A 115,343-nucleotide genomic window follows, 5' to 3' on the forward strand; every position below is an offset into this window, starting at 1 on the left:
TCCTTGGCCCAATCGAATAGATTTAATTCGGTAGGTACCTTGCCACCCACCAAATGTACGGTCCATTTTCCGTCTATTTGTTTGGCATCGATGGCCACCACGATACATTGGGAACCAAATTTAGCGACCAAATCATTGATCAATTGCGGATTTTTGACGGCGGACGAGTTTATAGAGACCTTATCGGCGCCGTTTTGCAATAGAATATCCACATCTTCCACTGAGGAAATTCCACCACCCACGGTAAAGGGAATATTTATTTTCTCTCCGACCCTGTATACCAAATCCGCCAAAGTCTTTCGCTTTTGTTCCGTGGCGGAAATATCTAAAAAAACCAGTTCATCGGCACCTTCCCTGCTATATATTTCGGCCAGTTCTACCGGATCACCGGCATCTCGCAAATCTACAAAATTGATGCCTTTTACCGTTCGGCCATCCTTAATATCGAGACAGGGTATGATTCTTTTTGCTAACATAAAAAAGCCCCCTCTAGCTCCCCCAAAAGGGGAGAATTATTACTCAAACCTATTATTGTGTTCATCATAACGTCAATTTAATTCTTGCATTATATTCCCCCTTTGGGGCTAAGGGGGCTTTTTAATTTAAATCAATCCCATCATAGAACCCAAGGTCTATATCTTTTAGTTGCTTTACCCAAAAAGCGATTTGTCCGGTATGATAGGAATAATGCTCTACCGCATGCATAATGACGCCTACTCCGGTTAAATTAAACCCTTGTACGGAACGCTGTCTTAATAACTGCTTTGTACCGGCATCGAAAATAACACGCTTAGCGGTATCTACCGTTTCTTCTAGCATTTTCAGTAGTACTTCTTTACTACCTGTTTTATGATCTAAAAATTCCGCATCCCGATTTCTTTTATCGGCTGTTTCACCCAGGGAGGAAATGATATACTGGGTCATGTTACCACGGATGTGTAGGATGAGATTCCCGATACTGTTGAGCGATCCATTAGGTTTTTGCCACAACTGGTCCTCAGCGATATATTTTAGACTTTTTTGTATCATCCGTGTACTTTCATCCATCCGGTAGAGGGCGTTTTTGACCAATTCCTCTACAATTTTTTCTTCCTTGCTCATGCGGTAAGAATATAGTTTTCCAATTGCTTTAAGCTGATTCTATTCTCATAGATAGCCTTACCTATGATCACCCCTTCACAACCCATTTCGGCCAAGCGGGGCAGTTCGTCAAAAGTGGAAATTCCACCGGAGGCAATGAGTTTAATGGCAGTATTATTATCTACTATTTTTCTGTACAAATCAAAGGATGGCCCTTCCAGCATTCCGTCTTTACTGATGTCCGTACAAATAACATATTGAATCCCTTTTTCTAAGTAGCTTTTTATAAACGGAAGTAATTCTTCTTTTGATTCCTCCTGCCAGCCGGATACAGCTACTTTTTCATCCATCGCATCGGCACCTAAAATGATTTTGTCGGCACCGTACGTATTGATCCATCGGGTAAAGGTTTCGGTGTCCTTTACTGCAATACTTCCCCCGGTAATTTGGCTTGCTCCACTTTCAAAAGCGATGCGTAAATCGTCATCGGTCTTTAATCCCCCTCCAAAATCGATTTGCAAGTTTGTCTTGGATGCAATTTTTTCCAATACCTTGTGATTGACAATATGTTTGCTCTTGGCTCCATCAAGATCAACCAAATGTAAATATCGAATGCCACTTGCCTCAAACTCCTTGGCCACTTCCAAGGGATGCTCGTTATATATTTTCTTGGTATCATAATCTCCTTTGGAGAGTCGGACACACTTACCGTCTATGATGTCTATGGCCGGGATAATACGAAGCCCCCTAGCCCCCAAAGGGGGAACATTAAGCTTATCACTCATAATTGCAAAAAATTATTTAAAATTTGCGCTCCCAAGTCTCCACTTTTTTCCGGGTGGAACTGAGTGCCGTAAAAGTTATCTTTTTGTAAGGCTGCGCTATAGGTTGATCCATAATGGGTTTCCGCTATCGTTTGCTCACATACCGGCACGTAAAAGCTATGTACCAGATAAATATGCTCATCTTCGGGAATACCGGTAAACAAGTCGGATTCCAGATGGTTGATTTGATTCCATCCAATTTGCGGTACCTTTACGGTTTTTGTATCGAACTTTATAACAGGTACATCAAATATTCCCAAGCCTTTTGTATCACCTTCTTCAGAGGAATTGCACATCAACTGCATGCCCAGACAAATACCTAGAACCGGCTGTTTAAGGGTTGGAATAATGGTGTCCAATCCGCTATTCCTTAGTTTGCTCATAGCACTGCTGGCCTCGCCGACCCCAGGAAAAATCACCTTATCCGCATGTTGTATTTCCTCCACATCGCTACTTAGCACCGCATCGTAGCCCAGACGCTTAAGCGCAAATTTGATACTCTGTATGTTCCCAGCACCGTAGTTGATGATGACCAAAAGCCCCCCTGCCGCCGAAGGGGGAGTTTTTATACTCTGGTGGTAATTAGAATCTATAGCTTTTTTCATATTCATTTTACTTACTTCTCTCAAACTTCTTAACGTTTGCATCAATTCCTTATGGGTTTTTACACATAAGATTGGGTGCCCCCCCCTTTGGGGGCTAGGGGGCCTTTAGGGGGCTTTTACAACACCCCTTTGGTACTCGGCAAAACCATTTTTTCCACATCTCGTTTTACCGACATTTTAATGGCCTTGGCAAAGGCTTTAAAAATAGCTTCGATTTTATGGTGTTCGTTGGTGCCCTCCGCTTTGATGTTCAGGTTGGCCTTGGCACCGTCCGTGAACGATTTAAAGAAATGATGGAACATTTCCGTAGGCATATCCCCTACTTTTTCCCGTTTAAAATCGGCCTCCCATACCAACCAGTTTCTGCCCCCAAAATCGATGGCCACTTGGGCCAAACAATCGTCCATGGGCAAACAGAAGCCATAGCGCTCTATGCCCAATTTGTTACCAAGGGCATTATGAAATACCTCTCCCAAGGCAATTCCGGTATCTTCTATCGTATGGTGCTCGTCCACCTCCAAATCCCCATCTACTTTTATACTCAGGTCCATTTGTCCGTGGCGCGCCAGTTGGTCCAGCATGTGATCAAAAAATGCGAGTCCCGTTGTAATATCACTTTTACCCGTGCCATCCAAATTCAGCGTTATCTGGATATCCGTCTCGTTGGTCTTTCTGGTGATTTCAGCAGTTCGCTCCTTCAATTTTAAAAACTCATATATTTTTTCCCAATCATTGGTTTCCAGTGCAATAACCGTATCCAATTCATCTCTTTTTACGGTAATTTCCCCGGTTCCCAAATGGGTGTCGTCATTGATAAAAATTCCTTTTGCCCCCAAATTTTTGGCCAGCTCTATATCCGTTAAACGGTCACCGATGACGAAGGAGTTCTTAAGATCGTACTCCTCGGAGAAATACTCCGACAATAGACCTGTTCCCGGTTTTCTGGTGTTCGCATTTTCGTGCGGAAAAGTCCGGTCCAGAAAAACCTTATCAAAAACGATTCCTTCGTTTTCAAAAGATTTGAGTATAAAGTTGTGAACCGGCCAAAAGGTATCTTCAGGAAATACATCGGTTCCGAGTCCGTCTTGATTGGTAATCATTACCAGTTCATAGTCCAGTTCCTTCGCAATTTTACCTAAAAAGGTAAAGGCTTTGGGATAGAATACCATTTTTTCAAAGGCATCTATCTGTTCGTCTACGGTTTCTTTTATGATGGTGCCGTCGCGGTCTATGAAGAGAACACGGCGAGCTTTAGGTTGGGATTTTTTTTCGTCGATCATACTAATGATGTTAATGCAGTGATTAATTTTTTATTTTCCTCCGGTGTTCCGACCGTAAAGCGCATGGTGTTTTCGCATAAGGGTTGCGTTGTTCGGTTACGGACTACGATTCCCTGGTCTACCAATTGGTTATAACGTAGTGTTGCATTATCCACTTTGGCCAATATAAAATTGGCATCCGAAGGATAGACTTTGGAAACGAAAGAGACAGTCTCTAATGCCGTATGTAGCCGCTGCCGCTCGCCAAGGATTAAATTCACCTCCTGTTGTACCGCTTTTGGGTCGGATACGCGTTGCAAGGCACTTTGTTGCGTTAACTCGTTTACGTTATAGGGCGGCTTTATTTTGTTGAGCACCGCTATAATTTCGGTGGATGCCATACACATTCCTAAGCGTATTCCCGCCATGCCATAGGCTTTAGACAAGGTTTGGGTTACGACGAGGTTTGGATATTCCGATAGCTTTGACACCCAGCTTTCTTCCGTTGAAAAATCGATATAGGCTTCATCGATAACCACCAAGCCTTTGAATGCTGTTAATAACCTGCTGATCTTTTGGGTCGATATACCATTGCCCGTTGGATTGTTGGGCGAACAAAGAAACATTAGCTTCGAATTGTTATCCGCTACTGCTAGTATAGCATCAACGTTCGGCTGAAAATCGGCATCTAGGAGCACAGTTCGGTTTTCTACGGAATTGATACCGGATAATACCTGATACATGCCGTACGTTGGCGGCAAGGTAATGATGTTGTCCTTTGCCGGTTCACAAAAGGCCCTGAACAATAGGTCCAAAACTTCGTCGCTACCATTACCCAAGAGTATGTTCCCCTCTTGAATCCCTTTTTGCGCCGCTAGGACAGCCTTTAGACTTCGCTGTTGCGGATCCGGATACCGATTGGTGCCATTTTCGAACGGATTCTCATTGGCGTCCAAAAATACCATAGTGGAGCCATCGGAAACGTATTCATCCCGTGCGGAGGAATAGGGTTTTAATCCTTTTACGTTTTCCCGTGTTATCTTATCTAGATCAAAGTTCATTCCTATGTTAATTCTTATATACTTTCTTTATGGTAAACATGTGTAAACTATAAAGGTCTTCGACTGCCTGCCTCGCTTGCAATTCAGGTGGGCGCTCAGACTGGTATATTGTTAATCCTCGTAAACTATATTTTGTGTCCTGCTGAGCGCAGTCGAAGAGCTAGTTTATAGACACCTTCTATTTTAAACTATTTAAACGCAGCGTAACCGCGTTTTTGTGCGCCTGCAGCCCTTCAGCTTCCGCCATGAGCTCTATTGCCTTTCCTATGGCCTTTATACCCGTTTCATTTATTTTTTGAAAGGTTATGGCCTTCATAAAACTATCCAAATTCACACCACTGTACTGCTTGGCATAGCCATTGGTGGGTAGGGTGTGGTTGGTGCCCGATGCATAGTCCCCGGCACTTTCCGGCGTGTAGTTTCCAATAAAGACCGAGCCTGCATTTACAATATTATCTACATAAAAATCCTCGTTCGCTACACAGACAATATAATGCTCCGGGCCATACTCGTTTATTAAATCAAGAGCCGTTTGGTCATCTTCAACATAGATCAATTTACTGTTTGCAATTGCCTGCCTGGCAATCTCTTTCCTTGGTAGCTCTTCTAATTGTAAGGCGACTTCCTTTTCAACGGCTGCTATCATATTCTTGGAGGTCGATACCAAAATTACCTGACTGTCAATACCGTGCTCTGCCTGGCTCAATAAATCGGATGCTACAAAGGCGGCGTTTGCGGTATCGTCCGCTACAACCAACAATTCGCTTGGGCCCGCCGGCATATCGATAGCGACTCCATGTTTGGTGGCAATTTGTTTTGCAACCGTTACATATTGATTTCCAGGCCCAAAAATCTTATATACCCGGGGTACGGTTTCCGTACCAAAAGTCAGCCCGGCAATGGCTTGGATCCCTCCTGCTTTTATTATCTTGGTTACACCACAAAGTGATGCCGTATACAGGATAGCTGGGTGTAGTTTGCCCTCTTTATTTGGTGGGGAACAGAGAACAATTTCTTTACATCCGGCTATTGTTGCCGGTACCGCCAACATTAAAATTGTAGAAAATAAGGGTGCCGTACCTCCGGGAATGTATAGCCCCACTTTTTGTATGGGTCTTTTTTCTTGCCAGCATGTAACGCCTTTGGTAGTTTCTACTGCTACCTTTTCCGAAATTTGGGCTTTGTGAAAGACCTCAATATTACTTTTTGCCAGTTGAATCGCTTGTTTTAGTTCTTCTGAAACCAATGCTTGAGCTTGCAAAAGTTCTGATTCTGAGACCAAAAATGAATCTAGATGTACCCCATCAAACTGCTTCGTATACTTCGAAATTACAGTATCACCATCTTGCTCTACTTCAGAAAATATGGTGTTGACCGTATCTTCAATAGCGGCGAGGGTTTGTGTGGGGCGTTTTAAAACATCCTTCCATTCTGCTTTTATTGGATTATATATTTTATTCATTTGTCTTGTATTTGTTCCTCCGCTTAGGAGATCTTAGGTTGGGCCTAGAGCACCATCTTTTCAATTGGACATACTAAAATACCTTCGGCGCCCGCTGCTTTTAATTCATCTATAACCTCCCAAAACGTATCCTTTTGTATTACCGTATGCACGGAGCTCCAACGTTCGTCAGCCAAGGGTAAAACCGTTGGACTGCGCATTCCCGGCAGCAATGCCAAAATTTCATTTAGTCTATCGTTTGGCGCGTTTAGCAACACATACTTGGACTGTCTGGCCCTAAGAACCGACTGAATCCTAAACTGTAGCTTTTTTAAAATGTCCTTACATTCTTCTGATATAGAGGGGGACACCGCTAGAACGGCTTCACTTTTCAATAGTACTTCAACCTCCTTCAAATTATTCTTGAACAAAGTACTCCCGCTCGAAACAATATCACAGATACCATCTGCCAAACCTATATTAGGTGCAATTTCCACGGAACCGTTAATAATATGTAAATCTGCCTTTATGCCTTTTTCTTTCAAATAGTTGATGACCGTGTTCGGATACGAGGTCGCGATACGCTTTCCTTCAAAATCTTGAATAGAGGTATACTTGAACGATTTTGGAACGGCCAAAGATACCTTGCACTTAGAAAAGCCGAGTCGTTCTGCCACTATGATATCGTCTCCTTTTTCGATCAATACATTTTCGCCAATAATGGCAATATCTACTACCCCATCCCTTAGGTATTGAGGAATATCCCCATTTCGAAGGTAAAATACCTCCATTGGAAAGTTTCGGCTAGATGCCTTTAACTGATCCTTTCCATTATCAATAGAGATTCCACAGTCTTTAAGAATTTGAAGGGAGTCTTCATTAAGCCTTCCTGATTTTTGAATAGCAATTCTAATTTTTGTCATTTGAGTGTCATTTATTCCAAGCAACCAAAAAGGTTCAAAAACAAAACCCGCTTGATTGCTCAAACGGGTTTTTAAAATATGTTGTAACTACGACAATACATTCCTACCTCGCTTGCGCGTGTGATCGGAAATGATGATGTGTAGTTCTGTTTCTCATTATAGTGTAAAAGTAAAACCTATTTCTGATTTCACAAAGCAAAAGTTTAAAATGAAACAAAAATAGTACTAAACGTTTTTTAGTTATTTCCTAAAATTAAAGGTAAACCTTCGTCTCCACCCCCAACGATAACTACTTTGGCATTAGGAGACTCGGCCAATTTTAGCGTGGCATCGATACCTTTATCCTTTAAGATCTGGTCATTTAAGGAGGCACTTAAAATACGGTTGGCATCTGCTTTACCTTGGGCCTCGATTCTAACTTTTTCGGCCTCTTTGGAAGCGGTAACCAAGCGGAACTCATATTCCAAGGACTCTTGTTCCTGTTTCAACTTACGCTCGATCGCATCTTTGATCGTGGGTGGTAAGGTTACGTCGCGCACCAAAATTTCATTGAGCTGAATATATTGCCCTTCCACAATTTTTTGTGTCTCGTCAAAAATTTCCTGCTGTATGGCATCTCGCTTGCTGGAATACAATTGCTCTGGTGTGTAACGCCCAACAACGGAGCGTGCCGCGGAACGTATGGTAGGCAAAAGAACACGTTGCACATACGCCTCACCCTTTTCTTGGTGTAATTTTCCAAGTTGCTGTCTCATAGGCTCAAACCATGCCGATGCTTCCAATTTTATATCCAATCCGTTACTGGAAAGCACGTTCATTTTTTCCAAAACTTCCTGTTGCCGAACTTCGTAAATGTATACCCTGTTCCAAGGGGCTACAATATGAAAACCCTCTCCCATAGGAGGCTCGTCGGTTACCACACCTCCGCCAAAGGTTTTATACAGTACGCCGGCCTGGCCGGAATCGATGGTGACAGCAGATTTTGAAATTAGAATTGTCACTAAAATAAATATAAATATTGCCGGCAAAGCAATCTTAGGTAATTTGTCCATAGTAGTCTTCTTTTAAATTAATCCGTTATATTTTCTAATAAACCACTCTAATGCGAAGGCCAAAACAATGAAGCCCATGAGTATTTTAAAATCGATCAAAGATACACTATTTTCCTTGCTTTTCTGGGTAGGAACATAGGCTTGGGAAGAAATTAACGCTGCAATTACCTCTTCATAATCCGAAGAAAAAGAGTGGATTCCTCCCGAGTTTTTGGCGAGCTCTTGCATCTTTCGATAATTACTGGAAACAAACTGTTTTTCCAAATCAAAATTGGATATGGTAAACAGTCCGGTTTCTTTAAAATCTTCACCTTTTACCTGCACTGTAAACTCATATTCCCCAGGAGGCAAATTCGTTAGATCCGCTTCAAAATATGCATTTTTTAAAACCATTGGCATCTCTTGCATGGCTTTTGTTTCCCTGTTTAAAATAGAAATTTCAATTTGTACATTGGGGTCAAAAACATACGTTTCATCAAAATATGTGGCAGAAATGTAAGCCGTATTGCTTCCTTCATAAGTATTGTTATACGTAACGTTCAAGCGGTTTTTAGTGGCATTGGCAGATAGGTATCGTATCAACTTTCCGAAGAAGGCATCTATATTGGAAAAATCCCCGGTATTTCTAAAAGACTGCACCCTCCATTTCCATAACCCTTCTCCCAATAACAGGGCTTTTTTCCTGGTATCCTCGCCAAATACGGTCAATAAAGGTGAATTCATGTCCAAACCTTTAATGGTAGTACCCAATAAGGTTTCACCAGCTTGGTCAAGATTCAAAGGGCCAGCGTCACTTTCAAGTGGCGGGAAGTCACTTAGATCAAAATCGCTAATGTCAAATTTTGAAAAACCGGAATTCAAATTACCGAAAACCTCTTGCTGGGGGTAACCGTTTTCAATTTTAAAGTCTTCTTGGATGTTGTTCAAAAAACCAAAATCCGTATGTACACCGGTAACGATAAGCATGTTTGCCCGCTTTTGTTCAATAAACTCAAATATGTTCCTGAATGCAGTATTTGGCTGATACAGGATAAATAGATCGACCTCCTCCAATTCCGAAACGTTTGCAGCTGGTTTTACCAATAGTACCTGCCGTTGTTCATTGCTTTCAATACTCTTTTTAAAGGCTCCCAAATCTGGGTGAACAAGATCCGTAACCAATGCAACCGTGGTTTTTTCGTCAATGACCTCTACGGACGTTGTTCGGGTATTATTGATAGTGTTACGCTCGGCAGGTAATGACCGTACGGATACATTTATCGATTTTACACCTACGTTGTTTGCGGTGATAAGGGAATTTATGCTCTGTAGGTTATTATTCTTTGATAAATTTAGTTGTTCCGAATAGACAGATGTGCCATCTACCTTAATTTGCACGTTTGCTTTGACTTTTCCTGGCCCTTGGTAGGATACATAGGTTTCCAATGGGTATTTATTGTTCAAGAAAGCATACTTGTTGGTATTGATGGGACCAATGCTTAAGTCTTCGTATGTTGTAGTGTCCCCAACGGTTATGGTATATATCGGTGGCGTTTTTACTTTATCTGAAAAGGTATACGCTCTACCTATATTTTGATTACCATCGGAAACCAGTACCATTGCCGTATTTCTTCTTGCATAAACGTCCGTTAAGGTCGCTATCGGTTTTTGAATATTGGTCTGTACATCGGTAAAAGCAAGACTGTCCAAGGGGGCTAGGCTTTTTCCGAACTGATAGAAGACTAAATCAAAACGATTTGATAGCTCCGGATGGGTATCAAACGCCGACCTTATCTCTTTTACCCTTTCCCCAAAAGCTTTTACCGAGGTTGAATTGTCTATAAGAACCGCCAAATTGGGTTTTTCCAAAGTATAGCTTACCTTGGAAAACTTTGGGTTTATGAGCAAGAGCAACAAACCAAAAATGCCAATAAACCGGAGTAAGGAGAGCACAATAGGCAGTATCCCTTTATGTTTGCCCCTAAAATAGTATTGAAAATATACTATGGTTACCGACAGGAGCGCAGCTAAAATTATAAATAGTACGGTGTTTGTTTGCATAGGCTAATTGTCTCGCTTCTCAAAATCTTCCTTTTTCCTATCGGCCAACCGTTTAAAAATAATATAGATCAGTATACAAAAAACTACCCCATAAATCAATATCATAAACCCTATGGGGAACTGTTTCATCAAAAGCCTATTTTAATTTCACAGCCGTGCCATAAGCCAACATTTCCGCGGCACCTTGCATAACTTGGGAGGTCGTAAACCTTACGTTAACTATAGCATCGGCACCCAAATTCCCGGCATCGTCCAACATGCGTTTGATGGCCTGCTCCCTAGATTGCGCCAGTAGTTTTGTATATTCCGAAATCTCACCGCCCACAATGTTTTTTAGATCGGCAAAGAGATCGCGACCAACGTTTCTTGCCCTTACGGTACTACCGCGTACCGTTCCTAAGGATGCTGTTATTTCCCTACCGGCAATAGCTGCTGTAGTAACGTATATCATAGTTTGTTTTTAAGGTTATGCCCTAATATCTAGGTCAACATGCCGCCGTCAACATTTAGCACTTGACCTGTAACATAGGATGAGAGGTCCGATGCAAAAAACAAACAGGCATTTGCAATATCTTCGGTAGAACCACCGCGTTTTAACGGAATACCATCTCTCCAGCCCTGCACTGTTTTCTCATCAAGTTTATCCGTCATTTCGGTCTCTATGAAACCTGGCGCAATAGCATTGCAACGAATATTTCTAGATCCCAGTTCCAATGCCACCGACTTGGTAAACCCGATCATTCCAGCTTTTGAGGCTGCGTAGTTCGTCTGTCCGGCATTGCCCTTTACCCCTACTACGCTACTCATATTTATAATAGACCCTTTTCGCTGCTTCAAAAGGGTTCGTTGAACCGCTTTTGTCATGTTAAAAACCGATTTAAGGTTGATATCTATTACGGTATCAAAATCTGCCTCTGACATGCGCATCAAAAGGTTGTCCTTTGTAATTCCTGCATTATTGATCAATACATCAATGACGCCATCAAAATCTTTCAACACATTATTTACCAATTCATCGGCTTCATTAAAATTGGCCGCATTGCTCTTATATGCCTTTGCTTTGACACCCTTTTCGGTAAGTTCCTTTTCTAAGGCCAAAGCTGGTGCCTCACTAGCGCTATAGGTGAAGGCAATATTGGCTCCGTGGTCGGCAAATACTTTAGCGATGCCCATTCCTATTCCTCGGCTAGCACCCGTAATAATTACATTTTTTCCCTCTAGTAGTTTCATACGTATTCTTTTAGGTTGATGGTATGTTGATTTTATAAGACCAAACGATAGGACAGCTTTCCTAACTATTTAAAAAATTACAAGTAAAAATCCATCGACTTAAGCGTAAGACCGATGGATTCATTTATCTAATTTGATGTAAAAAATTTTACCCAAAAAGTGAATTACCCCATCACTTCTTTTACTTTGAGGCCAATCTCTGCCGGAGAATCCACTACATGAATTCCACATTCTCGCATAATTCTCTTTTTCGCTTGTGCGGTATCATCGCTTCCTCCAACAATGGCGCCGGCATGTCCCATGGTTCTTCCTGCGGGAGCAGTTTCTCCGGCTATAAATCCAACAATAGGTTTTTTACTACCACTTTGCTTATACCATTGCGCAGCATCTGCTTCCAATTGCCCACCGATCTCACCGATCATAACCACACATTCCGTTTCTGGATCGTTAATCAATAATTCAACAGCTTCTTTTGTAGTGGTTCCGATAATTGGATCCCCACCGATACCTATGGCGGTCGTGATTCCCAATCCTTGGCGCACTACTTGATCTGCCGCTTCGTACGTTAACGTACCCGATTTGGATACGATGCCAATGTTCCCTTTTTGGAAAACAAAGCCCGGCATAATACCTACCTTGGCTTCTCCTGGCGTTATCACACCGGGACAATTAGGACCAATAAGCCTACAATCCATGTTCTTTATATAATTGGCCGCTTTCACCATGTCCGCAATAGGAATACCTTCCGTAATGGTTATAATCACCTTGATTCCCGCATTGGCAGCCTCCATAATGGCATCTGCCGCAAACGCAGGTGGAACAAAGATTATGGTCGTATCTGCTCCTACTTTATCAACGGCTTCGGATACGGTATTAAAAACCGGTTTTCCAAGATGCTCTTGACCGCCTTTACCGGGGGTTACACCGCCGACCAAGTTGGTACCGTACGCTATCATTTGTTCTGCATGGAACGTACCCTCGCTTCCGGTAAATCCTTGTACAATTATTTTGGAATCTTTATTAACTAAAACACTCATACTGCTGTTGATTTTTATTTTTAACTACACAAAAATATATGTTTGGCAATGAATACTAAAGCATTCTTCTTCTTATTTACTCGATAATCGAGATTTATCTACTCCAAGACCCGACTAGAAGTATGCCTTTGGTATTTATTTACCAAAATGGCGCACCAATTACTAAGGCAGTTTAGCATCTATCTTTTTAATTAGTTCGGGAATCTGTTTTATGTAGGCCATTTGTTTGAATTTTTCCCTAGACTCGGCTATGGGCGTGCCAAAATAGCTTTTACCCCCCGCTACGGATTTGGTTACACCGGTCTGCCCCATAATTACCGCTTTCTTTCCAATGGTTATTCCGCTGTTGGTACCAACTTGTCCCCAGATGGTTACCTCATCTTCTATGATAACGCATCCGGCGATACCGGTCTGGGAGGCAATTAAGCACTTTTTGCCGATCATGGTGTCGTGCCCAACATGTACTTGATTATCCAACTTTGTCCCTTTACCAATTGTCGTGTCGCCCGTTACGCCCTTATCTATGGTGCACAAAGCACCGATATCTACATTATCTTCTATAACTACACGTCCGCCGGAAAGTAACTTGTCATATCCTTCCGGTCTATTTTTATAATAAAAGGCATCTCCGCCCAACACACTGCCCGCATGTATGGTTACGTTGTTTCCGATAACGCAATTGTCATAAATGCTGACGTTGGAATGTATTCTGCAGTTATCGCCTATAAGAACATTGTTCCCTATAAAAACATTGGGTTGTAAAACAGTATTCTTTCCAATAATCGCAGAACTTGCAATGGTCTTATTAGCCTCCTCAAAAGGTCTAAAATAATGAGTGAGAGTGTTAAAATCACGAAACGGATCGTTAGAAACCAGCAGTGCCTTGCCCTTAGGACAATCTACCTTTTTGTTAATTAAAATGATCGTGGCCTTTGATTCCAAAGCTTTATCATAATATTTTGGATGGTCCACAAATACGATATCCCCTTCTGTCACTACATGAATTTCATTCATGCCCAATACCGGAAAATCCTCTGGGCCTTCAAAAGTAGCCCCGATTATCTCCGCTATTTGTTTCAAGGAAAAAGTGGTAGGGAATTTCAAGTTTATTCTTTTACGCGCTCCATGTAAGCGCCGTTAGAGGTATCTATCTTAATTTTATCACCTTCATTTATAAACAATGGCACGTTTACCTCCGCCCCTGTTTCTACCTTTGCAGGTTTTGTTGCATTTGTAGCGGTATTTCCTTTTACACCAGGTTCTGTGTAGGTAACTTCCAAAATAACACTTGCCGGCATATCTACGGATAAGGGCAAGCTATCCTCCGTATTGAACATAATCTTGACTACCTCACCTTCCTTTAACAGCCCTGGCGCATCTAAGGCACTTTCCTCCAAGGTGATTTGGTTGTAATCATCGGTATTCATAAAATGATACGTAGTTCCCTCTGGATATAAATACTGGTACGAGCGGGTCTCTACCCTAACGTCCTCAATTTTATGGCCTGCAGAAAAGGTGTTGTCCAGTACCTTACCAGTAGCTACACTTTTTAATTTTGTTCTTACGAATGCAGGCCCTTTCCCAGGCTTAACATGTTGAAAATCGATAATTTTATAGATATCATTGTTATATCGAATACAAAGTCCTTTTCTAATATCGGATGTAGTTGCCATTTATTTATTTTTAAGATAATGATTTTCTAATTTTGTTGATAAGGGTTTCAACGCTTAGTTATTACTAAAATAACCTTTCATTATACCCCTTTGGGAGTCCCTTATAAATTGGAGGATTTCGTCTCTTTCCGGTGTAGCTTCCATTTCGGCCTCGATGATTTGCACGGCCTGACTGTTGTTATAATTTTTTTGATACAGTATCCTGTAAATATTCTGTACTTCACGTATTTTTTCGGAGGTAAATCCTCTTCTTCTCAGTCCAACGGAATTTATACCCACATAAGACAAAGGTTCCCGAGCAGCCTTCACATAAGGTGGAACGTCTTTACGCACCAAAGACCCGCCGGTAACAAAGGCATGCTGACCAATAGATACAAATTGATGCACGGCAACCAATCCCGCAAGAATAACGTTATCCCCTATAGTTACATGGCCAGCCAGGGTAGAATTATTGGAAAAAATACAATTGTCCCCCACCAAACAATCATGGGCAATATGGCAATAGGCCATAATAAGACAGTTCTTACCAATTACCGTCTTCATCCTATCCGATGTGCCCTTATGAATAGTAGCACATTCTCGAATGGTTGTGTTATTTCCTATGATGACCGTAGTGTCCTCTCCGTCGTATTTAAGATCCTGAGGTGGTGCCGAGATTACCGCTCCTGGAAAAATATTACAATTCTTTCCTATTCTGGCACCTTCCATTATGGTAACGTTGGAACCTATCCAAGTTCCGCTGCCTATAACTACGTTATTATGAATTGTAGTAAATGGTTCCACTACAACGTTTTTGGAGATTTTTGCCCCGGGATGTATATAAGCCAATGGCTGATTCATACTATGTTCTTTTAACTATTTGTGCCATCATTTCGGCCTCGCTTACCAATTTATCATTGGCATACGCATAGGCTTGCATGTGACAAATTCCCCTCCTGATCGGAGTGATCAAGCTACAATGAAAAATTAGGGTGTCTCCCGGCAAAACGGGCCTCTTAAACTTCACCTTATCTATTTTCATGAATAGGGTCAAGTAGTTTTCCGGATCAGGCACCGTACTAAGTACAAGAATACCTCCTGTTTGTGCCATTGCCTCTACTTGGAGTACGCCAGGCATTACAGGCGCCCCTGGAAAATGCCCAACAAAGAAAGGCTCGTTCATGGTAACATTCTTCATCCCGACAACGTGCTGCTCGGAGAGCTCTATGATACGGTCTATTAAAAGGAACGGCGGTCTATGCGGTAACATGGCCATAATTTGATGGATGTCCATAAACGGTGGCAGGCTTAAGTCATATTTAGGCACATTGTTCCGCTTTTCCAACTTAATGATATTGGATAATTTTTTTGCAAACTGCGTGTTCACATAATGACCCGGTTTGTTGGCAATGACCTTACCTTGTATTCTGGTACCGGTTAGCGCCAGGTCACCAATAACATCTAAAAGTTTATGACGTGCAGCCTCATTGGGCTGGTGCAGGGTTAAATTATCAAGAATTCCGTTTGGTTTTACCGAAAGCTTCTTTTTATTAAATGCTTTCTCCAGTCTTTTCATGGTTTCATCCGAAATCTCCTTATCTACATAAACGATAGCATTGTTTAAATCGCCTCCTTTAATAAGCCCGTTTTCCAATAGCATTTCCAATTCATGGAGAAAACTAAAGGTACGCGCGTCCGCTATTTCTGTCTTAAAATCCGAAAGGCTCTCCAAAGTGGCATTTTGAGTTCCTAGAACTTTGGTGCCAAAATCGACCATTGTGGTCACCTGATATTCATCGGAAGGGATTACGGTGATATCACTTCCGGTAGCTTCATCCTTATAAGAGATAACTTCTTTAACCACGTAAACATTTCGGGCCGCTTTTTGCTCTACAATACCCGCTTCCTCCAGGGCGGCGACAAAATATTTGGAAGAACCGTCCATTATTGGTGGTTCCGGAGCATCTAACTCAATTAGGACATTATCTATTTCCATTCCTACCAAAGCGGCAAGCACATGCTCGGAGGTCTGTATCTTAACACCTCTTTTTTCCAAATTCGTACCTCTTTGTGTATTGATGACGTAATTTGCATCGGCTTCTATAATAGGCTGCCCTTCCAGATCTACTCGTTTAAAGGCATATCCATGGTTTTCCCCCGCCGGTAAAAATTTAAGAGTAACGTTGGCACCGGTATGCAAACCAACGCCCGTAAGAGAAACTTCCTTCCCTATGGTACGTTGCTTATCTGTTGTTGTCTTCATCATCTTTCCTTTTTTTCAAGGTTATCTATTCTATCTATTATTTTTGGTAAGTTTTTAAAGTAAACGTAGGATTTGTTGTAATCCCCATAGTTTAATGCCGGGGAACCTTGTAGTACCTCATTATCCTTTACATTTCTTCCTATTCCGGATTGTGCCTGTATTTTAACATGATTTCCAATAACAATATGGCCTACGATACCTACTTGCCCCCCGATCATACAATGCTTCCCAATTTTTGTAGAGCCTGCGACACCGGTCTGTGCCGCGATAACCGTATGCTCGCCAATTTCAACATTATGGGCAATCTGTATTTGGTTATCCAATTTTACACCTTTTCTTAGAATAGTAGATCCCAACGTGGCTCTGTCTATAGTGGTTCCTGCACCAACGTCCACATTATCCTCTATGATTACGTTACCCGTTTGCGGAATCTTCTTGAATTCTCCCTTGTTATTAGGTGCAAACCCAAATCCATCGGCTCCTAAGATGGCACCGCTATGGATAACACAATTATTTCCAATGCTTGTTTCCGAATAAATTTTTGCCCCCGCGAAGACGGTAACATCATCTCCGATCTTCACATTCTCCCCAATATATACATTGGGATAAATCTTTACATTATTCCCTATGCTTACGTTGTCACCGATATAGGAAAATGCTCCCAAATAAAGATTTTCTCCATAAGAAACGGTATCGGATTTAAACACAGGGGATTCTATCCCTACCTTGTTATCTTTTGCCTGATTATAATATTCGAGTAGCTTTGAGAAGGATTCGTAAGCGTCCTTCACTTTTATCAATGTGGTGGTATAGGTTTGTTCCGGAACAAAATCCTTGTTGACTATGGTTACGGAAGCTTTGGTACTATAGATAAACGAGGTGTACTTGGGGTTGGCCAAAAATGTCAAAGACCCCTTTTCACCTTCCTCTATTTTTGAAAGTTTATGTACCGCTATCTCTGCATTTCCTTGTACTTCTCCTTCTAAAATACCTGCAATTTGACCCGCTGTAAATACCATGAGTGCAAAAGTAAGAAAAATAGTTAAACGGCATCTTTGGGGTAACAGATATAATATTTGGTTACGGTTTTGGAAAGCGCGTTCAGATTAAGGTGGTCCGATAATGTAGCAACATCCACAATTTTTCCGTTTTTCTTTAAAATATTTATATTCTGCTCGTAGCGATCGTAAGCTTTGTTCTCCAATCTTCCCTTAAAGACAAAATAGCCTGTTTCGTCGTCGTTAAGTCGATAGTCTTTTTTAATTTCCTGAAACTTTTCGTTAAATCGTTTTTGGGAAATAGGTTCTTTCTTTATTTTAATATGCAATAAACGCCTGTTGACTATCATTTTACAAAGTTCGGACAACACAAAATCGTTTGAATATTCCCATTCCTTTAGAGCAGAGAGAATATCCACATCATCCAACTTTGCAAAAACATCAAGTATTTTGGAGTCAAAATTCTCTTTATCAACGGCGGTAGATAAAAAGTACAGCAATGAAGTACTTGCCTTTAGGGCCACACCTTCAGAAATAAGAAAACGGGCGCGTTTTAAGATACTAATAAGTAGTTGTTCGGCTACAACACCTGTCTTGTGCAAGTAGGCCTGCCAATACATAAAACGACGCGCCATCAAGAACTTTTCTACGGAGTAAATTCCTTTCTCCTCCACTACCAATTCCCCATCAACAACATTAAGCATAGTAATAAGACGGTCAGAGTTGGTATTACCCTCCGCTACTCCGGTATAAAAACTATCTCGCTTTAAATAATCCAGTCTGTCTACATCCAATTGGCTACTCACCAGTTGATTCAAGAATTTTTTGGGGTGGTTACCTGTGAAGATAGAAAGGGCAACCGTTAAACTTCCGTTAAAAAGTGTATTGAGTTCTTGCATGAATTTTCTGGAAATATATTCATGGCTTACCCCTTCTACAATGCTATGTTCCATGGCATGTGAGAAAGGTCCGTGGCCTATGTCGTGCAAAAGTATGGCACAAAGTAGCCCTTGCTCCTCTTCCTCAGAAATAACAACACCCTTAAAACGAAGTACTTGTACCGATTTCTGCATAAGATGCACACAGCCTAAGGCATGATGAAAACGTGTATGGTGTGCTCCGGGATACACTAAATAGGATAGGCCCATTTGGGATATTCTACGAAGCCGTTGAAAGTAAGGGTGCGCAATGAGGTCAAATACGAGGGGATTCGGGATTCTAATAAATCCGTAAATTGGATCATTGAATATTTTGAGTTTGTTTGATTTGGACAAGATGAAGTTTTTTTTGAATCAATTACAAAGTTAGGCATTTTTAAGGCTCAAGGTCTGGCCGCAGAATGAGGATTATAGGTTGAAAGGTTCAAGATTAAAAGTTCAATAGTTGTTTTAGGTTCAACCATATATTTGAATTTCATCCTTAAGTTTGAATTTGATATTTGAGTTTGTATCTGCGTTTGAACTTGAGTTTGAATCCAGCCTAAACTTAACGGTCAAAGGGTATTGGGTGATGAAAATAGGCGTATAAAAATTAGAATAGGAAATTTAGAACAATGCCAGAGTCTGGTTACCGTACTTAGGGCAAACAAAACATAAGATGAATAAAATAAAAATACTTTGGGTAGATGACGAGATCGACCTACTAAAACCACATATTATATTTTTAGAAGGAAAAGGCTACGAAGTAATTACCTCACAAAGTGGTAGGGATGCCTTGGAAGAACTAGAGCAGACACCGGTAGACATTGTGTTTTTGGACGAGAATATGCCCGGAATTTCCGGTTTGGAAACCTTGAACGAAATTAAGGTGATGGATGCCTCTATACCTGTTGTTATGATTACAAAAAGTGAGGAAGAATTTATAATGGAGGAAGCCATTGGATCCAAGATTGCAGACTATCTAATTAAACCGGTGAATCCGAACCAAATTTTATTGTCGCTCAAAAAGAATTTAGATCACTCTCGTTTGGTGTCGGAGAAGACTACCAGCAATTATCAGCAAGAGTTCCGTAAAATTGCAATGGATCTTTCCATGGTAAATTCCTATGGGGAGTGGGCCGAACTTTATAAAAAACTAATTTACTGGGAACTACAATTGGAACAAATTGAAGATAGCGGTATGTTCGAAATTCTGGAGTCCCAGAAAGTAGAAGCGAACAACCAATTTGGAAAGTTTGTGGATAAAAACTACGAGGATTGGTTTTCCGGTAATGATGCCCCTGTGCTTTCCCATACCCTTTTTAAAAAATGGATAGCGCCAGAGTTGAAGGATTCCAAAACCCTATTGGTGGTCGTAGACAACCTTAGATACGACCAGTGGTATGCCTTTGAGGACACGGTAAATACCTTTTATAAGAAGCAGAAGGAAAAAAGCTATTTCAGTATATTACCCACAGCTACACAATATGCCAGAAATGCCATATTTTCTGGACTTACCCCTTTGGATATGGAAAAAAAATACCCGGATTGGTGGAAAAACGATACGGATGAAGGGGGGAAAAACTTGTTTGAGGACCAATTTTTAGAAGAACAGCTAAAGCGGCTAGGGCTTACTATTAAATGGGACTATCATAAAATAAGCAGTTTAAAACAAGGTAAACAATTGTCCCAAAATTTTAAATCACAACAGGATAACGATTTAACGGTCATCGTGTACAATTTTGTAGATATGCTCTCCCATTCCAAGACAGAAATGGAAGTGATAAAAGAGCTCGCCTCTAATGATAAGGCCTACCGTTCGCTAACACAAAGCTGGTTCAAGAATTCTCCACTGTTGGAAATTATTCAGCAGGCTCAGCAGATGGGCATGAAACTAATTATAACGACCGATCATGGTACGATCAACGTAAAATCGCCGTCCAAGGTTATAGGCGATAGGGAAACGAGTCTAAATTTACGCTACAAAACGGGCAGGAGCCTTACGTATGAGGATAACGATGTTCTGGCAGCCAAAGACCCGAAAAGCATTTATTTACCTAGCATAAACATGAGCAGTTCCTATATTTTTGCAAAGAACGATTTGTTTTTTGCCTACCCGAATAACTACAACCATTATGTAAGCTATTATAGAAATACCTACCAGCACGGCGGGGTAAGCTTGGAGGAAATGATTATTCCTTTTGTGGTGTTGGAGGCTAAGTAATAGAAGTGGTTTAAACTTTTCACGTTCAAGCGAAAATTAGCAATTTTATGACCATTTGAAGGCTTTTTTGAGTTGCATACCACCGCTATGGAAGGAAAAAAAGACAGGGCCGAAACAAAAGCCAATAATTTGGCTTTTGAATGAGGAGCCAGCTGCAGCGCGCGGCGAAAAAGAGCAATTTTTTAGCGAACAGAAAAAGTTTAAATGACTTCATAATGTTGATATTGAACAACAGAAGAATTAGCGTATTTTTTAATAAACGTTTTATTCTAATATAAATTCCCATGTTTCTGCAGATGAAAAACAGCTCCTACTCCGAAAATCAAATCAATCAGATAACTAAAGAAATTATAGCAAGCGTTTCAACAAAATGTCTAGCCTTCTACGCCCCTATGGGTGCCGGTAAAACCACATTGATTAAAGAACTGGTTAAGGAACTGGGAAGTACGGATACGGTAAGTAGTCCAACATTTGGACTGGTCAACGAATATCATGATAGTAACGGAGCAATACTAGCCTATCATTTTGATTTTTATCGGTTAGAGGATGAAATGGAGGCTATGGATATGGGCTTGGAGGATTATTTGAATTCCGACGCATGGATTTTTATGGAATGGCCCGAAAAAATTCCGAGTTTGCTACCTAGGGATACCACAAGAATCGAAATAGAAATCCTAAGTCCCAAGCAACGAAGAATTAAATATTAAAACCCGAACTTGCCGGCAACCAAGGTGGCAGAGCTAAACATGGTTCTGGTTTGCCAGAATCTACGCTTCTGTTTTATTGTATTTATTTCGATGAATTACCTGTTTTTCGTTAAAATGTAAGTTTTAAACGTTAAAATGCATGATTTTAACGTTTAAAAACATAACAGGTGTACTTTATTTCTTACATTTGGGATAGACATTATGTAAACTTTAATCAAAAACCCCTAACGAAAATGAAAAACAAAAAGAACATTTTAGCCTCCATTGCCTTGGGAATTTTTCTTTTAGCAACCGTTGCCCCAGCCTTAACGATAGATAAAGAGGCCACAACTACAGGCGTTGACAAAACAAAAGTTAAGATTCCGAACAGGAAAGACAGATAAATAATTATCAAAAAAAAAGAAAGGGCAATCAATAAATTGCCCTTTTTTTCGTTTCCTTATTATTGTTCCCCAAACAAGAGTGATAATGAAGGAAGGTCTCTCATCAAAAAGAAAGCAAGCCAAGTATAGAATTTTCATAGATTCTGCTATGGTTTTTTTTGTAGTTATGGCCCCTTTTGTTTTCAAAATACATGAATATCTCCCAAGAAATCCAAACGAAACATTTGAGGTTTTAGGCTTTACCATAGGTCAGAATCAGTTTGCCGATGTAAGTACTTATGTATGGTTTCTGCTAGGTAAATTTATCCCCTTGTATTTATTATTTATTTGGTTTTTTACTTGTAAACATTGGTGGTATCATGCTATACTGATACCTATTACCATGTACTCTTTTCAAATTTTTGAAGTTGTTTATTCGGATGATAAGTATGTTGATAGTGAAAACCTACTATGGCTGCTACCCATCTGTATGGTTATAATTCCGTTTGTGTACCTCGTGAGGGTAAAATTATACGATAAATACGTTCACGGGATAGACCTTGAAGCTATGGATGCAGAATTGGAAGCTTTAAAATCAAAAAATGCCGCTCAAACAACATCCGACTCGTCTACTTTGGAAAAAGAATTAGAAAATTTAACAAAGGAGTCCTTTGCAGATGAATTAGATCGCAAATTATCTACACGAAATTTGGAACAGGCCGCTAAGCAATTTCAACTGCGACTACAAAACCTGCTTAATTTCAACAACAAGTAAGATTCTTTTCTTTCCCACTATTTCATAGCTAAGGAATTTTGGTTAAAAATTGTACATTTGATTCTAAAGCCTGTTAGCGGCATTTAGACAGCCAATACCTATGAATCAACCTTCAACACCTTTTAGTAAACAGCAATTGCTTCCGCAGGAAGAAACCTTAGAAATTTTAAAGCAGAAAGGCGAACTCTATATTGGACTGCCTAAGGAAAATCAATATCAGGAAAAACGAATATGCCTTACCCCGGATGCCGTAAATGCAATTACCTCGAACGGCCATCGTGTACTCATTGAATCAGGAGCCGGAAAAGGAGCCCATTTTTCAGATCTAGATTATACGAACGCCGGTGGTGAAATCACAAAGGACACGGCCAAAGTATTTGGCTGCCCCTTGTTATTGAAGGTAGAGCCCCCTACCCTTACCGAAATTGGCTTGATCAATCCACAGACTACCGTTATTTCCGCCTTACAGATAAAAACACAGCAAAAGTCCTATTTCGAAGAATTGGCGCGCAAACGTATTACGGCAATAGCATTTGAATACATAAGGGATGAGGATGGGAAATTCCCGGCTGTTCGTTCGCTCAGCGAAATTGCCGGAATTTCATCTGTACTTATTGCTTCCGAGTTAATGTCCGCCAGCAACAAGGGTAACGGACTTATGTTCGGAAATATAAGTGGTGTACCGCCTGTAGAAGTCGTAATCATTGGCGCAGGTACCGTAGGCGAGTTTGCTGCAAGGTCCGCTATTGGCCTAGGCGCCAATATTAAAATATTCGATAATTCCATCACAAAACTTAGGAACATACAGACCCATTTAAAACAAACCGTTTACACGTCTACCCTACAGCCTAAAAACTTACTTAAAGCGTTAAAGCGATGTGACGTGGCCATTGGCGCTATTCGCGGAAAGGATAGATCCCCCGTAGTTGTTTCCAGTACCATGGTAGAGCACATGAAAAAAGGAGCTGTTGTCATAGATGTTAGTATCGATACCGGAGGTTGTTTTGAGACTTCCGAGATTACAACGCACAATAAGCCTACCATAGAGAAGTATGGTGTTTTGCATTACGGAGTCCCCAATATACCATCTAGGTACCCTAAAACGGCCACCGTTTCCATTAGTAACATTTTTACGCCTTATCTACTTAAAATCGGTGAGGACGGCGGACTGGAAAATTCGCTTCGTTTTGACAAGGGACTACGAAACGGACTCTATATGTACCATGGTATTCTTACGAATAAGTCGGTTGGCGAATGGTTTGATCTGCAGTACAGCGACATCAATTTCCTTATCTTCTAGATTAGCGCTTCCGTTTCTTTTTGTATCCATTGGAAAACCATAATTTTACAGCGGTTTAATTATAACTGTAGTCGCCTATGCCATTTATAAAACGATTGGGATTTTATTTGTTCGGAGTTTCTCTGGGCATACTATTTTTGGCGTTCTTCTTTAAGAAAAAAACGGAGGATACCGGGGCGTATTTCTGTTACTTTCCCAATTGTAGGACATTAAAGGATATACGTTCCAAACCCATGTATTATTCGGATGCGGTGACCGAACAGTTGCGCAGCAAAGCGCTCGACACGACGGATATTGTAGGACTGCTCACCCAAGGCGATGTTGATTTTGGCAGGAGCGATACTAAATCGAACCCCTGTAAAACCTATATCGTTGAAGGCACAATAAAGGAAGTAGAAGTGATCGCCACGGTACGTAATTGTGTTAAAAAAGCAACATTGGAAAGTATAGTTCCGAATACGGATTGAAGCAACCACCAAATTTATTACCGAACCACTATTTTAGCTTACACTAAGTACCTGGCCTGCACAGGTGAAAATGGTCAAAAATAGCATTGGTACCTAAATCTTTCGCCGTTTACGCTCTTGTTTTAGCAAGGATAGCTCCCTAGTGGTCTGTCCGGCAACAGAGGTATTTTCTTCGGCACGCCTAATGAGGTAGGGCATCACGTCCTTTACCGGTCCAAAAGGCAAATATTTGGCCACATTGTATCCTTTGGCGGCAAGATTAAACGAGATATGATCGCTCATACCATATAACTGACCAAACCAAATACCTGCATCGTCATTCGCAATACCTTTTTCCTTCATCAATGCAAGAAGCTTTAAACAGCTTTGCTCGTTATGGGTTCCGGAAAAAATGGATATGGTATCCAAGTGCGCTACCATATAGGCAATGGTATCGTCAAAATTCTTGTCGGTCGCAAGTTTAGAATCACAAATAGGTGTAGGATAGCCTTTTTCAATAGCCCTTTCGTTTTCCTTTTCCATATACGCACCACGTACAACCTTCATTCCTATTTTAAACTTGTGTTTTTGGGCCTTTTTGTGAAGTTCCTTTAAATATGGGAGCCTATCCCAACGGTAAGTCTGTAGGGTGTTGAAAACAATAGGTTTTTTCTTATTGTATTGCTGCATCATTTGTGCCGCCAAATCGTCCGCAGCATCCTGCATCCAACTTTCTTCACCATCTATCAATAAAGAAACATCCAAGTCGTACGCTTTTTTACATACCTTATCGAACCTGTTTACGACCCGTTGCCATTCTGCCGATTCTTCTTTTGTAAGTTCTTTCCCCTCCCCTATTTTTTGATACAGTGCAAAACGTCCAAAACCCGTAGGTTTAAAAACGGCAAAGGGAATCGCATCTTTTTCCTTTACAAAATCCAATAGCTTAAGAATGATTTCGGTTGCCGTATCAAAAGGGTCTTCTTCTTGCTTTCCTTCAACAGAATAATCTAGCACGGAACATACTTTTTTCTCGTACATACGAGCTACCACGGGCAGGCAGTCCTCTTCATTAACACCACCACAAAAATGGTCAAAAACCGTTGCCCTTATCAAGCCCTCTACGGGCAGGTTCGCCTTTAGGGCCAAATTTGTCATTAACGAACCCAATTTAACCAAGGGCTCTTTGGAAATCATTTTAAATAGGAAATAGGCCCTTTCCAGTTCCGAATCGGTTTTTAACGAAAATGCCGTTGCGGTATCCTCAAAAATTCCATTCATAAATAGCAATATTTTTACCGCTCAAATATAATCACAGATTTTCTATTCTTTTCATTAAAAATAACCTTTATTTTGTACACGGAACCAAGGCAATTATAAGCTTTGGATTAAAGTGATAGTTTTATGGATTCTATAGTTTCTGATGCGTATGCCGTACATTTTAATACAATTGCATATACATCGCTGAATGCGCATTTGGAGAAAGCCAATTATTCGATTGTTTTTATTTTGGTAGATGAAAACACCCACGAACTTTGTTTGCCGCACTTTATGGCGCGCCTTACGGGAAGCTACCATTTTGAAATTATTGAAATTGAATCTGGTGAAATCAACAAAACAGTAGCCACTTGTGTTGGGGTTTGGGAGGCACTCTCCGAGCTGGGCGCCGACAGAAAAAGCCTTGTCATTAATTTGGGCGGTGGCGTATTAACAGATCTGGGCGGTTTTGTAGCCTCTACCTTTAAGCGCGGCATAGATTTTATAAATGTACCCACTACCCTGCTCTCTATGGTAGATGCCTCCGTAGGTGGTAAGACTGGTGTGGATTTGGGAACCCTGAAGAACCAAATAGGCGTTATAAACCAACCGGTAATGGTATTGGTAATTACAGATTTTTTGGACACCTTGGAAGAACGCCAGGTTACCAGCGGATTTGCAGAAATGCTAAAACATGGCCTTATACAGGATGAAGCGTATTGGGTAAATTTAAAAGCGACAACATCCTTGGAAGAGATCAAACAACAGATAATGCCTTCCGTAATCATAAAGAACAATATAGTGCTACAAGACCCAACGGAGCAAGGACTGCGAAAAATTCTTAACTATGGGCATACACTTGGGCACGCGGTAGAATCGTATCGGCTGGAAAGTAAAACGATGGATACCCTGCTTCACGGGGAGGCCATAGCTGTTGGAATGATTTTGGAAGGCTACCTCTCCCATAAGCTATTGGGACTTTCGTTGGCTGCCCTAGAGGATATCAAGGCTACGTTTTTGAACTATTACGACAAGGTGGTTTTTACCGAGGCGGACATAGACCAGATTGTAGCACTTATGAAATACGACAAGAAAAATTCGTATGGTAAAATAAATTTTGTGCTACTAAACACAATTGGAAATGCACAAATAGACGTCACTGCGCCTTCGGATTTGGTACGAGCTTCCTTCGCTTACTACGCGCAATAAAAAGTTCATGTACTAAAAAGTACTGTTTCACAACTCTTTGCCGACCAATAGGGTTAAAATTACTAGTTTAGATCAAGCAATAAACCAACCTATCTAAACACAACCAAATTATGACCAGACGTTTGATCGACTACAAAAAATTAGACCACCAACTAGCCAATCTTTTAATCGATACCTATCCTTACGGTTATGGCGATGAAGACATAATCAGTTTTAAAAATGGGAACGGCGAAATAATTGAAGCAGTAGAACTGCGGACCAGCGACACCTTATATTTGGTAAAAATTAGTAAAAGCCTTTCCAATTTTATCGCAAATTTTGAGGAGAACATTGAAAAGGAGCTGGAATCAAAAACTCCCGAAGCAGTAATGGACAGTGAAGATATTGTTCAAGAACTGGAAATGGACCATGAACAGGAACATGAGGGTTTTTCGGACTTGGACTAGCTATAATTAACTGTACCGTTCTTCCAAAATCTTAGCATGATGCTTTAAATGACCGCTTATCACAAAACCTAAAGCGGCAACGCTCCATGGCATATCACTAGCTGTCCCAATACGTCTAAGTTTTTCGTTTGACATACCCTTGAACATGGTTAACGTTGCTTCACGAACCGCTAAAAACTCTGCTACAATTTCCCCTATCGTGCGTTTTTCGCTCTCACTTTCCCCTACATAATCTTCATGATCGAATCCTGGTAAAGCGGTTTTATCATTTTTAGAGAAACGAAAAGCCCTATATTGAAAAATACGTTCGGTATCCGTAATATGAACAAGCACCTCTGCTACGGTCCATTTATTTGGCCCATAAGAAAAATTAAGTCTTTCTTTTGTTAATCCCGAGGTATATGCAACAAACCAATCCCTACTGGATTCCAAGGTTTCTATAAGCTCTTCTTCCCCTACCATGTTTAAATAGGTAGCGTAAAAATGATTGAATTCATTTTGTTTTAGTTCCGATAATCGCATAATGACCAATGCTTAGTTTAATACCAATTTAACTTCTAGATGTCGCATAAAACAAGTTTCTTTTTTACTCATTTGTCGTCATAAAATAGAACCATAGCTAATGCTATGCTTAGATTTCATTCCTAAACCGAGAAAAAATAATTCAAATTTTCAATACGACATTCAAAACTTAAATTGGTATAATCCCTATAAAAAAAAGCTCAATCGTAATTGTACGACCGAGCCATAACCTAATTTAGTTGTAGTTCTTATAACTCATTAAAAATTCGATGCATCAATCGTTTTTTATCGTTGAAGCTTTCTTCCAATGAAATCATGGTCTCCGTTCTACTGATGCCTTCTATATCATCGATTTTAAAGATGATATTTTTGGCATGTGTTGTATCCTTTGCCCTTATTTTGCAAAAAATGTTGAATTTGCCCGTGGTAATGTGCGCAATGGTAACATTGGGAATTTGGTTCAAACGCTCCAAAACAAATTTTGTCTGGTGTGTTTTTTCCAAAAAAATACCCACATAGGCTATAAAGGCATAACCCAATTTCACATAATCCAAGGTAAGGGACGAACCTCTAATAATACCGGCTTCCTCCATTTTTTTTACGCGAACGTGAACGGTGCCCGCAGAAATCAATAGTTTCTTTGCGATGTCCGTAAAAGGTGTCCTTGTGTTATCTATTAACATATCCAGTATCTGGTGGTCTATTTCATCTAATTTAACTTTGCCCATGCTTGATTATTTTTTGACAAAATTAAAACATTATAAAATTAAATGTAAAGAAACTCTCATTTTTTTAAATAAAATGTAACATAAAGTCGGTTTTATCACAAAATAACAAAGAATATACCTTAGAAAAGTGTTAACACACCCCGGTTTTCTAACCATAAACGGTCCCTTAGGTTCGCAGCATCTTTTGTTTCATGACCAAAAACGGCCTTTCCCTGTAATTCAATTGACTCGATTTTTGGGACAAAGACTATGTGATCCCCTGTTAGTCTTTCGTCAAATAGGATTGCTACCTTAGTGCCGTATGCCAAGTTCTTGTCCAGTAGATGTGCATTGTAGATTAATACATCACAGTACATTTTCCGATTTTCCGGAATTGCCAGATAGTCTTCAACGGTAAACAGATTCAGGCTTCCTTTTTTAATCGTCACAAGTGCTTCCATGAGTGCCATACATATATACTCTCGTGTAACCTCCCTATCGTAATCACCTGGATAATGACCCGCCTCGAACAACATAGTGGGCGTTCGAAGCATCTGAAACGCATCTCCAACACAGTTTGGGTTAAAACTATCATCGTATCTACCCACTTGTCCAGGTATGTGTTCTTGGAGTTTTTTGTTCATTGCCGCTATTAGCTGCATACTTAAAGTACGGGATTCGGATAGATTCCGCTTCTCATCAAAAGCAGGTGCTAAAAAAGAGACGGTCGCAGGCTTATCGGTTTCGCCCACATTAAATATGGTTCTTTGATCATGCAGGTTAAAACAGTAATCCGGCTTAAAATTATCATAGGCCGACATTAACACCCTACTTTCCGGTTGAGACAGTTCTTGGGCATCCCTGTTCAAATCAACTTGATCGGCGTTCACACGGGTATATGCTTTTGCTCCATCCGGATTAAGAATGGGAATAATCATAATCGTAAAATTTTTAAGCCAATTTTTGGATTCCCCCAGCTCCAATTTTAGGTAGTTGATCAAATCCAAAACAGCTTTTGTGGTCGTAGACTCGTTTCCGTGCATTTGAGACCACATTAAAATACGGTTGGTGCCAGAACCGATCGTTACCCCATAAATAGGATTTCCCTGTACCGATGACCCTAAAGTCTCCAAACGGAACGAAGGTTTTAGTTGGAACAAGTAGTCCCTAATGTGGTTATGGGTTACATATCTACCCTTAATATGTGATACCTTAAAATCAGCATGTTTTATCCCGTCGATCATGAACAACTATTTCTTGAACGACAAAAATACAATTGTTAAAAATTACATTTGTAAACAAACCAAATATCTTTATCCCTTTATGCGGTCTAGTAAAAAGAGAATTTTGTAAACCAAAACAAATAGACTATTTATATTAACTATAATTATTTTAAAATCAGCACTTTAAGTTAAATTATATCAACATTTAAATTAATAAATAACGACTTAAAAAGCAAGAATTAACTTAGGTGCATATTTGTAAACATGTAGAATTGTGTAACTTTGTAAACTGTTATGGATACTGAAAATATCAATCTTAGAATAGCACAAATAGTAAGCCATTATGAACTTTCCGCTTCGGCCTTTGCGGACAGTATCAACGTGCAACGCTCCAGTATTTCGCATCTGATCAGAGGTCGCAACAAGCCAAGTTTGGAGTTTGTGAGCAAACTGGTTCGCACCTACCCCGAGGTAGATTTATACTGGTTATTATACGGTGAAGGCGAATTCCCAAAAATAGATCTAAAAGAAAAACGCCCAAACCATATAGCTGGCCCAACAACCAAAATGCTTAAACCCGACCCGGAAAAAGAGATAGAAAAAGTGCTACTGTTTTATAGAGACGGCACCTTCTCAGCTTACAAACCAGAACTGTAGTTTTATAAAATAATTACGATACTAACAGCGCATAAAAGGTCTATTTTGATTATTTTGCAGTTATGTTTAAAAACGTATTTTTTATTTTTTTGGTTGTTGTTGGGCTTTCATCCTGTTACAGGCCCGAACGTGATTGCAAGGCCTACAAGACAGGCAGTTTCCTATTTACGTACGAGGTGGGCGACTCTGTTAAAACTGGGAAATTTGTTCGGGGAGCCGAGTATAGCGTAGACTATTATGAAGGAAAAATAGATAGTGCAAGTATCCGATGGTTCAACGATTGCGAATTCATTCTTCAGGATATAAATAGCAAAACGGCCATCCATTATAAAATTGTAAGTACTACAGACAGTTCCTATACCTTTCAATACAACAAAGCTGTGAAAGATATAAATAAGGAGCTCGTAGTGCGCACCGGTACGGCTTATAAAACCAACTGACCATGTTTGAAATCTTTACCGCTCCAGAGGCCTGGATAGCGCTTATTACGCTTATCCTTATAGAAGTGTTCGTAAGTATGGACAATATCGTTTTTATTTCGTTTGCCTCTGAAAAACTCGCAAAAGGAAAACAACGGAAAGCATTATTTGCCGGGTTTGCCCTAGCGCTACTATTACGTATTGTATTGTTGGTTTCCGTAACCCTACTGCTTTCCCTAAAAAAACCCTTTTTGATGCTGGATAGCGATTGGGTTTCCGGTAGTTTGAGTATCCATAGTCTATTGCTCTTTGCCGGCGGGCTATTCCTTCTATATAAAGGCACCGAGGAGCTTATGGAAAAAGTGGAGGATAAACGACACGACGAACGGGAGGTGAAACGAGAAAGATCGAGTACCCTTACAAAGGCGCTTGTGCAACTCTTTGTAATCAATATGGTATTTTCTTTTGACTTTGTACTTAGCGGTATCGGGATGACCTACGGTATTACCAATGACGATTATGACGCCTTGACCATTATCCTGTTGGCAGCAATGATAGCCCTGTTTATTATGATATCCTTTGCGCACAGCATCAACGCCCTATTGGAAAAGCACCCCTCGCTAAAGGTGTTGGGACTTGCTTTTATGATGCTTTTAGGTTTTGCTCTCGTTGCAGATGCCGCGCATGCGTCGCACTTGGTTATGTTTGATAGTGCTACCGTATTTTTACCTAAAGGACACCTACACTTTGGAATTTTGTTCTGTTCTATTATTGTAGCTGTATCAATGTTAAGGAACAAGAAGGGTAACACTGAAGAAAGTAGGTAAAATACGTAATAAATCATACTCGGATTACTTATTTTCACCTAACGATTTTTGTTCTGACAGGAACCGGTGTCTTTTTTCAAAACCTGGGAACAATTAAGTACAGTTAGGGAGTTCATATTGAAGTCATTTATTTCAATTATAGTTAGGCAATATTATGGTTGCTTTTTACAACTATTGTCCGATACCTAATGTACTGTATTGAACAATCATATTAATTGTAATTGGTTTCCCCTGTTTTTCGATTAGGATGAATTGCCTTTTCAAAGGTCGTAACCCACGGCAAGGGAATATTCGATTTTTCAGGTCTTATAAGGCTATCTTGCCCGAGCCGTGTTTTCTAACCCACAAGGCCTAGGCATAAACACCCTTATAGGCATACGTGCCATAGTACGAAAGAGCCGCGTATACATGCAAAAGGTAGAAATATGAATGCAAAGTCCTACAGTACAGCGACTACAATAGGTCCATGGGCGGAATACGAAAAGGGCCGCAAAAGACCATTGGGTGTTGTGAGAAAAGATGGATGTGGGCCGAATATCCCTTTGGCACCATTAAGCAAGGCTTCGGGTGGGGTTTGAACACATCATTACCAATGAAGGAGTACAGCCGTAAGTGTAGGCTTCGGGTTTATTTTGAAGGTATATACTTCAAAGAACCTGCTCAAATTTGAATGGAAACCTGCGACAGACTCATATCTTGGAAAAAAAGCCTAAAAACCTTCTCCTTGGAGAATAAAACTCTCAAAAATGAAATCCTGCACCGTATCACATCATACAGGGATTTTGAGCGCTATTAAACCCATGATTGGATATCCTGTAAAATAACTGGAAGAACCGCAAAAACCCTCTCCTTTATTGTTTTAAAAATCTTATCTTGAACTTAAATAATACACATACGGGGCCAACCGATATAGGTATCACACATACAAGGTTTTTAATTGATATGCTTTGATGTTAACTGGTTTGAATACATGTTAAAAAATTTAGTCATTGTCGTCTTGAGTATTTATTTGGGGTGTTCGTATGGATTTTCTCAAAATAGCCCCGATGAAATTAAGTCTAAAATCCAAGAATATAGGGATACAGGAAATTTCACTGAACACAATAAGGAATACATAGATCTTTTGGTTGAGCTTGGCAATGCATTAAAGTATTCCAAAACCGATACCGTTAAATCCTTAGCCGTTGAATCCCTAGAGCTAAGTAGACACATTAATTACGTTAAAGGCGAATTTGAATCGCTATTAAATTTTGGCTACTTCGAATTATATACAGGAAATCCAGATAAAGCCACCTTCTATTATACACAAACGCTGGAAGGAGCTTTATTAAACCAATTTAAAAACCTCGCTATTAAGTCGTACAATGGAATTGCACAAGCGCATTTCATAAGAGCCGAATATGCAGATGCTTTTACGAACTTTCAAAACGCCTTAGAATTGGCAGAAGAGATAAATGATTCAGAAATGATCATAAAAATGGGTGCAAACCTAGGAACGCTATTTTCTATACTAGAGGATTATGACGAAGCTTTAAAGTATTATAAAATTGCACAAAGCGAGTTTAATGAAAATACCACAGTGATAACCAAAGTATCCGTTTTAGTTAATCTTGGGTATTTGAACAATAGAATAAAACAGCCTAAGAAAGCGATGGATTACTTGGACGAGTCCATAGACTTATTACAGCATGTTGATGCAGCAAAAATCCTTGCTTTTGCATACCTCACCAAAGGAGACGTCTTAAATCAAACAGAACAGTATTACAAAGCTCTTTCATTTTTCAATAAAGCTTTTAAGATTTATGCTAAGGTCAACGACAAAAAAGGAGAAGCGGATCTCTATCTTTATTCCGGCAACTCCCATACTAAACTAAATAATTTTGAAAGCGCAGAAAAATCGTTTTTAAAGAGTTTAGCATTATACAAGTCTTTTAACCTTAAATCTGGTTTGGAAAAAAGCTATCGTGCTTTATATGAGCTAAACAAGAAAAAAGCCTTTACCTCCAAAGCTTTGGCTTACTTGGAGTTAGCCCAGGCATATTCCGATTCTGTATCGAAAGAAAAACAAAGAAGTACTATCTCCATGATGAATGCCAAGTTGGCTTATGAGAAAAATAAAGAGTTATTAAAAACACAAAATGAAAAAGAGCTGAACGATCGGAGAAAACATATTATCTGGATTTCTACTGGCCTTATTGCCTCCATACTAATCAGTTTAGTTGTCTTTAGAGCTACTACCACTAAAAAGCGACTGAATAAAGAATTAACAGTGCGCACAACCATACTTTCAAAAAAACAAGATGAACTTAATAAACTCAATGCAAATCAAGATAAGTTGTTTTCCATAGTAGGTCACGATTTAAGAGACCCCATTCTTTCACTCAAGAAGCTATTAGGGGAATCCTTGGAAAAAAATAAAGAAATCAAAAACTTTTATGCTTTTGGCCCTAAACTTAAAAAAGATGTGGACCATATTCATTTTACTTTGGACAACCTATTAAACTGGGGTCTCACCCAAATGAAGGGAAACGCAACCAAACAGGAAAACCTGATCATAAAACAACGGCTACAGGAAATAGTGGATTTCTTTACCGAAGATTTGGACAAAAAAAACATATCACTGGAATTATTGACGCCGGATCACTTGGAACTTATGGTAGACCCCGACCATTTTACAATAATTTTTAGAAACCTGATTAGTAACGCCATCAAATTTACACCTATAAACGGTACTATCTGTATTGAAACTAGCTATAAAGATGATTATGTAACCATTGCCGTTAAGGATAGCGGAGTGGGCATTTCTACGGATGCAATTACTAAAATATTTGATAACAAGGAGCATTTCACCACTATTGGAACCAATAATGAACGTGGAACCGGTTTAGGCCTAATCTTATGTGCAGAACTTATCGAAAAAAATAAGGGTTTCATTGTTGTTGAAAGTGAGCTTACAAAGGGTAGTGTTTTTTCAGTTCATTTTGGCACAAATACTAACACATCGTGAACTGTTTCAATAATCATTCCGATAAGAACACATAATCAAATTCACTAATATTTTTAACAAACAATACAAAATCTTCGATAAACTACATCTTTTTACTGCCAAAACACACATAAATACGTGTTTCACAACATATTTTAGCTGTCCATTTAAACATCTTTTAATTTTAGGTTTCTTTAACCAAAGATTATAATGTTTAGTAAGGCCTATTACTATAGTACAAAACAAACGCTGAGCGAGTCAGCAATACATTACGTTTTTGCCCTTTTTTTTTGTTTCTTAGGTTCTTATGCCCAAGCAGATAGTACCAAAGACAATTTAGTCGGAACTGGTTCGCTTAAGTCGGATGAAAATTTTTCGGAATCAGACACTACTTACATAAATACATTATTGCACTTAGCCGAAAAACAGCGTTTCTATAATTCGGACAGCCTTTATTTGTTAGCAAAAAAAGCTTTGCAGCTCAGTAAAAAATCTGACTATGTAATTGGACAATCCAAGGCCTACACACAACTAGGCAACTATTATTCCGATAATGGCCAACACGATAAAGGAATCGATAATTACGAATATGCTGCTGAACTCGCCAATGAAATAGATGATTCTTTTTTAAGGTTGGGCGCAATCAACGATCTAGCCGGAGAATTTGCCTACAAAGGCGATAATGCCATGGCCTTGAAACTATATCTTGAAGGTATAGAACTTGCAGAACTGGTAACAGACATGAATATGCAGTCTATCCTAACCGAAAATATAGCGGAGCTTTATGTTTCTCAAAAAGATTTTGAGCAGGCGATGAAGTTCTATAAAAAAGTAAAGAAAATTAACGATGAAATTGGCGACCCTGTTTTCATGGCCGAAACTATGAGCAATATGGCATCTGCGTATGCCGATATGGGTGAGTTAGATCAGGCAATGTTCAACGTAAACAGCAGTATCCGGATATTTGAAAAGCAGAAGAAAATGGCTTGGTTGGCTTATGCCTACGAAATAAAAGGCAAGGTATATCTCAAAAAACAAAAATACAATTGGGCCATGTATTGGTACAAACAAAGCGAACTTATACATGAGAACCTGGAGGATAAACGTGCAGAAATTGCTTTGCTAAACGGAATGGCAGAAGCTAATCTGGGCGCAAAAAACGATAGTATTTCCGAAATTTATGCAAACAAGGCCTTGGAACTATCTACAAAGTTAGACTATATGTCCGGAACAAAGGACTGTTCAAAAATCCTCTACACGATAAATAAGAATAAAGGAGATTATAAAAAGGCATTGTACTTTCACGAGCTGTTCCAAGAACTATCGGACACCTTATCACGAAGCGAAAATCAAAAAAGTTTAACCCTCTTAAAAACGAAGTTTGAATACGACCAACAGAAAGAGCAGCTTATACTTGACAATAACAAGGCCCTGGCCAAACAAAAAATGTATGTGTATGCGACCTTGCTTGTACTTACAATTTTCCTTTGTATTATATTCCTTATTCGAAGAAACGAAAAAATACAAAAGAAGCTTAATAAAGAGTTATTGTCCAAGCAGGCAGATTTAGAGCGAAGTGAAATTCATTTAAAAGAAGTGAATCAGACCAAGAATAAACTCTTTTCTATTATCGGTCATGATCTAAGAGGTCCAATTGGGGCATTTCAAGGATTGATAAAGCTTTTTAAAGAAGGAGAAATGAACAAAGAAGAATTTCTAGGTTTTGTACCAAAGTTAAAAACAGATATCGATAATATAGCCTTTACCCTTAATAATCTATTGTCTTGGGGACAAACGCAAATGAACGGTTCGTTTACTACTCCCGGAATAACGTCTTTAGAGCATATCGTATCCGAAAACATTGGACTATTATCGGAAATGGCTTCAAGCAAATCTATCACGTTTATCAATAAAATCGAACCGAATACGATAACCTATTCGGACAGCAATCAAATAGATATTGTAATTCGTAACTTGTTGAGCAATGCGCTCAAGTTTACTTTTGAAAATGGCACGATTACCATTGGTGCCGTTCAAAAATCTCAATATTGGGAGGTACATGTTAGAGATACGGGCGTTGGTATGGACGAGGAAACTCTGGGTAAAATTTTCAATAAGGATTCCACACACTCCACGTATGGAACCAATGATGAAAAAGGTACTGGTCTGGGTCTGTCCCTTTGCAAGGAAATGGTAGAAAAAAATAAGGGTATTATATGGGCAGATAGTGCACCAAATATAGGGTCCAGTTTCTACTTTACCATTCCTAAGGCAAAAAAAGAATACCAAAAAAGTGCTTAGATCAAACTGGCCAAACTATCAACAGCGATTAATCGCTCTACAGTAAAACCTTCGGCATACTCCTTGCCAACAAGCCTCCCCATATCCCTAGCCCTATAATTTACGCTCTCTATAAATGTTTTACTACTGATAGGGGTTTCCGGTTCTTTACTATCAGGATCGTGGAACTGAGAGCCATAAGCTAAAATAGCCGCTACTTTTTTATCTATAAAACCAGTAATATCTACGACAAAATCAGGGGTTATATTTTTCCATTGAATGTAATGATATACCACTTTAGGTCGCCAAGCATCTTGATTTATGTCATCAATTTGCGTATGTATTTTTATGAGTCCGCTTAGAAAACAAGCGTCGCTTACCAATTTACTGCCTTTGCCATGGTCTATATGACGATCCTCAACCGCGTTGCACAACACAATATCCGGACGGTATTTCCGAATCATCTTTATAATCTCTATTTGATGTGTTTCATCGTTGATAAAAAAGCCGTCCCTGAATCCGAGATTCTCCCTAACGGAAACCTTAAGAATATCTGCTGCTGCCTTTGCTTCTGCATCCCTTATTTTGGCAGATCCACGTGTTCCAAGTTCGCCACGCGTTAAATCTATGATTCCAACCTTTTTTCCGTTCGCTATTTCTTTGGCTATGGTTCCACCTGCGCCTAGCTCCGCATCATCTGGATGGGCACCAAAAACAAGGATGTCTAATTTGATCATATTTATTATTTATAAGCGTTTTAAAATTAAATTTTTGGGTAAAACCATATACCCATAATCTGGCATACGATTAAAAGGCGTAACATATAGGAATCTTCGCCAGTAGCTCTTGGAGCCTATGCTATTACTTCTATGGGATTTGTGCAGTCATTTCTTTTAGTCTTATGTTTTACTGGCGTCTGCCTAAGGAAAACTCAAAAGTCCTACGTAGTGCCAGTCAAATTTTTATTGCCACATTATTTCTTGATATAACTTTTATAATCAATAGCACCGTAATTGAGTCTGACAAGATACGCTTATGCAATTGCGGTAGACAATTTAACATGGGCTATAGCCTGTTCTATATCCTCCATCAAATCCTCTACTTCCTCTATACCAACGGAAAAACGTATGAGTCCGTCCCTTATCCCTTGCTCGGCTCTAACCTCTGGACTCATAAGAGCATGTGAAGTCTGGGCAGGTGATAAAAGCGTACTTTCTACCCCGGCCAAACTCATCGAGGATTTTATTAATTTCAACGATTTTTGAAATTTGGAAGCATCAATGAAAGGCTTGAGCTCAAAAGACAACATTCCACCAAATCCTTTCATTTGATTTTTTGCCAATTCATGGCCCGTGTGGGAGGTTAAGCCGGGATAATACACGGCATCTATGGCTACATGGTCGTATAAATATTTGGCCATAGCCATAGCATTTTCATTTTGTGCCCTTACGCGGATACCCATGGTCTTGATACTCCGCTCTAAAAGCCAAACGGTATAGTCGCTTAAACTTCCTCCAAAATTTTTTGCCAGATGAAAAATACGTTCAATATGCAACTCGCTTGCTGCTACCGCGCCTGCACAAATATCGGAATGGCCGCCCATGTATTTGGTAGCACTGTGGATGACCACATCTATTCCAAAATCGATCGGATTTTGGTTTACGGGACTAGCGAAGGTATTATCGATCATGGAAACTATACCATTTTTTTTTGCAATCGCAGCAACCGCCGCCAAATCCGTAATGGTCAACAAAGGATTAGACGGTGTCTCAATATACACCACCTTTGTGTTTTTTTGTATTTTTTCCTCGAAATCGCTTGCCTCCCATCCTTGGGTAAAGGAATATTCAATACCATATTTTGAAAACTCCTCCGTTACCAAATTATAAGTACCACCGTACAATGTTTGCTGCAATACCACATGATCGCCTGCTTTTAAAAATGCCATAAGGGCGGTACTTACCGCTGCCATGCCACTACCAAAGATCAATGCGGATTCTGCATGTTCCAAAGCGGCAATTTTTTTACAAAGACCTTCTTGGTTAGGCGTGTTAAAATATCTGGGATACCGCTTTACTTCAACATCGTCGAAGGCATAAGACGTACTCATGTAAAGCGGAGAGACCGCTCCCTTATGTTGCTTGTCCTCTAATTCCCCTACGTGGGTACAAATTGTATTTAACCCATTTTTTTTTATACTCATTGTAGTAACCGATTTTATTCCTTAAAGATACGAAAGACCTCGTTTACTTGGTGTAGTGGACTTTGTACCTCCAATAGCTTATCGCGCCCAAAATTATAACACCTGCAGCCGTGTAGTAAATAAAGGTGGGTGTAATTACTTGTGCCCCACTAGCGTAACTATGAAGCCCTACAAGGTAAAAGTTAACGCCAAAGTAGGTCATCATAATGCTTGCGAAAGAAATAACACTTAAAAAATTGAATGTCCATTTACTTCGTAGACCGGGTACTAATCGTGTGTGGATAACAAAAGCGTAGATCATAATCGATACCAAGGCCCAAGTTTCCTTTGGATCCCAGCCCCAATAGCGTCCCCAACTTTCGTTAGCCCATTGCCCCCCCAAAAAGTTCCCTATGGTCAACATTATTAAACCTATGGTCAAAGCCAATTCATTAATAATGGTCAATTCCTTTATATTGATGGTCATTTTTTTCTTGTTCTTAGACGTGGTAAGTATCATTAATATAAGGGTAACAACACCAAGAATCATTCCCACGGTCAGCGGACCATAACTACCCACGATCACCGATACGTGAATCATAAGCCAATAACTGTCCAATACAGGCACTAGATTGGCAATAGAGGGATCTACCCAACTTTGGTGCGCAATCCATAATAGCATGGCTGTAACAAATGAAGTTGCTGCAATAGTCATGTCGCTTTTTCTTCCAAAAGCAAGCCCCATACCCATGGTTGCCCAGGCAACATACAAGATACTTTCATAAGCATCGCTCCAAGGAGCATGACCGGATATGTACCACCGCAGTACCAAGCCAGCCGTATGCCAGAGAAAAAATAGGATGATAACCCCCTTAAAAAAGTAGATGCCCACTTTCCAAATTTCCCTATCCTTGAATATTTGTAATATTACAATTACGAACATCAAGAAACCTACTAAAAGATAGTACCTATATAGCCTGTTGAAAATGTCCAACTTGTTATAAATGACCTCTGTTTCTACTTTGGCATCCGACGGTAATACTTCACTACCATGGTTATGTTGGTTCTGGTTAAAGGCAGCCAAAAGTTTATCGGCTTCTGTGTAGTCACCAGATTTTTGAGCGGTACTCAAGGTCATTAAATAATAAGGCATGGCATTCTTAACAAAATTGGCATACAGCGAATCGGAAACTGGATATTGTCCTCCCCTATATTCTACGGCAGAAATCCACTTATTGTTCTCATCGTCCAACAAGGGAAAAATCTTCAAAATCTGCTGGCCCAAAGCTTGGTTCAAAAGGCTTAACCGAATGTTAGCATCCTTAAAATCCTGCTCAAACTTGTTAGGATTGTTCGTTGCGGTGGCCTCCCTTAAAAATGGTTCCAATTTGTAATTTCCCTTATCGTCAAAAAAGTCGGTCGCCTTTACATATTTTTTACCTAACGGAATGCCAACTATTTTTCGGATACTATCGTTCTGCGCCTTTTTGTCCAAGGCAATAAACTCGGTATTGTACCATAGCGCAGGATTCATCATCATGGAAAGAAACACTTGGTCGGCGTTATATCCCATATACGTATCCTTAAGACTCAACTTTCTAAGCAACTCCGAGGCAAAGGTATTGATCGGTTTCATACGGCCACCATCATCCTGGATGACCAATTTCCCAAACTTATCCGCATGATCCTTACTCACAATAGTTGCCCGTATTAAAGAATCTACCTGTTCCTTTGCAGGTGCGGCAACACTGGTAGTGGAACCGGAATGGTCATGACCGTCATCTTCTGAATGTTCTTGAGCGCTTATCGGAAGAGAAAAACCAATAAGTAACAGTATCATACTTACCATGGTTTTCTTCTTATTCTTTACCTTTTCCAAAGATGCAGCCAAATCCTTAAATCGTGTTTTGCCAAAGAACATAATGCCCATTAGCCCAACATACAAAAGAAAATAGCCGATGTAGGTAATCCATGTCCCCCAGAAATCATGGTTTACGGATAGGGTAGTTCCTTTTTCGTCCGGATCAAATCCTGATTGGAAAAAACGATATCCTTTGTGGTCCAGTACATGGTTCATGTAGACATCGTAATCGAACGTACGTTCATCCTTTACCGTAATCCTGCTCATAAAGGAAGCATAGGCACTCTCCGTACCCGGGTGTTTTTCGGCAATGAAATCGTTCAATTGAATGCTAAAAGGTAATTCGTGAACTTTTGAACCATAACGTAAGGCAAAATCCAAGCCACCTACATTGACCTTTTCCGAAAACTTAGTACTCCCTTTTCCTCCCAAAACTTTTATTTCTTTGGTTTCTCCATTGGATGTTACCTTCATTATCAAGGCATCCCTATCATTTTCCGTTTTCTCTGCAGCCGGGATTTCTATAATTCCATTTTTACCGGTTACCAATGAATCCGGAATCACGAACTGCATATTCGCCGCATTGTAAAGGGAACGCAACATTAATGGCTGTATGCTGTCTTTCACCAGTTTTCCCTGTAATTGATCTGCCATACGCATAAAAGTACCATCAAAAGGAGACTCTATCTGATATCCCGCCTCGGAAGTAGAGATATTAATGGCTCCCTTTGTAGGAATATTGAGCGCAAATAAAACACCATGTATACTATTTACCTTGTTATTTTCTAAAAAATGCTCATGGCGCTGCCCTTCTCCCGCTTCCACCAATTTTAAAAAAGCAGTACCGTTCTCGTCCAAAACAAGCCCTTCCTTGGCCCCGGCAATGAAACCGGAATAGGCAATGGTGAATTCCTGACCGTTAAAATCTTCTTTCCAAGGCAGGTTGGACTGTATATCCTCTGCCGTAACGATCAAGTTATCCTCTAGGATTTTTCTTCTGGGCTCTCCATCAATTTCACCATCTACATGTGCCGTAAAATAGGTTTTATCGGAATAGAAAACCTTTTCCGTCTCCCCTTCCCGTATGGGCATCATTCCCTCAAAACTTATGTAGCGCGTCACAAAGGCTCCAATAATAATTAATACCCATGAGACGTGCAGCAATAAAACCGGCCATTTTTCCCACCGCAACAAACGATATCTATAAATATTCCCGGAAAAATTAATAACGAAAAACACCATAATTACCTCGAACCAAGTAGCGTTATAAATCCAAATACGGGCCGTTTCGGTACTATATATACTTTCTACAAAAGTCCCTATTGCCATCGCAGTGGCAAAAACAATGAAGAGAACTGCCATTAAACGGGTAGAGAAGAAAATTTTCTTGAATAATTCTGTCATAGGAATAGACGTTGGTTTCAACGTGTAAAAATAAGCCCTTTTTAGGATTTTTGAATTGTAAAACACCATAGAAAGGTTAAACAATTATGTTAATTATTATATAAAACCGATGCTATAATTCTTTGTACTTTTGAGACATGATTTCCATTACGATACTAGGTTCGGGTAACGTGGCCCAAAATTTATTCGAGGCATTTTTGGCCAAAGACGACGTTTCCATAATGCAGGTGGTGGGAAGAAAACGATCTAGCCTATCCTATTTCAAAGGAAGGGTGGCCCTTGCCACGTTTCATGAAGAACTTCTATTGGCGGACGTTTATATTATGGCGATCAGCGATGACGCCATTGGTTCCGTATCTTCTAAACTTAGTCTCAAAGGCTTACTGGTGCATACCTCTGGTGCTGTTCCGCTATCGGATATAAAAAATCATGAGAGAATTGGGGTATTTTATCCCTTACAAACCTTCACTGTTGGTAAACTACTGGATTTCCGCAATATTCCTATATGTATAGAAGCTAATAATGCGGAAAGTTTTCAATTGCTAAAGCGATTAGGGCATATTTTAAGTGACACGGTTGCCAACATAGATTCCAACAAGAGAAAGGCACTACATTTATCTGCTGTTTTCGTGAACAATTTCACCAATTACATGTATATCATTGGACGGGATATCTGCGTACAAAACGAACTTCAATTTTCAATGTTACAGCCCTTGATTCAAGAAACTGCGGACAAAATAAGGGCAATGAGCCCAATTGACGCCCAAACGGGTCCCGCGAAACGGGGAGATTTAAAAACACTACATGCACATCTGCATTTGCTTAAAGAAAAAAATCAAAGGGAGATATATACACTTTTGAGCAACAGCATAAAAGCACGCTTACAATCATAAAAAAAGCCCTATCGCAAAGGCTTACAAAAGAACAGGAAAAGTATGGAAATAAGTTACAAAGAGCAGTTAAAGGATATTACCACATTCGTGTTTGATGTCGATGGAGTTTTTACAGATGGAAACATTCTAGTGAATACGGACGGGGAATTATTGAGAACCATGAACATCAAGGACGGGTACGCTCTTAAAACGGCGATGAACAAAGGGTATAATGTCTGCATTATTACTGGTGGCACCAATGAAGGTGTAAAAAAACGTTTAATGGCATTGGGCGTAACCGATATCTTTATGAATTCCCATTTAAAGATCGAAGCCCTTGAAGCGTATGCCAAAAAACACAATATCCAATTAAAAAACATGCTGTATATGGGCGATGATGTACCCGATATCCCTCCGTTACAGGTAGTTGGTTTGGCAACCTGTCCGCAAGACGCCGTGCCAGAGGTAAAGGCGGTAAGCAAATACATTTCCCATAAAATGGGCGGCAAGGGTTGTGTACGGGATGTTATTGAGCAGGTGTTAAAAGTACGAGGTGACTGGATGCAGCACTTTAGTGCAGCAAATGACTAAGAAATGTTAAAGGATCAGTTAGGTAGCTATAAAATAATTTTGGCATCTGGCTCCCCTCGAAGAAAAAAATTCTTTGAGGAAATGGAACTGGATTTTGAGATACGGCTAAAACCTGTTGAGGAGGTTTATCCCAACAGGTTAAAAGGTGCAGAGATTTCGGACTATTTATCCGTATTGAAAGCGGAACACTTTAAAGGTAACATACAGGCCAAAGAAATAATAATTACCTCGGATACCGTAGTTTGGCACAAAGGAAAATCCTTGGCCAAGGCGACATCTGCATCGGAAGCAAAGGAAATGCTGCATAGCCTCTCGGGAGATTGGCATGAGGTAATTACATCGGTATGTTTTACAACGGCTACGCAGCAACAAACAAAACACAGCACTACCCATGTAAAATTCAAGGAATTGAGTGATTCGGAAATAGAACACTATGTAAAACGATATAAACCTTTTGACAAGGCAGGTGCATACGGAATACAGGAATGGATCGGTCTTATTGCTATTGAAGAAATAAGGGGATCGTATACGAACGTCGTTGGTCTACCAACACAAATGGTTTACGAAACGTTAAGGGCTATTGCCAATCCATAGTTTTTACATAATTTTAAAAAGCTTTTGAAAACGTAGAAAAAACGGTTCGGTTAACAGTTTACGCAATACCTTACACCTTAAAATCAGCTGAAATTGAATTAATTCTATTCTAATTGATGTTGTTTCCAACTATTAAAATATCAGATAAATTAGGGCTATAGAGCTATATTTGCCCTTACCAAAACAAAATATAACTTATGTTTAAAAAATGGTTAACAATTGAACTTTCCGTAGTTTTTTTGGCCTTTGGAAGTACCGTACTGACTTCCTGCCAAGAGAAATTGACAGAAAAAAAAGAAGAACCGGTAGCGGTAGATGCGAAGAAAACACCGGACACTCCAAAGAAAGCCCTATCCAAAAACTTTAAAGGATACTGGTATGCCGGAGATGCAGAAATAACTTCCTATGCCTTGCAACAGGCAAGATATGGGGAACTCAGGGAGGGGAAAGCAGTTAAAATTTTTGTAACCGAACCCTTCTTAAAAGATAAGCAGGTAAAAGCGGACGGCAAGAACCCAGATAATATTCCTATTTTAAAATTGAACGCCACCAAAAATTACCTTACCGGTATATACCCCTACTCCATCATGACCAGCAGTTTTTATCCGGTTCACGATAATCAACATGCCTTAAAAGTGGCCTTTTCTTCGCAAGAGTGGTGCGGACAAGTATACGCACAGCTAAATAATCGGGAAGAGTTTCAAATAAGTTCACATTCCTACTTCGAAACAGAAGCCGATGAAGACATTCGCCTGGAAAAAACAGACCTGGAAGATGAAATCTGGAACAAGATAAGAATAGACCCGTATAGCTTGCCCACAGGTAAATTTAAAATAATTCCTTCCCTGGAGTTCATACGATTGACTCATAAGGATTTAAAGGCTTACGACGCCAATGCCAAACTAAGCTCAAAGGAAGGTATAACAAGTTACGAAATCAAATATCCTGACTTAAACAGAACCTTGACCATCAATTTTACCGAAACCTTCCCTTTTTCAATTGAAAGCTGGACAGATGCCTTTACCAGCGGTTACGGTGCCAATGAAAAAATACTAACGTCTACAGCCACCAAAATAAAGCGATTAAAAACACCTTATTGGAATCAAAATAAGAATAAGCATTTATCTTTGCGAGACAGTCTAGGATTATAAGTTTATGACAGAATTCATTGCCAACCATCAGAGCCAGTTTTTATGGAGCATCGCAATCTTGGTGCTAGTGCTTATTCTTAAAATTGCATTCAGTGCCGCAGCAAGAAAAGTAGGCAAACTAGGCGACTTTAATCCCGTTAGGACCAATCTCATTGTTAAGTATATATCCATAGTGCTTACCCTTACCGCCTTTGGTGCTTTAACCCTGGTTTGGGGCGTCAACTATAAAGATCTTGGGGTATTGCTATCCTCGATTTTTGCCGTCATAGGCGTCGCACTTTTTGCCCAATGGTCCATTTTGAGCAATATAACTGCAGGTGTCATTATATTTTTCTCTTTTCCCTTCAAAATAGGAAATACCATTCGTATCCTGGATAAAGAGTTAACGGGGCCGGAGGCTAAAGAATTTGACACGTTTAAAATAGAGGATATTAGGGCATTTCACCTACATTTAAGAAAACACAATGGCGAAATTCTTACCTATCCGAATAATATGATATTACAAAAGGGTGTTGTTTTGGTATCCACCTACAAAGAGGAAAGTCTTTTGGAAAACAATGGCGACCTTTAGTTTGTTAAAGAAGTTGTAAAAGCCCTACCTCAAGCGTTAAACTTGTTATATTTGAAACTAGACTAAAACCAACACTATGCGCCATATTTTGCTCCTTTTGGGATGCACCTTTTTTCTGTTCGGTAATTCTTATGCACAAGTACCCAAAAAAAGCACCCCTTCGGACATTTACCACGCAGTAAAAAAACTTAACTTTTTAGGTACGGCACTCTACATTGCCGCACATCCGGATGATGAAAACACGAGATTAATTTCGTATCTCTCCAATAGCGTTCATGCACGAACGGGATATCTTTCCCTAACCCGCGGCGATGGTGGTCAGAATTTAATAGGCGCGGAACTACGGGAGCTATTGGGTGTATTGAGAACAGAGGAACTCTTGGCGGCCAGACGCGTAGACGGCGGGGAGCAAATTTTCACGAGAGCTAATGATTTTGGCTATTCCAAGACAGCAAAGGAAACCTTGGAGATATGGAACAAGGAAGCTATACTTGGCGATGTGGTAACCACGATAAGACAGTTTAAACCCGATGTTATCATTAATAGATTTGACCATAGGGATGGGGGAACAACACACGGCCATCACACAGCATCAGCAATACTTAGCATGGAAGCCTTTGACCTTGCCAATGACGCCACTTCTTTTCCCGGCCGATTAAAAGATACCGCACCTTGGCAACCAAGACGCTTGTTTTTTAACACCTCTTGGTGGTTTTATGGTAGTGAGGAGGCTTTTGAAAAGGCGGATAAATCCAATATGCTCAGTATTGATGTAGGCACTTACTACCCTATTCTAGGCGCTTCCAATAACGAAATAGCGGCACTTGCCAGTAGTCAGCATTTATGCCAAGGCTTTGGAAGGTTAAGTTCAAGAGGTTCACAAACGGACTATATAGAATTGTTGAAGGGAGATTTGCCCAAAGACCCATCAAACGTCTTCGATGGTATAGACACCTCTTGGAACCGAGTAGCTGGTGGATCAAAGATTGCAGCACTCCTAGAGCCTATCGAAGAAAATTTTAATTTTAAAAAGCCCTATGAACACTTGCCGCAATTAGTGGAAGCCTATCTGCTTTTACAGGACATTGAAGACGAGCATTGGAAAAATATAAAAACAAAACAACTACGGGCGATTATAACAGCCGTAGCCGGCCTGCACCTAGAAGCTTCTTCAAAAGATGCCTACGCAAATGCCGGGGAGACTGTTACCATTGCCATCGAGGCCATTAATCGGAGTCCGGTAGAGATCGGCTTAACATCTGTCAGCATCAATGGGAAAAAGAAAGCTGTAAAAAGTTCAGTTTTAGAAGAAAACCAATTGTTAAGACAAGATATAAGTTTGGAAATACCTTCCAAAACAAACTACACCAGCCCATACTGGTTATTGGAAAAAGGAACTTTGGGCACCTACCGTGTCACAGATTCTAAATTAATAGGAAAACCGGAAACGCCAAAAGCCTTTCTCGCCACTTTTGAACTGAACTTCAATGGCACCATCATTCCCATAGAGACTCCGGTCATATACCGTTATGCCAAACCAGATAAGGGAGAAATATATCAACCGTTTGAAATTGTACCGGAGGCCACGGCAAGCTTTCGCGATAAGGTGATCATTTTTGCAGATGATACTCCAAAGGAAATACCTGTAACCGTTAAGGCACATGCCGATAATCTTGAGGGCACTGTTGAGTTCTGTTTTGACGAAGCTTGGAGCGTAGAAAAAGACACCAAGCCTTTTTCAATTGCCAAAAAAGGTGACGAACAAACTCTGTATTTTAAGCTAAGTCCACCATCTATCGAAAAAGAAAGTTACATTTCCCCTATTGTACGTGTAAACGGAAAAGAAATAAGCAAGGAACTCGTTACTATTTCTTACGACCATGTTCCCATGCAAACCATTCTATTGCCTTCGGAGGCTAAAACCGTTCGCTTGGATATAAAAACGGCCGGACAACACATTGGCTACATCATGGGAGCAGGTGATGAAATGCCCACTAGCTTGGAACAGATGGGGTATACGGTACATACTATAGATCCCGTTGGGATAACGGAGGGCAGTCTTACCAAATATGACGCCATTGTGCTGGGTATAAGGGCTTATAACGTGATTGATGAACTTAAATTCAAACAACGTTTCATTTTTGACTACGTAAAGCAGGGCGGTACGGTAATTGTCCAATACAATACGGCCAATAGATGGGGAGATCAATTTGAAGGTATTGCCCCTTACGACCTTAACATTTCAAGAGATAGGGTAACCAATGAACATTCCGATGTTCGCATATTGGCAAAAGAACATCCATTGGTAAACTTTCCAAATAAAATTACAACCTCGGATTTTGAGGGATGGGTACAAGAGAGAGGACTTTATTTTCCAGATACATGGGCCCCGGAATTTACCCCTATTTTGGGCATGAACGACGAAGGGGAGGAAGAAACCAAAGGGAGCTTGCTGGTTGCACCCTACGGAAATGGAAACTATATTTACACAGGTCTGAGCTTCTTTAGAGAACTGCCCGCAGGTGTTCCAGGAGCGTATAAGCTATTTTCCAATATGCTGTCCATTGGCAAGGCAAACCTAAAAACAAAAGAACCTATAAAAGGATGAGCAAAGAAGAAGAGGAACATAAAACTTGGAAAAAAGAGTATTCCATAGTACTACTCTTAAATTTAATTTACGTTCTAGTTTTCGCGTACATAATGGCATCATTTACATAATATGGGAGCATTAGACTGGACAATTCTTAGCGGTACATTAATTTTTATCGTTGCCTATGGTGTTTGGAAGACCAAGGGAAGCAAGAACGTAAACGACTATGTAAGGGGCGGCAAAGAGGCCCAATGGTGGACCATAGGACTATCTGTTATGGCCACGCAAGCCAGTGCCATTACCTTTCTTTCTACTCCGGGGCAAGCTTTCCATGATGGCATGGGCTTTGTTCAATTCTATTTTGGACTGCCTTTGGCCATGATAATTATTTGCTTGGTGTTTATTCCGCTATACCATAAAATGAAAGTCTACACTGCATACGAATTCCTCGAAGGCAGGTTCGACTTAAAAACAAGGTCTTTAGCCGCTATTTTGTTCTTGATACAAAGAGGGCTTGCGGCCGGAATTACCATTTTTGCGCCTTCTATAATATTATCTGCGGTGCTTGGTTGGGACCTCAGAACTTTAAATGTCATCATTGGTACTTTGGTTATCATTTATACGGTTTCCGGAGGAACAAAGGCCGTTAGTGTCACCCAAAAACAGCAGATGTTCATCATCATGACCGGGATGTTCATTACCTTCTTCTTTATCCTTGGATATTTACCTTCCGATATTACATTCGGCAAAGCGCTCAAGATTGCGGGAGCCAGCAATAAGTTGGAGATTCTTGATTTTAGCATGGATACGAAAAGTAGGTACACTTTCTGGAGCGGTATCACCGGCGGATTGTTTTTAGCACTTGCCTATTTTGGTACTGATCAAAGTCAGGTGCAACGCTACTTATCCGGAAAAACGGTAAGGGAAAGTCAGTTGGGACTTGTTTTCAATGGTATATTCAAAATACCGATGCAATTTTTTATTCTCCTTGTAGGGGTAATGGTATTCGTATTCTACCAATATAATCCTTCTCCCTTGAATTTTAATCCTGCTGCGACCCAAACGGTAATGGAATCGGAGTTTGCCGAAGATTACAAGCTTTTACAAGAAGGGCAAGTAGCTTTGGAAGCCGAAAAAAGAATTGCGCAAAACAATTTTTCTGCGGCCCTGGAAATAAAAGAATATGCCGCCGTTAAAGAGGCAAAATCACAAATTATAAGAATCAACAAAAAAGACAGCACAAACAGAGCCATTGCAAAGACCTTGATAAAGCAAGCAGACGATACAGCTGAAACTAACGATAAGGATTACGTGTTTATCCACTTTATACTAAACAACCTTCCTAAAGGACTCATTGGCCTATTATTAGCGGTCATCTTATCCGCGGCCATGTCATCAACAGCTTCGGAACTTAACGCTTTGGGCACGATTACAGCGTTAGATCTATATAAGCGAAATCACACAAACGAAGAAACCGATGCCCACTATGTAAAAGCCTCAAAATGGTTTACGTTCGCATGGGGCCTTGTGGCGATCGCTATTGCCAATGTGGCAAATCTTTTCGATAATCTTATACAGTTGGTAAATATCATTGGGAGTATCTTCTACGGAAATGTACTGGGCATATTCCTTCTAGCCTTCTTTTTTAAGTTCGTAAAAGGCAATGCCGTATTTTTTGCTGCGGTTTTAACGCAAATTATTATATGCGTAATATATTATAATCTCATCCACATACATCCTGCAGGCGAGGAAAAATTAGGTTATTTATGGTTGAATTTTATTGGTGCTGCCTTGGTCATTATTTTTGCTTTTGTTTTTGAAGCTTTTGACAGAATGTTAAAAAAACCTTTAGTGGTAAAACAGTAAATTGGCTGAGGAAAAGACAAAGAAGCGCTGGGAACCAAACGTCTTTATAGTTAGGAGTGGAGTGTCTTAGTATTCAAATCTAGACTATCGTGCAAGACATGTAGGGTATGCTAAAGGAAAACGAACGAAACAAGACACTACGGTTATACTGTACCATATCAAAGTTTATTCCATTCGGTAATAGTTATGTAAGTTCTTGTTTTGGCTAATGAACCAAAACAATAGGCCGTTTGGAGTGTACAAAAAACCGAGCCTAACTTCGAATCGTAAATATAAAATAAGCCGAATATTATTCTTACAGTGTTAAAATAATAGGTAGGAACCTGACGTAAAAAAAATATAAAATCAGGTCTAAACTTGAGATGTACCAAAAAGGAACTGGTAAATCTGGCAGTATTTATAACCTAAAGATAGGTTATGTGATAGGGTTTATACTATAGCGCGGTAATACGTAATACATAACATGTCATTCATCATTCTTTATTGTAGTGGTAGTTCAACAACAAAATAGCAACGGGACTTTTGGAAATTGCAAACGCCACGATTAAAATGGATATGGAAAATCCCTAAGAATAATACCACTTTAAATTCTAGATGTCGCATAAAACAAGTTTCTTTTTTACTCATTTGTCGTCATAAAATAGAACCATAGCTAATGCTATGCTTAGATTTCATTCCTAACCTGAGAAAAAAATAATTCAAATTTTAAATACGACATTCAAAACTTAAATTGGTATAAGTAAGCGGAAACAAGACCCATACCCCGTGGGCAATGGAAACTTGATTCCGCTTACTATAAATCCAACCTAACGAATCCGTTACATAGCTCCCCATTCTTTTAGGGAATCCATATTCATTTTTACGTAGTCATCGTTTCCAGCAACCTTAGACGCTTCCAAGGATTTTTTGGCGGTAGCGATTGCACCTTTCTTATCCCCGGCTTTGGCCAAGATTAAGGAATATTGTCTCAACTGCCAGAAAGCTGGCTTTTCGGTCATGGACATAGCTTTGTCCATCCATTCTTTAGCTTTGTTGATGTCTTTTCCTTCTGCCGAAAAATAAGTGGCAGCGGCATAATAATCTCCCGCCGTAGGCCCGTTAAGTGCACGGTCAATGTTTTTCATAACAGCGGCATCGGTAGGGACCCCAAAAGGTACGGCTACATAAGTGTTTTCCCAAATGATTCCAAGTTTAGCGCCAGTGTTGGTAAGATCGTCAATAGTGATAGAAAACGTTTCTACAGGCATTTCTATAGGCCAAACTGGTACAGTAGCCTTGGCAACAATTTTATTCTCGTCCCAGTTTCGTGGAACACCACTACCTTTTGTATCGGTATAAAAGAAAACGTCCCAGTTCTTAGCACCTGGCTTTGTGAAAATTGAATATGTACCAGCTTCTACAGCGGTTCCCGCAATGGTTACGTCGGTATCAAAACTTATGGTGGTGTAGGCATTGGCAGCCGTTCTCCATAGTTTATCATAAGGCACAAGGTCTCCGAAGATGGTTCTTCCTTTCATCGAAGGTCTAGAATAATCAATAACCACTTCGGTAAGGCCAACGGTCTGAATCAGTTTTGAAGCCGGACTCGCTTCAGGAGTGTTAATTTGTGCTTCCAAGGAAAATGAAGCTACAACAGCTAATAAAAATAAAATTACTTTGTTCATGGTTTTTTGTTTTTAATTGTCAACAAATCTAGAGATAAACAGATATTGCCATTGTTAACAAAGTCATAAATAAAACACGTGCTTAAGTCCAAAAAGCAATTCTTGGAATTTCAATATTGAATTTAAATCCTAAAGTAGGTCTATGCTCTTGATATACCAAAATGTAAACTGGTTCTTTAAACATTTAAAATCTTACTCACCATTTGCTGCCATTTTTAGCAGACCTATTTTATTGTCCGCCAAGGGTATCACTTTAATTTTGGTCTGTGTAGTCCACTCCGGAGTACCAAATTCTGCATATTCCTGCGGGTATGTTTCACTAAATTCTTTCAAAGAAGTGTTTAATTCGGTAATGGTAATCACCCCTTTTGCCTCGTTGTAGTCCCAACTCGCTTTATAACGACCATCAACCGATCCATTTGCACAAAATCCCAGTTTTACCTTTGAATTTGAACTAATTTTACACTGGCCGTTGGCAAAAAATAAAATATCCGTCCAAACTGAACTTTCAATAGAATCTGATTCCGACCTCGGTAAACACATTGATTTTTCCGGGAACTGATCCTTGTCTTTCAATTCCAGCACCCAACGTCCGTACAACTCAAATTTAGTGATTGGATCGCTTTGTGCCTTTACACAAACCCCTATCAAAAGAAAGACCACTAAAAAGGGTATAGTTATTTTCATCATGGGCAAAGTATCAAAAATCACTCCAATTACGGTCTCCAAAGTAAACTACCTCGGGCAAGCCCACGCGGCATTGATAAGAAAACGATTTTCAATTTCGAGGCAAGTCTCGGAGTATCAAACCCTTTGGCGGTGCCAATGAAAAGTCTGCTTAGTATACAACAAAGGCCTTTGATCTTACGGAATTATTAAAGTAAACCACAAAGTAGTAAATGGATGTGGGTATGTATTGCGAAACAATGCCATCTTTTTGAATATCCGTATTAAACTGTTCCCAAATGGTTTTTCCGTTCACATCATAAATGCGGGTCCCGTTGATAGGACTTTGTGAAGTGATGCTATATCGTATAGTCCCCGTACCTACTTCGTTAAAAATGAGTAATTCCTCCTTGTTTTCATCAGGTAAGGAACCTGGGTTTGGTTCCTCTTCTTGTTCCGATTCTCCTCCCGACTCCTCTTCTGCGGGTTCCTCTTGTTCTTCTTCCTCAATTTGAGCAAACCTAAAAAGACGCGATAAGGAAACAATGTTGGGCGACTGCCTAGAGAAAAATTCGGAGGAAATAAAGTAATTGCCAGCACCGTCGTTTGTAACACCTTCAACTTGCGCCAGCCCTATCTCTAAGGGTATTATGCCAAAGTTCTCTGAAAATATATTGGAATCGCTGAGTTCATAAGTTCGAGCAAAGGGCATTAAAAATGAAGAATAGCCCAGTACAAACAAAGTGTTATCCGCCAAATTATAGTCCACATCGGTAACTAGTCCTATATTTTCAACCGCACCTCGCCGTATTGCGGAATGGGTGCCCGGAGTTTTAGGTAGCGCATACGCGACCGTACCCAAACTTTTCCATTGCTTGGTAAGTACTATTAATTCATCGGCTAAAACAAAAAAAGCTTCTGCGTCCCAATCGCTATTACCGTTATCTTCAAAATCGGTTTGATCTTGATATGAAAAGAAAATAGCTTCAGCTGCAGCGGTATCGTTGTCCAAATAATCTTCCTTTGCTATCCGGTAAATTACTAAATCTTGACGCATGCCCAAGTTATTACCAAAATCGCCGATATAGATATACTCCTCATCTTGGCTAATAGCTTCCCAGTCTGTGTTCATGGCGTTGGTTATAGTAACCGTTCGTGTGATTTCAAGTGATACCGTATCAAGTTCAAACAGTAATGCTTCACCACCAGAATCGTTATGTGTTAGAATACGATCATTAAAAAAAAGAAGACCTGAGGTCTCGGATACCCGTTGAGGAAGTTCCCCAAGCGCTACTACGGTCTCTTGCGCTACGCCAACACCTATAGTAAGTAGCAAACAAAGCCCAAAGAAAATCTTCATATCCAACTGTTTGTGATATAACGCAAATTACAAAATATGCCGTGCGTTACCTGATTATTCAGTTTAAAATAAAAGAATACCGATGTAGGACAGGCTATTAGCTGGAAATTATATCATTTTTATTTTGTTTAACGAATTAAATTTTCTGCTAAACAATATTGCCTCTATATTTGTTAAAAATATAGGAATGAAATTATATCAACTGCACGCAAAGCAATCCTTTCCCATTTCAAGACAAGAAGCATGGGATTTTTTGTCCAGCCCTAAGAACTTACAGGAAATAACCCCTAAAGAGATGGGATTTACCATTCTTACAGGAGCCGATAGACCTATGTATGCCGGGCAGATCATACAATACAAGGTTTCACCACTTCCGGGATACACCACCAAATGGGTTACGGAAATTACGCATGTAAAGCAAGGCGAATATTTTGTAGATGAGCAGCGATTTGGGCCCTACGCAATGTGGCATCATAAGCATTTTATCAACGAAGTGGATGGTGGGGTAGAGATGGAAGATATTATAGATTACAAAATTCCTTTTGGAATATTGGGACAACTCGCACATCCGATTATTGTAAAGAAGCAATTAAGTCAAATTTTTGAGTATAGGGAGCAACAGTTAATAGACCGCTTTGGAAGTATTCCAGGATCGAAAAAAGAAATTCACTTTAATTCATTTTAAACATGAGCAAAAACATATTATTAATAGGAGGCAGCCATGGCATAGGACAGGCTTTGGTGCAGTTATTACACGAAAACCATAATGTATTCGTAGCGTCTAGAACTACCGAAGGTTTAGATGGAATCAACGTAACCCATATTCCGTTCGATGCCACAAGCGATGACTTGGACACCACTACCCTACCCGATGAGCTTCACGGGTTTGTATATTGTCCGGGAAGTATCAACCTTAAACCATTTAAAATGATGAGTTTGGATACCTTTGAACAGGATATGCAACTTAATTTTTTTAGCATGGTACGGGTGGTAAAAACAATTATCGGAAAAATGGCAGAGGCTAGCAGCATGGTTTTCTTTAGCACGGTTGCCGTGGGAACAGGAATGCCTTTTCATACCAGTGTTGCCGCTGCGAAAGGAGCTATAGAAGGTTTCGCAAAGTCCATGGCGGCAGAGTATGCACCTAAAATTAGAGTGAACGTTGTTGCACCGTCTTTAGTGGATACGCCTTTAGCCGGACGCTTGTTGAGCAATGATAAGAAAGTGGAAATGATGTCGCAGCGCCATCCTCTAAAACGTGTAGGAAAACCAGAGGATATCGCAAACATTGCCGCATTTTTGTTAAAGGATGATAGCAGTTGGATGACCGGACAAATTGTTGGTGTAGATGGTGGTATGTCTACCTTGAATATTTCGTAGTATGAGCAAAAAAGTGTCTGTTTATTGGTTCCGCAGGGATTTACGGTTGGACGATAATGTTGGTTTTTTGGAAGCTTTAAAAGGCGATTTCCCGGTACTCCCTATATTTATTTTTGATACGGAAATACTGGGTAAGCTTCCAAAAGATGACGCCCGAGTCAGTTTTATTCATGAAACCCTGCAAAAAATGAGGGGATTATTGCAAGAAGAACAAAACAGCTCCATCGCCTTGTATTATGGAAAACCATTGGACGTTGTAAAAGAGCTCACCAAGGAATATGATATCCAAGCGGTATACACCAATCACGATTACGAGCCGTATGCAAGGGAGCGAGATGAAGAAGTGGCATTGTTTTTAAAGGAACAGAACATCGATTTCAACACCTACAAGGACCAGGTCATATTTGAAAAGGATGACGTAATCAAAGACGATGGCGACCCCTATGTAGTGTACACCCCTTACAAAAATAAATGGAAATCGATTTTTAATGCGGACCATCTCAAGATTCATTATACAAGTCAATATTTGCACAACCTTATAACGCATACCAGACTTCCCAATCTGTCCCTTTCGGATATGGGTTTTGAAACCGCGCGTATAAAGGTGCCGGACTATGCCGTAACCCCTACCCTAATTCAAAATTATGAGGAAACGCGAAACTTTCCGGCAAAGGAAAATGGCACCTCGCGTTTAGGACCACATTTGCGTTTTGGAACGGTATCGGTTCGTAAAATGATGAAAAAAGCAATAGCCGAGGACAACGAAATTTTTTGGAGCGAACTTATTTGGCGGGAGTTTTTTATGCAGATCCTGTGGCATTTTCCACATACGAAAGACAAAGCCTTTAGGCCTAAGTACGATCGCATTGAATGGCGAAACAACGAGGACGAGTTTGAAAAATGGAAAAACGGGATGACGGGATACGCATTCGTTGATGCCGGTATGCGAGAGTTAAACGCAACGGGATTTATGCACAACCGGGTTAGGATGTTGGTGGCGAGTTTCCTGTGCAAGCATTTATTAATAGATTGGCGTTGGGGCGAAGCTTATTTTGCCGAAAAATTACTGGATTATGATATGAGTGCCAACGTTGGCAATTGGCAATGGGCAGCGGGTAGCGGTGTGGATGCCGCTCCTTACTTTCGCATCTTTAATCCTATGACACAGATCGATAAGTTCGACAAGCAAAAGGAATACATAAACACCTGGGTACCAGAATTACAGGAACTTACGTATCCGGAAAAAATGGTAGACCATAAAATGGCCAGGGAACGCTGTTTAAAAACCTATAAAGAAGCCGTAGCCTAGTGGTAGTTGTCTGGTTCAAAAGAGATCTGCGGTTATTGGACCACGAGCCCTTGGTAAAAGCCATTGCCACCGGAGAGCAAATACTATTACTCTACTCCTTTGAACCCCTATGGACAACCGATGCCCATTACAGCGAAAAGCATATCAATTTTATCAAGCAGAGCTTGGAGGATCTTCAACGGCAACTGTTGTCCTACGATACAAAAATAGTAGTGGTTGCCCATGAGATACTATCCGTTTTTAACACCCTTCATCAAACAGCACCTATAAGTCATATCTTCTCCTACCAAGAAACTGGAATGCTAATGACCTACGAGCGCGACAAAAGCGTTTTAAAATGGTGCAAAAGCAACGACGTAATTTGGGAGGAAAGCATTCAGAACGGTGTATTTAGAGGGATAAAGAACAGAAAGGCCTGGAAAAACGATTGGGTAGCTTTTATAAATACCGATATCGATAAACCGATAATGGAACGTGGCAGCTTCTATCCAATTTCGTATATCGATGCGCTTTCTAAACGGCATTTTAAACCTATTTCGTTAGCCACAAAACCGAATACCCAAATTCAACGTGGAGGTACCCGATACGCCGTAAAATACCTGGATTCCTTTTTAAAAGATCGAATATGGGGCTATAACGCCAACTATTCCAAACCTGCCACCTCCAGAAAACACAGTAGTAGGCTATCTCCTTATCTGGCCTGGGGCTGTTTGTCCACCAGACAGGTATGTCAGTATGCGGCTGGCCACAAAAAAAGCGGCACCAACAAACGAAACCTAAGTTCCTTTCTTTCCCGTATGCGCTGGCAGGCCCACTTTATACAAAAGTTTGAAATGGAAGGCGAAATGGAATTCAGAAGCGTTAACAAAGGCTATCATGAGCTTGTTAAACCCCTCCGTCCCGACCTACAAAAGGCCTGGCGGGAAGGTCAAACAGGAATACCGCTCATAGATGCCGCCATGCGGTGTTTGGTTACCACAGGCTTCGTGAACTTTAGGCTCCGTGCCATGTTGGCTTCTTTTTTTACCCATCTGTTATGGCAACCTTGGCAAGACTGCACCGAACATTTGGCACAGCATTTTCTGGACTTTGAACCCGGCATACACTTTCCGCAACTGAATATGCAATCGGGAGAAACGGGAGTAAATACCATTCGCATCTACAACCCGATAAAAAACAGCAAAGAACACGATGCGGAAGGGCTCTTCATAAAAAAGTGGGTTCCTGAGCTAGCGGCACTGCCGGTACAATATATTCATGAACCATGGGAAATTCCTCCCATGGAATTACAGTTTTTGGGTTTTGAACTGGGAAAGGACTATCCAAAACCCATAGTATCTGTATCCAAAATGAGAACCTTTGCAAGTGATGCTCTATATACCTATAAAAAGAACCCTAATACCAGAAAAGAAAGCAAACGCATCATTGAAAAGCACACGATACCGGGCAGGCCTGTTTGGGACCAACATAACTAAGATTTACAAACCCATTTCAACCAAGTTTCATTATCTTTAGGGACCATAAAACATATCCAACCTTTAAACTTTGAATACGTATGAAAAAAGCAATTCTCACATCGTTCTTATTCGTTTTTTGCCTTTCTGTGTCGGGACAAAAATTAACGAATAACAAAAAAGCACTGATCGCTTCGGTAGAAAAGCACAAGTCCGAACTTATAAAAATAAGTGACTCGATCTGGGCCTTGGCCGAAACGGCTTTTGAAGAAACGGGATCAGCCGAAATATTGGCCAACTATGCAGAGTTAAATGGATTGACCGTTACGCGCGGTGTCGCTGATATTCCTACCGCATTTACGGCAACCTTTGGCAGTGGTTCCCCCGTGATAAGTGTTCTTGGCGAGTTCGACGCCCTACCGGGTATTTCGCAAAAAGCCTCTCCGGTAAAAGAAGCCCTTAATGAAGGTGCTGCCGGTCATGGTTGCGGACACAATCTCTTTGGTGCTGCCAGTTTAGGAGCGGCCATAGCGATAAAAGAACTCATGGAAGCAGGGAAAATCAAAGGCACGGTGAAGTTCTTGGGAACTCCGGCAGAAGAAAAATACTTTGCAAAAGTATGGATGGTAAAAGCAGGGCTTTGGGACGATGTAGATGTTAACGTAAGTTGGCACCCGTCTTCCGGAATTGAGGCCGATGTACAATCCGGACTTTCCCTCATCGATTTTATCGTAGAATTTCATGGTCAGGCTGCTCATGCGTCCGGTGACCCATGGAACGGTCGCAGTGCATCGGATGCCTTGGAACTATATACAACGGGTATCAACTACTACAGGGAGCATATCTTACCCACTTCCAGAATACACTATCATATACAGGATGGCGGACAAGTGGTAAACGTAGTTCCCGATTATGCCAAGCTATGGGTGCGGGTACGCGACCCCAAACGGAATATCATGTTACCTACTTATGAACGTGTTAAGGAAATGGCAGAAGGTGCCGCGATCATGGCAGATGTAGACTATAAGATTTCTTTGGTCTCCGGCATTTACGAAACCTTGGTCAACCGTGCAGGTGGCGAAATCATGCAAAACAATTTAGAGCTTTTAGGCCCTATTTCTTATACGGAAGAAGAAACGGCTTTTGGCAAGGCGATTCAAAAAGCAACAGGAAAACCGGAGGTGGGTATGGACAGTAAGATATATCCCCTAAAGGAAACCGAAAAAAATCCCGGCGGTGGATCAACCGATGTAGGCGATGTAAGTTGGAATGTTCCCAACATAAACCTAGGGGTTACCGTGGCTCCAAAAGATACGCCCTGGCACTCATGGGCGGTAGTTGCCTGCGGCGGAATGTCCATTGGACATAAGGGATTGGTCTATGCCTCCAAAGCAATGTCCATGACTATGTTGGACTTGTTCGAAAATCCAAAAATGGTACAAAAGGTAAAAGAAGAATTTAAAACGCGAAAAGGTGATGTTGTTTATGAGCCTATGACAGAAGGTCCGCCACCGATCAACCAAAATTAATTTCAAAAAAAAAGAATTGCTATGTTCGGATTATTTAAGAAGAAAACTGAAAAAGAAAAATTAGAGGAGAAATACAAAAAACTCATGAAAGAGGCTTTTGACCTTTCTAAGATCAATCGTTCCGCTAGTGACGGAAAGTATGAAGAGGCGGATAAAATCCAAAAACAGATAGACGCCTTGGACACGAAGTAAAACAAAACAATACGTATGAAAAAACTGTATTTACTAGGTTTCATGTGTTTCATTTCCGTAGTGGGAACAGGACAAACGTTCGATTTTAAAATTGACCATTTTGCCCTAGTGGTAGAAGATGTTGATAAAAGCGCCGAGTTTTACGGTAATATTCTAAAGTTGACTGAAACGCCGCATCCCGACAAAAAACCTGGTTTTCGTTGGTTTATCGTCGATGGTAGTTCTCAAATACACTTAATTCAAAAAGAATTTGCGCCTTTTGAAAAAAATAAATCCATGCACCTGTGCTTGGCAACCCAAGACTTAGAAGGCGTAATAGCGCACTTGGAGAAAAATAAGATTGCCTATTCGGACTGGCCAGGAAAAAAAAACGCTGTTACGTTAAGAACCGATGGCGTTCGCCAAATCTACATACAGGACCCGGATGGATACTGGGTAGAGATAAATACGGCGGTACATTAGCGATAAACCTATGATCAAAGAAGTTTTTAAATTAGGATTTCCATGGCAAACACAAGATCCATTTCTGTTTTGCGTTTACCATTTGGATAACTATCCCAAAGGAAAAGAGGACATGACTCCAAATGCAGATTTGGAAGGCCGAAATTTGGGGAATGATTTCACCTTAAAAGATGGATGGCGCATGTATCATGGCCAGAGCATTCCAGGTTTTCCTGCACACCCACATCGGGGTTTTGAAACCATTACCATAGTCAACAAGGGTTTTTGTGACCATTCGGACTCCCTAGGAGCCGCCGGTAGGTTTGGGGAAGGCGATGTGCAATGGATGACCGCAGGCAACGGGGTACAGCACAGCGAAATGTTTCCCTTGCTGAACACCGACAAAGACAATCCCTTAGAGTTGTTTCAGATATGGCTAAACCTACCCAAGGCCAAAAAATTTGTTGCACCGCATTTTAAAATGCTTTGGCATGAGGATATTCCCGTGGTCGGGATACAAAGTGCAAACATAAAAATAATCGCTGGTACCTATGCCGCCGAAAGCGCCCCGGAACCGGCACCCGATAGTTGGGCGGCCGAACCGGAAAATCAGGTTGCAATATGGAATATACATATTGATGCCGGTGGTGTATGTACTATTCCCAGAACAGCAAAAGAAGTACAAAGCACCTTATATTTTTATGAGGGCGATACCATACAGATCGATGGAACCACCATAGTCCCGGATCATGGCATACAATTGGCTTCCGAGAAAGAAACTAAGATAACGGCAGGAAGTTCCAAAGCACACTTGCTATTGTTACGGGGAAAACCCATAAATGAACCCGTTGTCAAATACGGTCCTTTTGTTATGAACACAGAAAAGGAGATAGAAGATGCGATGTCCGAGTACCGATTAACCCAGTTTGGCGGCTGGCCATGGCGCTACCCAGATCATGTACACGAAAAAGAAAAGGGAAGGTTCGCAAAATATCCGGACGGAACACTTATTGAAAAAACATGAAATTAACACTTAAACTGGCGGCCATTTATAATATTCTCTGGGGAGCTTGGGTCGTGCTTTTTCCCAACCATTTTTTTGAGCTGGTAGGCATGGAGCCGTTGAACCACCCCATGGTGTGGCAAGGTATGGGTATGGTGATTGGCGTTTACGGCCTAGGCTACTGGTGGGCCTCTTACAATCCAATGCGGCATTGGCCCATAGTAGCTGTGGGCTTTTTGGGAAAAATATTTGGCCCCATCGGCTTTCTTTTCAATTATATCCAGGACGTGGTTCCCTTTGAATTTATCTATACTTTAATAACAAATGACTTTATTTGGTGGATCCCCTTTTTTCTTATTCTTAAAAAAGTACATCAGGAATATAAATGGAAACTATAAACGATGTCGGTTGATGCTATACGATTTGTGTACCAAATAGTGTGTTTGGTTACTAATCAAATGCGTTTATATTTACAGGTGCACAAACGAAACGCGGCAACTTAAAGCGTTTTTAGCATGACCAAAAAACTATTTCGACATCTATTCATAGGCTTCATGCTATTTGCAGGCATAAACCATTTCCTGAATCCCGATTTTTATTACCCTCTTATTCCACCATATTTACCCTTCCCTAAAACCTTAAATGTGGTGTCCGGACTTTTAGAAATTGGTCTTACACTGCTATTGTTCATACCTAGGTGGAGAACAATGGGCGTGTACGGAATAATTGTCCTATTTATTTTGTTTATTCCCTCACATCTGTACTTCATCCAAATAGATGCTTGCGTACCCGACGGTCTGTGTACCCCGGTTTGGGTGGCTTGGGTTAGACTGTTGGTCGTGCACCCGTTGTTGATACTGTGGGCATGGACAATAAAAGAATAAATTATAAAACTTTTGTAGTGTGATGCTATACTGTACTTTTGCTAACGTACATAGCTCCTTTCGATAAGCTTTTGCACCATCGTTTCAGGCTTAAAAGAATTAAATGACCCTCATCGCAAACCTTATTTTCGATACCGCTACCCTAGTGCTTATTTGGGCGGTTCAACTGGCCATCTACCCCGCCCTGACCTATTACGGCCATGAAAATTTACGAATTTGGCATCGTTCCTATACCAAAAGAATAACGCTGGTCGTGTTACCGTTAATGTTTGGACAGTTAGGTTTTACTGTACTTGCTGTACTTGGGGCTGCTTCGTTTATAGCGGTAACAAAGTTGGTACTTATTATTCTGGTTTGGATACTAACGTTTACGATTTTTGTTCCCCTACATAACCGCATAGAGGAATCAACGGCAATGGAAAGTCGGTCAATTGCTTCTAATCTCGTAAGTAAAAATTGGTGGAGGACACTGCTCTGGACTCTTGTTTTTATCCTAAGTGCGTACCAAATATTTATACACGGGTAATGTTCGCACCAATGGCGCGCAATCGCTCATCGATGTTCTCGTAACCACGATCGATCTGCTCTATATTATGAATGGTGGACGTACCTTTGGCGGACAACGCAGCGATCAATAAGGAGACGCCCGCCCTAATATCGGGAGAGGTCATGGTAGTCGCTTTCAAACTGGATTTAAAATCGTGTCCCATTACCGCAGCTCTATGCGGATCACAAAGAATAATCTTTGCTCCCATATCCAAGAGTTTATCTACAAAGAACAAACGACTTTCGAACATTTTTTGATGGATAACGAGCTCTCCCCGTGCTTGTGTGGCAATTACAAGAATGATACTCAGTAAATCGGGAGTTAACCCTGGCCAAGGTGCATCTGCGATAGTAAGTATGGAACCATCGATATAGTTTTGAATTTCGTAGCCGTTGTTGTGCGCAGGAATGTAAATGTCATCGCCCTTCCGCTCTAGGGTAATCCCTAACTTTCTGAAGGTCGTGGGAATCTGTCCCAAATCGTCCCAACTCACGTTTTTAATGGTCAGTTCGCTTTTGGTCATGGCCGCAAGACCGACCCAACTGCCAATTTCGATCATGTCGGGCAACATTCTGTGTTCGGTACCGCCCAAACGTTCTACGCCATCTATAACCAAAAGATTGGAACCTACTCCGGAGATTTTAGCCCCCATGCGGTTCAACATTTTACACAATTGCTGCAAATAAGGCTCGCAAGCTGCGTTATAAATTGTAGTTTGTCCTTCGGCAAGTACTGCAGCCATAACAATATTGGCCGTACCTGTGACAGAAGCCTCATCCAAGAGCATATAACAACCCTTTAGTTTTTTAGCTTCTACACCATAAAAATATTCTTCTTTGTTGTATCTGAATTTGGCACCAAGTTTAATGAAACCCTCAAAATGGGTGTCCAACCTTCTGCGCCCTATTTTATCGCCCCCCGGTTTAGGAATATATCCCTTTCCAAAACGGGCCAGCAGCGGTCCTACCAACATTATGGAACCTCTTAAACCTCTACCATCTTGTTTAAACTGATCGCTTTGTAGGTAATCCAAGTTAATATCGTCCGCTTTAAAGGTATAGGAACCTTTTCCTTTTTTCTGGATTTTAACGCCTAGATCCTCTAAAAGCGAAATAAGTTTATTGACATCTATAATGTCCGGAATGTTCGTTATCGCAACCTTTTCCTGCGTTAGTAATACCGCGCATAAAATTTGTAAAGCTTCGTTTTTGGCTCCTTGAGGTGTAATTTCACCGGATAGCGGATGACCACCTTCTATCTTGAATGTTCCCATCTAAATGTGTAGACGATTAATAGCGTTTTTTACCGCGATTACTATTTCTTTGATTGTTTTTGTTGTTACTGCCGCTCTTCTGTGATTTTGCAATCCTGTTCTTTAAGAATTGGCCACTGTCGGTAAGACTCTCGCCTTTGGCAGCAAGATCTATTTGTCCATCACTAAGTTCAAATAAGTGTTTAAATATGGTAGAATCGTCAACAACATCCTTGTTCCAGTTTAAATAGCACTTTTTCATGTGATTTGCGATCGCATATTCCAGACCGGAACGCTTGTCCCCTTTCTCCCACTCTACTGCAACATCGATCATACGTTTGATATTGTTACCGTAAAACCGATATTTTGGAAAATTTTGTGGATATTCCAAAGGATCAGGACGTTTTTGTAATATTTCTTTGGATGTAATGGGAAAAGGAGATTCTACATCCAATTTAAAATCGGACATGATAAATAACTGATCCCATAACTTATGCTGAAAATCTGGAACATCACGCAAGTGGGGTTGTAAATTTCCCATTACGCTAATAATGGCATTGGCCACATTATTTCTTTCTACTGGATCCTTTATCGAAACCGCATGATCTACCATTTTTTGAAAATGACGACCATATTCCGGTATAATCAACTGTGGGCGCTCTGTGTTGTACTCGAGGTTTTCTACTAATTGCAAATTGGATTTTTTTTCTTAAAACTGTATGAAGAAGTATTCTTATAACGACCGCAAAATAATAAAATTATAGCTTAAATACTATTTTATAGCGATATTACGCCTTCTAATGCTCCTACTTCTTTATATTTTTTTATGACTTCATCCGGATTCTGAAGGTTAACAGTAACCGAAACGCTGGTATACTTACCTTTCTTGGATTTTTTGGATGTAATCACGGCGCCTGTATGGTCAAATATTTTATGTATGTCCTTTATGTTGTCCGAGTCGGACATTACAATAAATTTATACAGGTAATTAGAAGGCCAAACGGTGGTCTGTGCCAACTGTTCCTTTAAACGCTTATAAAACTCCTCTGGACTAGTTTCTGCCATTGGTTCCTATTTTTTTTGCAAAGATAAGTGGAAACATCTGGTTTTTTACCATCCTAAGTTTACCTATTTTTGTTTATCTAAAACAGCACAATGAGCGTTAAACGAATAGTAATAACAGGTGCTCCGGGAACAGGAAAAACGTCCATTATAAAAACCTTGGAAACTTCTGGTTTTTATTGCTTTCATGAGTTTATCCGCAGTATGACCCTCGATGCCAAAAACGAAATGCATCCAGATAATGTAGGGACAAACCCAATTGCATTTGTTAGCGATTCAAAAAAGTTCAATCTACAGCTGTTAGAAGGAAGACAAAAACAATACGAGGCCGCAGAAGACCAAAACGAAGCCCTTTTTTTTTATGACCGCGGCATGCCCGACGTAATCGCCTATATGGATTATTTTGACCAAACGTATGGAGAAGACTTTTTTAATGTCTGTAAAAAACATAGTTACGATGCCGTATTTTTGCTTCCGCCGTGGAAGTCGATTTATGTTCAGGACAATGAAAGATTAGAAACCTTTGCACAGGCAACGGAAATCCATGAACACTTAAAACACACCTACACTGCACTGGGCTATGACGTAAAGGAAGTGCCCTTTGGAACAGTGCCTCAGAGAATTGCTTTTATAACGAACCATGTAAATTAGCCACGTGAACAATACACCCAATGAAATTCTTGAAAAGTATTGGGGCTTTACATCCTTTAAAGATTCGCAGGAACAGATTATCAATGCCGCTTTAGAAGGTAGGGACGTCCTGGCCCTTTTACCCACAGGTGGCGGCAAGTCTATTTGTTTCCAGGTTCCGTCAATGGTACAGGACGGCATTTGTATTGTGGTTTCGCCATTGATCGCATTGATTCAAAATCAGGTTTCCAATCTTAAAAAACTGGGAATTAAAGCGGTAGGCCTAACAGGTTCCATGCCGTTTGAAGAACTAAGTAATGAATTGGACAATTGTATATATGGCGGATACAAATTCCTATACATTTCTCCGGAGCGGCTAGATCAAGAACTCGTTCAAGATCGCATTAAGCAAATGAACGTAAATTTATTGGTTATAGACGAGGCACATTGCATTTCGCAATGGGGCCATGACTTTAGGCCCGCCTATCTCAAGTGTTCGGTATTGAGGGAACTACATCCTACCGTTCCATTTATGGCCCTTACGGCAACAGCGACCGCAAAGGTTGCCGAAGACATTGTTACGACCTTGGACCTTATCGCCCCGCTAATCCAGAAAGACTCGTTCTCAAGAAAAAATATAGCTTTTAAAGTACGTAAAGAGGAGGATAAACAGTATTGGCTAAAAACTTATTGCAACAAACTAGAGACCAGTGGTATCGTGTATGTAAGAACACGAAGGTTGGCCGAAGAAGTTGCCGCCCATCTTAACAGTTGTAACATTACAGCTACGTTTTACCATGGCGGTATAACAGAAAGGGAGAAGAAGAAAAAGTTGGAGCAATGGTTGGAAAATCGAACTAAAATAATGGTGGCGACCAATGCATTTGGAATGGGTATAGACAAACCGGATGTTGCCTTGGTAGTTCATTATCAAATTCCGGATTGTTTGGAAAATTACTATCAGGAAGCCGGAAGAGCCGGAAGGGACGGTGCACCGGCAGCAGCGATACTTATTACGAACAAAACAGACCAAGCACAGGTAAAAAAACAGTTTCTAGATATTTTGCCCGAAGTCCAGTATGTGAAATTAGTATATAACAAGCTAAACAATTATTTACAAATTGCTTACGGAGAAGGTTCAGGTAATACCTACAGGTTAAACTTTAACCAGTTCTGTGCAACCTATAGTTTAAATTCCTTGCTAACGTATAATGTACTGCGCATACTGGATAGAAATTCGGTTCTTGCACTATCCACCGCCTTTGCGCGAAAGGTAACCGTTCATTTCAAGGCAGAAAAAGATACCCTTTTTGATTATATAGAAAGGCACCCGAGCTTATCCGATCTGGTCAAGATTATCTTAAGAACCTACGGTGGTATTTTTGAATTTGAAACACTGATAAATACCTTGCTTTTAGCAAAAAAATTGAACACGGATGAAAACACGGTCATAAAAGGGTTGGAGAAATTGGCATCGGAGGATATTATCGATTTTAAAGGATCCCATAGCGACCTGGAACTTACGTTTCTAGTACCTCGGGAGGATGACAGCACCATAAACCTATTTGCCAAAACAGTGAAAGACCAAAACAAGCTAAAGCAAGAGCAGGTTGCGAAAATGTTGGCCTACACCAATAACGATAGTATATGTAGGAGCCAGCAGTTACTTACTTATTTTGGGGAACTAGGTTCACCTCCTTGCGGAATTTGCGATGTATGTACCGTCGTGCAGAATTTAGACCCCTCAACAACTACCATAAAACAGCAAATTTTGGTGCTATTGACTACAAATCCACACAACTCGAGAAGATTACAGCAGGCATTAGGTTCGGAAAGCACTAACGTTTTAATAGCTTTGCAAGAGCTACTCGAAGAGCGTAAAATTAAGCTCGACAATAAAAATCAGTACTATATATCTTAGGGAATTATGACAGACTTACGAATCGTATTTATGGGAACACCGGATTTCGCCGTAGGGATCCTAGACGCACTTTGTAAAAAAGGATACACAATAGCGGGTGTTATCACTGCTCCGGACAGACCCGCAGGGAGAGGAAGAAAATTAAACCAGTCTGCCGTTAAAACCTACGCCTTGGCCCATGGCTTAAAAATACTACAACCAACAAACCTAAAACATCCCGAATTCCTCGAGCAATTAAAGGAGTTAAACGCCAATCTACAAATAGTGGTAGCCTTTCGGATGCTTCCCAAGGTCGTTTGGCAGCTTCCAGCCCTGGGTACCTTTAACTTACATGCTTCCTTACTTCCGCAGTACCGGGGAGCCGCCCCTATCAATTGGGCCATCATGAACGGTGAGACCAAGACGGGTACCACCACGTTCTTTATCGATGAAAAAATAGATACCGGTGCCATTATCCTACAAGACGAACTCGCCATATCTCCAAGTGAAGATGCTGGAACCTTACATGACCGTCTAATGCACTTAGGAGCAAAAACGGTATTAAAGACCGTAAAACGGATCGAAGAAGGAAACCTTAGTACGTACTTACAAGTAGATTCCGCTGATTTAAAGTTGGCACATAAACTAGATAGGGAGACATGCAGAATAGATTGGACCCTTCCTATGGAAACTATATACAACCACATACGCGGTCTAAGTCCGTACCCGGCCGCTTGGAGCACTCTTATTATGAACAACGACAAGCTCGTAGTGAAAATATACAAGGTTGAAGTTGAAAAAATTGCTCATAACATACAGCCCGGAAAACTAATCTTTGATAAAAAAGAGATACGGGTTGCGGTTGCCGGAGGTTATATAAAGTTATTAGAAATTCAGCTTCAGGGCAAAAGAAGAATGACAACGGAAGCGGTATTGAACGGACTCAGTTTACCCGAAAATGCTGTTTTTGGGTAAAGCCCCTGTATTATAGGGCTGCGGGATTCGTAAAAAAAGCCCTACGTTATCAACAAACCTCCCGAGTTATCAACAAAATAAGGGATTTACAGCGGTTTTCCTTGTGTTGGTCGTAAATCCATATAAATTTGTTTCACTATATAAAGTTAGTTTAACAATTATTAATTTAATCACATTATGAACAAAACAGAATTGATCGATGCAATGGCGGCAGACGCTGGCATCACAAAAGCAGCGGCCAAGAAGTCTTTAGAGTCTTTTTTAGGAAATGTTGAAGGTTCTTTGAAAAAAGGGGACAGAGTTTCTCTAGTTGGTTTCGGATCTTGGTCCGTGTCAAAAAGAAATGCAAGAGAAGGTAGAAATCCATCCACTGGAAAGACTATCCAAATTGCAGCTAAGAATGTTGTTAAGTTTAAAGCTGGTGCCGATCTAGGCAATGCTGTAAACTAAATTGATACAGTTATTAGATTCGAAAAGCGCTTTTTAAGCGCTTTTTTTTGTAACTTGATTTTTGAAGTTTAATAAGAATTGTCTTATTTTAGACTTTTATAGCCTATTGAATAATGCTCCAAATAGAACCTGAAAAAGGAAAATTACTTATTGCGGAACCATCCCTTACCGGTGATGTTTCATTTAATAGATCTGTGGTATTGCTTGCGGAGCATAATAACGAGGGTTCTGTTGGCTTTATTTTGAACAAGCCATTGGAATACCAGATTAATGACCTTGTCACTGAAATTCTGATTCCTTTTCAAGTCTATAATGGTGGGCCCGTGGAACAGGATAACCTTTACTTTATACATAAAGTACCCCATTTAATTGAAAATAGCATAGAAATTTCCGATGGCATTTATTGGGGTGGCGATTTTGAAAAAACTATCTCCCTTATAAATCGGCAAGTAATCTCGGAAGACGACATCCGTTTCTTTTTGGGTTATTCCGGTTGGTCTTCCCTTCAGCTTGACGAAGAACTTTCTTCCAAATCCTGGATCGTGGTTACCAATGAATACGAGAGCCAAATCATTAAAAAATCTTCCGATGCCTTTTGGAAAGAAAAAATGATGGAACTTGGCGGCGACTATATGCTATGGTCCAATGCACCAGAAAATCCTAGCCTAAACTAAACTGTTAGGCGTGCAACCGCGTTCAATTTGCCTACGAGGTCCTTACTGGTGGTGTTTTTATATATCTTTTTACGGTATTTGTAGACTGGAATAATACCACTTATAGTATTGGTAATGAACATCTCGTCGGCTTTTTGCAGTTCAAAAGGCGAAATAGACTCCTCCCTTACTTCGTAGACCGTTGACTTGGTTGAAATTTCAATTATTTTTTTCCTAAGAACACCATTCAAACACCCGTCATTTAAAGGTGGGGTTTTTATTGTTTTTCCCGTCACCAAGAACAAGTTACCGTTCAGTGCCTCTACAATCATTTTATCACCATTGATAAGTAGGCAATTTTGAAAATCGTTCTCTTTGGCAAAAACACTTCCAACAACGTTCAAAAGTCGATTATTGGACTTTAAATTGGATAGCATATCCTTATTAACATAAAAATCCTTGAACAGTTCAACCTCATAAGGAGCATCGGAAATGGTATAGAACGGATGTTCCAATTCCTGTACTTCAACACAATAAGAGACTCGGTTGGTTTTCGGCAAATATAGTCCGCCATCGTTCCTGAACACTGTAAATCGAACACGGTAGGGCTTATTCTGGGCATTTGCCGAAAGTGTCTTTAATATTTCGGACGCTAAAAACTCCATTGTAAACTCCATAGGAATTTCCATTCTAAGAATACGCATAGAAGACATTAACCTTAGGTAATGTTCCTCCAGGAAATAGATACGTCCATTGACAACGCGGATGGCTTCAAAAAGTGAATCCCCATACCTAAGCCCCCGGTTAGAGTTATTCAAAAAGTGTGCATCGGTTTCTAGTAACGTACCATTAAAATTTACCATAAAAAAAGCCTTATAAAAATAAGGCTCAAAGATACTGTAAATACCTAATAATCTATTTGGAACCCAATACTTGTTTTAGGTCGGAAACCTGATTGGCCCATAACATTTTCGACTCTTCCACTTCATCATCCTCTGCAAAATCGGTAATGAACAAGGATACATCTTTTGTTATTTCATCAACGATAATTTTCATTTCAAAATAGGAATCATCATCATTTTCTTCCCATGCAAAACGAACGAACTCATCTGTTTTGCGCTTCAATAAAAGAGCCTCCTCCTCTGAGCCGTCCCAGATAAAAATAAACTTTTCACCCCTAGAGTTTACATTGTCCGCAAACCACTCCGATAATCCCGAAGGCGTGGCCAAATACTGATAAAGCATTTGAGGCGACGATTGTATCACAAACTCAATTTCAAATTTTATTTTGTCATTCATTTTTCACATCTTAATAAAGCCCAATATATATATTTATAAATGATAAAAAAACTAAATATGAGTATTATTTTTTCAGCTACTATTGCAGTTGATCCTAAAATAAACTTTATATTTGCACCCGTTTTAAAATACTAATTAAATTAAAAACAACGCTTGTAATCGAGTATTGTGCGGGCAAATTTGCTTTGCCAGTTGAAAGAACCAGTATTGAAAAACGAATATACGGCGAGGTAGCTCAGTTGGTTAGAGCGTCGGATTCATAACCCGGAGGCCGAGGGTTCAAGTCCCTCTCTCGCTACAACTAATCCGTTGAAATTGAATGATTTACATTCAGTATCAACGGATTTTTTTTTGAAGCTCACGGTATACGGTAGCGTATGCGGTTACTAATTAAATCATATAAAATACTGTTATTCTGTACTTTAAAAATCTAAAACCGTCGGGTTTATAATATTTAAGCTAAATCTAAATTTACTATTATTTACTATTCTGTAAATGAGGAAGGGGTTAAGCGTCTTTTTAGTACCAAATAGTCACCCAAACGTAAACACTTTATGTGATATTAGTGATATCAAATGGGTTCCTTAAACACAAAAAGGCAATGATTCCAAAAAAATCCAACCCTTTAATGATTGGATTTTCTCGGTCGGGGTGGCAGAATTGCAACTTTTCATTATAATTAATTATATATCAATCATTTATACAGAATCCTAATTTTATCTGCTTCTTTAGGTTGTGTATAAGCGAATGCTACAATCAACAACAATAGCAGACTTAAACACCTTTTTTTATAGTTCATTATCATACTAGATTTGATTTTTAATAGGCTTAGTAATTTCATTAACAACCTCTCCTGTATGCAATGTTGATTTATTTTCAATAAGCATTATATGGCATTCGTTTTTAGAACTTACCTTATGACTGATTCCCTTTTTCACAATAAACAAGTCTCCCTTTTTCATGGTAAACGGTTCTTGATTTTCTATTTCAAACAGAAGCGCTCCTTTGATAATAAGAAATAATTCATCTTCATTTTTATGATGATGCCAAGGAACTTTATTACCCTGTATTTTCACCAGTTTTATAAAAACATCATTTACTTCACCAATTATTTTTGGAGCATAGTAGTCATTAATGGTGTTTAGTTGTTCGGTTATATTCATCTCAAAATTTGATTATAATAATAGTACTCTATTCTTTGATTATCATGAATATCCACAAGCTCAATATCAGATAGTAAAATCCCGAAATAAATAGGGTGCCAATAATTTTACTTATGTCTACTATAATGAAATATTGTTCTATTGCATTTTATAGTAAGCCCGCAAATTAAATAGATTGTATCTCAAAGTTTTATGGCGTTTTTAATTGCAATCAGCATTTAGCTCTTGATAATCTGATTTAGAAATCTGTGGTATACTTTGTCCATCAAGAACTTTAATGCATGACAGATTTGGATTTCTATCTACTTTTAAATCAATAAGGTTTTGATTAAAACTCACGTTTAACCTATCCAGTGAATTACTGGTGATATAAAGATGCGTTAAATCATTATTTTCTAAGAGATTAATAGTTTGCAGCTCATTATCAGAAACCAGTAATGTTTCTAACTTTTTATTTGAAATCACCTCTAAACTTTGCAATTTATTTGATGTTAAAAGTAGGTTTTTTAGATTTGGATCTGAACTAATGTCGAGTGAATACAAATCATTATTACTCATATGTAAAACCTCTAACGACTCGCTAGAAATACTAAAAGTTTCAAAATAATTCCAAGACAAATCCAAGTCTTTTAATTCACCTAATTCTGATAATCCAACTACTGAATTCATTTCATTAGCAGTCAAATCAAGTAAAACTAGTTTACTGTTGTTGCTAATATCAATACTTAACAATTTATTACCCGCAAGATTTAACGTATCCAAATTTAAATTATCACTTAAATCAATTTGTGCTATATCATGCTGGGTGGCAATTAATTTCCTTAAACTAGTGAAGCCTTCTATTCCTGTTAAATCAGTAATAGCTCCATAATCTAGATTGCTTAAATCAAGGGTAGCTATTCCTTCAGCATCACTGCTTAGCATTTGCTGATTTATAATACCATCAGAATCTACACCTGTTTTTATAAGTATCGCTTCAAAACTTGAATCGGGTATGCTTACATAAGCACGATTAAAACCTGCAATATTATCACCATTTGAGCATGAAACTGTACTACCCATCAATACTATTATGCAAAAATATGTTAGTGAAATTTGGTTGGCTTTTTTCATTTTATTGACTGATTTCTCGATTATTTAAATTTTCGATTATTTTTAATGCTACATCTTTAGATGATAAATAATTTTGACCTGTAATTACATTTCCTTGTACCTCTACATGTACCGAGTTTCTAGGAGAATATTTAAATATTCCACCTCTTTCTTCTATGGTCTTTTGAATTAAAAAAGGGAATTGCTTAAAATATTCGGCACCCTCTTTTTCATAAGCTTCTGGGTATCCACTAATTATTTTATTATTTACCAAGTACTTCCCATCTTTTGTTTTTAAATCAACAATACCAGCCGTTCCATGACATACTGAAGAGACAATACCATTATATTCTTCAAAAATGGTCATTGTTATTTTTTGAATTTCTTTATTCTTAGGCACATCATACATTGCACTTCCACCTCCGATATAATGAACCGCTTTATAATCTTTTGCAATAATTTCTTTAGGCTTTTTGGTGTGTTTTAAAGCATACATAAAGTATTCACTGTAAAGCAGTTTTTTTTGGAGTGCGTCAGATGTATTAATATAAGCTAGTGGAATACTACCTCCATATGGACTAACGAAGTCCACAGTAAACCCTTCCTTTTTAAACGTATCATAAGCATTAACAATTTCAGAGAAGCTATTACCCGTTGGAAGTTTAGATGTTCCATGGAATGAGGCATTGGATACTATAAATAATATTTTATCACCATTTTGGTTACTTTTTTCACTGCTAGCAGTTTTGCTAATAATTTTCCACTCGTTTTCAATTTTTTTTAAAAGAAACAAATCAATGTATCTTAAACCACTCTTAGGGATAATAATTTCTGCTTTTGCAGTAGCAACACCTTCAAAGTTGTCAATCGATAAAATGTTACCTATTCTTCCCGTAAATTCTCCTTCTTTTTTATTTTTATATCAACTTGCATATTCTTTGACAGGAACGGTCCAAAGTGTTTTGTTACTTTTTTCTAAATACAGGTTTGCATTGGTATAAAATGCTTTTTCAATAAGTGCAGATTTATTGTAAGAAGTACCATTTATATAATTTAAAAGCGTGTTTTCTATTTTAGATACTTCCGTTTGTGCAAAAACTGAAGCGTTTAACATTAGGAATCCGATGAATAAAAGAAAATGTTTCATACGTATTTTTAGTATTGTTAATTAAATGGATTCAAAAATTAAGGCTTGTCTATAGTCTCAAACAAATTCTGCTCCTTCTCTATAAAATACCATTCTTGTTTCCATTTCTTTTTTAACCATTAAATTTTGCCAACCATTTTAAAATCGATTCATTTGTTTCATGTGGTAACTCTTGTTGAATGTGATGGCCACACTCTAGACAAATCACATCCAGATTCGGAACAAAATCCTGTAGCCTTTCAAATTTTGGAATCATATCTAGATTACCATAGATCATAAGTGTAGGCTGTTTGATGATTGGGTCTATATCTGCTAATACGTGCCAGTTTCGGTCAAGGTTTCTATACCAATTAATAGCGCCATTAAACCCAGAATTTTTAAAGGCCGTTACAAATACAGACAAATCAACGTCGTTCATAATAGGCTCACCAAAAGGCTTTTCCGCTTTTGCAAGATTCATCATTAACATTCCTGGTTCTGGTGGTGCAAGAGGCACATTCTTACGAAATAAATTACGAAGAAAGTTTTCTGCATGATTCTCTAACACAGCATCTGCTACTCCTGGTTTTTTATTAAAATGAACAAAATAGAAATCTTCACCAAAAATCTCTTCCATAAACTGAATCCATGGTTTTTCACCTCGTTCTTGATAAGGTAATGCAAGATTTAGTATTTTATTGACACGCTCTGGATGCAAGAGTGCAAGGTTCCAAACTACATTTGCGCCCCAATCATGCCCCACAAAAACAGCATCTCTGTAGTTGTAATAATCAAGTAAGGCCACTAAATCATCTGTTAAATGGGTTATATCATATGCCGTTACTTCTTTAGGGCGCGATGAATTGCCATATCCTCTTTGATTTGGAACAATGACATGATAACCAGCTTTAGCAAGCGCTGGTATTTGATAACGCCAAGAAAAGGCATGTTCGGGAAAGCCATGACAGAGTACAATTGGATTGCCAATATTTTCTTTACCCGCTTCAAATACTTCTAACTCAATTCCATTTATTGAAATTATATTGGATTTGGGAAATTTTAAAGATTTAATTTCTTGTATCATTTCAGTGCCTGTTTTTATCAATAATTAAATCTTCTATTTTTTTAAAATCCTTTGAATTTGGTACGTGTTTAGCATCTTCAATCAAAACAACTTCTTCTATAGAAGAAAATATTCGTTTTGCTCTTTTAATCATTTTTTTTCCGGGAAACATGATATCCTTTTCACAGGCAAAAATGGTAATCGGTGTTTTTATTCTATTTGCATCATTTTTAGATAGTATTGGTAAAGGAGAAAAATCCATATTGCAGTGTTGAAACGTAGAAGACATAAACTCTAATGCAAAATCATCGTATTCAGAAAAAAGTACGTTCATTACCTTTTTAATGTGCTTTTGATTGTTAGTTTTTATAAACTTTTTTAATGGTAGGAACATTTTAAACAAACCTACAAGAGGATTACCATTAACAATATAGACTGGTGCAATTAAGAATACCTGTTTTATAGTCGTTTCATTAAACACTAGTGCTTTTAAGCTAATGAAACCTCCAAAGGAAAAGCCTACCAGGGTCACGTCTTTCAGTCTTAGTTTTATGATTACTTCAATAAGCCATTTTCCATAATCTAAAGATTTCATGTCTAATCGATTCTCTGCACTTTTATTGGGTTGTGCTAACACATCTACTGCATAGACACAATATTTTGAAGCTAGATTGGGGAAAGAATCTAAAATTTGTGGTGCACAACCTCCTGTGCCGTGAATCAGTACTAATGGAGGGTTTTTAGTGTCGCCAGTAATGATAACATTAGTGACTCCAAACTTTGTTTCTATAAATTTTTCTGAATATTCAATATTCAGCTCATTCAACTTTTGATTGTAAAGGGATAAGATTTTTTCTTTTCCTTCTTTTGATTTGAAAAACATGTACTGTTCGTTTTTTGATTGATGATTATGATTGATGATTATGATTGATGTATTTTGAATGTTATGACGAGCGATGATAGGTATTTGTTACACTTTAATTTTTATTATTAATAGCTCAATTTTTGTTTCTACAAATATCTATCAAGAAGCAATATGCTTCTAACCACTTATGAAGCCTTATGTATAAAGTTTGATGATAGATTGAAAATTATGACGCAGTTCTATAAATTATGATGCAAACAAGCCTTTCTATTAAATCTTATTTTAATTTTTCTGATTTCATATACATTTTTACCAGTAGTTTATTTTTCAATGATTAGGTTTTCCAAATACCTCAGAGCAGTAGCTATTAAATTCTTTCGATTTTTTGCCTTTTCATTAAAAGAATCCAAAGTCGCTCTGTCCAATTTTCGCCCCTTCACAAAAACATAGGTGGGTTTTTTAAGCGAAGACAACTTAAAAAGCGGGTTTTCATCCACTAATAACAAATTAGCAATCTTGCCCTCTTCAATAGTTCCAAGTTGATTCATCATTGAATGCGTTCGAGAAGCATTGACAGTAGCTGTTTTCAACACTTCATAATTAGAAAGGCCAGCTTCTTTGTAAAAGGCCAGTTCTGTATGAATTGAAAACCCTGGAAGCGTAACTCCAATACCACCATCAGTGCCACAAATTATAGGTACTCCAGCTTCATGCAGTTTATTAACGATGTTCATGTGAAAATCATGCTGTTTTTTTATCCGCTCAACGGTCGTAGGATCTTCTTGCTTGGCATTATACCAACGCTCAAATTGTCTTTTGCTATCATCCATTTTAATGAGTGGATTCATATACTTCAATGATTCTGAATCTAAAATGTCATCATCCATCATCATTTGATAAATATTATGAAACACCGTAAGTGTAGGACTATAACTTGTATGTTTAGACGCGGAAATAGAATCAATAACAGCCTGAAGCTTAAGGGTATCTAAATCAAACTGCAAAGGTTGCTGCACAATTTCTTCAGCATGTTCAATGGATTTGATTTGTGGGTTTAAATGATATGAAAATGGTACTTTTTGAGAAGGGTGAGCAACAATGTCCATTTCAGAAATCTTGGCTTGTTCAATCACTGCATCAAAAACTTCCTTATCCAATCCATAATACGTTTTGATGAAATCGTAACCTCTGTCTTTATATTCTACAACCTTGTCTTTAGCTTCACTCGGATTACTTAGATTTAAATTGTCATCACCAATGAATTCAGAGCCTGTTAGTTTTGGTCCTGTTGTAAAAAACGATGGTGAAAAAATATTTTCTTCCATTACATCTTCTTTAATTCTTAAATGCATTGGCATACCCCAAAGATTTCTAACTGCTGTTACACCGTTGGATAGGTAGAGTCCGAGTTCATATCTATCCCACACATGCACATGCATATCTATAAGTCCTGGTGTTAGGTATTTGTTCTTTGCATTAATAATTTCAATCCCTTTGACCTCAATAGTGTCTGCAATCTTTTCAATAACTCCTTTTTTTATATACACCATTTTATCAACTAAAACAGTGTCCTGATTCATTGGGATGACATTGACTTTTTTTATCAGGTAAGAATTATTAGATGCAGTTTCATTCTTATTAATCTCAAGGTAATTTGTTCCTGATGAATCAACCCAAAGTGTAATGATTCCTATTAGCACAAGCAGGCCAATGAGAGCGAATACAATTTTTAAAAGTCGTTTTACTATTTTCATTTGGTTAAATATAAACATCAGATTATATCAGTCAGAAATAAGTGGTAGTTGTGGTTATATTTTTTCTTTTCCTTCTTTTGATTTGACAAAAATACACTGTTCGTTTTTTGATGCTTCGACTGGGCTCAGCACGAGTTGATGATTTATAAATTGGGAAAATCCATAGCGAGCTAAATAGTGATGACCACATTTCCTCTTTTATGACCCATCTCCACATATTTATGAGCTTCGGCCATTTTTTCTAAAGAATATACTCTATCAATAACAGGTCTTAGTTTCTCTTGTTCTGCTAACCTTTTTAAATTAAAAAAAGCTTCTTTTGGTGTTAATGGAGTGCCATGATCTATGGATATGTATTTGCCATTCAAAGCCAATACTTTTTTGCTCTTTTCTTTTAGTATCGATGATTTTGAGTTGCCTACGGCATCAATCACATATTTATACCTTTCCAATTGTTTTTCAGCATTTTCTATCGTGTAGTCAATCACCTTATCACTTCCTAAAGAAGTTACTAATTCGAAGTTTCTACCACTACAAACACTAGTGACATGAGCACCCAAATGCTTCGCCAATTGAATGACCATTGTGCCTATACTTCCTGACGCTCCATAAATTAAAACATTGTCGCCCTTGTTTATGCTCGTCTTTTTTAATAAATGAGTAGCAAGCAAGCCACCATAAGGTATCGCTGCAGCTTCCTCAAAACTAAGATTTACAGGTTTTAGGGCTAGATTCCAATCTTCTGGTAAACAAATATATTCTGCATAAGAACCAAAACGAAGTTTGGTAGGCGAGATTGAACCATACGCAAAAACCTCATCCCCAATTTCGAACAATGTTACATCTTTACCTTTACGCTCAACAATACCAGCTGTTACCATCCCCAATACAGGGTTTCTTGGACGGCCAAAACCAAATATGAGTTGGAGTATAAGTTTAGGAATGAAAGGTTCATTCATTCTCCGAATTAGAACATCGCTTGTGGTAACTGAAGTTGCATGTATCTTTATTAGTACTTCATTAGCTTTTGGTGATGGTTTTTTTACATGACTTAGCACCAGATTATCTACCTCCCCATATTTTAGACATTCTATTGCTTTCATAATTGTTTTTGTTGATAGCAAAGTTGGTTAAAATGTGGGGTACAAAAGTTCGCATTTTGAAATTGGAACAAACCTTTCCTTTTCATTATTCCTTTTTAAGAGCATAGATAACTTTTGCATCTACCCAAAAAACATCTACATTTTCAAAATCGTCTGATCCAACATTTCTACTAAAGAAAAGGTACTTGCCATCTGGCGTTATACTTGCTGAAGCTTCCCAGGCGTTGGTGTTTATTTTATCTCCCAAATTAATTCCATTACCCCAAGTACCATCTTTTTGTTTAAAACTGATGTAAATATCTGAATCTCCATAACCATCTTCTCTTTGAGCATCAAATAACAAATACGATTCATCTGGTGCTATAAAAGGATGGCTCAAAAAGGTTCCTTTATTTATTGCTTTGGGTAAGGCCTTGGGCTCTTCATGTTTACCGTTAATTAAACGCGAATAGCGAATTGGAAACGTTGAATCATTCTCTTTATAGGTGTCAAAATAGTACGTCCCATTTGAAGATGATGAGAGGCGCATAATATACATAGAATCATTACTTACAGTTGGAGGTTCTAGTTTTTGTAATTCTGACCATCCAGATTCCGTTCTTTTTAAATATCTGTCACCTAAATGCATGGTTTGTCCATCTGGGGATATTACCGGTCTTCCTATCCATGGAGATGCTATTTCAGATTTCTTCCATTCCCCATTAATTTCGCTGTATTTGTATTCGTAAAAAGCTGATTTTTTATTTTCTTCTCCTCTTCTAATAAAATAAAACGCTTTCATATCTGGGGTGAATGCACTATTGACTTCATACAAATCCGTAGACACAAGACCTGGAGCAAATGGTAAAGGTCTTAATCCTGGTGGTTTTTGTCCCAGATATGGGTTTTTAATGGTTGGTATATTATTATCTTTAGTTTTTTGTTTTTTTGCATCACAAGATTGCAAAGAAAGTATTCCAGCGATAAGTAGTGTTATGAAGGTCTTTTCCATTTTGATATTCAAATTATTATTGTTTTTGCTAAAACCTATATCCTATACGCAAGTGCATATTTAATTCCATTTCACTTTTGTTGTTTAAATAACCAGCACGTTTAGCAAATGTGTAACTAAATCCTGCACCAAGACCTGCTTCATAATTAAAGTGTTTACCTAAATTTCTTCTAATTCCCCAAGTGGGTATAATAGAAAAATCACTTACCACAGGAGCATCGTCAGTATTGAATAAGACAAACCAATCTGGATGATAACCCATTTTTAAAGCAATAAAGTTGCCACTATTCCCATCAATTCTTTTTGAGTTTTTTGAACGTTTTTCGAGGTTATAATAAAATCTTGGCTCCACAACTATTACAGGTGTTAGTAGAAATGGAGAATCATAATCATCATAATACGTAGATTCCCAAATACCAAAATCAAAACCAATCTCTGTTCTCAGTGCTAGGGTATTTGATAGTTTTGCTTCATTATATGCCCAGATTCCTAGAACTCCAGTTTGTAATCCGAATGTTGATTTTTCTACACTTGTGTTTTGAGCTTTGGCGATTAATGTTAGTCCGCACAAAGTCAAGGTAATTAAAGTTTTTTTCATGATGATGTTTTTTGATTAATGATGATTATTGATTGATTGATATTTGTATGAAGTTTACCTTCTTGAAAAAGTAGAATTAAGTAATGGTTTTAGTTATTTTGTTTTTTTGAAATGCTTCCGTTCGCTTTATTTGTTCTTCGAGATTCCATTCAAAATCAAATCTATTCTTTCAAAATAAAAAGATTGAATCGAGTCCGATTTCAGTTCTTTGCTGGATGTAGTGCTATTATATTTTCATATTCATTGCCTCAGTGACTTCACTCAACGTTCCAATAGCTGTTTCTCTCGCTTTACTTATACCTTTAAGCAAAATATCCCTGACATAATCTTTATTTTTTTCAAGCTCTATTCTTTTTTTTCTAATAGGCTCAAAATATGTGTTTATGGCTTCTTCTGTTAGCTGTTTAAGTTTTCCTGAACCTTGGTCGCCAATTTTATCAGCAATATCTGTTGGACTTTTATCTGAACATAAGGAAGCTAACTTAAGTAAGTTGGAAACCTCTGGTCTGTTTTCGGGGTCGTAAGATATGTAACGACTTGAATCAGTTTTGGCAGATTTTATTAGTTTTGCTGTTTCGTCAGCTGTTGACTTTATCATAATTGAATTGTTGCGACTTTTACTCATTTTTTGAATACCGTCTAACCCAAGAATAGTAGGGGTATCAGTAAAAAATGCAACTGGTTCTGTAAAAATATTTTTATTGAATTTGGTATTAAAGCGCTTTGCAATTTTCCGAGTTAATTCTATATGAGGTAATTGATCTTTTCCAACAGGAACCACATTACTTTTACAAAACAAAATGTCAGCAGCTTGATGAACTGGATAGATATACATTCCTGCATTAATATTACTCAGTCCTGAAGCAGTAATTTCTTCTTTAACAGTTGGATTTTTGTTTAATTCTGAACTGGAAACTAATGTCAGAAATGGAATAGTTAGTTGATTTAATTCAGGAATATGACTATGTGGAAAAATATGAGTTTTATAATTTTCAGGGTCTAATCCACAGGCTAAATAGTCCAAAGTTAGTTCATAGGTGAATTTTGAAATTTCATTAAAAACATTTCTATCTGTCAACACTTGATAATCAGCAATTAAAATATAAGTCTCAATTCCCAAGCTTTGTAATTTTAATCGGTTTATAATAGAGCCAAAATAGTGTCCAAGATGCAAATTACCTGTAGGTCTATCTCCCGTTAATACGCGGTACTTTTGAGGATTCTTATACAAATCATTTTCTAATAATTTACTTTGCTCTTTTGCTTTTTCAAAACTTTTATTTATCATTTAGCTTGTTTGAATGAAACCTAACAATTAGTTAGGAATAATTAAAAATTTTTGTTCGCATATTAACTTGATTCCTTGTGAGCAAACGATTTATGTGGTTTACGAATCATTGCTATTCCAATCCATACAAACCAAACAATCTGACTAATCCCAAAAATTTCTTTGAATACGACGAAAGGTAAAATGGTTAGAATGCCTGCAAGCGCAACAAGTAGGCCTAAAAAGTTCAATGGTTTTGAGAAAAACGAATATTTTAAAGCTGCTATACTTAAAAGTAATACCCAAATTGCTCCAACAATTTCATTTCCTCCACCAAGTCCTTCTGAAACAATACCAGTACTTGTCCAGATTGATATAGCTTTTTGTGGCTCCTCAATTCCAATTTTAATGACAGAATTAAGTCCAATATTTGCAATCATTCCACTGGCTATAACTAAGCCAACCCAGATTACTCCAAAAACAGAAGCGAGTATCGAAAAATTTGGCAAATTATCTTTTATTTTTTGGTGTATTGAAACAACTAATACAGCAAGTAAAATTCCAAATAAAACATAACTTATTAAGTTTGTTGTTGAAAGCATTACATAGTTTTCAGACAAGAAGTTTACTCTTTCAATATCCGTTGCGTCTGCCTTTGGATACGCTAATATTCCACCATAAACTATAAACGCTATGATGTAGATTAATCCAAGTGAAATTGAGCAAAATCCACCAAGTTTTTGTAATGTTTTTGTATTCATAATTATAAAAAGTTTCTTTTTAATAGGGTTGTGAATAGGGGATAACTCACTATTTATGTTAAAGCTTATAACCAGCTAAAGCCTAACCCTATATTAAAGATTACTGCATCTCTGTGTGCATCTCCTTCTAAAGACGCACGACCCAAAACTAGTTTTGACTGCACATTAAGTGCGAAGTTTTTCTTTTTGTAAATTTCGTAACCTGTACTTGCCATAACAGCGCAACCAAAATTCCAATCGTCATTTACATTGTCTTTAATATCATATAATGCTGGCGAATCTATTGCTAAACCAATTCCACCGTGAATCCACCAACGATCTTTTACCCAATATTGTAGCGATGGAATAAAACCTCCGAAATGCCTGTCATTATCCTGAAATTCATAAATATTTCCTGGCATTGCGGCAGTAATGGCTAGTTTTTCATTTAACATATAGCCCAACTTTAAATCTGGTAAAACAAACGTTCCTTGAGATGTGTCGAACGTTTGAATACCTTCACTATCTTCTAAACTGATTAGACCTCCACCTACTGAAAATTCAATAATAAAGCCATCTCGCTGTGTTGTTGTTGTTTCTGGATTTGCGTTTTGAGCGTATGTTATACTTGATACTAATGCAAAGGCTACGCAAGCCATTCTTGATACCATTTGTTTTTTGATTGTTTTCATTTTAATTGATTTCATGATTGTTCGCTTTTTGATTTTTTGATTTTTGTTTCTGATGTTACAAGCATTAATAGCTAATGCTTAAAAAAAAGTGGAATGTGTAATGAGTGATTTTTATTTTTTATGATTTTTTTTGGCACCATATTCTAATGCTGAACCTATGGCAATCCCTAAAACAAACCACAATTGCATATTTGAGGTCAAGTAACCAACTATAGCACCTAGTATAATCCCTATTCCTAATTTTAGACCCTTTCCACTTTTTTCAATTTTCATTTTTGTTATAATTATTAGATTTTTGATAAAATTAAATAGACTTTGCAACCAAAAAGTTCTACTTTAAAAACCAGAACCAAATCTTTTAATCAGCAAACAGCATTCTAATTAATTGATTTTGAATTTTTAGAATAACTGTTCCGATTTGATGGTACAAAGATGCGATGAACCTTGAAGCAACAGTAAACAGTTATGAAGCAAGAGTTAATAAGTTTAGCGCAGTACTATAAATTATGAGGCAAGACTATAAATTATGACGCATTTTTAAATATTACCAAAGAAAACAACAAGCGGTCTATTATTGTTAATAATTTATGAGGTAAAATTAATTGTCAACTTTAAAGAAAAGTTCTAGTTTAAAAATCAAAACTAATTTCAAGCCCCTAAAAGGATTTAAAAATTTTAGGGTGATTATTGGAAACAAACTTTTGGAAGCTTTCATTAGATATCGAGTTAGGGTACGTCATAACCAATAAATCAATTTTACGATCATCAATACTTGATGGGACCTTATATTCGTGTAAGTTTAACTTAAACCCAAGTCGCTCATAAAATCGAATTCTTCTATTATTGATTGAGCTATCTGGTAATTCAACCTCTAATAAAGTGGGATTAGAATTTCCCTTTATAAAATCTTCCAATATTTTGGCTCCATAACCTTTACTTCTTAGAGATTTTGTTACGGCAAAGTGATCTATGTATTGAAAATCTTCAAAATCCCACCACATAACGAAACCGATGAACACATTCTTTTCAATGAATACATCAAACTTGTAAATAGGGTTTTCCAGTAAACATGATTGTGCCTCCAATGTTCTTCTCTCATAAACTGGAAAGGCTTCTTCATAAAGCCCCCAAGCTGAAGCGAAGTAGTCATCATCAATATTATTTAAATTGAGTTGTATCATAAACTAAAAGGACATTAATTATTTGTTTCCGATAAATGATTCATTTCCTGTTTTCACATGTATTAATCGGCAAACTGCACGCGTATTAAAGGACTGTTCAGTAAGCTTACAAAAGTTTTTACATTCATATGAAAACTACCAGCAGCCGTTTCTGTAAACGCCTTTAGTTCTCTGAGTTTTTCTTCATCATAATACACACCGTTTAACAGTACTCCATTGATGCTTTTTGTATTATTTATATCCTGTAAGGGATTTTTATCCAGTAAAACCAAGTCTGCTTTTTTGCCTATTTCAATGGTTCCATAATCCTCGATTGCATTTGAGTAGGTGGCTGGAACCATAGTTGCACTTTGTAAAGCTTCAAGGTTGGTCAACCCAGCAGAAGTCAATTCGTATAATTCATCGTGCAAACTAAATCCGGCAAACACATAAGAGTCCATAACATCTGTTCCTGCCATAATGGGCACCCCCATTCTATGTGCCATGGATAGTTGATTTTTCGAAGCTTCAAAAAATTGTTCACTTACATTTTCACCTTTTCTTTCTAGATTTTTTTCTTTGTTATGGTCTGTATCATATTTCCACCATAACCGCTTTCTAATGTTGGTTACATATTTTAGATTTTCATTGTTGGTAAACTCATTTTTATGCGCATTGGCCTCAAACTTCAAGGTCTGTAAGGTAGGTGTCCAATAAGCTTTTTTTTGCTGCATTAAACGCATCAATGCTTTTGCTTGAACACTGTCAAACTGGTGTACAATCTTTGCTTTTGATTTAGAAAAATAGGCTTTCCAATTCGTTGAATGCTTTAAACTATCCGTTTCCGGGAAACATTCGTACATGAATATTCGTCCGTGTTCAAAACTTCTTTGTCCTAGGTTAACCGCATCTTCCAAACTTAGAAACATGGGTTTATGACCTGCTAGATGCAACCCATATTCTGGTGCTTTTAATGCTAATGTTTTATAGGTGTCCTTTGGTAGCTGTTGGTACACCTTAATAAAATCCACCTTTTCATTTTTATAGAATTGTAGCAATGAATCTACTTGGGATGGATTTTGCAGTTTAAAAAAGTCTGGTGCATCTTCAGGAATGGCTTTTACACCATCCATTTGGTAACTGCTTTGTAATACGTATCTAGGTGTAACCCTGGTGTTAAGTTCTAAATCTTTATTCCATTGCAAACGTTCCTTACTACCCACCCAATAACTATCCTTTTCATTCAATTGACCAGACATATCTCTTACCCCAGTAATGCCATTTGCGATGTACAGTGGATGATGCAACCATTCTGAATGTTGATCGGAATGGGTATGCATATCCCATAAACCTGGAATTAGGAATTTATCGGTGCCATCGATTATTAAAGCATCATCGGAAACTATGATATTTGTACTATCAATTTTTGTAATACGAGAGTGCTCAATTAAAACAAACTGATGCTTAGCTATTTTACCTGTTTTAACATCGACAATACTTACATTTTTAATGATAGTTTCTTCGAAAGATTTTGGTGGTTGTAATGTATTCGTTGGCCATATATAAGCTGTTGCCATAACTATAACTACTATAGAAATTAATGCGCAACTAACTTTTAAAAAAAATAAAACTTTTTTCTTCATTATTTAGCTTTTAGTAATCCCATTAAGTAACGTTGTAGCTTCCTCTTTTAAAAGATTTTTTTCAATTAGCTCTTCAAGTGTTTTTTTTTGCTTGTTCTGTGTTTTGAAGATTCAGCTGTGTTTTTGCTACTAATAACTGAAAGTTTTCATTGAAAAAATAAGGTTTACCAAAAGTGATTAAACGCATCCCTTTTTCTAACTTCTCTTTACTATCCTTAGCTCTTTGCACAGGCTTCACTCCTAAAGCATTCACCACAGCTTCCGCCGAAACTTTTGTGGAAGCTGGATTCTGCCCTGTTATAAACTTGCCAGAAATGACCACGTTTTCTAGCATAAAACTACTTTTTTGATATTTTGCACCTCTAGACTTTACGGCATCTTCCAATAAAAATGGGAATTCATCTATCCATTTACTCTTAAAAATTTTTTCTTCCTCATTAGAAAATCCTGTAATCCTTTCATTATCTAAAATATAATTGTTTTGGTGTTTCACATTAATAAAGGCAGAAGTACCATGACAAACAGAAGCCAAAACTGTACCTTTTCGATTGTATAGATTTAGTATTATATCTTGTAATGAAGGGTCATATGGAACATCGAACATTGCACCCTTACCACCAATAATATAGATAGCATCATAGTCATCTGCGTCTACCTGTGAAGTGGCTACTGTTTGTGAAAGTATGGAAGCTGTATTCTTATTTGTAAAAAAAGCATTATTTTTTTCTTTGGTTGCGTCAAATTTATCTGCCACAACACTACCACCTTTAGGACTAGCCACGGTAACCTTACTATTATTTGAAGTAAAAATATTGTAGGCATCTACAAACTCTTCAAACTCAAATCCTGGTCGTGTTTTACCATTATCTTTACCGTAACTACTTACAATTATGAGCACATTCTTTTGATTTTTGGAAGCAGACTGTGCAAAAGTTATCATTGTAAACAATAACAGAACTACAGTTATATATTTTCTCATGATTTAAAATTTATTATTAGACAAAACTAAGTTTAAGCCATTCTTAAACCATTCTGTTTTATGAATCCGAACGAATTAATTTACATGCTCTAATATCCAACTCGAAATTTCTTTTAATGCTATTGGGGAAAACGTTTGCTCTATCTTTTGATATTCGTCCATCTTTCCAGTTTCACACTCTTGAAAAAAGTGGTTTAAGTTTTCTAATTCTATGATTTTATAATCTTGATTACCTCCTTTAATCAAAGCTTGACGTATTCCATTTTGATTTATTTTGGCTTTTACTTGGGTATCTTTACTACCATTTAAGGACAATACAGGAATTTTTAATTTTTCGATTTCAGTAGCAGGATTGTAATTATAAAAATAGCGAACCCAAGGTGTAGTTCTTGTTTCGATTAAACCTTCAATAATTTCATTCACTTTGGCATCATTACCAACTAATGGTTCTAATATAGGAGCAATCGTTTTGTTGTAATGATTTGTCAATTCTTTTTTAATTATTGATAATTCGTTGTCTGAAGACGCAATTTTAATTGCTTTTCTAATGGCTCGTTCATATTCTGCTTCATTTGGTACAGGAAAAGGCCTCATTGATATAGACTGCATTAATGATATTTCACTCCCAGGAATTCCTGTAGAAGCCAATAAAACCATAAAAGACACGCCTTTTGTTTGATTTGCTGCTAAAGGAGCAATAATACCACCTTCGCTATGACCTATTAATCCGATATCATTAGCATCAATATCTGCTCTTGATTTTAGATACTTTACAGCACTTACTACATCTGTTGAAAAATCTTTTGTAGTAGCATTACTAAAATTACCTGTCGATTTTCCTACACCACGATCATCAAAACGCAAAACTGCAATACCTTGGCGAGTTAAATGATCTGCAATTATCCAAAAAGGTTTGTGATTTGCAAATGTTTCGTCTCTATCTTGTGGACCACTACCACTTATTAAAATAACAGCTGGAGATTTTCCAGATTTTTTAGGTATGGTTAATGTTCCAACAAGTGATACATTAGCTTCCTTATTCTCAAAAACTACTTCTTCTTCATTATAGGGATACGGTTTAACAGGTTCTTGAGGTCTATTATTTTTAGCTTCCAATTTTAGCTTTCCTTTTTTCAAGTTTAAAGGAAGTTGATTCACACCTTCGGTAAATGTGCCTTCAAACTGTTTTAATGTTTGATTGAATTTACCTTCGTACTTTACACCTAAGTTTGCACCATCTATAAGTAATACACCATTTTCAAAAGTCGTTTTTTGAGGTTTTAGAGCAGTAACACGTTGCTTGGGTATTGAAAACTCCGTAACATATTCATTTTCAATGTTTTTAATATTAAAAATAAAACTGATTTCTTTGTCTTCTCCTAATTTTGCTGTTCCGTTCCATATGCCTGTAATGTCTTGAGAAAAACTCAAAACCGAGTACATAAGTATAGCGCATGTGATGTGTATTTTTTTCATTTTATGAAGTTTAAATGTGTTAGAATTTGAACGTATTTTTCCTATCCGAATAACATTCAGAATTAAAATAAATACGTTACCTAGTTATGATTATTAGATTATGATAGGGCTAGTCTTCTAGTTCCTGCAATATGGTATTTGCTGACTCTGTTGCCTTCTTGTATTTTTTTAGTACCCATTGTGAGAATATAAACAAGACCCCAATACCAGAAGGGACTAACCAATTTAGCTTTTCTGTCATTGTAAATACATCGATATCTTTTATGATTTTACCAAATACAATAACCAAAGCTACCAGTACTAAAAAGCTGGTGTAAAAACTTATTTTTTGAATTTGCATAAACTTTGATTTACCTTTTGCATATGCTTCTACAGTTTCTTTAAAAGTGCTTTTAGATATATGCACAGACTTCATTTTTTGAATTGATTTTAAAGACAGCACAGGTAGTACCAAACAAGCAATAATTGCAAATACACCTGAAAGCTTTAAGTACCATACATCTAATGAATTAAAATTGCTAATAATAAACAGTACAGCAGCAAAACACATGAGTGCTGATATTGATTCTGGGACAGATATAGCCCGCATTTTAGTATTAAAACGTTCCTTGGTTAAATCTATAATCAATTGATCTGTCAATATTTTTTGTTGGTCAACTTTGTGACTCATATCTACCCATTGGGATTTCATTTCTTCTAGTTCCATTATTCTATTATTTCTTAATTTGAGATTTTAATTTGCTTTTAATCCTACCTAAACGTGTACCAATATTGGTATTTGTAAAACCAGTTATTGTAGCAATTTCATCATAGTTTTTACCTTCCAAATAAAGTAGTATAATTCCTCTTTCTACAATGCTGAGTTTTTTTATATGCGCATATAACAGTGTTACCCGTTCTTCCATAACCGTGTCAACATGGTCTATTTTATTTAAAAGAAAATCGTCAATGGATATTCGAGTTCCTTTTCTTTTTTCTTTTTTCAAATTGTTGATTGCGGTATTTAGTGCAATACGATACATCCAAGTACTTATTTTAGAATGCTCTTTAAAAGAATCGTAAGATTTCCAGAGTTGATACACAATTTCTTGGTATAGGTCCTTTTGATCTTCAGTATTATTTGAATAAATTCTAGAAGTTTTATAAATAATACCTTCGTTTTCTTTTATATCCTGAATGAATTTCTTTTTTGAATGCATTTAAAGATTATTACACTCTATTAGTTTATGAAGTGTCTAAAAAATCACAAAAAATGTGGTTTTAATTTTATAAAATATCCGTAAGGCATTGTTTTTCAAATATATACTATTTTAAAAAACTAACTAAAATTATATCGATAGAGAGCTTATAAAAGTAAAGTAAGAAATATAAGACTACTTTTTTTGGACACTTTTTAGGTAAGTGTTTGGTGTTGTGCCTTCTATTTTTTTAAAAAACGTATTAAATACGGTTTTAGAATTAAAACCACTATCGTATGCCACAGCCATTATGGTTAATCCTTTGTTTTCTTCTAGAAGAACGCGCTCTTTAAATTCGTTAACCCTAAAGGTATTGATATACTCAGAGAAGTTTTTTTGAAACCCCAAGTTTAATAATTGCGAGACATAATTGGCAGGAAGTTCCAAGTAAGAAGCTAAATCTTTTAAGGATAGGTCTGGATTTAAATACAGTTTGTAGTCTATCATTATTTGCTCTAGTTCCTTGCAGTACTTTTTGATTTCGTTGGAATCTAGTAAAGCCTGTTTATACTTCTTTTTCTGTTTATAATTTAAATTATCTGGAATGGCTTTTAGCATGATGTCTTTAAACCTTTTGTGATTTTTAACAGGTTTAAGAATTGGTGATGGATTAAGTAATAAAATTACGGGCAAACGATTATTGTATGCTTGAGTTATTAAATCAATTACCTTTTCGTTATTACCTAACAAGGCATTTACTAATATCAAAAACGTAAATGCCTTATCTACAAGATCAGTATTTAAATACGTCTCTAATTCTTTTAATCCATCATTACACTTTTCCGTTTCATTGAGTTTTGCATAGCACATGGTTTCACCTCCTAATTTGGTGAGGTCTTTCACAGAAACTCCTTCAAGTGAACCGAAATATGTCAAAGCTTCATTTGGTTTGCCTGACATCAATAAACAAATCCCTATATAAATTGGTGGAAAGGGTAACTTAGGGTCTAAATCTAATGCCTTTTTTAGATAAGGTATCGCAGTTTTATAATCTTCCTTCAAGTAGTATAAAAAACCCTTGTAATGATGATTTATAGCGGCATAAGGATCTAACTGTAAGGCTTTGTCAAGATAATTACTTGCCGCATCTAATTTTCCTTCTACGGTCAAAAAATTAGAAATGGTTAAGTAAATATCGTCTGCTTGTTGCATCTCCAAAGCCTTATTGGCATGTTCGTAAGCTTTCTTAAGATTCCAGTTTTGCCAGCATTCTATCCAAGCCAAATTCAATTGTGACCTTGATGAGTTTGGGTCTAGCTCTAATGCCTTTAACAAATAAGGTTGGGCCTTCTCGTATGCTTCAAATGCGGGCAAAAGCCCCATAGTTCCCATATTAACATAGGCTAGATTTATATCTAAATAGGGATTTGAAAAATTGGGTGATTTATGTATTACTTCTTTTAAGATATTGATACCCTTTATAGAGTTTTTATAATCTAGTTTCATGATGTAGTACCTTCCTTTCAAATATTCTCTATAAATAGCTACAGGTACATCAATAGCTTCTACTAGCTTATCTTCGATTTCGAGATGCCCTATGTGTTCGCGTAATTTTTCAGCGATAAACAGACTAATTTCATCTTGAATTTCAAAAATATTTTCAGGATTTCTATCAAAAGTTTCTGACCAGAAATGAAAGTCATCCAAAGCATCTATCATTTGCACAGTAATGCGCATTTTATTTTTGGATGTCCTTACACTGCCTTCTATAAATGTAGCTACCTTTAGTTTTTCCCTTATTTCTTTAGAGGTTGCTTTTTTGTTTTTAAAATAGAAGGAAGAAGTACGAGAGGTCACTAATAATACCTTTATAGATGCTAAGGCGTTAATTATTTCTTCGGTTAAGCCATCGCAGAAATATTCATTGTTAATATCATTACTCAAATTAACAAATGGCAAGACAGCTATTGATTTCTTATCGATTACAGGCATTATTCAAAGCTAAATTTACAAAAACCATATAGTTTATTTAACGATATATGGGAGAACCTTGCAAATACTTCTAAAGCTTGAAATGCCATAGAAACAAGTAACCAATTTGGATTCCATATTTACTTCTATGTATATCAATGATACCCCTTTTCAAAATAACTTTTTCAGGGCCTTAAACCTAGATACCGAAAAACAGGAAGTAAAGGTCATGGACTTCACTCTATTCCATAACTATTTGTGAGATGATACCAAATCCATTAAATTAGCCTATGGGGCTCGTTTTCTCAAATATCTTTACAATGGGACTCACCGCATCGTTACTTTTGCTTTGATCAATAGGTGCAACCCTGCAGCCCCTGTCCACGGAAAAAAATAGCCAAAAGGAGAATCGAATAGGCCTTTTTTGCCAATGATATACTAATAAGAATTTGGTTATTCCTTTAGGGAATACCAAACCGGTAAGGAAATACTACTATTACCTGAAAATATAATTTTTAACGGGACTTCTGCATCTTTAATATTTTCTTCATTCACATCCTTCCCCGTTCCATAATTAAGTTGTGCATTATTGTTTTTATTCACATTGACCACAGCTACCATCCTACTTCCTTTTTGTAGCTTTTTACTGATTAGTTTAGAATTGTCGAAAGACACTTGCGTTTTTTGATTCGGTGTCAATAAATTTCTTTGTTCTCGATCTGTAGCATAACTCGCTCTACCAATATAATAGCTTAAATGAAAGTAGTTCCCTTCTGGCGTTAAGTGATATAGGATAACGGAATAATCCACATCTTTTTTATTGATAGTAAATTCAAGATTTCCGAGGAAGGATCCATTTATAATCACATCCTCCTCTAAGGGTTCCGATTTAAAAAGCAATCCATCCTTTATATTGATGTTTTCTTTTTCTAAAGGCCAAGGATAATACCCTGTGTTATTCATGCTTTCTCTATCTTTAAAATCAACGGTTAAGTTAATTTTGGAAGCATTCGATTTCGATTTAAGCGCATAAAATTCATCCGATTTAGCATCACTTAAATGAAAAGTCAAGGTATCGTTGGTCATGGCACTTAAACTCGGTTTGTGCATCCATGTATTGGTTCCCATTACCTGAAAATTCACTTTATCCTTTAGAATACTTGGTTTTTCTTTACCTTTTAAGATGTAATCGAACCATTGATAAACCAAGTCATATCTAATGTCAATTAAGGCGGTTTTATCTAATTTGTAATTCCTTAAGAACTCCTGAGGTTGGGTTTGTGCCGTCCAATGATCGTAAGGTCCAACCAATACATAGTGATTTGGATTTTTTACATACTTAGTATGCTGGTCATAATAATATAGGGCTCCTCTTTGAGAATCGTCATAATAGCCTGTTATGGTCAAAATTGGAATGTTGATTTTTGAAAATTCTTGTTTATAAGGAATCATTTTCTTCCAATAAGCATCATAACTAGGATGCTGCATATAGGTATTCCATAATCTATTTACGTGTCCATCCAAGCTATCTAATCTATTAAAGGCAACTCCAGAGGTATACCACGTATTTTTTAAGGTATTCCATCGAGTAAAATCTTGGGAGGCTTTAAAATCCAAAAACTTAGTATTGGTTACATAAAAATTCCAAGAATAGGAATAATTATGTAGTATATTATTTTCCATTGGGTAATCAATTCCTGGTGCAATGGCTACCATGGGAACAATGGTTTTTAAAGCTGGATGCACTTTATATTTCATGGATGCCCATTGGGTAAATCCGTTATAACTACCACCGTACATTCCTACTTTTTGATTGGACCAAGGCTGCTTGCTAATCCAATCAATCACTTCATAAACATCTGTATTTTCATGTTCTAGAGGCTTTACCGCTCCTTTGCTTAATCGTTTCCCCCTTGTATTGGCGATTACTCCAACATAGCCTTTTGAGGCGGATAACATTGCCCCAGTCTCATTGGTACCTGCATAAATAGAAGCAATTAAGATGGCCGGTTTCTTCGCTTTAACAGATTCTTTTCTTTCAACCACTACTACGGAAACCTCTGCCCCATCTTTCATGGGCACTATTATACTGTCATTTATACGATATCTGCGTTTATGGTCTTGTTTTATTGCTTCAAAAAACAGATCTCTTGTGGATTCATAAACCATTTTCAAGAAATATTTGTGGATTAAATTTTGTGCAGTATCATTCGAAATCGTTTCAGTAGTTAAATTTTCATAAGTACGTTCAAAATCAGCAATAAAATAGTCCGTACCATCTCTCGCAATTAATGTGTCATCTAAATTCAGTGCCTGAAAATCATCGGCCTTTGTCACATAGGATTTATATAATTCTCTAAAGGCCACTTGAAAGTTAGGTGTGAGTTTTGCTTTGGCATACTGGTGATATAAATCTAAATAGATCTGTTCCGTTTTTGGCTTGTCCTTAGTTTCTTTCTCGATAGTTGCTATGGCATCGTCATATTTTTCACTTACGATTTGAACCTTGATTAAGTCCAATCCTGCCAATTCTTTTAGCGGATAGGATACAGCCAAAGCTTGCATTTGATTGGCAAGCGCCTTAGCATTGGACTTTGGTACCGTTTTAAATTCAAATCCTTGTCCAAAAGAAGTAAGATGAATTAGAAATAATATCAGCAATATTCTTTTCATGGTTTCCTTTTTAAAAGTGCAATTGAAAAATGCTCAATTTTCATTTTAGTTTGAATACAGTTTTAACTCCTCTTCGTATAAAAAATCATCTTGGGTTTGGATAAGTTTTATGAAATTTTTTATAGCCGGAGCATACAACCACACTTCATCCGTTTTGGCATTATACCCTCTCGAATTTGTAATTACACCTTTGTATTGAATCGTATAGGCCATGAATGTTCCTGCTTCTACTGTTTCTTCCTTAAAGGATAAAACCTCTACATCTTGACTTTGCTTTCCTGTGGTACCATCTTGACTTGTCCAATTTTTTTCATATTTCCACTTTTTACCCACTTCCAAAGGCCAGTCATATCTTGGCGTTTCGCTTTCTTCCGGTTTTACAATGTCTGTTATTGGAATCGTATCATTACCCATTGTCATCCCCAAAACACCATCTGCAATAACTACTTCTCTTGTATCTTCTCCCTCTGAACGTACCTCGCCTTCGGTAGTAACACCTTTATACTTCCAGATCCATTTTTCTCCAACGGAATAATCGGATAAAGTAGGTTGCGCAGCGATTTTTAAGGTGTCATTGGTGCATGAATATAGTCCCATAATGATCAAAACAATTAGAATTACAGGTAGGTGATAATTATTTTTGAAGTTACACATCGTTCTATTTTTTTAATTAAAATTTTATTTCTGAAGCAAAGAAATGATGAATATATACATGTGTAAAGGGAAAGTACAGGAACGTGAATAAAAGAAAATAAGCGTAAAATTAATTTACAAACCAATCAATTATAAGCTATTCCAGTTTTTAAACTTAACAGACTGTCGGCTTGAAACTTCAATCTTTTCACCAGAAATCAAGATGATGTGTAGCTTATTATTAAAATGCGGGTGAATTTCTTTAATAAAATGTGTGTTGATAATTTGACTCCTATTGGCTCTAAAAAACACGGTGGTATCTAACTTTTTTTCAAGTAGATTTAATGAACGTTTGATCATAGCCTTTTTACCACCAAAGTATAGGCGCGCATAATTATCCATCGATTCAATATAGTAGATATCAGAAATTGGAATGAAATAACATTTTTCGCCGTCTTTAATAAAAATCTTTTTATGCATGGGCAAAACATCTTGTGACACCTTTGCCTTCTCTGCCAACTCCTGTTTTACTTTTTCTATGGTTTTTGCAAAGCGTTCTTCCCGTAAAGGTTTAACCAAATAGTCCAATGCGTTTAATTCGAAAGCTTTTACAGCGTATTGGTCATACGCAGTTGTAAAAACAACTTCTGGAACGGTGGTTAATTCTTCTAATAAATCAAATCCTGACTTTTCAGGCATGTGTATGTCCAAAAACAATAGGTCTGGATCTTCGTCCGCTACTAATTTTATAGCCGCATCCACATTGTTTGCCTCTCCAACCACGATAAATTCCGGATATTTTTTTAAAGCACGTTTTACCTCTTCTCGCGCTAAACGTTCATCATCGATAATAACCGCTTTATATGTTTTCATCTGCTCTGTAGGGTACTAGTATAGTCGCTTGTACTATATTATTAGCTATTTCTTCTAAAGTAAAAGAAGCCTCTTTATTATATTGAAGCTCCAAGCGCTTCTTTAAGTTCATTAAACCTAAACCATTTGCAGATTTAGTATCATTTAATTTTCCTGGATTTTGAACTTGTATATAGACTTGATCTCCGTTCTTATCAATTTTCAAAGTTATTAACCCACCTTCAATAACTTTGTCAATTCCGTGTTTAATGGCATTTTCTATCAATAATTGGATGCTCAAGGTTGGAATTTTAAAATGGGCTAACGTCTTATCAAGAGTGATGTCTATTTCCAATCGTTCTTCAAAACGAAGTTTTTCCAACTCTATGTAATCATTTACTAAAGCTAATTCGTTTTTTACTGAAATTAAGTCTTTATCTTTTTCATATAAAGAGGAACGTAATAAGTCGGACAATAAGTCTATCCCACGTCTGGCTACATTAGGGTTCTCAACAATTAAGGACTTTATGGAATTCAAGGAATTAAATAAAAAATGTGGGTTTAGTTGAGCCGATAAATTATCTAATTGTGCTTGTTTCGCCACTAAGGAAAGTTGAGCATATTCTCTTGCCGTTACAACTTCTTTTTGATAATAATGATACAGATGATACGCTAAAATCCAGATAGACATTAACCGTAAACCGGTAAGTAATATGGGATCCCAATAAAGAAGCGATACCCATATATTCTTATCTTCTTCCGCTATCAAGGTCCAATAGCCATACCACTTCAAATTGTTTAAAAGCACATATAAAAAAGCCAATAAAAGTATACTGGGAATTACACGAACAAGCAGCTTTTTAATGGGTAATTGACTCCAATTTGCCTTTAAAGCATATGTTCTGTACATGTGGGTCAGGAAAATTCCAATGGCAACATCTAAAACATAATTACAGAAAGTGTAAAACACCCCATAGTCATCTCTTGTGTATACCGTGTATGCCCAATAAACAGAAACAGTACACCATCCTAGTAATTGGCACTTCCAATAAAGGGCGTTTGTTCTATTACTTTTGAGTGTTTTTGTACTGATATTCATTCATATACAAAGAAACACATTGATTTTAAATTCGGAAAGGAAAAATACATAGACGCACGATTGAAGGTTTAAACGTAATTCGAAATAAATTTTTCTCCCATACCTATTACCCTCCCCTCCCCCTATAGCTATTGGGCCAGGGCCTATAATTAGTGTTTACTCGGGTCATTACTTTTTTTAAAATAATACTTATCTGACTTTCCGCTGCAGCATATTCATTGTTAGTTATTTAGTTTGGTATTCATGGCCCTCGTAATAAACTATAATTTTTATAAGATGTTCAAACTTAATTTCGCAACCTGGTAAAGTGCCATAAGCCAAGAAATTACAATTCTACAGGCTTAACACTTTCAAATTGATCAACTAGTATATGCTGTAACGAATCTGGTGTAACCGCTCTAAAATAGCCTAACAAGTCTTGACTGGTGGCATAGCGATTGGTTTTCATTTTAAGCTTACCGTTAGTGGTATTCCAATTTTCCAAAAAGCGTCTTAAAGCTTTATTGACCTGCTCCTCGCCTATTGCCTTTTGAAATTGATACATGTTAATGGCACCTTTAGCATAATAAATATAGTCTTGATTATCTACTAATGCTAGCGTTGGTTCTGCTCCAGATTCTCTGAGTTTGCCTTCTTCGTATTTCTCTAATTGCAACTCTAAAAATTGATGAACCTTTTCTTTTGGATAGTGCGCTTTTAAAACCATCATGGCTGCATATTGAGAAAGTGTTTCCAAAATAAAGTATTGCCCTTTTACATTTGCCGCTTCCACTTGCATAGCAAACCATTGGTGGGCAATTTCGTGTGCGGTCACATAAAATGCCATATCAACATCGGTTTCATCATCAATATCCAATACAAAACCTATAGACTCTGAGAATGGAACAGTGCCCGGAAATGATTGTGCAAATTGCGCATAACGCGGAAACTCCATGATACGTAACTGTTCATATTGATACGGACTGAAATTTGTGCTATAGTAATCCAAAGAAGCTTTCATAGACTTCATCATCCTATCTATGTTATACTCATGACCTTTATGATAGTAAATTTCCAGATCTACTTGTTTTGAAATTGAATCAGATTTTGAAATCCATTTGTCTTTTTTTATGTCATACCTTGCTGAAACAATTGAGTAAAAATCAATCATTGGAATTTCCATTTTATAATGAAAATAATTACGATTATTTTCTGTCCATTCCTTCAATAAATTCCCAGGAACCAATGCTGTTTGATCAATTTCTGTTCCAATGACCATTTCAAAATGAATACCGTCAGAATCACTACCAGATCTTGCATTAACTAATTCTTTAGGGTCATTTCTATGAGCTCTATTCGTTCTTTCAGGCAAATTATATTCTGAACGTTCATCCCTATCACTTAGCTCATATTTTCTGTTGTAACCTAATGTTGGAAAGTCTTTATTGTTAAAGAATGTTCCATTTTCAACAATATTAGCATTTGAATTACCTGCTTCAAATCCATTCGTAGTGAATGATTGCTTAAAGTTCATTTTAATTGAATCTCCAGGATTCAAAGGGCTATGCAACTGATGGATGGTATAATCGTAGGTAGCGTATGTATTATTTTCTGTTGCGCCTCCATCAAAAGTGACAGCATCTAATGTGATATTCTCTTCAATTAGTTTCTGAATATGAATCTCATGAATGGGTTGCGCATTGGTGTTTTTTAATATATAATACCCTTCCGCAGTATAATCTCTTAATGAAGGATACAATTCCACTTTTAAATTCACATCTACTATTTTGGGCTGTGGTATATATTCAAACTGTTTGAGTTCCTTTTCATAAGCTACTCTAAATTCAGTTGCTTTAGTATTGGTCCAATAGGTGTTTAAAATATTCGTATTGTAAAAGATTAAACTTCCCATGAGTATAAATACTAAAAAGACCATAGAAGCAACTTTAAAAAGCGGCTTGCTCAATCTGTTTTTGCTAGCTCTTATGCGTTGCATCAAATTGGTTTCAGTACCTCTTACATTTACCAAAGACCCAATAATTAGTAATAGTATTCCGAAGAGAAACCAATACGATTTAATGAACAGATAGGGTTTTAAAAAATGACCATAACCATTCATATCAGAATACGTTCCTAAAGCACTGCCTCCGAAAAAATATAATTCGTGATCAAACCCGAATAAACCTAAAGCAACATTGGCTATAAAAAATAAAATCACCAACATTATGCCTACAAACTTATGGTTTACCACAGATTGAATAAAAAATGCAATGCATGTATACAGTGCTAAAAACGGTAAAATCTCTAAGAAGAAACCATAAAAATAGACTTGGAATTCATATTTGTAATACCCACTTAATGTTTGAAATAGAATTCCTGAACCAATTAATGCGAGCATTAATACTACATACACTACGTTTAATCCAATGTATTTACCCATTAGTTTTATAAAACTAGACATTGGTGTTGCGTCATAGATTAAATCTAACTTAGCACCTCGCTCTTTCCATACCAATTCACCTGAATAAAACACTAAAATTATTATGAAGAAATAAATAGATGTTTCTTTGAGTTCTTCAACAATAAAATAGGTTGCTGGATAGCTATCCACACCATACACAGTTCCAAGATTTACGGAATTAATGAGAATGATAATCATCCCACAAATAACAATTCCCCAAAATGATGCTTGCTTGCAAATACTGATAAAGTAAAACCAAGAAAATTGTTTTAATTGATTCCATTTTGAAAGTAATCCATATTGCTTTGTAGCTTCAGGAATTTCTATATCACTAACAACACTAGTGCTTTTAGCAACTAATTTTTCAACTTGCTTTCGCTTTGATCGCTTTTCTTTAATGATATTAAAATTGAATTTTTTATAACCATAGATCAAAGCAAGTATTCCTAGAGAAACCCAAAACAGTTTGTTATAAAGTATGGCTCCAATAAAGGGTAGCTCTTGGATACTTTTTTCTAAAGCTGACCAAGACTTTGTAGCAAAAGTGGTTGTTGTTAGCGAAAATGGATCTAGAATGGCTTGCCAAAATTCATTAGTGATAGCTTTGGTTAGCATAAAAATCACAAATAAAATAATACCTTGGGTATATACGACTACTAAGTTTCTGCTTAAAGCACCTGTTACAAAAAACAACGAAGCTCCAAAAAACAACGTTGGTAACGATACCATTAAAAATATCTTTATATAAACAAAGGCATTAAACCCTAATAGATCTTCTGGATTATGCCATGGCATAAATTCGCTTAGCATCATGCCAAATAAAATACCTGTAAATGCAAATAGCAAAACTGCAAACGATCCTAAAAATCGACCTAGTAAATAATCTCTTTTGTTGATTGGTGCAGAAAATAGCAATGATTCTATATTGTATTCAAAATCTCTTAGTACAGAAACGCCCATTATCATTGAGGCTAATATCATAAATATACCTGTAATAGCTCCCATTGTTTTTGCAATCACTATGGGTGAGTTTTTTTTCATAAGACCCATTTCTGAACCTTGAAAAATAAAGTCAACACCAACAATTGAAAATAGAAATAGAAAAAGGAAGAATACATAGGTGTCCGGTCGTTTAATACGGTATTGTATTTCGAACTTAAAAATAGTATACCACATAACTAATTAGATTTAAGTTTAGTATTATTGAATATTTCCGAAAAATAGACATCCTCTAATTCGGCATTAATAAGCGAAAAGCCGTCTCCTGGATTCGTATCACTTACGATATGAATGGTTGGTTTTCCAAGAAATAATCGTTCACTGATGACCTGATAATTTTCTTTATATAGGTTCAATTCTGATTTTTCGATTGTTTTTTTATAGACTTTATCTTTTAGGCCTTCCAGTATTTGTAACGGCTGCCCTTTTAAGCATACTTGACCTTGGTTAATAATGGCCATATTTGTGCAGAGTTCTTTGACATCGTCAACAATGTGTGTGGATAAAATAACCACAGTATGTTCCCCAAGCTCGCTTAAAACATTGTAAAATCGATTGCGTTCTACAGGATCCAATCCTGCTGTTGGTTCATCTACAATAAGTAACTTCGGATTGTTAAGCAACGCTTGTGCAATACCAAAACGTTGCTTCATCCCACCAGAAAATCCTTTAAGATTTTGTTGTCGCACCTCATATAAATTGGTTTTATATAACAGTGCCTTCACCAATTCTTTACGTTCGTTTTTATTAGTGATGCCTTTAAGCACTGCGAAATGATTAAGTAATACCTCGGCAGATATTTTTGGGTACAAACCAAATTGTTGTGGCAAATAACCTAATACCTGCCGCAATTCATTTTTTTGTTTTAAGACATCGATGTCTCCAAGGTCAATGGAACCAGCATCGGCTTCTTGCAGTGTTGCAATAGTTCGCATTAACGTAGACTTGCCTGCACCATTTGGGCCTAATAGACCAAACATGCCTGTTGGTATATCTAGTGAAATGTTTTGTAAAGCTTTAATCCCGTTTGAATACGTTTTTGATAGATTGTCAATTCTAAGTTCCATACTGTTCGTTTTTTGATTGATTGAGGCAAACTTATGGTGGGCCTTAATTGTAAAAAACAAAAAGTGACACATCTCATTTTAGGCGTGATACAAGACCTTAAGACTGGTGCAAACGTACTTTATCCCTGCTAAGCAGGTGTTTATTCCTCTGTATCTATTGTTTGTCAACTAATTTGTAGGAGGAATTTTATTTAATTAATCTTGACCTATGAAGTTGAAAATATCAGATGGGAAAAAGAAAATTATAAACAGTGTTTATAAAATATCCCTTGTAATTATAGGATTGGTCATTGTATTATTTAATGACACTTTTGGCAAGTTGGAAGGATTTGTAGAGTTTATTGTCCTGTACTTTACTCTTTTATTTATCACCATTGCCCACTGGGTTTTTAAACAGATCAAATCAATTATTAGATTAAAGAATGAAAAAGAAAAAACAGAACTACTGCATTTAAAAAGTCAGGTAAACCCACATTTCTTCTTCAATACACTCAACAATTTGTATGGATTAATGGAAAAAGATTCTAAGGAAAGGGAAATGGTACTTAAACTTTCTGATATGATGCGATATAGTATTTATGAGGGCCAAAAAGATTGGGTTAGCCTCAAACAAGAATTAGATTATTTAAAAAACTATATTGAACTTCAAGGAATACGCTATCATAAAAAGTCTGATGTTCAATTGAATTCTGAAATTGAGCATCCGCAAGCTAAAATTATGCCTTTACTATTTATTATTCTAGTAGAGAATGCTTTTAAGCATGGCTTGGAAAATTTAGAAAAAGACGCGTATATCCATATTAACTTAACTGAAAAGGATAATAAGGTAAATTTCATAATTGAAAATAATTTTGAATTACAACAAGCACCCAATACAGAAGGTATTGGTTTAAAAAACTTAAAGAGAAGATTAGAGCTAGTTTACTCCAATAAGCATGCTCTTTCTTTTGACGTTACCGCCAATAGTTATAAAGTTAAACTATCTCTAAAATTAAAATAATGAGGTATCTAATCATAGATGATGAACATATAGCCCACAAGATTATCATGGAATATTGTGAAATGCTTCCGCATATGAAGTTGCAGAAAAACTGTTATAGCTCTTTGGAAGCCCTTGAGTATTTGAATACACATCAAGTTGACTTAATCTTTTTAGATATAAATATGCCCAAATTAAAAGGATTTGAATTTTTAAGAACCTTATCATCACCTCCTAAAGTTATTGTCACGACCGCCTACAGTGAATTCGCAATTGAAGGCTACGAATTAAACGTTGTAGATTACTTGTTAAAACCTTTTAGTTTAGAACGTTTTTTGAGTGCTATTAATAAAGTGACGTCTTCAGCCATTAGTACAATAAGTATGGGAAGACAACAGAATATAAAGCCTGAAGGAAAGCATATTTTTTTAAAGCAAAATAATAGTCATGTTCAGGTAGCTATAGATTCCATACTATTTATTGAAGCTTCTGGCAACTATACCAAAGTTATTACTACTGATGGCATCATCAGCATTCGAGAAAAAATATCGGATACGATACAATTATTTTCAGACAATGATTTTCTTCAAGTTCATAAGTCTTTTGCAGTTGCAAAAAAGTATATACGTAGTGTAGAAGGCAATAGAATTCATATTGGAGATCATATTGTGCCTATTGGTAAACTGTATAAAACAAATATCAATAAACTATTATTAGGTTAACCGTTGTGAAGGAATCCTAGTCAGTTTTAGGTCTAAGCGTTTCAATAATCTGAGCATCAACCCAAAAGATATCGGCATAACTTTCGTCTAAAGTATCACCCAATTTTATTATGGCTGCTTTTGAAAGCGAAATGTCTTTAGTCTTTTGTAATTTAAAGATGTATGATGTCGTTTTTTATATCAGGCGCTTCTACCTTACTTAGAATTAAGGCAAATCGAAATTTTCAAGCGTTTCAAGGAATTCTGTTTTCCCAACCTTTCCAACAGCGTATTCAATTACGTTTCCCTCAGGATCAATAAAAACTGTGGTTGGGGTAGCGCCAATGTTATAGTGCTTTACGAGTTCTTCAACATTAGGGTCATCAATATTAATTTCTACGGGTATAACTTTCGCATTAATGGCATTCATGGCTTCTTTGTCTACAAAAATTTCACGCTTCATAATGCGACAAGGCGAACACCATTCCCCGGTAAAAAATAACATAATATTTTTGTCAGAACTGTCAGCAAGCTTTTGAGCAGATACCATGTCATCATTCCAAACCATATCATTAGAAGGTACATAGAATGAATACCATGCATACCCAAGAGAAACAATAAGGAAAGTGAGCCAGAACCAGCGCCAAAAAGGATGAGATTTAGTTTTCATGCGCTTTGAGACTTGTTTGATGCATTTGTTTCTAGAGTATCTGTTTTTTTCATTGCGTATATTAGTTTTAAGGTATTGGTTACTTTCTCCTTTTCAGGATTTTTACAATTCTATTATTAATTTTTTCTGATACGTTCCAAGAGTATCCGCCACTGGTATTTACAAATTGAACAACAACAGCATCAATATCCTTGTGATACTTGGCAATACTGCTGTAACCTGGTAATAATCCTGTATGTTCATATACATAGATTGATGTATAAATAGCTTGTTCCTTATCATTTAGCAAGGAGCCGTCGTTCAACGCCCTCAAGAATATACCCACATCCTGTGCTGTAGCCACCATGGAGCCGGCAGGGCTTACAAAATCATTGGGCTTTAGGTCTGGCTCATAGTCTACGGCATATCCGCTCATAACATCGTCTAAATTCACTTCACTTAGCAAACTGTAGGTATCGTTGAGCCCAAGGGGCATTAAAACTTCCTTTTTGATAAATTGGTGATGACTGTATCCCAATGTTTTATCCAAGATTTCGCCAATCAACAGATAATTGGTATTTGAGTACCTATATTTTTTATCCGGTTTAAAATCGGCAGGAGTATCGAGGACCAAATCGAGCGATTCTTTAGTGTTTTTAGAATAATCGTTTACCCAAAAACCTGGAAAGTCCGTGTAGTTCGGAATACCAGACCGATGTTGCACCATCATTCTCAAGGTGATTTTATCGGCATTTTCAATTCGTCCCACCAGTTCCGGCATATAATCAGCGAGCGTTTTGTCTAAAGACAACTGATTGTCATTAACTAATTTTGCTACGGCAACAGCAACATACAACTTGCTAATGCTGGCAATCCGGAATAAAGCTTTTGGGTTGGCAGGAATCTTATTTTTTCGATCCTGCCAGCCAGCGGCATAAAACTCAGGTGGCTTTCCAGCTTGGTCTACATAAACAATCATGCCGTCCAAACCGTATCCAATGGCATCATTGACCTGTTCCTGAACCGTATCTGGTAATGGTGTTAACAGTAATCTTAGCAAAATCCATGGCACAAAGAATAGTGAGCTGATGCTTGCCATAATTAATATGATTTTGAGTATTCGTTTTGATTGTTTCTTTGCCATAATACGATTGTTTGTTTTTTCATTTTATTGTCTTAAAACCTATAGGTTCTCAACTTTCGCCTTTCGCCAAAAATAGATGGCAAATAGCGTCGTAATAATCGGTAGCATGAGTCCGTATTCATCTATCCAAAAAGTCGTGCAGTTATTTGTTATCGTCAACGGCGTGAAAATCTTCTGTATGAATATATTGTGTACGGAATGAAATAGGGCCGCAGGCCACAAGCTGTTGGATTTAAAAGTATAGTAGGCCAAAATGACCGAAATTGCAACTATCATTACGGTAAAAGCTGTAATGTGTAGCAACAGGTTTCCAATTCCCTTGTATATCAAAAAGATAATTGGCCAATGCCATATCGCCCAAATCAATCCGCTAATCATGGAAACACCACCAAAGGAAAATAGTTTCCGAAGTTCGTAGTTGAAGAATCCCCGCCATCCTATTTCCTCGCCCAATGTCGAACCAATGTTCTTTACAACACCAACAATAGATAAGAGAACAATCATAGTCAATAGTATAATTGTACTACTGAAACCTTCCATGCCTAATTCTTGCGACCACTCGGTGATAGTTTCCTGATTGAGCACATTTCCAAAACCGAAAACCCAAATCAATACATAGGCAATCATAATATAGGCTACCGGAATCAAATAGGATAGGCGTAAATTTTTCAAACTTTTCAGACCCCATGGAAGACTTGAAATCGGTCTTTTCAGTAGCTTTAATGTAATAAAGGCGGATAATGCAGGGCTCATCATTAAAGCCCCGACATAGATGCTTGTAGGGTTCAGCTTGAGTATTGCGTAATAACAGATAGTACTTAGCAGGGTCAAAATACCCAAAAACAACAGTATCGTTTTCCGGACTTCTTTGGGATGGCTTAATTTTTCCGACATTTTAATATTTTTAAAGAACACTTAATAAACCGAGGCTTGTTACATTTCAACTTTCAAGACTATCAAAAAAGTAACATTAAAGTATCTTAAAAAGTGTGACCAATCGTTCGGTTTTTTAAATTGGAACTAATTTGAAGAGTCCTTAATTTTTAGATGATACATTTTCATGAGCTTTTTTGCTTTATTGGATTTCCATTTAAGTCCAAACAATGGCTTTAAGAATCCAATCCTTTTAATAATAAATTCATAAATGAGATAGCAGGCTAAACCTGTAAAAGCTACAATACCTACGAATTTCAATAAGATAGGTATTTCCAATGGCAATATGAACATAGCCCCTGCGTACAAAACAAACATGTGTATGATATAAACAGGATACGCTGCTTGGCTCAAATAACTCAGGATTTTACTTGGTTTGTTCAAGTACTTATATCCGAGGCCGAAAACGCCGAAAATCCAACAATTGGATTCGATAGCCGTAAGATAACCGGGTGCTTCCGTCGCGTAATTAAAATATCTTATGCCGAACAGCACGGCGGCCAAACCAATATATAACCAGCGCCATTTTAAAACGGTCTGCCAGAATGTTTTACCACTGTACACGAAAAGAAAGCCGAAAAAGAAGGCCAAAAATCCAATAAAAAAGCCATGCCAAGTCTCCGCATATAGGGCGAATAGCTGGGGTTTTACCAGTAATGCTTCAAGCACAAAAAATATAGAAATCGACAAAGGCCCAACAGGATTACCCATGAATTTGGACAAGCCGTTTTTAAATCTTCCATTCTCGTTCTTTTTCAGATAGAAAAATAAGGGCAGTAACAGCAGGACGTATGCAAAAATATTCCCTAGAAACCATAAATGCCCTACATGCGGATAATAGCCCAACGGCATATCATAATACGTCTGAAAAATATACATGTGTAAGGTGGTTATGGCTATAAAGCCAAAGACGAAGGGTAAAAGAATACGCTTTGTCCGTTCCAGAAGCAATTGTTTCCAGTTTCTCTTGCGCATGGCAAAATAGAGCCCCATTCCCGAGACGTAGAACAAAAGTGGAATCCGCCAGACGTTTAACATGGTCATTGGTTTCCATAAACCTTCTAGAAATTCATCGCTTCTGATAAAGCCAATGAACATGGCCCAAGGTTGAAATACAATGGCGATGTGATAAATGAGCAGCAAGCCAATGGCAATAACCCTTAACCAATCAATATCATATCTTCTTTCAGTTTTCATCATGTTTAATTTTAAAATCGATTATTGCAACATCATTGCTATGACCGGGCGGGTTTTTTCGATTTCGGTCAACTCAATTTGTAAACCTATCGGCCCTAATTGCTGCTGTAGCATTTCATAAATGGGTTTTATTTCTGCAAATGGCCCCATAACACTTTCCCTTGGTGTCATACCAAAGTTGTTTTTAGCGGTCTTATCGGCTTTGGCATCAATAAGTGACTGTACGACTTCGACTCTACAAAAGAATGCGGCCGTATGCAAAGCTGTTGCACCATCGTTATTTTTAGCCGATAAATCCGCACCGGCATCAATAAGGGCTTGCGCAATTTTATGCTTTCCAAAGCTCGCGGCAGTGATTAGTGGTGTGGCCCCGGTCATAGGGTCTTTTTTGTTCAAATCTGTTCCTGCCGAAATATGCTGTTTAACGGCTTCAAGATTGTCCGATAGTATCGCTGTTTGAATATCCATTTCTGGTGCATCAACTACCGACTTGGTTTCGGTACTGGTGGTTACTTCGGTTTTTGATTTACTGCTTGTTTGACCACATGCGGTCGTAAGTAAAAGAAGGCCTAATGACATGTATCCCAAGGTTCTTAATGTGTTAATTCTAAATGGTTTATTCATGATTATGTTATTTAATTTTAATAGGTATTCGTGAATCTTTGATTTCATGATTATATTTTTTTGATTATTGCTATTATTTTTTCTTTAGTAAACGACCTCGGGGCAAGCCCGCAATGCATTCGTAGGAAACGGACTTTTAATTTCGAGGCAAGCCTTGGGATATTATACCCTTTGGCGGTGCAAATGATTAAAACCAGCTAAAGCCAATTCCTAAACTAAATTGCACCACCTCTCTGTCATTATTATTATCTAGCTTTACACCACCCAGGAGTAATTTGGATTGGACGTTTAAGGCAAATTTGTTTTTTCTGTACACTTCGTAACCCGTGCTCGCCATAACAGCTAAACCCGTATTCCAATCTTCATTTATGTTATCTTCAATATCATATAATGCAGGGCCATCTATGGCTAAACCGGCACCACCATGTATCCACCACCGGTCTTTTACCCAGTACTGAACAGAAGGTATAATGCCTCCAAAGTGCCTGTCGTTATCATTAAGCGTGTAAATCATTCCAGGTGCAGAAACGGTAACGGCTAAACGGTTGTTCAGCATATAGCCAAACTTTAATTCAGGAAAAGTGCCACCGCCTTGGGTATCATCAAAACTTTGGGTTCCAGCACTATCTTCTATACTGATTATACCGCCACCTAGACCAAATTCGAAGATAAAACCATCTCGGTTAAAGCTGTTTTGAGTGTTAGAAATGTTTTGTGCAAATGCTAGTGCAGATATTAAAGTAAAGGCAGCACACGCCACTTTTAACTTAGCTTGTTTTTTGATTGTTTTACTCATGTCTTTGTTATTTAATTTTAATAGGTATTCGTGAATCTTTGATTTCATAATTACATTTTTAATTATTGTTATAATTTTGTTATGGTAAGGGATAGACTTTGATTAGGGCCTACCCCTTTTTTCAAACCAACAAACTAGGCTTCTAAATGAAGGTAAGGTCTGGAATGTGACCAACGGATTCTCTTGCTGTCCTCAAAATGGGTAAAGAAAGTGAACCTTCTAGATTCCGTTGGCGATTGATTGATGCCCGTTTTACTCATGGCTTTGTTATTTAATTTTTATAGGTATTCGTGAATCTTCGATTTCATGACTGTGTTGTTTTTTGATTTTTTCATATTGATCGTGATTAGCGGTTAAAGTTTCTGTACTGTGCCCATTGGGTTCTTTTGCTTGCGCTAAAGGATGAGAAGTACTGTCCTGTTCTTGACTCCGTTGCTGTTCTTGTGATTGATGCTTTCATAATTATTGTTTTAAATTGTTCGTTATGATTTTTGATGTTACAAAGGTGCTATAGAACTTGCAGCAACCTGTAGGAGCTATGCGCAGAACTATGTAAAGTTTCAGGAGGGCATAAAAATTATGGCGCGGCAATGTAACTTATGACGCAAAAGATGCTTTTTCCTCTAAATCGATGGCCGTTGGCGATAACGCATAATTCTCTATATTTTCCCTAATTTAGAGCCAGCAAAAAACAACATGTCAAATCCATCGGCCAAAAAACCAAACTTTATAGAACAAGCGGAAGCCCTAATTCTGGAAAATTTGGCCAACGAACAATTTGGGGTGTCCGAACTTGCGGAAGCTCTGCACATGAGCCGATCCAACCTGCTCCGGAAGATCAAGAAACAGACACAGCTTTCTGCAAGCCAGTTTATACGTCAAGTCCGTCTTAAGGAATCAATGAAACTGCTAAAGGAAGATTCTTCAACGGTTTCCGAAATTTCATATCAAGTAGGTTTTGGAAGCACTTCCTATTTCATTAAATGCTTTCGAGAACAGTACGGATATTCTCCTGGGGAGCTTGGAAAAAGTGATGTAGAAGTTGAAATCGAACAGATTAAACCAAACTATTTGAAACTATACCAATGGCCGATTATTGCTGCAACATCCTTAGCACTGATACTTGTAGCCATAATACTGTTCAATAAAAAGGATGCTATAAATGAACCGAAAATTGAAAAATCCATTGCAGTATTGCCCTTTAAGAATGAGAGCAGCGATTCCACCAATCTTTATTTTGTAAACGGACTGATGGAATCTGCTTTGAACAACATTCAGAAGATTGAAGACCTGCGGGTCATCAGTAGAACCTCGGTAGAGAAATATAGAAAAACGGACAAGGGTATTCCAGAGATTGCCGAGGAGCTGCATGTGAACTACTTGGTAGAAGGTAGCGGTCAGCGTGTCGGTGATCAGGTGTTGCTCAACATACAATTGATCAACGCTTCTACGGACACCCCTATTTGGGTAGAACAGTACAGTCGGGAAGTTGAGGACATTTTTGAATTGCAAAACGACGTGGCCAAGAAAATTGCAGATGCCATTGCAGCCGTCGTAACACCGACAGAACTGGAGCAAATTGAAAAAAAACCAACTGAAAACCTATTGGCCTATGATTACTACCTACAGGCATTGGACCCTTATTATTCTCGCTCAGAAGAAGGCTTGGAAAAGGCCATTTCATTATTCGAAAAAGCTATAGAACAGGATCCAGAATTTGCCCTCGCCTATGCCAACATCGCTATCTCATACTATCTTCTAGAAATGTCGCAAATAGAGAAACAGTACACCGAAAAGATTAACAGCTTTGCGGATAAGGCCTTGCTTTACGATTCAAAATCCGCCGAAAGCTTGGTCGCAAAGGCCTTCTACTATATACAAACTAAGGAGTACAAATTAGCCTTACCACATCTTAATAAGGCACTGGAGTATAATCCTAATTCATCGTTGGCAGTACAAATGCTTGCGGAATTTTATTCGCATATGCTGCCCAATACTGATAAATACCTAGAGTACGCATTAAAAGGGGTTCAGCTAACCGTTGCTAGTGATTCCATTACTCAGAGCTATACGTATTTACAACTAAGTAATGCGCTTGTATCGTCAGGATTTGCAGATGAAGCTTTAAAATATATTAACAGTTCGTTGGATTATAATGCTGAAAATTTTTATGCTCCACATTTAAAGGCATTTATACTGTTCGCCAAGGACGGTAATATTGAGCGTACAAGGAATTTGTTGATAAAGGAATGGAAGAAAGATACGACTCGGCTTGATATTTTACAGGACATAGGGAAGTTGTACTACATCGAGGAAAATTATGACAGTGCCTACTTCTATTTTAAAAAATTTGTGGAAACCAGGGAAGCAAATAGTCTGGATATTTATTTACAGGAAAATGTCAAAATTGCACTGGTCTATAAAGAGATGGGATTGGACAAGGAAGCTGAGAAACTATTTAATGATTTCTCTGAATATTGCGAAGGAGATCAATCCATTTATAGAAGTGTGAATCTGGTTTGGAAATACGCTTATGAAGGAAAAATCAATGAGGCTATCGAACAGCTTAGAATATTTTCCGAAACAGAGAATTATCTGTATTGGTTTTTATTAATCGAAGATGAACCATTGATAAAACCATTAAAGAGCCATCCAGATTTTGAGGAAATTATGCAGAAAATTAAGGATAGATTTTGGAAAAATCAGGCCGAGTTAAAAATATCTCTGGATGAAGAAGGCTTGCTATAATCCGTTAAAAAGCTTAGCTATTAATTCAAGGTTTTCACATAACGTAATTCCAAGTACCGTTTCATTTTATTCTTATTGTTTTTTATAACTTCCTTTTTCTACAAATTCTATCTTTTATGAAGGTCACCTAGTGTAAGAACAATTTCAATTTATCATTACAGATTCTTTTTACCTCTAATCCCTTTTACGCGATAAACCTTTTTCTGGATTCCCCCGCTTACAATGGAATTAAAATTTGAGAATGTTGTTTTGACCGATTTGTTTACCTCTTAAAAGAATTATCCGGTCAAAAAAGCATTTTTAAGAAAAGACCAAAAGATAAAACCTTTTAAAATCAATTAATTATTAGGTTTTAAATGTTAAGAAATATTAAAATAGAGTTAGCAGGATTCGAACCCCTATCTATTACTAATCTTCTCTTATTTAATATTGTGCACATTACAAATATTATTAGGAAAATTTATAGAAGTTCAATATTTTTATAAAGTAAACCGTATACGGTAGCGTATACGGTTTACACTAATACAGTAAAAATATATTTAATAACTACTTGTTTTTCAATAGGTTGTAAAACTAAAAAATAGCGGTTAAAGTTCATAACCCGGAGGTCGGGGGATCGTGCCCCCCTCTCGCTACTTAAGTTAAGCTCTTGGAAACAAGGGCTTTTTTTATGAACGGAAAAATGAAAGAATACGTAGTTTACATCCTGTATTCCGAAAAGCACGATAAGTTCTATAAAGGATTTTCTACGGACTTTATTAATCGTTTCAAATCGCATAATGAATTGGCCACAAAGGGGTATACCGCAAAGTTCAGACCCTGGAAAGTAGTTCATGTGGAACACTATACAACTAAAACAGAAGCCATACAAAGAGAAAAGTATTTAAAATCGGGAGCCGGAAGAGCGTGGATACGTTCAACATTCAAAACCTAGGGAGGATTCATATCCGCCACAGGCGGACGGGGGATCGTGCCCCCCCCTCTTGCTACTTAAGTTAAGCTCTTGGAAACAAGGGCTTTTTTTATGAACGGAAAAATGAAAGAATACGTAGTTTACATCCTGTATTCCGAAACGAATTACAAATAGCACAAAGAAAGTTTACTATTCCACTAACAAGGTATTCACAAAATCTTCAAACTGCGCCTTATAAGCTGTGTACTTCTTCCCTGTCGCCGGTCCGTTGAACCCAGTGTCTATTTTGCGAACTTTTCCGGTTTTATCTATAAATATGGATGTTGGATACGAAATGATATGGTTGAGCGCAGGCAGTTTCTCTTGCATCTTAACCTTACTGCCAGAACCGTATTGTGCCAAAAGAATGGGATAGGTCATGCCAATACGCTCACGCAGCCGTTTAATGTTTTCAAAGGCTCCTTCTGCTGTTTTCTTAAACTCTACCGTTAGGGCGACCACCTCAAACCCCTTGTCCTTATTTTCGTTATGAAACTGCGTGTAGAATACACTACTGTCCAAACAGTTGGGACACCAAGTACCCATGATCTGCACTAGCACTACTTTGTCTTTAAAACGTGCATCGCTCAAGGATACCATCTCACCATTTTCATCCGGAAATGAAAATTCCAAAGCATCATAGCCCTCGTTTAAAAACGTAAGTTCGTCTATTTCTGGCAGCTCAAAGTCTGGATTTCGCTTGGCTGTAAAGGGTTCTTTCCAATGGTTTCCGGCATAAAACAGACCTTCCATAGTACTATCTTTTACGGTAGCCTTGAATAAAAAAGCATGGGCGCCGTCATAGGTAGATAATTTCATGGTTTCCCCGTCCATAACCCCTTCGAGGTAGCGGTAATCACCGGTTTTGGTCCTAAACGTGCCTGTTACCTTTTGTCCGTCTTGTTCAAAAATTGCTTTGGCAATGTATGCGTCTTTTTCACCTTGACTAAAAACCGTTTCCCAAACCCCGGAGGTATCAAATGCGGCGGCTGCTCCGGCAGAAAAGCGAGGATTATCCGTGTAGACAGCTTTAAACGAGGTGATGCGATTTCGCGTTTTGTTGATGTATTTTCCAGAGACCTTATCACCTTCGATCACACCTGCAAAATAACTCTGAAAAACCGGTGTTTTTATATACACGGAATCCCCCACGTAGCGAATCTCGTCTACTTCAATACGCTCGTCCGCATTAAACAATATCAAGGTACTGTCGGAGGTCACTTCAAAAATAACCGGGATTTCCTCATTATCCTGTGCTGCCAGCACCATTCTGTACTTTCCTGTTTTTAACCTTGGTTCGGGATTTTTGTCGGCACAAGAGGATATCAAAAGGAAAGCAAAAAGAAGGGAGACGTATCGCATTATAGCTTGTTTTATTTAGAAGTTCGAAATAACAATAAATATCCTACATATAAAAACAAAGCTGGCATTACCCTGTTAAGCGCCATCAATATCTACTGAAAACCTAATGGCAATTAAAGAATTATAGTATCTTGGAGAACTGTATACTGAGTACCAAAAACAATCTTGTAAAGTTTAAATACCGAAATGATTCCGAACCAGCAGCTATCCCTATCACAATAGCCTTGTTAAATACAGGAACAAAAACCTATACGCTAGACTATCAAATGAAAGTATTATCCATAGAAGTAATGAGTAACGCATTAGGGATGCTGTTAATTGACGGGAGCCAACAAAGCTATTCCGTTGAAAGCTTGGGCAAACCCTTTTCTCTGCCCAAAGAAGATACATCTATAAAAAACACCATAGAATTTCAGGCTAAAATTGCCGAATACCTTCAGCATCAGAATATAGATCGGGTGGTATTGTGCGAAGGTGGTAATGACTCCAAAAAGTTGAGGGTACGGATGGAGTTTGCCGTTCTTAGTGAATGTGAAAAATTGAACCTGGATTACAAAACCTACCCTACGGGTTCTTGCACGCGCTTAATAAATTCCTCCTACACAAAAGAAACGGGCAAGGTATTTTCGGATGAGTTAGCTCGTTTTAAACTACCCAAATACATGGGGAAATCCCTTGCTGCTGGTTGGCGCTTTTTAGAGTAATACACATCAAAATTACAGGTAATGAAACATCTTTTACTTCTTTCTGTACTCATCCTATACCTTGGTTGTTCCAAAAACCCCAGCACGGAGGCCGCACAAATAAGGGCCTATTACGAGGGTTTTAAACAATCCGATTACAGTAAGGTCAAGAGCACCCTTTCCGATAGTTTGATCAGTGTGGCCGGTGATTTTACCATGCGCTATTCTAGAGAAAGTTTCTACGAGAAGTTTAAATGGGACTCTGTTTTTAGACCACAGTACACCTTGGTCTCCATTAATGAAGAAGGAGAAAACCCAATTGCAACGGTAACGATGAACTCACCAAAGCTGGAGTTTTTACAGAACAACCCCATGACTTGTAGATATACGGTGTATTTTAAAGAAGGTAAAATAGCAAGGCTCGTAGAATTGGATTGCCCTACGGCAAATTGGGAGATGTGGGCAAAACGAAGGGATTCTCTTGTGGGATGGACAAAAATTAACCATCCAGAACTAGGCGGGTTTATCAATGACTTAACCCTGCAAGGGGCCATCGATTATATGAACGCAATCGACTTGTATAAAAGAAGAAAATCTACCGTTTACAAGGACTAGTTTTACGATCGGTATCCTAATACCTAATGCTGCTTTCTTGCCCGTTTGTTTCTGCTACTTCTAAAATTCCTGCTATTTCTTGTAAGGTAAGCCACAACCACCAAGAGTATGGCAACAATGACAACAGGGTAAAGAATATCGTAAGCTTCTTTTGGAAATTCCATAAAAACAAGATACGAAAAATAGCTAAGCTATGGTAAACAAACACACTACATTTTTATAAGGCTTAAAAGATAAGCCTTCCCTAATCCTCTTCCTTACATGGTTTTTGGATA

At 38.0% G+C, this 115,343-nt stretch carries 113 protein-coding genes and 1 tRNA gene (1 of these 114 running past the window's edge); 43 read left to right on the forward strand and 71 right to left on the reverse strand.

What is annotated here, in order from left to right; genetic code table 11:
- The 20 genes from hisF to ACFQZJ_RS10150 form a co-directional block, all read right to left on the reverse strand.
- Positions 1-476, reverse strand: partial view of an imidazole glycerol phosphate synthase subunit HisF gene (gene hisF / locus ACFQZJ_RS10055; protein ID WP_379934275.1) — the 5' portion only. Its footprint begins 280 nt before the window's first position; the window shows 476 of its 756 coding nt (coding positions 1-476); it begins with the start codon at positions 474-476; its stop codon lies beyond the left edge, outside the window.
- Positions 477-597: 121 nt separating this feature from the next.
- The gene (locus ACFQZJ_RS10060) at positions 598-1,101 is read right to left on the reverse strand and encodes a DinB family protein (RefSeq protein ID WP_379934276.1); all 504 of its coding nucleotides are present in this window, start codon (positions 1,099-1,101) and stop codon (positions 598-600) included.
- The gene (hisA, locus tag ACFQZJ_RS10065) at positions 1,098-1,865 is read right to left on the reverse strand and encodes a 1-(5-phosphoribosyl)-5-[(5-phosphoribosylamino)methylideneamino]imidazole-4-carboxamide isomerase (RefSeq protein ID WP_379934277.1); all 768 of its coding nucleotides are present in this window, start codon (positions 1,863-1,865) and stop codon (positions 1,098-1,100) included. The genes ACFQZJ_RS10060 and hisA overlap by 4 nt, the downstream gene beginning before the upstream one ends.
- Positions 1,862-2,551 carry an imidazole glycerol phosphate synthase subunit HisH gene (gene hisH / locus ACFQZJ_RS10070; protein WP_379934279.1) on the reverse strand — a complete coding sequence of 230 codons (690 nt, stop codon included), beginning with the start codon at positions 2,549-2,551 and terminating at the stop codon, positions 1,862-1,864. The genes hisA and hisH overlap by 4 nt, the downstream gene beginning before the upstream one ends.
- Before the next feature lie 74 nt (positions 2,552-2,625).
- Positions 2,626-3,789 carry a bifunctional histidinol-phosphatase/imidazoleglycerol-phosphate dehydratase HisB gene (gene hisB / locus ACFQZJ_RS10075; RefSeq protein WP_379934281.1) on the reverse strand — a complete coding sequence of 388 codons (1,164 nt, stop codon included), beginning with the start codon at positions 3,787-3,789 and terminating at the stop codon, positions 2,626-2,628.
- The gene (gene hisC, locus ACFQZJ_RS10080) at positions 3,786-4,829 is read right to left on the reverse strand and encodes a histidinol-phosphate transaminase (RefSeq protein WP_379934283.1); all 1,044 of its coding nucleotides are present in this window, start codon (positions 4,827-4,829) and stop codon (positions 3,786-3,788) included. Before hisC ends, hisB begins: the two co-directional genes overlap by 4 nt.
- A 178-nt stretch (positions 4,830-5,007) precedes the next feature.
- Complete coding sequence (gene hisD / locus ACFQZJ_RS10085; protein WP_379934284.1) at positions 5,008-6,291, reverse strand: histidinol dehydrogenase; 1,284 nt, start codon at positions 6,289-6,291, stop codon at positions 5,008-5,010.
- A 44-nt stretch (positions 6,292-6,335) separates the two neighbouring features.
- On the reverse strand, positions 6,336-7,193 hold the full coding sequence (gene hisG / locus ACFQZJ_RS10090) for an ATP phosphoribosyltransferase (RefSeq protein WP_379934286.1): 858 nt from the start codon (positions 7,191-7,193) through the stop codon (positions 6,336-6,338).
- Between the two features lie 236 nt (positions 7,194-7,429).
- Entirely contained in the window at positions 7,430-8,245 is an 816-nt protein-coding gene (locus tag ACFQZJ_RS10095) for a prohibitin family protein (RefSeq protein WP_379934288.1), read from the reverse strand.
- Between the two features lie 12 nt (positions 8,246-8,257).
- Positions 8,258-10,285 carry a VWA domain-containing protein gene (locus tag ACFQZJ_RS10100; protein WP_379934289.1) on the reverse strand — a complete coding sequence of 676 codons (2,028 nt, stop codon included), beginning with the start codon at positions 10,283-10,285 and terminating at the stop codon, positions 8,258-8,260.
- A 3-nt stretch (positions 10,286-10,288) separates the two neighbouring features.
- Positions 10,289-10,414, reverse strand: coding sequence for a hypothetical protein (locus ACFQZJ_RS10105; RefSeq protein WP_379934290.1), 126 nt, complete (start codon positions 10,412-10,414; stop codon positions 10,289-10,291).
- Between the two features lie 7 nt (positions 10,415-10,421).
- Positions 10,422-10,736: a YbjQ family protein gene (locus ACFQZJ_RS10110; RefSeq protein WP_379934292.1), complete on the reverse strand. Its 315-nt coding sequence runs from the start codon at positions 10,734-10,736 to the stop codon at positions 10,422-10,424.
- A 29-nt stretch (positions 10,737-10,765) separates the two neighbouring features.
- The gene (gene fabG, locus ACFQZJ_RS10115; protein ID WP_379934293.1) at positions 10,766-11,515 is read right to left on the reverse strand and encodes a 3-oxoacyl-[acyl-carrier-protein] reductase; all 750 of its coding nucleotides are present in this window, start codon (positions 11,513-11,515) and stop codon (positions 10,766-10,768) included.
- A 164-nt stretch (positions 11,516-11,679) separates the two neighbouring features.
- Positions 11,680-12,552, reverse strand: coding sequence for a succinate--CoA ligase subunit alpha (gene sucD / locus ACFQZJ_RS10120; RefSeq protein WP_379934295.1), 873 nt, complete (start codon positions 12,550-12,552; stop codon positions 11,680-11,682).
- A 162-nt stretch (positions 12,553-12,714) separates the two neighbouring features.
- Complete coding sequence (locus tag ACFQZJ_RS10125; protein WP_379934297.1) at positions 12,715-13,656, reverse strand: UDP-3-O-(3-hydroxymyristoyl)glucosamine N-acyltransferase; 942 nt, start codon at positions 13,654-13,656, stop codon at positions 12,715-12,717.
- A gap of 2 nt (positions 13,657-13,658) precedes the next feature.
- Complete coding sequence (efp, locus tag ACFQZJ_RS10130; protein WP_379934299.1) at positions 13,659-14,225, reverse strand: elongation factor P; 567 nt, start codon at positions 14,223-14,225, stop codon at positions 13,659-13,661.
- A gap of 54 nt (positions 14,226-14,279) precedes the next feature.
- Positions 14,280-15,065, reverse strand: a complete 786-nt coding sequence (lpxA, locus tag ACFQZJ_RS10135; RefSeq protein ID WP_379934300.1) for an acyl-ACP--UDP-N-acetylglucosamine O-acyltransferase — start codon at positions 15,063-15,065, stop codon at positions 14,280-14,282.
- A gap of 1 nt (position 15,066) precedes the next feature.
- Positions 15,067-16,467, reverse strand: coding sequence for a bifunctional UDP-3-O-[3-hydroxymyristoyl] N-acetylglucosamine deacetylase/3-hydroxyacyl-ACP dehydratase (locus tag ACFQZJ_RS10140; RefSeq protein WP_379934433.1), 1,401 nt, complete (start codon positions 16,465-16,467; stop codon positions 15,067-15,069).
- Complete coding sequence (gene lpxD / locus ACFQZJ_RS10145) at positions 16,467-17,486, reverse strand: UDP-3-O-(3-hydroxymyristoyl)glucosamine N-acyltransferase (RefSeq protein ID WP_379934302.1); 1,020 nt, start codon at positions 17,484-17,486, stop codon at positions 16,467-16,469. Before lpxD ends, ACFQZJ_RS10140 begins: the two co-directional genes overlap by 1 nt.
- Positions 17,487-17,509: 23 nt before the next feature.
- Complete coding sequence (locus ACFQZJ_RS10150) at positions 17,510-18,739, reverse strand: HD domain-containing protein (RefSeq protein ID WP_379934304.1); 1,230 nt, start codon at positions 18,737-18,739, stop codon at positions 17,510-17,512.
- A gap of 322 nt (positions 18,740-19,061) precedes the next feature.
- Here ACFQZJ_RS10150 and porX point away from each other — a divergent pair, with 322 nt between their 5' ends.
- From porX to ACFQZJ_RS10180, 6 genes are all read left to right on the forward strand, one after another.
- Positions 19,062-20,606 (forward strand): T9SS response regulator signal transducer PorX, encoded by a 1,545-nt coding sequence (porX, locus tag ACFQZJ_RS10155; protein ID WP_379934305.1) that lies wholly within the window; start codon positions 19,062-19,064, stop codon positions 20,604-20,606.
- A 284-nt stretch (positions 20,607-20,890) separates the two neighbouring features.
- Complete coding sequence (tsaE, locus tag ACFQZJ_RS10160) at positions 20,891-21,313, forward strand: tRNA (adenosine(37)-N6)-threonylcarbamoyltransferase complex ATPase subunit type 1 TsaE (RefSeq protein WP_379934306.1); 423 nt, start codon at positions 20,891-20,893, stop codon at positions 21,311-21,313.
- 233 nt (positions 21,314-21,546) lie between these two features.
- Positions 21,547-21,696, forward strand: a complete 150-nt coding sequence (locus ACFQZJ_RS10165) for a hypothetical protein (protein WP_379934308.1) — start codon at positions 21,547-21,549, stop codon at positions 21,694-21,696.
- Positions 21,697-21,781: 85 nt separating this feature from the next.
- Positions 21,782-22,450: a hypothetical protein gene (locus ACFQZJ_RS10170; protein WP_379934309.1), complete on the forward strand. Its 669-nt coding sequence runs from the start codon at positions 21,782-21,784 to the stop codon at positions 22,448-22,450.
- A 100-nt stretch (positions 22,451-22,550) separates the two neighbouring features.
- On the forward strand, positions 22,551-23,750 hold the full coding sequence (locus tag ACFQZJ_RS10175; protein ID WP_379934310.1) for an alanine dehydrogenase: 1,200 nt from the start codon (positions 22,551-22,553) through the stop codon (positions 23,748-23,750).
- Positions 23,751-23,827: 77 nt separating this feature from the next.
- On the forward strand, positions 23,828-24,217 hold the full coding sequence (locus ACFQZJ_RS10180) for a DUF4258 domain-containing protein (protein ID WP_379934312.1): 390 nt from the start codon (positions 23,828-23,830) through the stop codon (positions 24,215-24,217).
- A 93-nt stretch (positions 24,218-24,310) separates the two neighbouring features.
- Here ACFQZJ_RS10180 and ACFQZJ_RS10185 read toward each other — a convergent pair whose 3' ends face one another.
- Positions 24,311-25,477 carry a proline dehydrogenase family protein gene (locus ACFQZJ_RS10185; protein WP_379934314.1) on the reverse strand — a complete coding sequence of 389 codons (1,167 nt, stop codon included), beginning with the start codon at positions 25,475-25,477 and terminating at the stop codon, positions 24,311-24,313.
- A gap of 123 nt (positions 25,478-25,600) precedes the next feature.
- On the opposite strand from ACFQZJ_RS10185, the gene aroB reads away from it, so the two are divergent.
- Positions 25,601-26,662: a 3-dehydroquinate synthase gene (gene aroB / locus ACFQZJ_RS10190; protein ID WP_379934316.1), complete on the forward strand. Its 1,062-nt coding sequence runs from the start codon at positions 25,601-25,603 to the stop codon at positions 26,660-26,662.
- 110 nt (positions 26,663-26,772) lie between these two features.
- Positions 26,773-27,108 carry a hypothetical protein gene (locus ACFQZJ_RS10195; RefSeq protein WP_379934318.1) on the forward strand — a complete coding sequence of 112 codons (336 nt, stop codon included), beginning with the start codon at positions 26,773-26,775 and terminating at the stop codon, positions 27,106-27,108.
- A gap of 6 nt (positions 27,109-27,114) precedes the next feature.
- Here the strand turns inward: ACFQZJ_RS10195 and ACFQZJ_RS10200 are convergent, their stop codons facing one another.
- The 3 genes from ACFQZJ_RS10200 to ACFQZJ_RS10210 form a co-directional block, all read right to left on the reverse strand.
- On the reverse strand, positions 27,115-27,630 hold the full coding sequence (locus tag ACFQZJ_RS10200; RefSeq protein WP_379934320.1) for a DinB family protein: 516 nt from the start codon (positions 27,628-27,630) through the stop codon (positions 27,115-27,117).
- Positions 27,631-27,878: 248 nt separating this feature from the next.
- Positions 27,879-28,358, reverse strand: coding sequence for an Lrp/AsnC family transcriptional regulator (locus tag ACFQZJ_RS10205; RefSeq protein WP_379934321.1), 480 nt, complete (start codon positions 28,356-28,358; stop codon positions 27,879-27,881).
- Between the two features lie 119 nt (positions 28,359-28,477).
- Positions 28,478-29,581 (reverse strand): M14 family metallopeptidase, encoded by a 1,104-nt coding sequence (locus ACFQZJ_RS10210; protein WP_379934323.1) that lies wholly within the window; start codon positions 29,579-29,581, stop codon positions 28,478-28,480.
- A gap of 273 nt (positions 29,582-29,854) precedes the next feature.
- On the opposite strand from ACFQZJ_RS10210, the gene ACFQZJ_RS10215 reads away from it, so the two are divergent.
- The 5 genes from ACFQZJ_RS10215 to ACFQZJ_RS10235 all read left to right on the forward strand — a co-directional run bounded on the left by ACFQZJ_RS10215 (position 29,855) and on the right by ACFQZJ_RS10235 (position 36,750).
- Positions 29,855-30,217, forward strand: coding sequence for a helix-turn-helix transcriptional regulator (locus tag ACFQZJ_RS10215; RefSeq protein ID WP_379934324.1), 363 nt, complete (start codon positions 29,855-29,857; stop codon positions 30,215-30,217).
- Between the two features lie 62 nt (positions 30,218-30,279).
- Entirely contained in the window at positions 30,280-30,657 is a 378-nt protein-coding gene (locus tag ACFQZJ_RS10220) for a hypothetical protein (protein ID WP_379934325.1), read from the forward strand.
- 2 nt (positions 30,658-30,659) lie between these two features.
- Complete coding sequence (locus ACFQZJ_RS10225) at positions 30,660-31,463, forward strand: TerC family protein (protein WP_379934328.1); 804 nt, start codon at positions 30,660-30,662, stop codon at positions 31,461-31,463.
- A gap of 970 nt (positions 31,464-32,433) precedes the next feature.
- Positions 32,434-34,470 carry a tetratricopeptide repeat-containing sensor histidine kinase gene (locus ACFQZJ_RS10230; protein WP_379934330.1) on the forward strand — a complete coding sequence of 679 codons (2,037 nt, stop codon included), beginning with the start codon at positions 32,434-32,436 and terminating at the stop codon, positions 34,468-34,470.
- A gap of 189 nt (positions 34,471-34,659) precedes the next feature.
- Entirely contained in the window at positions 34,660-36,750 is a 2,091-nt protein-coding gene (locus ACFQZJ_RS10235) for a tetratricopeptide repeat-containing sensor histidine kinase (protein WP_379934332.1), read from the forward strand.
- Here ACFQZJ_RS10235 and bshB1 read toward each other — a convergent pair.
- The 3 genes from bshB1 to ccsA form a co-directional block, all read right to left on the reverse strand.
- Complete coding sequence (gene bshB1 / locus ACFQZJ_RS10240) at positions 36,747-37,463, reverse strand: bacillithiol biosynthesis deacetylase BshB1 (protein ID WP_379934434.1); 717 nt, start codon at positions 37,461-37,463, stop codon at positions 36,747-36,749. The two genes, ACFQZJ_RS10235 and bshB1, sit on opposite strands and share 4 nt — an antisense overlap.
- Positions 37,464-37,762: 299 nt before the next feature.
- The gene (locus ACFQZJ_RS10245) at positions 37,763-38,932 is read right to left on the reverse strand and encodes a trans-sulfuration enzyme family protein (RefSeq protein WP_379934334.1); all 1,170 of its coding nucleotides are present in this window, start codon (positions 38,930-38,932) and stop codon (positions 37,763-37,765) included.
- Positions 38,933-38,975: 43 nt separating this feature from the next.
- Positions 38,976-42,176: a cytochrome c biogenesis protein gene (ccsA, locus tag ACFQZJ_RS10250; RefSeq protein WP_379934335.1), complete on the reverse strand. Its 3,201-nt coding sequence runs from the start codon at positions 42,174-42,176 to the stop codon at positions 38,976-38,978.
- A gap of 137 nt (positions 42,177-42,313) precedes the next feature.
- Between ccsA and ACFQZJ_RS10255 the strand changes: the two genes are divergently transcribed.
- The 7 genes from ACFQZJ_RS10255 to ACFQZJ_RS10285 all read left to right on the forward strand — a co-directional run bounded on the left by ACFQZJ_RS10255 (position 42,314) and on the right by ACFQZJ_RS10285 (position 50,411).
- On the forward strand, positions 42,314-43,069 hold the full coding sequence (locus ACFQZJ_RS10255; protein WP_379934338.1) for a Rossmann-like and DUF2520 domain-containing protein: 756 nt from the start codon (positions 42,314-42,316) through the stop codon (positions 43,067-43,069).
- A 42-nt stretch (positions 43,070-43,111) separates the two neighbouring features.
- Complete coding sequence (locus ACFQZJ_RS10260) at positions 43,112-43,639, forward strand: KdsC family phosphatase (protein WP_379934340.1); 528 nt, start codon at positions 43,112-43,114, stop codon at positions 43,637-43,639.
- A 3-nt stretch (positions 43,640-43,642) separates the two neighbouring features.
- Positions 43,643-44,233: a Maf family nucleotide pyrophosphatase gene (locus ACFQZJ_RS10265; protein ID WP_379934342.1), complete on the forward strand. Its 591-nt coding sequence runs from the start codon at positions 43,643-43,645 to the stop codon at positions 44,231-44,233.
- A 197-nt stretch (positions 44,234-44,430) separates the two neighbouring features.
- Entirely contained in the window at positions 44,431-45,384 is a 954-nt protein-coding gene (locus ACFQZJ_RS10270; protein WP_379934344.1) for a septum formation inhibitor Maf, read from the forward strand.
- A gap of 4 nt (positions 45,385-45,388) precedes the next feature.
- Positions 45,389-45,955, forward strand: coding sequence for a mechanosensitive ion channel domain-containing protein (locus tag ACFQZJ_RS10275; protein WP_379934346.1), 567 nt, complete (start codon positions 45,389-45,391; stop codon positions 45,953-45,955).
- Between the two features lie 76 nt (positions 45,956-46,031).
- Positions 46,032-48,563, forward strand: a complete 2,532-nt coding sequence (locus ACFQZJ_RS10280; protein ID WP_379934348.1) for a PIG-L family deacetylase — start codon at positions 46,032-46,034, stop codon at positions 48,561-48,563.
- A 111-nt stretch (positions 48,564-48,674) separates the two neighbouring features.
- Positions 48,675-50,411 (forward strand): sodium:solute symporter, encoded by a 1,737-nt coding sequence (locus ACFQZJ_RS10285; RefSeq protein WP_379934350.1) that lies wholly within the window; start codon positions 48,675-48,677, stop codon positions 50,409-50,411.
- Positions 50,412-51,229: 818 nt separating this feature from the next.
- Here ACFQZJ_RS10285 and ACFQZJ_RS10290 read toward each other — a convergent pair.
- The 3 genes from ACFQZJ_RS10290 to ACFQZJ_RS10300 all read right to left on the reverse strand — a co-directional run bounded on the left by ACFQZJ_RS10290 (position 51,230) and on the right by ACFQZJ_RS10300 (position 54,101).
- Entirely contained in the window at positions 51,230-52,075 is an 846-nt protein-coding gene (locus tag ACFQZJ_RS10290; protein ID WP_379934351.1) for a DUF2911 domain-containing protein, read from the reverse strand.
- A 192-nt stretch (positions 52,076-52,267) separates the two neighbouring features.
- Positions 52,268-52,765, reverse strand: a complete 498-nt coding sequence (locus tag ACFQZJ_RS10295) for a hypothetical protein (RefSeq protein ID WP_379934353.1) — start codon at positions 52,763-52,765, stop codon at positions 52,268-52,270.
- A gap of 148 nt (positions 52,766-52,913) precedes the next feature.
- Positions 52,914-54,101: a hypothetical protein gene (locus ACFQZJ_RS10300; RefSeq protein ID WP_379934355.1), complete on the reverse strand. Its 1,188-nt coding sequence runs from the start codon at positions 54,099-54,101 to the stop codon at positions 52,914-52,916.
- Positions 54,102-54,288: 187 nt separating this feature from the next.
- Between ACFQZJ_RS10300 and ACFQZJ_RS10305 the strand changes: the two genes are divergently transcribed.
- From ACFQZJ_RS10305 to ACFQZJ_RS10355, 11 genes are all read left to right on the forward strand, one after another.
- Positions 54,289-54,786 (forward strand): SRPBCC family protein, encoded by a 498-nt coding sequence (locus tag ACFQZJ_RS10305; protein ID WP_379934357.1) that lies wholly within the window; start codon positions 54,289-54,291, stop codon positions 54,784-54,786.
- Between the two features lie 2 nt (positions 54,787-54,788).
- Complete coding sequence (locus ACFQZJ_RS10310) at positions 54,789-55,481, forward strand: SDR family NAD(P)-dependent oxidoreductase (protein ID WP_379934358.1); 693 nt, start codon at positions 54,789-54,791, stop codon at positions 55,479-55,481.
- 1 nt (position 55,482) lies between these two features.
- Positions 55,483-56,790, forward strand: coding sequence for a cryptochrome/photolyase family protein (locus tag ACFQZJ_RS10315; RefSeq protein WP_379934360.1), 1,308 nt, complete (start codon positions 55,483-55,485; stop codon positions 56,788-56,790).
- Positions 56,790-58,265: a cryptochrome/deoxyribodipyrimidine photo-lyase family protein gene (locus ACFQZJ_RS10320; RefSeq protein WP_379934362.1), complete on the forward strand. Its 1,476-nt coding sequence runs from the start codon at positions 56,790-56,792 to the stop codon at positions 58,263-58,265. The genes ACFQZJ_RS10315 and ACFQZJ_RS10320 overlap by 1 nt, the downstream gene beginning before the upstream one ends.
- 80 nt (positions 58,266-58,345) lie before the next feature.
- Positions 58,346-59,773: an amidohydrolase gene (locus ACFQZJ_RS10325; protein ID WP_379934364.1), complete on the forward strand. Its 1,428-nt coding sequence runs from the start codon at positions 58,346-58,348 to the stop codon at positions 59,771-59,773.
- A gap of 21 nt (positions 59,774-59,794) precedes the next feature.
- Positions 59,795-59,965 (forward strand): Lacal_2735 family protein, encoded by a 171-nt coding sequence (locus ACFQZJ_RS10330; protein WP_379934366.1) that lies wholly within the window; start codon positions 59,795-59,797, stop codon positions 59,963-59,965.
- 15 nt (positions 59,966-59,980) lie between these two features.
- A complete protein-coding gene (locus ACFQZJ_RS10335) occupies positions 59,981-60,427 on the forward strand; it encodes a VOC family protein (protein WP_379934368.1) in 447 nt (148 codons plus the stop codon).
- 10 nt (positions 60,428-60,437) lie between these two features.
- Entirely contained in the window at positions 60,438-61,430 is a 993-nt protein-coding gene (locus ACFQZJ_RS10340; RefSeq protein WP_379934370.1) for a pirin family protein, read from the forward strand.
- Entirely contained in the window at positions 61,427-61,807 is a 381-nt protein-coding gene (locus ACFQZJ_RS10345) for an alkyl hydroperoxide reductase (protein WP_379934372.1), read from the forward strand. Before ACFQZJ_RS10340 ends, ACFQZJ_RS10345 begins: the two co-directional genes overlap by 4 nt.
- Before the next feature lie 117 nt (positions 61,808-61,924).
- The gene (locus ACFQZJ_RS10350; RefSeq protein ID WP_379934374.1) at positions 61,925-62,293 is read left to right on the forward strand and encodes a DoxX family protein; all 369 of its coding nucleotides are present in this window, start codon (positions 61,925-61,927) and stop codon (positions 62,291-62,293) included.
- 103 nt (positions 62,294-62,396) lie between these two features.
- Positions 62,397-62,819, forward strand: coding sequence for a hypothetical protein (locus tag ACFQZJ_RS10355; protein ID WP_379934376.1), 423 nt, complete (start codon positions 62,397-62,399; stop codon positions 62,817-62,819).
- On the opposite strand, the gene murA is transcribed toward ACFQZJ_RS10355, so the two are convergent.
- From murA to ACFQZJ_RS10370, 3 genes are all read right to left on the reverse strand, one after another.
- Positions 62,806-64,113, reverse strand: a complete 1,308-nt coding sequence (gene murA / locus ACFQZJ_RS10360) for a UDP-N-acetylglucosamine 1-carboxyvinyltransferase (RefSeq protein ID WP_379934378.1) — start codon at positions 64,111-64,113, stop codon at positions 62,806-62,808. The genes ACFQZJ_RS10355 and murA overlap by 14 nt on opposite strands.
- A 16-nt stretch (positions 64,114-64,129) precedes the next feature.
- Positions 64,130-64,786: a DUF4290 domain-containing protein gene (locus tag ACFQZJ_RS10365; protein ID WP_379934380.1), complete on the reverse strand. Its 657-nt coding sequence runs from the start codon at positions 64,784-64,786 to the stop codon at positions 64,130-64,132.
- A gap of 83 nt (positions 64,787-64,869) precedes the next feature.
- Positions 64,870-65,157, reverse strand: a complete 288-nt coding sequence (locus tag ACFQZJ_RS10370; RefSeq protein WP_379934382.1) for a DUF493 family protein — start codon at positions 65,155-65,157, stop codon at positions 64,870-64,872.
- Positions 65,158-65,247: 90 nt separating this feature from the next.
- Between ACFQZJ_RS10370 and ACFQZJ_RS10375 the strand changes: the two genes are divergently transcribed.
- The 5 genes from ACFQZJ_RS10375 to ACFQZJ_RS10395 all read left to right on the forward strand — a co-directional run bounded on the left by ACFQZJ_RS10375 (position 65,248) and on the right by ACFQZJ_RS10395 (position 69,783).
- Positions 65,248-65,805 (forward strand): AAA family ATPase, encoded by a 558-nt coding sequence (locus tag ACFQZJ_RS10375; RefSeq protein WP_379934384.1) that lies wholly within the window; start codon positions 65,248-65,250, stop codon positions 65,803-65,805.
- Between the two features lie 4 nt (positions 65,806-65,809).
- Complete coding sequence (locus ACFQZJ_RS10380) at positions 65,810-67,705, forward strand: RecQ family ATP-dependent DNA helicase (protein ID WP_379934385.1); 1,896 nt, start codon at positions 65,810-65,812, stop codon at positions 67,703-67,705.
- 6 nt (positions 67,706-67,711) lie between these two features.
- Positions 67,712-68,659: a methionyl-tRNA formyltransferase gene (gene fmt / locus ACFQZJ_RS10385; RefSeq protein ID WP_379934387.1), complete on the forward strand. Its 948-nt coding sequence runs from the start codon at positions 67,712-67,714 to the stop codon at positions 68,657-68,659.
- A 177-nt stretch (positions 68,660-68,836) separates the two neighbouring features.
- The gene (locus ACFQZJ_RS10390; RefSeq protein WP_379934389.1) at positions 68,837-69,109 is read left to right on the forward strand and encodes an HU family DNA-binding protein; all 273 of its coding nucleotides are present in this window, start codon (positions 68,837-68,839) and stop codon (positions 69,107-69,109) included.
- 113 nt (positions 69,110-69,222) lie between these two features.
- Positions 69,223-69,783, forward strand: coding sequence for a YqgE/AlgH family protein (locus ACFQZJ_RS10395; protein ID WP_379934390.1), 561 nt, complete (start codon positions 69,223-69,225; stop codon positions 69,781-69,783).
- Here ACFQZJ_RS10395 and ACFQZJ_RS10400 read toward each other — a convergent pair.
- Together ACFQZJ_RS10400 and ACFQZJ_RS10405 are read right to left on the reverse strand one after the other, a co-directional pair.
- Complete coding sequence (locus ACFQZJ_RS10400; RefSeq protein WP_379934391.1) at positions 69,780-70,625, reverse strand: aminotransferase class IV; 846 nt, start codon at positions 70,623-70,625, stop codon at positions 69,780-69,782. The genes ACFQZJ_RS10395 and ACFQZJ_RS10400 overlap by 4 nt on opposite strands.
- A 52-nt stretch (positions 70,626-70,677) precedes the next feature.
- On the reverse strand, positions 70,678-71,061 hold the full coding sequence (locus ACFQZJ_RS10405; RefSeq protein WP_379934392.1) for an START-like domain-containing protein: 384 nt from the start codon (positions 71,059-71,061) through the stop codon (positions 70,678-70,680).
- A 224-nt stretch (positions 71,062-71,285) separates the two neighbouring features.
- Between ACFQZJ_RS10405 and ACFQZJ_RS10410 the strand changes: the two genes are divergently transcribed.
- A tRNA-Met gene (locus ACFQZJ_RS10410) sits at positions 71,286-71,359 on the forward strand.
- 508 nt (positions 71,360-71,867) lie between these two features.
- Here the strand turns inward: ACFQZJ_RS10410 and ACFQZJ_RS10415 are convergent.
- From ACFQZJ_RS10415 to ACFQZJ_RS10545, 27 genes are all read right to left on the reverse strand, one after another.
- Positions 71,868-72,224, reverse strand: a complete 357-nt coding sequence (locus ACFQZJ_RS10415) for a cupin domain-containing protein (protein ID WP_054557928.1) — start codon at positions 72,222-72,224, stop codon at positions 71,868-71,870.
- A gap of 201 nt (positions 72,225-72,425) precedes the next feature.
- On the reverse strand, positions 72,426-73,337 hold the full coding sequence (locus ACFQZJ_RS10420; protein ID WP_054557929.1) for a hypothetical protein: 912 nt from the start codon (positions 73,335-73,337) through the stop codon (positions 72,426-72,428).
- A gap of 1 nt (position 73,338) precedes the next feature.
- Complete coding sequence (locus ACFQZJ_RS10425; RefSeq protein WP_241240860.1) at positions 73,339-74,109, reverse strand: type 1 glutamine amidotransferase domain-containing protein; 771 nt, start codon at positions 74,107-74,109, stop codon at positions 73,339-73,341.
- Positions 74,110-74,238: 129 nt separating this feature from the next.
- On the reverse strand, positions 74,239-74,463 hold the full coding sequence (locus ACFQZJ_RS10430) for a hypothetical protein (protein WP_241240861.1): 225 nt from the start codon (positions 74,461-74,463) through the stop codon (positions 74,239-74,241).
- A 112-nt stretch (positions 74,464-74,575) separates the two neighbouring features.
- On the reverse strand, positions 74,576-75,526 hold the full coding sequence (locus ACFQZJ_RS10435) for an alpha/beta fold hydrolase (protein WP_054557930.1): 951 nt from the start codon (positions 75,524-75,526) through the stop codon (positions 74,576-74,578).
- Between the two features lies 1 nt (position 75,527).
- Positions 75,528-76,388, reverse strand: a complete 861-nt coding sequence (locus tag ACFQZJ_RS10440) for an alpha/beta fold hydrolase (RefSeq protein WP_054557931.1) — start codon at positions 76,386-76,388, stop codon at positions 75,528-75,530.
- 302 nt (positions 76,389-76,690) lie between these two features.
- The gene (locus ACFQZJ_RS10445; RefSeq protein ID WP_054558033.1) at positions 76,691-78,124 is read right to left on the reverse strand and encodes an amidohydrolase family protein; all 1,434 of its coding nucleotides are present in this window, start codon (positions 78,122-78,124) and stop codon (positions 76,691-76,693) included.
- Positions 78,125-78,294: 170 nt separating this feature from the next.
- Positions 78,295-79,227 (reverse strand): NAD(P)-dependent alcohol dehydrogenase, encoded by a 933-nt coding sequence (locus ACFQZJ_RS10450; protein WP_054557932.1) that lies wholly within the window; start codon positions 79,225-79,227, stop codon positions 78,295-78,297.
- Between the two features lie 85 nt (positions 79,228-79,312).
- Positions 79,313-80,218, reverse strand: coding sequence for a PD40 domain-containing protein (locus ACFQZJ_RS10455; RefSeq protein WP_054557933.1), 906 nt, complete (start codon positions 80,216-80,218; stop codon positions 79,313-79,315).
- A 28-nt stretch (positions 80,219-80,246) separates the two neighbouring features.
- Positions 80,247-80,816 carry a hypothetical protein gene (locus ACFQZJ_RS10460; protein WP_054557934.1) on the reverse strand — a complete coding sequence of 190 codons (570 nt, stop codon included), beginning with the start codon at positions 80,814-80,816 and terminating at the stop codon, positions 80,247-80,249.
- A 226-nt stretch (positions 80,817-81,042) separates the two neighbouring features.
- The gene (gene trpS, locus ACFQZJ_RS10465) at positions 81,043-82,104 is read right to left on the reverse strand and encodes a tryptophan--tRNA ligase (RefSeq protein WP_054557935.1); all 1,062 of its coding nucleotides are present in this window, start codon (positions 82,102-82,104) and stop codon (positions 81,043-81,045) included.
- Between the two features lie 62 nt (positions 82,105-82,166).
- A complete protein-coding gene (locus tag ACFQZJ_RS10470) occupies positions 82,167-82,844 on the reverse strand; it encodes a hypothetical protein (RefSeq protein WP_054557936.1) in 678 nt (225 codons plus the stop codon).
- A 65-nt stretch (positions 82,845-82,909) separates the two neighbouring features.
- Positions 82,910-83,530, reverse strand: coding sequence for a hypothetical protein (locus ACFQZJ_RS10475; protein ID WP_241240862.1), 621 nt, complete (start codon positions 83,528-83,530; stop codon positions 82,910-82,912).
- 96 nt (positions 83,531-83,626) lie between these two features.
- Positions 83,627-83,788, reverse strand: coding sequence for a hypothetical protein (locus ACFQZJ_RS10480; protein ID WP_164674148.1), 162 nt, complete (start codon positions 83,786-83,788; stop codon positions 83,627-83,629).
- Between the two features lie 383 nt (positions 83,789-84,171).
- Positions 84,172-84,696, reverse strand: coding sequence for a GNAT family N-acetyltransferase (locus ACFQZJ_RS10485; protein ID WP_054557939.1), 525 nt, complete (start codon positions 84,694-84,696; stop codon positions 84,172-84,174).
- 62 nt (positions 84,697-84,758) lie between these two features.
- On the reverse strand, positions 84,759-86,318 hold the full coding sequence (locus tag ACFQZJ_RS10490) for an amidohydrolase family protein (RefSeq protein WP_083467470.1): 1,560 nt from the start codon (positions 86,316-86,318) through the stop codon (positions 84,759-84,761).
- A gap of 73 nt (positions 86,319-86,391) precedes the next feature.
- Complete coding sequence (locus ACFQZJ_RS10495; protein WP_054557941.1) at positions 86,392-87,297, reverse strand: type 1 glutamine amidotransferase domain-containing protein; 906 nt, start codon at positions 87,295-87,297, stop codon at positions 86,392-86,394.
- A gap of 75 nt (positions 87,298-87,372) precedes the next feature.
- A complete protein-coding gene (locus tag ACFQZJ_RS10500) occupies positions 87,373-88,773 on the reverse strand; it encodes an alpha/beta hydrolase family protein (protein ID WP_054557942.1) in 1,401 nt (466 codons plus the stop codon).
- A 109-nt stretch (positions 88,774-88,882) separates the two neighbouring features.
- On the reverse strand, positions 88,883-89,479 hold the full coding sequence (locus ACFQZJ_RS10505) for a hypothetical protein (protein ID WP_054557943.1): 597 nt from the start codon (positions 89,477-89,479) through the stop codon (positions 88,883-88,885).
- Between the two features lie 7 nt (positions 89,480-89,486).
- Positions 89,487-89,972: an RNA polymerase sigma factor gene (locus ACFQZJ_RS10510; protein WP_054557944.1), complete on the reverse strand. Its 486-nt coding sequence runs from the start codon at positions 89,970-89,972 to the stop codon at positions 89,487-89,489.
- Positions 89,973-90,146: 174 nt separating this feature from the next.
- Complete coding sequence (locus ACFQZJ_RS10515; RefSeq protein ID WP_054557945.1) at positions 90,147-91,943, reverse strand: helix-turn-helix domain-containing protein; 1,797 nt, start codon at positions 91,941-91,943, stop codon at positions 90,147-90,149.
- Positions 91,944-92,375: 432 nt separating this feature from the next.
- On the reverse strand, positions 92,376-94,595 hold the full coding sequence (locus ACFQZJ_RS10520) for a CocE/NonD family hydrolase (protein WP_206507180.1): 2,220 nt from the start codon (positions 94,593-94,595) through the stop codon (positions 92,376-92,378).
- A gap of 45 nt (positions 94,596-94,640) precedes the next feature.
- Entirely contained in the window at positions 94,641-95,249 is a 609-nt protein-coding gene (locus ACFQZJ_RS10525; protein ID WP_054557946.1) for a hypothetical protein, read from the reverse strand.
- Between the two features lie 129 nt (positions 95,250-95,378).
- Positions 95,379-96,101 (reverse strand): LytR/AlgR family response regulator transcription factor, encoded by a 723-nt coding sequence (locus ACFQZJ_RS10530; RefSeq protein WP_054557947.1) that lies wholly within the window; start codon positions 96,099-96,101, stop codon positions 95,379-95,381.
- A complete protein-coding gene (locus tag ACFQZJ_RS10535; protein ID WP_054557948.1) occupies positions 96,088-97,179 on the reverse strand; it encodes a sensor histidine kinase in 1,092 nt (363 codons plus the stop codon). Before ACFQZJ_RS10535 ends, ACFQZJ_RS10530 begins: the two co-directional genes overlap by 14 nt.
- Positions 97,180-97,504: 325 nt before the next feature.
- Positions 97,505-100,660, reverse strand: coding sequence for an ABC transporter permease/M1 family aminopeptidase (locus ACFQZJ_RS10540; protein WP_245628211.1), 3,156 nt, complete (start codon positions 100,658-100,660; stop codon positions 97,505-97,507).
- A gap of 137 nt (positions 100,661-100,797) precedes the next feature.
- Positions 100,798-101,685: an ABC transporter ATP-binding protein gene (locus tag ACFQZJ_RS10545; protein WP_054558035.1), complete on the reverse strand. Its 888-nt coding sequence runs from the start codon at positions 101,683-101,685 to the stop codon at positions 100,798-100,800.
- Positions 101,686-101,893: 208 nt separating this feature from the next.
- On the opposite strand from ACFQZJ_RS10545, the gene ACFQZJ_RS10550 reads away from it, so the two are divergent.
- The gene (locus ACFQZJ_RS10550) at positions 101,894-102,685 is read left to right on the forward strand and encodes a sensor histidine kinase (protein WP_054557950.1); all 792 of its coding nucleotides are present in this window, start codon (positions 101,894-101,896) and stop codon (positions 102,683-102,685) included.
- Complete coding sequence (locus ACFQZJ_RS10555; protein ID WP_316934155.1) at positions 102,685-103,386, forward strand: LytR/AlgR family response regulator transcription factor; 702 nt, start codon at positions 102,685-102,687, stop codon at positions 103,384-103,386. The genes ACFQZJ_RS10550 and ACFQZJ_RS10555 overlap by 1 nt, the downstream gene beginning before the upstream one ends.
- A gap of 205 nt (positions 103,387-103,591) precedes the next feature.
- Here ACFQZJ_RS10555 and ACFQZJ_RS10560 read toward each other — a convergent pair whose 3' ends face one another.
- From ACFQZJ_RS10560 to ACFQZJ_RS10590, 7 genes are all read right to left on the reverse strand, one after another.
- A complete protein-coding gene (locus ACFQZJ_RS10560) occupies positions 103,592-104,035 on the reverse strand; it encodes a thioredoxin family protein (RefSeq protein WP_054557952.1) in 444 nt (147 codons plus the stop codon).
- Positions 104,036-104,114: 79 nt separating this feature from the next.
- Positions 104,115-105,158, reverse strand: coding sequence for a serine hydrolase domain-containing protein (locus tag ACFQZJ_RS10565; protein WP_379934399.1), 1,044 nt, complete (start codon positions 105,156-105,158; stop codon positions 104,115-104,117).
- 39 nt (positions 105,159-105,197) lie between these two features.
- A complete protein-coding gene (locus ACFQZJ_RS10570; protein ID WP_379934400.1) occupies positions 105,198-106,052 on the reverse strand; it encodes a CPBP family intramembrane glutamic endopeptidase in 855 nt (284 codons plus the stop codon).
- Between the two features lie 126 nt (positions 106,053-106,178).
- The gene (locus ACFQZJ_RS10575) at positions 106,179-107,288 is read right to left on the reverse strand and encodes an acyltransferase family protein (protein ID WP_054557955.1); all 1,110 of its coding nucleotides are present in this window, start codon (positions 107,286-107,288) and stop codon (positions 106,179-106,181) included.
- Positions 107,289-107,309: 21 nt separating this feature from the next.
- Complete coding sequence (locus tag ACFQZJ_RS10580; RefSeq protein WP_241240865.1) at positions 107,310-107,960, reverse strand: ankyrin repeat domain-containing protein; 651 nt, start codon at positions 107,958-107,960, stop codon at positions 107,310-107,312.
- 139 nt (positions 107,961-108,099) lie between these two features.
- A complete protein-coding gene (locus ACFQZJ_RS10585; protein ID WP_241240866.1) occupies positions 108,100-108,756 on the reverse strand; it encodes a hypothetical protein in 657 nt (218 codons plus the stop codon).
- Positions 108,757-108,842: 86 nt separating this feature from the next.
- Positions 108,843-108,968: a hypothetical protein gene (locus ACFQZJ_RS10590; protein ID WP_257786209.1), complete on the reverse strand. Its 126-nt coding sequence runs from the start codon at positions 108,966-108,968 to the stop codon at positions 108,843-108,845.
- 436 nt (positions 108,969-109,404) lie between these two features.
- Here ACFQZJ_RS10590 and ACFQZJ_RS10595 point away from each other — a divergent pair, with 436 nt between their 5' ends.
- Together ACFQZJ_RS10595 and ACFQZJ_RS10600 are read left to right on the forward strand one after the other, a co-directional pair.
- Positions 109,405-111,456, forward strand: coding sequence for a helix-turn-helix domain-containing protein (locus ACFQZJ_RS10595; RefSeq protein WP_054557957.1), 2,052 nt, complete (start codon positions 109,405-109,407; stop codon positions 111,454-111,456).
- Positions 111,457-112,138: 682 nt separating this feature from the next.
- Positions 112,139-112,390: a GIY-YIG nuclease family protein gene (locus ACFQZJ_RS10600; protein WP_379934402.1), complete on the forward strand. Its 252-nt coding sequence runs from the start codon at positions 112,139-112,141 to the stop codon at positions 112,388-112,390.
- A gap of 168 nt (positions 112,391-112,558) precedes the next feature.
- On the opposite strand, the gene ACFQZJ_RS10605 is transcribed toward ACFQZJ_RS10600, so the two are convergent.
- A complete protein-coding gene (locus tag ACFQZJ_RS10605) occupies positions 112,559-113,770 on the reverse strand; it encodes a peroxiredoxin family protein (protein WP_379934403.1) in 1,212 nt (403 codons plus the stop codon).
- Between the two features lie 131 nt (positions 113,771-113,901).
- Here ACFQZJ_RS10605 and ACFQZJ_RS10610 point away from each other — a divergent pair, with 131 nt between their 5' ends.
- Positions 113,902-114,474, forward strand: a complete 573-nt coding sequence (locus tag ACFQZJ_RS10610) for a hypothetical protein (protein WP_379934404.1) — start codon at positions 113,902-113,904, stop codon at positions 114,472-114,474.
- 21 nt (positions 114,475-114,495) lie between these two features.
- Positions 114,496-115,068, forward strand: coding sequence for a hypothetical protein (locus tag ACFQZJ_RS10615; RefSeq protein WP_379934406.1), 573 nt, complete (start codon positions 114,496-114,498; stop codon positions 115,066-115,068).
- Between the two features lie 23 nt (positions 115,069-115,091).
- On the opposite strand, the gene ACFQZJ_RS10620 is transcribed toward ACFQZJ_RS10615, so the two are convergent.
- Positions 115,092-115,232, reverse strand: coding sequence for a hypothetical protein (locus ACFQZJ_RS10620; protein ID WP_379934407.1), 141 nt, complete (start codon positions 115,230-115,232; stop codon positions 115,092-115,094).
- Positions 115,233-115,343: the final 111 nt, after the last annotated feature.

Source organism: Maribacter chungangensis, assembly GCF_042676845.1.
Lineage (GTDB): Bacteria > Bacteroidota > Bacteroidia > Flavobacteriales > Flavobacteriaceae > Maribacter > Maribacter chungangensis.

Excerpts from the sequence above, each read along its gene's own strand:
- ACFQZJ_RS10200 (WP_379934320.1), bottom strand. The coding sequence starts at position 27,630 with ATGCGATTATCGGAACTAAAACAAAATGAATTCAATCATTTTTACGCT.
- ACFQZJ_RS10510 (WP_054557944.1), bottom strand. The coding sequence starts at position 89,972 with ATGCATTCAAAAAAGAAATTCATTCAGGATATAAAAGAAAACGAAGGT.
- ACFQZJ_RS10285 (WP_379934350.1), top strand. The coding sequence starts at position 48,675 with ATGGGAGCATTAGACTGGACAATTCTTAGCGGTACATTAATTTTTATC.
- ACFQZJ_RS10110 (WP_379934292.1), bottom strand. The coding sequence starts at position 10,736 with ATGATATACGTTACTACAGCAGCTATTGCCGGTAGGGAAATAACAGCA.
- ACFQZJ_RS10170 (WP_379934309.1), top strand. The coding sequence starts at position 21,782 with ATGAAGGAAGGTCTCTCATCAAAAAGAAAGCAAGCCAAGTATAGAATT.
- ACFQZJ_RS10435 (WP_054557930.1), bottom strand. The coding sequence starts at position 75,526 with ATGATACAAGAAATTAAATCTTTAAAATTTCCCAAATCCAATATAATT.
- ACFQZJ_RS10280 (WP_379934348.1), top strand. The coding sequence starts at position 46,032 with ATGCGCCATATTTTGCTCCTTTTGGGATGCACCTTTTTTCTGTTCGGT.
- ACFQZJ_RS10060 (WP_379934276.1), bottom strand. The coding sequence starts at position 1,101 with ATGAGCAAGGAAGAAAAAATTGTAGAGGAATTGGTCAAAAACGCCCTC.
- ACFQZJ_RS10205 (WP_379934321.1), bottom strand. The coding sequence starts at position 28,358 with ATGGGCAAAGTTAAATTAGATGAAATAGACCACCAGATACTGGATATG.
- hisG (WP_379934286.1), bottom strand. The coding sequence starts at position 7,193 with ATGACAAAAATTAGAATTGCTATTCAAAAATCAGGAAGGCTTAATGAA.
- ACFQZJ_RS10345 (WP_379934372.1), top strand. The coding sequence starts at position 61,427 with ATGAAATTAACACTTAAACTGGCGGCCATTTATAATATTCTCTGGGGA.
- ACFQZJ_RS10470 (WP_054557936.1), bottom strand. The coding sequence starts at position 82,844 with ATGAATACAAAAACATTACAAAAACTTGGTGGATTTTGCTCAATTTCA.
- ACFQZJ_RS10545 (WP_054558035.1), bottom strand. The coding sequence starts at position 101,685 with ATGGAACTTAGAATTGACAATCTATCAAAAACGTATTCAAACGGGATT.
- murA (WP_379934378.1), bottom strand. The coding sequence starts at position 64,113 with ATGGGAACATTCAAGATAGAAGGTGGTCATCCGCTATCCGGTGAAATT.
- ACFQZJ_RS10375 (WP_379934384.1), top strand. The coding sequence starts at position 65,248 with ATGAGCGTTAAACGAATAGTAATAACAGGTGCTCCGGGAACAGGAAAA.
- ACFQZJ_RS10185 (WP_379934314.1), bottom strand. The coding sequence starts at position 25,477 with ATGAATGGAATTTTTGAGGATACCGCAACGGCATTTTCGTTAAAAACC.
- ACFQZJ_RS10485 (WP_054557939.1), bottom strand. The coding sequence starts at position 84,696 with ATGATACAACTCAATTTAAATAATATTGATGATGACTACTTCGCTTCA.
- ACFQZJ_RS10265 (WP_379934342.1), top strand. The coding sequence starts at position 43,643 with ATGTTAAAGGATCAGTTAGGTAGCTATAAAATAATTTTGGCATCTGGC.
- ACFQZJ_RS10210 (WP_379934323.1), bottom strand. The coding sequence starts at position 29,581 with ATGATCGACGGGATAAAACATGCTGATTTTAAGGTATCACATATTAAG.
- ACFQZJ_RS10520 (WP_206507180.1), bottom strand. The coding sequence starts at position 94,595 with ATGAAAAGAATATTGCTGATATTATTTCTAATTCATCTTACTTCTTTT.
- ACFQZJ_RS10105 (WP_379934290.1), bottom strand. The coding sequence starts at position 10,414 with ATGAAACAGTTCCCCATAGGGTTTATGATATTGATTTATGGGGTAGTT.
- hisC (WP_379934283.1), bottom strand. The coding sequence starts at position 4,829 with ATGAACTTTGATCTAGATAAGATAACACGGGAAAACGTAAAAGGATTA.
- ACFQZJ_RS10555 (WP_316934155.1), top strand. The coding sequence starts at position 102,685 with ATGAGGTATCTAATCATAGATGATGAACATATAGCCCACAAGATTATC.
- ACFQZJ_RS10600 (WP_379934402.1), top strand. The coding sequence starts at position 112,139 with ATGAAAGAATACGTAGTTTACATCCTGTATTCCGAAAAGCACGATAAG.
- ACFQZJ_RS10430 (WP_241240861.1), bottom strand. The coding sequence starts at position 74,463 with ATGAAACATTTTCTTTTATTCATCGGATTCCTAATGTTAAACGCTTCA.
- porX (WP_379934305.1), top strand. The coding sequence starts at position 19,062 with ATGAATAAAATAAAAATACTTTGGGTAGATGACGAGATCGACCTACTA.
- hisD (WP_379934284.1), bottom strand. The coding sequence starts at position 6,291 with ATGAATAAAATATATAATCCAATAAAAGCAGAATGGAAGGATGTTTTA.
- hisH (WP_379934279.1), bottom strand. The coding sequence starts at position 2,551 with ATGCAAACGTTAAGAAGTTTGAGAGAAGTAAGTAAAATGAATATGAAA.
- ACFQZJ_RS10260 (WP_379934340.1), top strand. The coding sequence starts at position 43,112 with ATGGAAATAAGTTACAAAGAGCAGTTAAAGGATATTACCACATTCGTG.
- ACFQZJ_RS10295 (WP_379934353.1), bottom strand. The coding sequence starts at position 52,765 with ATGATGAAAATAACTATACCCTTTTTAGTGGTCTTTCTTTTGATAGGG.
- ACFQZJ_RS10355 (WP_379934376.1), top strand. The coding sequence starts at position 62,397 with ATGACCCTCATCGCAAACCTTATTTTCGATACCGCTACCCTAGTGCTT.
- ACFQZJ_RS10230 (WP_379934330.1), top strand. The coding sequence starts at position 32,434 with ATGTTAAAAAATTTAGTCATTGTCGTCTTGAGTATTTATTTGGGGTGT.
- hisB (WP_379934281.1), bottom strand. The coding sequence starts at position 3,789 with ATGATCGACGAAAAAAAATCCCAACCTAAAGCTCGCCGTGTTCTCTTC.
- ACFQZJ_RS10310 (WP_379934358.1), top strand. The coding sequence starts at position 54,789 with ATGAGCAAAAACATATTATTAATAGGAGGCAGCCATGGCATAGGACAG.
- ACFQZJ_RS10525 (WP_054557946.1), bottom strand. The coding sequence starts at position 95,249 with ATGTGTAACTTCAAAAATAATTATCACCTACCTGTAATTCTAATTGTT.
- ACFQZJ_RS10595 (WP_054557957.1), top strand. The coding sequence starts at position 109,405 with ATGTCAAATCCATCGGCCAAAAAACCAAACTTTATAGAACAAGCGGAA.
- ACFQZJ_RS10300 (WP_379934355.1), bottom strand. The coding sequence starts at position 54,101 with ATGAAGATTTTCTTTGGGCTTTGTTTGCTACTTACTATAGGTGTTGGC.
- ACFQZJ_RS10225 (WP_379934328.1), top strand. The coding sequence starts at position 30,660 with ATGTTTGAAATCTTTACCGCTCCAGAGGCCTGGATAGCGCTTATTACG.
- ACFQZJ_RS10220 (WP_379934325.1), top strand. The coding sequence starts at position 30,280 with ATGTTTAAAAACGTATTTTTTATTTTTTTGGTTGTTGTTGGGCTTTCA.
- ACFQZJ_RS10235 (WP_379934332.1), top strand. The coding sequence starts at position 34,660 with ATGTTTAGTAAGGCCTATTACTATAGTACAAAACAAACGCTGAGCGAG.
- ACFQZJ_RS10565 (WP_379934399.1), bottom strand. The coding sequence starts at position 105,158 with ATGGCAAAGAAACAATCAAAACGAATACTCAAAATCATATTAATTATG.
- ACFQZJ_RS10330 (WP_379934366.1), top strand. The coding sequence starts at position 59,795 with ATGTTCGGATTATTTAAGAAGAAAACTGAAAAAGAAAAATTAGAGGAG.
- lpxA (WP_379934300.1), bottom strand. The coding sequence starts at position 15,065 with ATGAATCAGCCATTGGCTTATATACATCCCGGGGCAAAAATCTCCAAA.
- ACFQZJ_RS10305 (WP_379934357.1), top strand. The coding sequence starts at position 54,289 with ATGAAATTATATCAACTGCACGCAAAGCAATCCTTTCCCATTTCAAGA.
- ACFQZJ_RS10550 (WP_054557950.1), top strand. The coding sequence starts at position 101,894 with ATGAAGTTGAAAATATCAGATGGGAAAAAGAAAATTATAAACAGTGTT.
- ACFQZJ_RS10415 (WP_054557928.1), bottom strand. The coding sequence starts at position 72,224 with ATGAATATAACCGAACAACTAAACACCATTAATGACTACTATGCTCCA.
- ACFQZJ_RS10540 (WP_245628211.1), bottom strand. The coding sequence starts at position 100,660 with ATGAAAAAAAACTCACCCATAGTGATTGCAAAAACAATGGGAGCTATT.
- fmt (WP_379934387.1), top strand. The coding sequence starts at position 67,712 with ATGACAGACTTACGAATCGTATTTATGGGAACACCGGATTTCGCCGTA.
- ACFQZJ_RS10490 (WP_083467470.1), bottom strand. The coding sequence starts at position 86,318 with ATGAAGAAAAAAGTTTTATTTTTTTTAAAAGTTAGTTGCGCATTAATT.
- ACFQZJ_RS10420 (WP_054557929.1), bottom strand. The coding sequence starts at position 73,337 with ATGAAAAAAGCCAACCAAATTTCACTAACATATTTTTGCATAATAGTA.
- ACFQZJ_RS10195 (WP_379934318.1), top strand. The coding sequence starts at position 26,773 with ATGACCAGACGTTTGATCGACTACAAAAAATTAGACCACCAACTAGCC.
- ACFQZJ_RS10315 (WP_379934360.1), top strand. The coding sequence starts at position 55,483 with ATGAGCAAAAAAGTGTCTGTTTATTGGTTCCGCAGGGATTTACGGTTG.
- ACFQZJ_RS10475 (WP_241240862.1), bottom strand. The coding sequence starts at position 83,530 with ATGAAATCAATTAAAATGAAAACAATCAAAAAACAAATGGTATCAAGA.
- ACFQZJ_RS10335 (WP_379934368.1), top strand. The coding sequence starts at position 59,981 with ATGAAAAAACTGTATTTACTAGGTTTCATGTGTTTCATTTCCGTAGTG.
- ACFQZJ_RS10325 (WP_379934364.1), top strand. The coding sequence starts at position 58,346 with ATGAAAAAAGCAATTCTCACATCGTTCTTATTCGTTTTTTGCCTTTCT.
- ACFQZJ_RS10340 (WP_379934370.1), top strand. The coding sequence starts at position 60,438 with ATGATCAAAGAAGTTTTTAAATTAGGATTTCCATGGCAAACACAAGAT.
- ACFQZJ_RS10245 (WP_379934334.1), bottom strand. The coding sequence starts at position 38,932 with ATGAGTATAAAAAAAAATGGGTTAAATACAATTTGTACCCACGTAGGG.
- ACFQZJ_RS10505 (WP_054557943.1), bottom strand. The coding sequence starts at position 89,479 with ATGGAACTAGAAGAAATGAAATCCCAATGGGTAGATATGAGTCACAAA.
- ACFQZJ_RS10255 (WP_379934338.1), top strand. The coding sequence starts at position 42,314 with ATGATTTCCATTACGATACTAGGTTCGGGTAACGTGGCCCAAAATTTA.
- ACFQZJ_RS10140 (WP_379934433.1), bottom strand. The coding sequence starts at position 16,467 with ATGAAGACAACAACAGATAAGCAACGTACCATAGGGAAGGAAGTTTCT.
- fabG (WP_379934293.1), bottom strand. The coding sequence starts at position 11,515 with ATGAAACTACTAGAGGGAAAAAATGTAATTATTACGGGTGCTAGCCGA.
- ACFQZJ_RS10585 (WP_241240866.1), bottom strand. The coding sequence starts at position 108,756 with ATGAAATCAAAGATTCACGAATACCTATTAAAATTAAATAACAAAGAC.
- ACFQZJ_RS10400 (WP_379934391.1), bottom strand. The coding sequence starts at position 70,625 with ATGGTAAATTTTAATGGTACGTTACTAGAAACCGATGCACACTTTTTG.
- ACFQZJ_RS10180 (WP_379934312.1), top strand. The coding sequence starts at position 23,828 with ATGCCATTTATAAAACGATTGGGATTTTATTTGTTCGGAGTTTCTCTG.
- ACFQZJ_RS10350 (WP_379934374.1), top strand. The coding sequence starts at position 61,925 with ATGACCAAAAAACTATTTCGACATCTATTCATAGGCTTCATGCTATTT.
- ACFQZJ_RS10100 (WP_379934289.1), bottom strand. The coding sequence starts at position 10,285 with ATGCAAACAAACACCGTACTATTTATAATTTTAGCTGCGCTCCTGTCG.
- ACFQZJ_RS10175 (WP_379934310.1), top strand. The coding sequence starts at position 22,551 with ATGAATCAACCTTCAACACCTTTTAGTAAACAGCAATTGCTTCCGCAG.
- ACFQZJ_RS10605 (WP_379934403.1), bottom strand. The coding sequence starts at position 113,770 with ATGCGATACGTCTCCCTTCTTTTTGCTTTCCTTTTGATATCCTCTTGT.
- ACFQZJ_RS10620 (WP_379934407.1), bottom strand. The coding sequence starts at position 115,232 with ATGGAATTTCCAAAAGAAGCTTACGATATTCTTTACCCTGTTGTCATT.
- ACFQZJ_RS10590 (WP_257786209.1), bottom strand. The coding sequence starts at position 108,968 with ATGAGTAAAACGGGCATCAATCAATCGCCAACGGAATCTAGAAGGTTC.
- ACFQZJ_RS10575 (WP_054557955.1), bottom strand. The coding sequence starts at position 107,288 with ATGAAAACTGAAAGAAGATATGATATTGATTGGTTAAGGGTTATTGCC.
- ACFQZJ_RS10515 (WP_054557945.1), bottom strand. The coding sequence starts at position 91,943 with ATGCCTGTAATCGATAAGAAATCAATAGCTGTCTTGCCATTTGTTAAT.
- ACFQZJ_RS10370 (WP_379934382.1), bottom strand. The coding sequence starts at position 65,157 with ATGGCAGAAACTAGTCCAGAGGAGTTTTATAAGCGTTTAAAGGAACAG.
- ACFQZJ_RS10215 (WP_379934324.1), top strand. The coding sequence starts at position 29,855 with ATGGATACTGAAAATATCAATCTTAGAATAGCACAAATAGTAAGCCAT.
- ACFQZJ_RS10580 (WP_241240865.1), bottom strand. The coding sequence starts at position 107,960 with ATGAAATCAAAGATTCACGAATACCTATTAAAATTAAATAACATAATC.
- ACFQZJ_RS10480 (WP_164674148.1), bottom strand. The coding sequence starts at position 83,788 with ATGAAAATTGAAAAAAGTGGAAAGGGTCTAAAATTAGGAATAGGGATT.
- ACFQZJ_RS10560 (WP_054557952.1), bottom strand. The coding sequence starts at position 104,035 with ATGAAAACTAAATCTCATCCTTTTTGGCGCTGGTTCTGGCTCACTTTC.
- ACFQZJ_RS10290 (WP_379934351.1), bottom strand. The coding sequence starts at position 52,075 with ATGAACAAAGTAATTTTATTTTTATTAGCTGTTGTAGCTTCATTTTCC.
- tsaE (WP_379934306.1), top strand. The coding sequence starts at position 20,891 with ATGTTTCTGCAGATGAAAAACAGCTCCTACTCCGAAAATCAAATCAAT.
- lpxD (WP_379934302.1), bottom strand. The coding sequence starts at position 17,486 with ATGGTATTTACAGCGGGTCAAATTGCAGGTATTTTAGAAGGAGAAGTA.
- ACFQZJ_RS10095 (WP_379934288.1), bottom strand. The coding sequence starts at position 8,245 with ATGGACAAATTACCTAAGATTGCTTTGCCGGCAATATTTATATTTATT.
- ACFQZJ_RS10460 (WP_054557934.1), bottom strand. The coding sequence starts at position 80,816 with ATGAAAAAAACTTTAATTACCTTGACTTTGTGCGGACTAACATTAATC.
- ACFQZJ_RS10405 (WP_379934392.1), bottom strand. The coding sequence starts at position 71,061 with ATGAATGACAAAATAAAATTTGAAATTGAGTTTGTGATACAATCGTCG.
- ACFQZJ_RS10450 (WP_054557932.1), bottom strand. The coding sequence starts at position 79,227 with ATGAAAGCAATAGAATGTCTAAAATATGGGGAGGTAGATAATCTGGTG.
- hisA (WP_379934277.1), bottom strand. The coding sequence starts at position 1,865 with ATGAGTGATAAGCTTAATGTTCCCCCTTTGGGGGCTAGGGGGCTTCGT.
- aroB (WP_379934316.1), top strand. The coding sequence starts at position 25,601 with ATGGATTCTATAGTTTCTGATGCGTATGCCGTACATTTTAATACAATT.
- ACFQZJ_RS10615 (WP_379934406.1), top strand. The coding sequence starts at position 114,496 with ATGAAACATCTTTTACTTCTTTCTGTACTCATCCTATACCTTGGTTGT.
- ACFQZJ_RS10270 (WP_379934344.1), top strand. The coding sequence starts at position 44,431 with ATGTTTAAAAAATGGTTAACAATTGAACTTTCCGTAGTTTTTTTGGCC.
- ACFQZJ_RS10530 (WP_054557947.1), bottom strand. The coding sequence starts at position 96,101 with ATGAAAACATATAAAGCGGTTATTATCGATGATGAACGTTTAGCGCGA.
- ACFQZJ_RS10495 (WP_054557941.1), bottom strand. The coding sequence starts at position 87,297 with ATGAGAAAATATATAACTGTAGTTCTGTTATTGTTTACAATGATAACT.
- ACFQZJ_RS10395 (WP_379934390.1), top strand. The coding sequence starts at position 69,223 with ATGCTCCAAATAGAACCTGAAAAAGGAAAATTACTTATTGCGGAACCA.
- ACFQZJ_RS10455 (WP_054557933.1), bottom strand. The coding sequence starts at position 80,218 with ATGGAAAAGACCTTCATAACACTACTTATCGCTGGAATACTTTCTTTG.
- ACFQZJ_RS10500 (WP_054557942.1), bottom strand. The coding sequence starts at position 88,773 with ATGAAAAAAATACACATCACATGCGCTATACTTATGTACTCGGTTTTG.
- ACFQZJ_RS10440 (WP_054557931.1), bottom strand. The coding sequence starts at position 76,388 with ATGTTTTTCAAATCAAAAGAAGGAAAAGAAAAAATCTTATCCCTTTAC.
- efp (WP_379934299.1), bottom strand. The coding sequence starts at position 14,225 with ATGGCAACTACATCCGATATTAGAAAAGGACTTTGTATTCGATATAAC.
- sucD (WP_379934295.1), bottom strand. The coding sequence starts at position 12,552 with ATGAGTGTTTTAGTTAATAAAGATTCCAAAATAATTGTACAAGGATTT.
- ACFQZJ_RS10570 (WP_379934400.1), bottom strand. The coding sequence starts at position 106,052 with ATGTCGGAAAAATTAAGCCATCCCAAAGAAGTCCGGAAAACGATACTG.
- ccsA (WP_379934335.1), bottom strand. The coding sequence starts at position 42,176 with ATGACAGAATTATTCAAGAAAATTTTCTTCTCTACCCGTTTAATGGCA.
- ACFQZJ_RS10165 (WP_379934308.1), top strand. The coding sequence starts at position 21,547 with ATGAAAAACAAAAAGAACATTTTAGCCTCCATTGCCTTGGGAATTTTT.
- ACFQZJ_RS10390 (WP_379934389.1), top strand. The coding sequence starts at position 68,837 with ATGAACAAAACAGAATTGATCGATGCAATGGCGGCAGACGCTGGCATC.
- trpS (WP_054557935.1), bottom strand. The coding sequence starts at position 82,104 with ATGATAAATAAAAGTTTTGAAAAAGCAAAAGAGCAAAGTAAATTATTA.
- ACFQZJ_RS10275 (WP_379934346.1), top strand. The coding sequence starts at position 45,389 with ATGACAGAATTCATTGCCAACCATCAGAGCCAGTTTTTATGGAGCATC.
- ACFQZJ_RS10445 (WP_054558033.1), bottom strand. The coding sequence starts at position 78,124 with ATGAAAATAGTAAAACGACTTTTAAAAATTGTATTCGCTCTCATTGGC.
- ACFQZJ_RS10535 (WP_054557948.1), bottom strand. The coding sequence starts at position 97,179 with ATGAATATCAGTACAAAAACACTCAAAAGTAATAGAACAAACGCCCTT.